Below are 113644 nucleotides of genomic sequence, written 5' to 3' on the forward strand. Positions count from 1 at the left end.
AGTTCATGCGGGCCCGCCGGGCGTACGACGCGGAGAAGGAGCGCCGCGCGGTCGCCGAGGAGCGCAACCGCATCGCCCGTGAGCTGCACGACGTGCTCGCGCACAGCGTGAGCGTGATGGTGGTCAACGCCGAGGGCGCCGCGCTGATGCGCCACTCCGACCCGGCGGTGGTCGACCGTACGCTCCAGACCATCAGCGCCACAGGCCGGGCCGCGCTGGGCGAGCTGCGCCGCCTCGTGGACGTGCTCCAGGACGGCTCGCCCCGCACGCCCCAGCCCACGGCGGCCGACCTGCGCGACCTCACCGAGCGGGTGGGCGCCGAGCTGGCGGTGACCGGCGACGCCGAGGGGCTGCCGGCGAGCGCGGCCCTCCAGGCGTACCGCATCGTGCAGGAAGCGCTCACCAACGTGGTCAAGCACGCCCCCGCCGGTGCCGCCGCACACGTCGCCGTCGACTTCGGGGTGACCGGCCCCGGCCGCCGGGTACGCATCGAGGTCACCAACTCCGGCGGCTCCGTCCGTGCCGCGACGCTGCCCGCATCCGGGCACGGGCTGACCGGAATGCGCGAGCGGGTCGCCTTGTTCGACGGCACGCTCGACGCCGGCCCGACCCGCGACGGCGGCTTCCGGGTCGCCGCGACCCTCCAGGTGAACGCGGCATGACGACCGCCGCGGCCACCGTCCTGATCTGCGACGACCAGGAGCTCGTCCGGGTCGGCCTCCGCATGATCGTGGACAGCCAGCCCGACCTCACGGTGGTCGGCGAGGCGGCGGACGGCGAGGCCGCGATCGCACGGGCCTTGGAGCTCAAACCCGACCTGGTACTGATGGACGTACGCATGCCGAAGCTGGACGGCGTCGCCGCGACCGAACGCGTGTGCGCGGCCCTCCCGGACACGCGCGTGCTTGTCATCACGACGTTCGACCTGGACGAGTACGCGTACGCCGCGCTCCGCGCCGGGGCCAGCGGCTTCCTGCTCAAGGACTCCCCCGCCGCGGAGATGCTCGTGGCGATGCGCGGCGTACTGCGCGGCGACGCGATGGTCGGCCCGTCGGTCACCCGCCGCCTGCTGGACCGGTACGTCACCGGCGTCGCCCCGCTCGAAGCCGACCCCCGCCTGGCCGCCCTGACCGACCGCGAGCGCGAGGTGCTGGGCCTTGTCGCCCGGGGCCTGTCCAACGCCGAGATCGCGGCCAAGCTCTTCCTGGGCGAGACCACGGTCAAGACCCATGTCGCCCGCATCCTCGCCAAGCTGCACATCCGCGACCGCGTCCACGCCGTGGTCCTCGCCTACGAGACCGGCCTGGTCCGCCCCGGGAGCTGAGCGGCCTCCGGCGCACGCGCGATGAGCCGGTCGATCGAGTGATCGTGCCGGATCCGGCCGCCATCGTGCTCGTCCTGGAAGTCGTAGCTACGGAACTTGATCCGCTCCCAGCCGGGAAAGGCATCAAGCAACTCGCCGCTGTCCTCGGCCGGCTCCGGCATCAGCGGCGCGAGATCGTCCGGTATCGGTATGCGCTTGTTGAAGGCGACGATCGAGACAAGTCCACCGGGTGCGACCCAGGACGCGATGCGACCGTAGGCCCGCTCCCGGTCCCGCTTGGCGAGAAAATGCAGGACGCCGTGGCAGATCACGAGGTCGAACCGGCGATCCGGAAGAAATGAGCGCACATCCGCCACGCTGACGCGCAGCCGCGCGGGCGGCAGGTCGCTGAAGCGCTGCCTTGTCTCCCGCACGGCGCCCGGGTCGGCATCAATGGCGTACAGGACGCATCGCTTGTCCACGAAGGGAAGCAGATTGCGGCCGTTACCGCAGCCGATGTCGAGCACGGACGAGAACGGCCGGGACGCCGCCATCTCGCTGATGTCGCTGCTCGGCCCCTCGTCGCCGCCGGCCGGATTCCAGAAGGTTCCAGCCGCCGTAGCCTCTCCCATTGTCGAACCCTAGCCGGCCGCGGGGATGACGGTGAGCGGCGTGGAGAGTGACGCCCGACTACGCGCGCCGCTCCTAGCGTCGGGGCATGTCGATCACGAGGGAGTTTCTTCGGCGGCCCTGGGTCACCGGGGCTGTGGCGGCCAGTTCGCGGCGGCTCGCGGCCGCCATGACGGACGGGCTCGACCTGGGGCGGGCGGCCACGGTCGTGGAGCTCGGGCCGGGCACCGGCGCGATCACCGAGGCGATCCTGCCCCTGCTGGCGCCCGGCGCGCGGCTGATCGCCGTGGAGGTCAACCCCGTACTCGCCACGCGGCTGGCGCAGCGGTACCGGGACGGGCGGGTCGAGGTCGTACACGGGTCGGCGGCCGACCTTCCGGACCTCGTGCCGCACCCGGTCGACACGGTCGTCTCCGGTCTACCGTGGACGGTCATGCCGGCGGCGCTACAACGGCAGATCCTCGACGCGGTGGTGGCGGTACTCGGGCCGGGCGGGCGGTTCAGCACGTTCGCGTACGCGCACGCGGGCTGGACGCCGCCCGCCAACCGGTTCGTGGCCGAGCTGTCCGCGCGGTTCTCCACTGTGGAGCGCGGGCGGACGGTGTGGGCCAACCTGCCACCCGCGTACGTGCGCCGGGCCTTCGAGCCGCGGGTACCGGCCCAAGCGCCGTCCTGACTGCCCGCTCAGGCCGCCCAGCACGTCAGCCCGCGTGGACGGCGGATTCCAGCAGCGCGCGGGGCTCTGGACCTTCGAGGTCCGCGACGTCGTGGAGCTTGAGGCGGCGGGAAACGCGAGGTCCGAAAGCCGCCAGCGAACGCGGCCCGCATCGGCGAGCGTGTAGGCATGACATTCCAGATCAACGCGCTGCCGGCCGGCACCCTTGAGACCGTGCGGGACACCGGCAAAGACGTTTCCGGCAACCCCGTCGAGCGGGTGACCGCCACCGGCGGCGAGCCGATCCGCTGCTGCCTGCGCGACGCCGAGGCCGGCGAGGAGCTGATCCTGTTCGGCTACGAGCCGCCGCTGCCGCCCGGCCCGTACCGCGAGGTGGGTCCGGTCTTCGCGCACGCCGAGCCGTGCGCCGGCCCGGCCGCCACGGCCGACACCTACCCGGAGGACTGGCGGCGGCGGTCGCAGGTGCTCCGGGCGTACGACGAGCGGGGCTGGATCCACCCGGCCACCCGCGTGCACGACGGCAGCGACCCGGAGGGCGCGATCGCCAAGGTGCTCGCCGAGCCGGGCGTCGTCCAGGTGCACAGCCGCAACGTCGCGTACGGCTGCTACATGTTCACTGTCGTACCGGCGTAGCGGCCGCCACGTCGGCGCTCACCGGTACGAGTTCGAAGTGGACGGTCCGGCCCGTCTTGCCGCGCGCCAGGCGGTGGGTCAGCGGCACCGCGACGCCGTGCAGGAACGGGTGCTTCGCGCGCAGCAGCCGCGCGGCGTACCGGTCCTCCTCGCCGTGCAGCAGGCGCATCCGCGCCGGTACCCCCGGACCCGTCACGTGACCGCGACCCGTCGACGGCGCGATCACCGCGCGGGGGTCGCGGCGCAGCCGCCGGGTCTTGAGCGACTTCTCGAAGCTGCGCACGAACGCCCGGTCGCCGTCCACGGCGACGCTCACCGGGCTGGCGCCGGACCGCCCGTCCCGCCGGTACGTCGTCAGCTGCACCGTCTTCTGCCGCACGAACGGGGCGAGCGCCGGGCTTGCCGCCGCCGACACCTCGCCGACCACCCAGCCAAGCTGCCGCAGGCGTACCACGAGTGCGCTGGCCGTGAGCACCGCCAGCGCGCCGATCAGCCACGGGTCCGAGTCGCGCCCGCCGAGGTCGAGGTCGCCGACGTGGTTGACGGTGTGTGCCGCGTTCGCGACGAGGAAGCCGCCCAGCGCGGTGGCCAGCCCGTCCGCCCAGACCAGCGCGAGCAGCAGCGAGACGGCGAGGCCGAGCTGGAACGCGCCAAGGTCGTGGACGAAGTGCTCGTGCCGGGGAAACTCCACGAAGTCCGCGAACGAACCTGGCGCGGCCAGGCACCAAACCGCGGCCGCGCCGGTCAGCAGGGCACCCAGAAGTGTGACAAACGTTACGTAAGGGTTCTTCTTCATGTGGCATGGACGGTCCGGCCCGGCGAATCGTGACACGCCGGTTCTGTGGTCCGGGTTGGAACTTCACCCACCGGATGACCGACTATCCCTAGGTGGGGTGCGATGAGTTTCGCGAGGCGCTGTCGGCGCGCCTCGACGGAGAGGACGACCCGGCCGAGCGTGCGGTGACCGACGCGCACCTGGCCGGCTGCGCGGCGTGCCGGCAGTGGTTCGACGCCGCCGCCCAGGTGACCCGGATGGTCCGCACCAGCGTGGTCACGCACGAGGTGAAGGTCAGCGACGCGGTGCTCGCCGCCGCTCCCGGCCGCCGGCGGGCCCGCCTGCTCGGGGCGGTACGGGTGGCGCTCGGCGCGCTGGGCGTGGTGCAGTTCCTGCTGGGGCGGCCCAGATCGGCGGGTTCGCGGCGGGACGGCACCTGCACACGTTCGGCGTGGGCCCGGACCACCTGTGGCACGAGTCGGCCGCCTGGAACGTCGCGATCGGCGCCGGCTTCGCCTGGATCGCGCTCAGCCGCGGCCCGGGCTCGGGGCTGATCCCACGTTGACCGCGTTCGTGGCCGCGCTCAGCCTGCTCACCGCCAGCGACGTCATCGCCGGCCGAGTCGACCTCAGCCGGGTGCTGAGCCACGCGTTCATCCTGGTCGGATACGTGCTGGTGCTCGTACTCTCCCGGCTCCAGCCGGCCCGCGGCGGCCCACCGAACGGCCAGCGCACACCCCGCCCGGCCTGGCGCGCCCGCTTCGACGAGGTAGACCAGCCACCCGCGAGGCCGGCGCTGCGCCTAGTCCGCGACCGCCCAGCCCAGGCCCGGACCGGCCGCCGCGCCGCCTGACCAATCAAGAGACTTTGAGCTACCGCGACGTCCGCGGTGGTCCGGACCGCTGCTCCCGCAGCCTCACCCTCCGCGTTCGCACAACCAAACAGCACCGAGCCCCGCAGGCCCGGGCACGCGTCGCGCGGACCTCTCAACCTGGACGCACCCACGCGCCCAGCCCCCGGACGACAACACCGAACCCCGCAGGCCCGGACACGCTGCACACGGACCTCTCAACCTGAACGCACCGAAGCGCCCGGCCCCCGGGCGACAGCACCGAACCCCGCGGGCCGGGGCACGCGTCGCGCGGACCTCTCAACCTGGACGCACCGAAGCGCCCGGCCCCCGGGCGACAGCACCGAACCCGGCAGGCCCGGGTCCGCTTCACACGGGCCCCTCAAGCTGGACGCACCGATGCGCCCGGTCTCAGGCGACAGCACCAAGCCCGGCAAGCCTGGGCACGCTGCGCGCCGGCCTCTCAAGCTGGGCCCACCGATGCGCCCGGTCTCAGGCGACAGCACCGAACCCGGCAGGCCCGGGCACGCTACGCGCGGACCTCTCAAGCTGGACGCACCGACGCGCCCGGCCCCGGGATCGCGTGCGTGCGGGCCCGTCCAAAGGCCGACTCGCGCGGCGCCCGGGGGGGCTGGGCCAGCGTCTCCATCCGCGCGCGGTGCCCTTGGCCGACCACCCGGCGCCCGCGGGCCGGGCGCATCGGTGCGCCCAGCTTGAGAGCCCCGCGAGCAGCGTGCCCGGGCCTGCCGGGCGGTGCTGTCGCCCGAGGGCCCGGCGCAGGTGGTGGTGGATGCGGGCGATCGTGGCGGCGCCGGCGCCGGGTCGTCGACGAGGTTGCGCTGCGGGCTGTCGATCGCCGCCGGCCGGATTGATCACGACCAGAGTTCCCCGGGGAGCGCTCGGCGACGGAGGTCGCCCTTGATCGAGGAACGGCTATGCCGTCCGTGGCGAGAAATTGCCCTGCCAGGGGCAATTTCTCGCCACGGACGCATCGCGAACCGCGCGCCGCGCCCCTGATCAAGGGCCGCCGGGCGGCCCGCCCGGGCCTCGACGCCGGCCAGACGGGCCGGGGTTGGGATTGTGAACCGCGAAGGGCGAGGCCGCGGGAGCAGCGGTCCGGACCCAATGCCACTCAGCTTAAGTTGATGTTGTGGTGGGTTGGAGTTTGATGGTGGGCGGTCCGGTATGGCGGGTGCCGGTGTCGTGGGGTTGTTTGATCCGGTAGCTGTTGTGGCGCATGCGTTTGACGACGCGGGGGTAGGAACGATGTCGTCGGTGGGGGTGTAGGTGTCGAGGTGTGGTGATCTCGGCGTGGATCGCGGTGAGCAGGTGTTGCAGGCGGTCAGGGGGAAAAGGCCGCCGGGTCGGTGATCCGGCGGCGCACGATGCGTACGGTGCGCAGGAATTTGACTTGGTCGGGGTCGATGTCGGCCTCGGTGGCGGCGCGGCAGATCAGGGCGCTGATCGCGTGGTGGGTGAGCAGGTAGCCGTAGATTTCCTGGATGACCATGTCGGGGCTGCGTGAGCGCAGGATCCGGCCGGGGCCGCGTAGGTGGGTCTTGAGTTGGCCGTTGCCGGTTTCGTGTTCCCAGCGTTCGTGGTAGGCGGCGGCCAGCGTGTGAGCGGGGGCCTGGACGGGGTCGAGGATGGTGGACAGCAGGCGGATCGGTTCGGTCTGGTCGGGTTCGCCGCGGTTGGTGACCTCGTATTCGACGACCCGGGCGATCCGGGCCCGTTGCTGATCGAAGTCGTGGCCAGCGCGGGCGGCGGCCAGGATCCGGTCCCGTTCGGGCTGGCGCGTGCGGGAGGCGTAGAGCACGGTCAGGTACGACCCGTCGGCCAGGAGCTTGTCAAGATTTTTGTGTATGTTGATCTTGGGTTTGTTAGTTGATGTAGGGGCCGAGTCGGTCGGGGTAGTGCAGGGCGAGGGCGCCGAGGGCTTGTCGCCAGCCGGTGACGGTGGCGCCTTCGACGAGGCGGCCGGCGGCGCGGCGCTGGGCGGCGGGTAGGCCGCGTTCTTTCGCGCGGGCGCGGGCGCGTTTGTCTTCGATGTCGCGGATCGCGAGCCAGAGGAGCTTGATCGCGGCGTCGTCGTTCGGGAAGTGTCCGCGGTTCTTGGTGACCTTGCGTAGTTGGTAGTTGAGGGACTCGATCGCGTTGGTGGTGTAGATGATCTTCCGGACCTCGGGTGGGAAGGCCAGGAACGGGATGAAGCGTTCCCAGGCGTGCTGCCAGGTCTGGACCGCGGCCGGATACCTGCGGCCCAGCGGCGATTCGGCGAACGCCATGAGCTCTGCCTCGGCGGCCTCAGCGGTCGGGGCGGTGTAGATGAGCTTCAGCGCGGCGGTGACCTTCTTGCGGTCCTGATAGGACACGAACCGCATCGCGGCCCGGATCAGATGCACGGTGCAGGTCTGCACCGTCGTCTGCGGCCAGGTCGCCTCGATCGCCTCGGGGAAACCGGTCAGCCCGTCGCAGCAGACGATCAGCGTGTCCCTGACGCCGCGGTTACGCAGCTCGGCGCAGACACCGGCCCAGAACTTCGCTCCCTCGGCGGCCTGGACCCAGATACCGAGCACGTGCTTGACCCCGTCCAGATCGACGCCGACGGCGATGTGCGCGGCCCGGTTCTTCACCGTGTGCCCGTCACGGACCTTCACCACGAGGGCGTCGAGGTAGATGATCGGGTAGATCTCCTCGAGCGGACGTGACTGCCAGGCCTTGACCTCGTCCAACACACTGTCAGTGATCTTCGAGATCGTCTCGTGCGACAACTCCGTGCCCAGCGTCCGGTGCAGATGATGGCCGATGTCACGCACCGTCATCCCACCCGCATACAACGAGATAATCATCTCGTCGAGACCGCCGGCGCGCCGGGCGCCTTTCGGAACCAGCCGCGGCTCGAACGTCCCGGCCCGATCCCGCGGCACCGCCAAAGTGACGTCTCCGGCCTCGGTTGCGATCGTCTTCGCGCTGTGGCCGTTACGCGAGTTCGGGCTGCCCCGACCGGCCGGATCGCCTTTCTCGTAGCCCAGATGACCGGTCAGCTCCGCCGCCAAGCCTCGCTCCAGGACCGCCTTGACCAGCTCCGGAAGCAGACCACCCTCACCGGTCAACGCCAACCCGCCCGCGTCGACCCGGTCCATCAGATCATCCAGCAACCCCGCCGCGACCATCTCATTGACCGTCTCCCGCGCCGAAACCCCCGCCAAGCCAGAGCCGTCAACCAGATGCTTCCCGTTCGCCATGTCCATACGTGTACTCCCTCAACCTTGAAGTTGATCTCATACACAAGACATCTGACACGCCCTCGGCCAGGGCCGCCACGACCGGCAGGGCCATGCCACCACGGCCGCTGGCACCGACCCGCCACAACAGGTCCGCGCCGGTGGCAGTGGCGGCCAACCAGTCCGGCCAGCTGTGGAAGTTCCGGTCGGCCAGCAGCAGCATGCCCGGTTCCAGCAGCCCGAACAGGTTGCGGGCCAGGCTCTGCTCGCCCAGTCCCTTGCCCACGATCGGCCCGATCGTGGCACCGATCGGGGCGTGCGAACCCGACTCGACCAGGCTCACCACCCGTGCTTTCGGGAACGCCGAACGTCCCGCCCCGCCGGCGTAGCCGAAGTACTCCCCGTTCGCAGGGCTGTCCGGCAGATCACACTCGAACCCGTCGATCGACACCAGCCGCCGCCCGGCCAGCCAGGCCCCCCGAGTCAACTGCTCACACACCGGCCGGGCGACCCGCTCGAACACCTCCCGTACCACGTCCGACCCCAGCCGCTGCCGGGCCTGCGTGATCCCCGCCGACCCCGGCATCGACCAACTACGATCCCAGCAGCCCCACTGCATCAACGGTTCCGCCAGCCGGGCCAGCACACCCTCGTAGTCGTCCTCGGCGAACAACGCCAACGCCATCGCGAAATACACCATCACATGCGCCGGCAACTTCCCATCCGAACGCCGCGGCTGACGATCACACACCATGACCGCCTCGTCGACCACGTCCCGTGGCACCGACGCCGCGAGTACCCCAACCGAGATCCAGTCCGTCAACCGGCCACCAACAGCCGCCGCACCATCACCGACCACAACCAGCGATCGTCACCGGTCCCACCACAACCCGCCCGGACCAACACACCCCAACCCAAGATCAACTTAAGGTGAGTGGCATTGGGTCCGGACCACCGCGGACATCGCGGTAGCCCAGATCAATATCTTGAAATGCTGTTGGTCGCCCAGGCGCGGTCGCGGCCCCAAGCACGGTCGCGGCCCCAAGTGTGGTCGCGGCCCCAGGCGTCTGACGGCGCGAGGCCGCATACCCGTTGCGGTATGCGGCCTCGGCGGTTGAGATCGTCAGTGCAGTCCGAAGTGGATGGTGCGGGTCAGGGTGGCGCTGTCGTCGTCGCCGTCGAGCGACCACATCATGGCGCCGCCCAGGCCGTGGGTGCGGATGTAGAGGGTCTTCTGGAGCACCAGCGCCGGGTCGTCGTACGTCCAGAAGGTGGTGCCGTCCCACAGCCAGGCGTGCCCGGCGCGCAGGTCGCGGTGCACGGTGTAGCCGGCCGACGGCAGCGTCTTCAGCTTCTTGTAGTCCTCGCTGCCCGCCTCGAAGGTGGCCGGCGCCGCGGCCGTCGCGGTGCCGAAGAGGCCGTTCTGCCCGCCGGTCACGCCGGTCCAGCCTCGGCCGAAGTACGGGATGCCGAGCACGAGCTCACTGCGCGGTGCGCCCCGGTCGAGCCACGCCTTGATGGTGGAGTCGACGGAGAAGTCCGGGTTGTCCGGCGCCCCGGCCGGTACCCGCAGCGCGGACTGCTGGTTGGCCCGCATCTCCCAGCCGCCGTGGAAGTCGTAGCCCTGTACTGTCGCGAAGTCCAGGTACTTGAAGATCTTCTTGACCTCGAAGCCCGCGTCGATGGTGGCCGGCGCGGCCGGTACGAACGCGGTCAGCTCGTAGTGCTTGCGGCTCTTCTTGCCGAGCGCGTCGAGCTGTGACCGGAACTCGGCGAGCAGCTTGGTGAAGTTCTGCTTGTCCTCGGGGCGGACCACGTTGCCCGGCTCACCGTTCGAGCCCGGCCACTCCCAGTCCAGGTCGATGCCGTCGAAGACACCGGCCAGCGAGCCCGGCCCGCCGGCGCTGCCGTCCGGGTTGGGCAGGTTGCCCTTGAGGTACAGGTCGATGCAGGAGCTGACGAACTTCTTGCGCGAGGCGTCGGTGAGCGCCGCGTTCGAGAAGTATGTGGACCAGCTCCACCCGCCGAGCGAGATCAGCACCTTGAGATTCTTGTGCTTCGCCTTGAGCTTCTGGAGCTGGCCGAAGTTTCCGTTGAGCGGCTCGCCCCAGGTGTCCGCGACGCCGTCGACGCTCTCCTCGGCCGGCACCGGCCGCTGGTAGTCGGCCCACGAGTCACCCTCGCCGGGACCGCCGTCCACGTAGCAGCGGCCGTCCTCGGTGACGTTGCCGAACGCGTAGTTGATGTGGGTGAGGCGGCTCGCCGCCCCGGAGGTGTCGAGCTTCTTGACCGGGAACGCCCGGCCGTAGATACCCCATTGGGTGAAATAGCCGACCCGGACGAAGCCGTCCCGGTGGGCGGTGGCGCTGGCGGCGGCCGGAGCCGCGGCCGCGCCGGCGAGAACGGTGGTCATGGCTATAGCGACGCCGAGCAGTCTTCGCATGGCAGAACAGTAAGGAACCTTTCCTGTTCTGACAAGAGGGCCGGATCGGCGGCACGCGGGGACGCTTTTCAATCCGGTGCAAGGGGCGCAGATCGAATACATTAACTCTCACGTAACGGTGCCGACATCAACACCTGGGGAGTAACGATGACGAACCGTATAAACGATGATCTACGCATCTCACGCCGCGGCCTGCTCGGGCTCGGCCTCGGAGTCGCCGCGGTACCCGCGCTGACCGCCTGCGGCGGCGTCTCGACAAGCGGCGCGGACGGTGGTGAGGGGTCGGTCAGCTTCCTCTCCACCCAGTTCACGCAGGTCGAGGAGAGACAGCGCTTCGAGAAGATCCTCGGCGACCGGGTGACCGCCGCGAAGGTCGCGTTCAACCCGGTCGACGCGAGCACGTTCGGCACCACGGTGAAGTCCCAGCTGGACGCCGGCAAGGTGCAGCTCAGCCTCCTCGGTGGCGTACACGGCGACCTCGCGCCGCACGCCGACCGCCTCATGGACCTGGACGACCTGCTGGGCTCGCTCGGCGACCGGGGATTCACCTCCGACCTCACGGACCTGGCCAAACTCTCCGGCAGCACCACGAAGTACGTGCCGTGGATGCAGGCGACGTACGTGCTCGCCGTCCACAAGAAGGCCCTGGAGTGGCTGCCCAGCGGCGTGGTCACACCGCAGATGACGTACGACCAGTTCCTGAGCTGGATGACCGCGGCCCGCCAGGGCAACGGCAACAAACCGGTCTTCGGCATCCCGGCCGGCCCGAAGGGGCTCTACCACCGGTTCTTCCAGGGCTTCCTGCTGCCGAGCTTCACCGGCGGGCAGGTCACCACGTTCCGGAGCCCGGACGCGGTGACGGCGTGGCAGTACATGAAGGAGCTGTGGGCGCAGACCGCGCCCGCCTCCACCAACTACGACAGCATGCAGGAGCCGCTGCAGCGCGGCGAAGTGCTGGTGGCCTGGGACCACGTGGCCCGGCTGCGGGACGCGCCCGGCGACAAGCCCGGCGACTGGCTGATGCTGCCGGCGCCGAGCGGGCCGAAGGGCCTCGGGTACATGCTCGTCGTCGCCGGGCTGGCGATCCCGAACGGCGCGCCGGAGGCGGCGAAGGCCAAGGAGGTCGTCAAGGCGCTGACCACCGGTGACGTGCAGGTCGACGTGCTCCGGCAGAACGCGTTCTTCCCGGTCACCAACGCCCAGCTCCCCACCGACCTGCCCGCCGCTGTCGGCCTCGAGGCGGCCGCGGTGAAGCGGCAGCAGGAGACGGCCGGCGCGATCGTGTCGCTGCCGCCGGTCGGGGTCGGCGCCCGGGACGCCGAGGTGGGGCAGGTCTTCAAGAACGTGTTCAAGGAGGTCTGCCTCGACGGCAAGCCGGTACAGGGTGTGCTGGACAGCCAGGCCGGCCAGCTCAACGCGATCCTCGACGAGCTGAAGGTGGCCTGCTGGCGCCCCGACCCCGCCGGCAGCCCGTGCCGGGTGGCCTGATGCCCCGGCGGAGGGCCCGCATACCGGCGGCGGTGCTGCTCATCGCGCCGTCGCTGGTCGTGATGACCGCGCTGTTCGCCTGGCCGCTCGTCGTGGGCGTCGGCCAGGCGTTCAGCGGGCCGGACGGGCCCACCCTGGCGTACGCGCGGCGGATGCTCGACGACCCGTACTTCTGGCCGGCCGTACGCAACACCGCGCTGCTCATCGTCGTGCTGATCCCGGTGCAGTTCGCGTTCGCGCTGACGATGGCGCTGCTGCTGCGGGAGCGGCCGCGCTTCGCCGGCTTTCACTTCTACGTCTGGGTCATCCCGCTCGCGATCAGCGACCTCGCCGCCGGCCTCGTGTGGCTGTCCGTGTTCGCCGACCGCGGGTACCTCAACTCGGTGCTCGACCACCTGGGCGTCGACGGGGTCGCCTGGCTGTCGTACCAGAACACGGCCACGATGTTCCTCGCCGTGGTGGTCGCCGAGCTGTGGCGGTCGACGTCGCTCGTGCTCGTCATCGTGGTGGCCGGGTTGCAGGGCATCCCGAAGGACTACGACGAGGCGGCGGCGGTCTTCGGGGCCACGTACCGGCAGCGGCTGCGGCACGTGGTCCTCCCCCAGCTGCGGCCGAGCCTCCAGGTCGCGCTGATCCTGCGCACGATCCTGGCGCTGGAGACGTTCGCGGTAGCGCAGGCGCTCACCGGCCGCAGCCTGCCGCTGCTGGTCGGCGAGACATACCAGTGGTACAACGTGCTCCAGAACCCCAACGTCGCCACCGCCATCGCGCTCGTCGTGCTGGCCGTGTCGATGCTGGCCGCCGCCGGCTACCTGCGGCTGCTGCGCGACCGGACGGTGACGCAATGAGCGAGCGCAGCGAGCGAATCATTGGGCGCAGCGCCTTCAGAGCCTCGCGGCCGCCCGCAGCGAAGCGAGGACGGCCGTGAGCGCCCGCCGTCGTTGGGAGCGGGCCGCGATTCAGGCGGCGTGCGTGGCGATCACCCTCTTCATGGGGGTACCGCTGTACCTGATCGCCCTCGCCGCCCTGTCCAGCCGCGACTCGCTCAACCAGTTTCCGCTGCCGCTGCTGCCCACCGACCCGTCAACCGAGACGATGTCCACGTTCCTCCAGTCGACCGGCGTGACCGGCGGTTTCATCAACTCGCTCACGGTCGGGCTCGGCACTGTCGTGCTGGCGCTGCTCGTGGGCGTGCCGGCCGGGTACGCGGTGGCTCGGTACGCGTTCCGCGGCAAGGACACGTACCAGCTGATCCTGCTGCTCACCCGCGCGCTGCCGATCGTCGTGCTGTCGGTACCGCTGGCCCGGATCTTCCTGGACACGGGCCTCTACGACACGACGTACGCGGTGATGCTGCTGCACACGGCGCTGGCCCTGCCGACGACCGTGCTGATCACGGCGGCGATCTTCGTGGGCGTGTCGCACGAGCAGGAGGAGGCCGCGATGATCTTCGGGGCGTCGCCGCTCCAGGCGTTCCTGCGGGTGGTGGCACCGCAGGCGCTGCCGGGCATCGCGGCGGCCGCGATGTTCGCGTTCATGCTGTCGTGGAACGAGGTGCTCGGCGCCACAGTGCTGACCCTCAACCAGCGCACACTGCCCGCGCAGGTGCTGACCACGCTCGCCGACTCGCCGCTGGCGTACCGGTTCGCCGGCGGCCTCGCGCTGGTACTGCCGGCGCTTGTCTTCATCGCCGTGATGCGGCGCTATCTGCTCAACATGTGGGGGACGACGCTCCGGTGAGAGCGAGGAGTGAGCTTCGACGGCCCGCAGGGTCGACGGCGGCCCGCATGCGAGCCCCGCAGTCGCGAACGAAAGGCAGGCTCAGATGAGCGCGGTTACGGTGCACAACCTCGTGAAGACGTACGCCTCGGGGGGCAAGCGGGCCACCGACGACGTGTCGCTGGAGGTGGCCGACGGGGAGTTCCTGGTGCTCGTGGGGCCGAGCGGCTGCGGCAAGACCACGCTGCTGCGCATGGTCGCCGGGCTGGAGACGCCGGACAGCGGCACGGTCAGCATCGGCGGGCGGGACGTCACCGACCTGCCCGCCCGCCAGCGCGGCCTGTCGATGGTCTTCCAGTCGTACGCGATCTTCCCGCACATGAAGGTCCGGCAGAACATCGGCTTCGGCCTCATGATGCGCAAGGTGCCGAAGGAGGAGTTCGACCGGCGGGTCAAGCGGGCGGCCGAGCTGCTCCAGCTCGGCGAGTTCCTGGACCGCTACCCGGCGCAGCTCTCCGGCGGGCAGCGGCAGCGGGTCGCGGTGGCCCGCGCGATCGTGGTGGACGCGGCCGTACTGCTGATGGACGAGCCACTGTCCAACCTGGACGCGCTGCTGCGGCTCCAGTTCCGGGCTGAGCTGAAACGGATCGTGAGCCAGATCGGCACCACCACGTTGTACGTGACGCACGACCAGGCCGAGGCCATGTCGCTCGGCGACCGGGTCGCGGTGATGCGGGACGGCAAGGTGGCGCAGATCGGGGCGCCCCTGGAGGTGTACGACCGCCCGGCGGACAGGTTCGTCGGCGGCTTCCTCGGCTCGCCGCCGATGAACTTCCTCACCGCGACGGTCCGTGACGGCTCTTTGGTGATCGGCGACGTGTCGCTGCCCGCGCCCGACCTCCTGTCCACTTGGGAGGGTCACGAGGTCGTGGTCGGCGTGCGCGCGGAGAACATCCAGGTGTCGGAGGAGCCAGCCCCCGGCTGGGTACCGGCCCAGGTAGAGGTGGTCGAACCCACCGGCGCCGCGCTGCTGCTCACCGCCCGGCTGGGCGAGGCGCAGCTCAAGATCCAGGCGCCGGCGACGTTTCCGGCCGGCCCGGACCAGCAGGTCCACCTCCGCCCCGCCCCCAAAGCACTCCGCTTCTACGACCCGTCGACCGGCCTTGCCCTCGCAGTTGATCAGGGACTTGGTGGGCGTGTCGGGCGGCGCGTCACTCCATAAAGTCCCTGATCAACTAGGAGAGCGTGGCGCGACCCACAGCGTAAAGCGAATGCTCGTTCTTGACCCTCGTGGGCTGGGGTGGGAGTGTGTGCACAGGAGAATGAGCGTTCGTTTTAGGAGTAGTCATGGGACAGACGCCAGCCCGCCGCCGCCCCTCGCCCGCCGCCCTCGCCCTGGTGATCGCGGTCGGCGTGGTGGCGCTACAGGCGCTGCTCGTACCCCTGTTCAGCGCCCCCGCGGCCGACCTGGAGCCGCGTGACCTGCCGGTGGTCGTCGCCGGCCCCGCGCCCGCCGCGCAGGGGCTCGCCGGCCAGCTCGAGTCGGCCCGCCCGGGCGCGTTCGAGATCACCACGCTCGCGGACGGCGCGGCGGCCGACGAGGCCCTGCGCGACCGCGACGCCTACGCCGCCTTCGTGGTCGGCCCGGAGGGGGTCACGCTGCACACCGCGCCGGCCGCCAGCCCCACGGTCGCGACGCTGCTCACCCAGGCCTCCGCCCAGCTGAACGGTGGACAGCCGGTCCGCACCGTCGAGGTCGTGCCGCTGGACCCGGACGACCCGCGGGGCACCGGCTTCGCCAGCGGGTTCCTGCCGCTCGCGATCACCTCGCTGCTCGCCGGCATCGCGGTCTACTTCCTGGTCCGCGGTCGGGGGCCGCGCCTGACCGGCCTGCTCGGGTACGCGGTGCTCGCCGGCCTCGTGTCCGCCGCGGTGCTCCAGTTCTGGCTCGGCGTGATCCCGGGCACGTACCTGCTGAACGCCGCCGCGATCGGGCTCTTCACGCTCGCGGTCGCCGCCTCGGTCAGCGGCCTCGCGGCGGTGCTCGGCGAGCCGGGCATCGGGCTGGGCGCGCTTGTCGTGTTTCTGATCGGCAACGCGCTCTCCGGCGTCGCCGCCGCGCCGCAGCTGCTTCCCCAGCCGTGGGGCGAGATCGGCCAGTGGCTGCCGATCGGGGCGGGCGGCACGCTGCTGCGCTCGACGGCGTACTTCGACGGGGCGGGCGGCACGACCGCGGTGTGGATCCTGGCCGCGTACGCGCTCGCCGGCCTCGTCCTCGTCGCGCTGGGCCGCGCACGGGCCGGCTCGCACGAGGCCACGACGCCGGCCGAGGAACGCGTTCCCAGCACTGTCTAATGCGGAGCGTCACAGTGGATCCCGTCTCGGCACGCGCCGTGACGGGATCTTCGCGTACCGCTGTCAGGATCTTTCCAGCTTCCAATGATGTAGCATCGGGCCGCTTGGGCAGTGCGTGACAACTCCCCTTTGATTGTTTGCTTTTTGTTCGAGGAGGCTCGATGCCGACGGGCCGGCCGGCACCCCCACCCACCGGACGCTCGCCGACGCCGCCACCGCGCAGCTGCACGAGGCGATCCTGGCGGGCGACCTCGCCGCCGGTTCGCCGCTGCGCCTCACCGACCTCGCGGAGAGCCTCGGCATGAGCATGATGCCGGTCCGCGAGGCGATCCGGCGGCTGGAGTCGCTCGGCCTCGTCGAGGTCGTGCCACACAAGGGCGCGTGGGTGCGCGAGCTCACCCTCGACGACGCGCACGACACCCACGAGATGCGCTTGCTGCTGGAGATCACCGCGATCGAGCGGGCGGCGCCCCGGTTCACCGACCGGGACACCGAGAAGGCTCGCGCGGCGCTCGACCGCCATGTCAGCGCCAGCCAGCTCGGCGACCAGGCCGCGGCGCGGCAGGCGCACACCGACTACCACTTCGCGATCTATGCGGCGGCCGGGTCGCGGTGGCTGCTGCGCGCGCTGGAGCCGGTCTGGCAAAACAGCGAGCGGTACCGCTTCGCCGGCACCCGCAGCCCCGAGGCAGCCGCCGAGCGGCACCGCGAGCACCAGGCGATCCTGGCCGCCTGCATGGCCCGCGACGCGGCGTCCGCGGCCGACGCGCTCCGCGTGCACATACACAACTCCCGCTCCCGCGTCATCCAGAAGATGACCCGACTCGACGACAAGGACGCCTAGGTGACGGAGCAGCAGCCCGAGCTCGGACCGGTCGGCTACCGCATCATCCTGGAAAACGACCTGGTCCGGGTCTGGCAGGTCATGCTCGGGCCGGGCGAGACGCAGGCGCTGCACCACCACGAGCACCCGTACCTGGTGATCGCGGTCGAGGGCGCCATCAACCTCGTGGAGACCGTCGACGGCCAGCTCCGCGACGCCCCCGAGCCGACCGGCAGCGTGGTCTTCCGCCCCGCCGGCGACACCCACACCCTGACAAACGTGGGCGAGACCCGCTATGTCGCCCGCATCGTCGAGCTCAAGACCCAGTAGCCAATCCTTCAAGACCTGAGCTACCGCGACGCCCGCCGTGGTCCAGACCGCTGCTCCCGCGGCCTCACCCTCCGCGTTCGGCGAGCCAGGAGACCTAGATGGTTCTCCCGCGGGCGAGGGAGCGCGCTACGCGCACCCCAGGGCGGGGGGATACGTCAAGATCCAGACAAAATCCCTGATTTTGTTGCTGCCGGCACGCGTTGAGGCAGCAAAATCAGGGATTTTGCTGCCTCCTAGGCCCATAGGGAGGCGCCCGCTCACGCGCGACCAAAGCCGAGAGATCTAGTCGACTTTCTGCCGTCCTGGCAGCAGAAAGTCGACTAGATCGGGATTTCCTTCGGGCCTGCCCGCGGTCGGCCGGCGGCAGGTTGTGAATCGCGGAGCGGGGCTGTGGGTGGCTCCTGGCCAGCCGGCGTTCGCTGGCCGGGCGCGCGCCGCGCCCCCGGTGGCCCGCACGACCTATCCGGAGGTGGCCGATTCGGCGCCGTCCTGGCCCCGTAGCCGAAGCGGGCCGGACCAGGCTGCGTGCGCGGAGGCCTCTGTGCTCTGCTCACCTAGAGGAGGCGTCCGCGTCCGGCACCTGAGGCCGCCTCCTTGGGGAGGCAGAGCGAAGGCATTCCACGACGCCGCCACGAGGGGACGGGCGGAGGGCTTGTCCCGCGGACCAGGCAGTGGAGGTCGGGGCACTCGGCGAGCGCCAGCGAGCCGCCGACCGCAGCGGTGCCCGCGGGAGCAAACGGTCCGCAGCTGGCGCGGACCGGGGCATATTTGATCTAACAAGCCCTCGACACCGCTGCCCCGCGGCCAAGTGCGATCCGCCGAGGCCGCGGGACGGGCTGTGACGCGGGCGTCAGGCTAGGGCGAGGTAGAGCAGCGCGCCCACCAGGACTGCGAAGGCCAGCAGCAGCCCGCCGACCAGCAAGGTCTCCCCCGCGCCGTTGCCATCTCGCCCGGTCTTCCGCTCGCTCACGATTCCGCTCCAAGGTTTGATATCTGATCAAAACTCGGTTTCGGAGCTTAGCGAGCAATCGCGATCTTGGGAAGGTCCGGCGGATGTGTCGCATTCCGGGCGTACGAGGCGGCGGGCTGGCGCCTCCTGTGTATAGAAGAAGTGTCATACCCCGGGCGACACTCTGGTTGACAGCAGGGTTATGACGGAAGGCGCATTGGTGGGAAGCAGCCATGTATCAGCTGGATCTGGCACGCAGGTGCGAGGCGCTCTTCGCATCTGATCTCCAACACTCGCAGCACCCCGACCCGACCGACGTGCGTGCGGCCGTGACGCGCACGATCTCCCGACTCGGCCAGCCCGCCTGCGTGGCGCGGATGGCGCAGGAGTTCGGCGACCACCCGGAGGCGGCGGCGGCGCGCATGCGCTGGGCCCGCACGGCGGTGGAGTCGGCCTACCCGGGGCCACGCGTGCCCGCGCCGCGCGGCCGCCTGACCAGGACGCCGTGCTGAGCCCCTGGCGGTAGCGGAGGACCGCCAGGGTCCAGGGTCTGTCCTGCCGATCTTGTCGAGATCGACAGGACAGACCTAGTGGGTGGCCACGTCGGCGAAGCGGGTCAGGCCGGGCTCCGGCTCCACCCGGGCGGCGCGCACGATGAAGCTGACCGTGTGGTACCAGCCGCAGAGGGCGAGCAGGTCGAGCAGCTGGCCCTCGTCGAAGTACGCACCGAGCTCGCCCCAGAGCCGGTCGTCCACATCGGACTGGTGATGGAGCTGCTCGGCCAGCTCCATCAGCAGGCGGTCGCGGGGCTCGGGCCAGCAGGGGTCAGCGCTGGAGCCGTGCGCGATCGACCGCATCTGAGCGGCGGTCAGCTGCGCCCGCTCCGACCAGACCGCCATGTGCAGGCCCCACTGGTACTCGCAGCCGCACAGCGCGCAGGTCCGCCCGATGATGATCTCGCGGGCGCGCAGGTCGACGCTGAGCGCGGTGCTCAGCTCGTACCCCATCCACTCGGTCATCGCGTGCGCCATCTGCCGGTTGCGGGCCATCGTGCGGAGCACCCGCAGGGGCGGCAGCCCGGGCGGGATCATGCGCGCGAACAGGGCCTCGATCTTCGGCGGAAAGGGCTCCTCCACCGGTGCGATCCGCACCACCCGCCATCGCCTCCAGACAGCGCCGCACCGCGTCAAACACATCCATCTACGACGATATACCCCCAGCATCCCCCGGGCCCCTAGAGTTAGCCCCTATGGCGAGCTGGGAGGACGTGCGGCGGCTGGCGCTGGAGCTGCCGGAGACCGACGAGGCGGAGTCCCGCGAGGGGCACCTGGCCTGGCGGGTGAAGGAGAAGGGCTTCGTCTGGGAGCGGCCGCTGCGCAAGGGTGACCTGGCCGCGCTCGGCGACACGGCGCCGGACGGGCCGATCTTGTGCGCCCGGGTGCCCGACGAGGGTGCCAAGCAGGCGCTGATCGCGGACGACCCGGCGGTGTACTTCACGACCCCGCACTTCAACGGCTACCCGGCCGTGCTCGTCCAGCTCGACCGCATCGACGCGGCCGAGCTGTCGGAGCTGGTGGTCGAGGCCTGGCTGGCCCGGGCACCCAAGCGCCTGGCCAAGGAGTATCAGGCGGACTCCGGCACGTAGAACTTCGTCACGGCCTCGACCGCCAGCGCCACGAGCTCCGGGTCGGCGCCGGTGGCGAGGTGGGCCTCACCCCACTTGGCGGCGCTGCGCCGGCTGAACTCACGGGCCTGCGGTGACGACTCGAAGTCGGTCTTGTCGTCGAGCCCGTGGCGGTGCAGATGCAGCGCGAGGCCGATGAGGGCGAGGTCCCAGCCGACGCCGGTGGCGCCCGGTCCGTACGTCGCCAGGAAGTCCTCGCCGACGACCGCCGTGTGGATCAGCTCGAAATCGGTACAGCGACTTGCCGCGGGCGACAGCCGCACCTCGACCTCGCTGGTACCGCGCTTGGTCTCCGCGCCGTAGAGCCACGACACCCGGAGCATGCGCGGCGGCTGGCACTGCATGATCTCGCCGCCCGCGTTGCCCTCCAGCTGGTAGGTACCGCCGAGCCGCAGGTCACCGCTGAGCGGCAGGAACCAGCGGCTGAGCCGCTCCGGGTCGGTGATGGCGTCCCAGACGTCCTCGATGTCCGCGTCGTACCGCCGGCGCAGCACCACGGTGTCGCCCTCGCCGGCCGGCAGGACTCGCTTGCCCACTTCGCGGCGTGCGATAGAGAGCTCGTCGAGCAGGTCAGCCACGTTTCGTCCTTCCCGAGGCGGCCCGCCAGACGCCTCAAGACAGTTGCAACACCGAAAGCACGTTTCCGGCAGGGTCGGTGAACCACCCGATCGGCGGCCCCTCGGCCCGCATGATGCCCTTTTCGTCCTGCGGGAAACCGTCGTACCGCAGCATCGACACGCCCCGCGCCACCAGCTCGTCCACCGCCTTGTCGATGTCCTCGACCGGGAAGTTGAGGATCGTGAACGTGGCCGGGGTGTGGCTCTCCTTCGGGTACACCAAGATCTCGCCGCCGCCCTCGATGTGCAGCGTGAGCATGCCGTGGTCCTCGGTGACCTTCAGGCCCAGCGTGTCCGCGTAGAACGCCTTCGCGGCCGGGATGTCGTCGACCGAGAAACCGCTGAACGCTTTGGTACTTCCGAACATGATCTGTCCTTTCTATCGGTTGTGCGTATCTTCCCACTGATATGGGACAGCACGATAAGTGCCTTCCACGAGTAGGACCGCCGGAACGACGCGAAGTCATCGCCCCGCGCCGAGAAAGTCGCCAAAATCCGACACTCATTCATTGATCTTTCTATTTGCATCCATTGTGGGTAGTCTCGCCGGTGCCGGCGGGGCGGAGGCCGCGCCGGACCCGTTTCGGGCGCTGCCCGCGCGTCGCGGGACCGCGGCTTCGCGAGCGGCGCCAGGAGACTCAGATGGGGGAGATCCATGCGTCGAACCATCGCGATGGTTGCTGCCTGCCTACTGGCGGCGGTCACGATCGCACCGGGCGGTGCGTCCGCGCGGGCGAAGCCGGACGTGGACACCGAGAAGGCACTCTCGAACGGGCTCCAGGTCGCGCCCAAGTCCACGGCGAAGAGCAAGACGGCCAACGCCAAGCCGGCGGGGGCCAACCCGTACCTCGCGCTGCTGCCCGACCCGGCGGCGGCTGACCTCTCCGGCTGGGACAAGTACCTGGCCGCGAAGGGCAAGGAGCGGGCTAACGCGCTCAAGGCTCAGAAGAAGGCACCTGCCGTCTCGCCGATCCTGGTCGACGAGGACGAGCCGGTCGGCGTGCGCGGCTCCAACGACACCCCGGCCACCGCGCAGCGGGTCCCCGGCTTCGGCACGAACTCCGGCCAGAACCCCAAGGCCCGTGTGCTCGGCACCCTCTCGCCGGAGCGGGTGACCTCGCAAAACGTCCCGCCGAACACCGAGGACGACGGGTCGATCACGCTCGCCCGCGACACCGGCATCGGTACGACCGTCGACGGCATCCGCACCACGGGCGTCGTCGGTGACGGCCCGCACGGCAGCGCCGGCTCCGGGTCGGGCGACTTCGACGTGTACAAGCTGAACGGGCAGGCCGGCGAGAGCCTCACGGTCGACATCGACACGGCCGCCGGCGGCACGCTCGACTCGATCCTGCTGCTGTTCAACGAGGACGGCGAGGTCCTCGCCACCGCGGACGACGACGGTGAGACGCTCGACAGCCTGCTGAGCTTCCAGTTCCGCGAGTCGGGCACCTACTTCGTGTTCGTGACCGGCTTCCTGACCCTGCCGAACGACCCGTTCGACTCGGGCAGCGGCACCGGCGCGGACACCGAGGGCCCGTACGGCGTGACCATCTCGGCGGGCGTGGCGGACACCGACTTCTTCGCGGTGCGGCTGCGCAAGGGCGACGTGCTCGGCGCGTCCGTGAGCGGCGCCGCCGCGCTGGTGTCGGTGTACGACACGGTGCCGCGCGAGGTGCACGGCTCCACCCAGGACGCCTCGTCCATCTACCCGGCCAGCACCCCGCTGCCCGGCGGCGGCAACGCGGTCACCGAGTACGTGGCCGAGAAGGCCGGCTGGCACTACGTGGCGGTCAGCTCCGGCGGCGGCGACTACGACATCACGGTCGAGGCGTACCGGCCGACGCTGGAGAGCGAGGCGCCGCCGGTGCAGACGCTCTTCCTGGACTTCGACGGCGCGCGGCTCAACACCGCCATCTTCGGCGGGCCGGGCGTGCGGACGCTGAGCCCGTTCAGCGCGTTCCTCGGCCGGTGGGGTCTGACCCGCGCGGACGAGGACGCGGTGATCGACGCCGTGCTCGCCACCGTCGAGGAGAACCTCAAGTCCGACCTCGTCGCCAGCGGCCTCAACGGGCGCTTCCGCATCCAGATCAAGAACAGCCGCGACCACCGGGACACGTTCGGCCAGACGAACGTGAGCCGCATCGTCGTCGGCGGCACGATCGACGAGTCCGGCATCCCGACGATCGGCATCGCGCAGACCATCGACCCGGGCAACTTCGAGACCGAAGAGACCGCGCTGGTACTGCTGGACGTGCTCAGCGACCCGGCCGGTGACGACGCGTCGCTGAACACGTACATCACGCCGGAGAGCGACAAGGTGGCCTTCGTCGGGCGCGCGCTCGGCAACGTGGTCGCGCACGAGGCCGGCCACTTCTTCGGCGACTGGCACGTCGACCAGTTCAACGACATCCCGAACCTGATGGACCAGGGCGGCAACTTCCCGGTCATGTTCGCGGTGGGTCCGGACAACATCGGCGGTACCGACGACGACATCGACGTCGACTTCGGCGAGGACATCTTCAACCCCGGTGAGGGCTTCACCGGTACCGAGGACACGCTCAGCCGGATCGTCTTCGGCGTGACCAGCTAGGCAGAAATTCGCCGGTACGCTGGCACCGTGCGGGCCATCCGTGGCGGTGCCAGCCCGGTGATGATCGGGCGCGAACGCGAGCTGCGCCGCTTGGTGCAGCTCGCGTCGGCGCGCGTGCCCGCGGTCGCGGTCGTCGCCGGCGAGCCCGGCATCGGCAAGACCCGCCTCGTGCAGGAGCTGCTCGACGCGCTGCCGCCGGAGACCGTGGTCCTGGTCGGGCAGGCCGAGCCCGGCTCGCTCTCCCGGCCGTACGAGGTGCTGCTCGACGCGATCGACGGCCGGTCCGAAGTGGACGACGAGCACCTCGCCGCGCTCGGCGACCCCAAGCGCAGCCCGGTGGAACGGCTGCACACCGGCCTCGCGATCCTCGCCGACCTGGTCGGCGACTCCCCCGCCGTCATCGTCTTCGAGGACCTGCACTGGGCCGACTCGGAGAGCGCCGCCCTCTTCGAGCGGATCGCCGACCAGCGCGGGCCGAGGCTGCTCCTGGGCACGTACCGGCCGGACGAGGTGACCCGCCGCCAGCCGGTGGCCGGCCTGCTGGCCCGCCTGGAGCGGCGGCACACCGTCACGCACGTACGGCTCGACCGGCTCAGCCCGTCCCAGACCGCGGCGCTGCTCGCGGCCGCGACCGGCGGGCCGGTGCCGATGCGGGCGGCGACCGCGCTGCACCACCGCACCGGCGGCAACCCGTTCTTCCTGGAAGAGCTGCTGCGCAGCATGCCCGGCTACCAGGTCGACGACATCGTCGACCAGCCGCTGCCGTGGAGCCTCGCCGACCTGCTGCGCCGCCAGACCGACGACCTCGACCCGGTCAGCCACCGCATCGTGGAGGCGGCCGCGGTGCTCGGCCACCGCATCCCGTTCGACCTGCTCGCCGGCGTCACCGGCGCCACCGAGGACGAGCTGATCCGGGTGCTGCGCGACCTCGTCACCCGGGGCGTGCTCGTGGAGTCCGGCGAGGACGAGTTCGCGTTCCGGCACGCGCTCTTCCGCGAGGCGATCGCCGACCAGATGCTCGGCCGCCAGCGCCGGCGGCTGCACGAGGCCGCGCTCGACGTGCTCCTGCGCAGCGGCTCGTCCGACCCCGCCATGATCGCCCACCACGCGCGCGGCGCCGGGCGCTACGACGACATGGTGGCCGCGGCCCGCCGGGGCGCCGCGCTGTACCTGTCGATCGGCTCGGCCTACCAGGCCCTCCAGCTCGCCGAGATGGGCCTGGAGGAGATGCCCGAGGACCCGGAGCTGCTCTCCGCCGCCGGACGCGCCGCCTGGCTGGCCGGCCTGCTCGACGACGCCGTGCGGTACGGGCGGCGCTGGCGCGACGTCGCCACCTCGACGACGGACCGCGCCGAGTCGCTCTACCTGCTGGTCCGCCTCGCCTGGGAGTCCCGCGAGTGGGACGAGATGGGCGACCTGACCCGCGAGATCGAGCGGCTGATCGAGGAGCTGCCACCCGGCAGCGACCAGGCCCGCGCGATGACCGCCGTGGCCCAGTCCTCGATGCTTCGCGACGACCTGCCGGCCACGCTGTACTGGACCGACCGGGCGATGGCGCTCGCTGAGGAGTTCGAGCTGCCGCAGGTGCGCCTCGCCGCGCTGGTCGAAAAGGGTTCGGCGCTGGCCGAGGTGCCGGCCCGCGCGGCCGAGGGGCGGGCGATCCTGTCCGGCCTCGTCGACGAGGCGGAGAAGGCCGGCGAGTGGGTGCTCGCCGCCCGCGCGCTGAGCAACCTCGTGCAGGGTGAGCCGACCGGCTCGCCGACGGAGTTCGCCGAGGTGCTGGAGCGGATGCGCACCGACGCCGAGCGGGCGGGCTTCGAGTCGCTCGCCGTCGCCGGGTACTTCCAGGGCCGCGCCCGCCTCGCGATGCGCGCCGGCGACCTCAAGGCCGGCATCGAGGCGCTCGAAGAGGGGCGCGAGCAGGACCGCGGCTTCCTGCGCCGGGGGCGGTGGGCCGACTACCACGGCGTCTTCCTCGCCGGGCTGTACCTGGAGGCCGGCGAGCTCGGCAATGTCGAGCGCGTGATCGCCGAGCTGGCCACCGTGCCCGGCCTGCCGCGGACCTCGATGCTCGGTCTGATGTTCCACCTCGCCTGCCGCCGCCGTGATCCGGCCGCCGCCGAGTCCTCTTTGGACGCGCTGCTGACCGTGATGGCCACGCAGAGCTGGCGCAGCGGCGCGCAGGCGCACGACCTCGTCTCCGCCGCGCTGGAGCTGGGGCTGCCGCTGGAGCGCCTCGACGAGATGGCGGCCGAGCTGCTCGACAGCGCCGGTTGGGACGCCTACCGCACGCTCGTCAGCGCGCAGATCGCCGAGGCGCGGGGGCGGCACGCCGAGGCACTGCCCGGCTATCTGTCCATCGTGGACGTCGAGGTCCTGCCGCCGCCCACCCGCGGCACGGCACGGCTCGGCGCGGCCCGGTGCCTGCTCGCCGCCGACCGCCGCGAGGAGGCCGCCGCACAGGTCGACGCGGCGGCGGGGCTGCTGGCCCGGTGGGGCGGCTGGCGGGTCGCCCAGCTGGAGCAGGCGCGGGCCATGCTCGGCCTCGCCCCGGCCGACGCGGCGCCCGCGGTGACCGGGCCGTCCGCGCTGACCCCTCGGGAGCGGGAGGTGGCGCTGCTGATCAGCGACGGGCTGACCAACACCGAGCTGGCCCGCCGGCTGTACATCTCACCGAAGACCGCCGCCGTGCACGTCTCCAACATCCTCCGGAAGCTTGGCGTGTCGTCCCGGACGGAGGTGGCCGACGTCGTCGCCCGCTCCGGATAGCCAGTCGTCGCTGCTGACGGCCATCGGCTTTCTCCGCTGACGCGGCTGGCGCGGCTCGGCCGGCACCTTCGCCCTGGGCTGGCGGGTCGCCGCGAACGCCGCCAGCGCCGTCGTGATCGGTACCGCGGCGATCAGCCCCATCGTGCCGACCACGCTGCGGACGATCTCCTGGGCGAGCATCTGCGAGGTGAGCGCTTCGCTCAGCCGGGCGTTGCCGGCCGCGAGCAGGATCAGCAGCGGCAGCGAGGCGCCCGCGTACGCCAGCACGAGCGTGTTGATCACGGAGGTGATGTGTGCCCGGCCGACCCGCGCCGCCGCCCGGTACAGCCCGGTCGCGGAGAGCGTCGGATTGGCGTGGGCGAGCTCGCTGACCGTCACCGCCTGGGTGACCGCCACGTCGTCGAGGACGCCCAGCGAGCCGATCAGGATGCCGGCCAGCAGCAGGCCCTGCATGTTGACGTCGGCGAAGACCACGCTCAGGTAGTTGGTTTCCTCGGTGCCCACGCCGGTCAGGTGCAGCGCGGCGGTGGCGCCGGCGGCGAGCAGGCCGGTCAGCGTGAGGCTGGCGAGCGTGCCGAGTACCGCCACGGTCGTCGGCACCGTGAAGCCGTGCGTCAGGTAGAGCACCGACAGCATGATCGCGGCCGAGCCGACGACCGCGACGAGCAGTGGCGAGCGCCCGTCCAGGATCGCCGGCACGATGAAGAAGAGCAGCACCCCGAACGTGATCGCGAGGCCGCCCAGCGCCGCCAGCCCGCGTAGCCGGCCGAACGCCACGACCGCGAGCGCGAACGCGGCGACCAGCACCCACAGTCCCGTACCCCGCTGGTGGTCCAGGATCTGGTAGTCGACGCCGCTGGCCGTGCCCTCGGTGTGGATCAGCGTGATGTGGTCGCCCTCGGCGACCTCCGGCGAGCCCGGGCCGCGCGGCTTGTCGGTCTCGATCTGCTGGCCCTCGTCCGGTCCGGAGGTGAGCTTGATCGTGACCGTCCCGCACTCCCGCGGGCCGCCGCCCGGCACGACCGACGGGTCGCCGGGCAGCTCCGGGCAGGGCGTGAGCGCGACCGCCACCACGTCGCCGGTGACCGTCGCCTCGTCCGGGGGCTGGTCGCCGCCGACGTCGCCACGCGGCCACAGCAGCGCCATCGCCGCGATCGTCGCCACCGCGGCGCAGGCCAGCACGATCAGCGCGACGCGCCCGGCCCGCTGCCGGTACGGCCGGTCACCGCCGTGGCCGTGTGCGTGACCGTGGCCCGATCCGAGGTCAGCCATCGCGCCAAACTACCGCGCCGCGCTCGGCCCGCTCGCGGTGGTCGACACGCTTCATCGATCCTTGTCGCCCCGAGCCGGCCGCGCGTCGCGTACCATCGGCCGGCGTGACCCAGCCACCGAGTCAGTTCGCCGAAGAGGCGCCCACCGTGCAGTTCGCCCGGTTCGGCGATCCGGCCGCGCCCGGCGGGCCCGCGGGTCCCGGCGGCTTCGGCCCGACCGTGCCGGACGCGCCCGAGCCGGCGCCGCGCCGGGGCCGCAAGCGGATCTTCCTCGCTGGCGGGATCACCGCGGCCGTCCTCGTCGCCGCCGGCGGTACCGCCGCTTACGGGTACGCGGGCGAGGTGCCCCGCGGGACGAAGGTGCTCGGCGTCGACCTCGGCGCGAAGAGCAAGGCGGACGCCGCCGAGGCCCTGCGGGCGAGCCTGTCCGGCCAGTCCGAGCGCTTCGACGCGCCGCTGCCGGTGCGGCTCGGCGAGCGGGTCGTGGAGGTCAAGCCCGCCGACGTCGGGCTGGCGATCGACGTGGACGCCACCGTGGCCGCGGCGGCCGAGAGCGGCGGCGGCCCGTTCAGCCGGATCTTCGGCTCGCGCGACGTGGCGCCGGTGGTGACCATCGACGTGGCCAAGGCCGACGAGGTGCTGCGTGGCGCGCTCGGCAAGGACGCGCAGGCGATGCGGATGCCGGCCGTGACCTTCTCCGGCACCACGCCGAAGGCGGTGTACCCCAAGCCCGGCAAGGGCATCGACGCGGAGAAGTCCGCCCAGGCGCTGCGCGAGGGCTGGCTCGGCATCCACCCGGTGCCGGTACCGCTGGTCGAGATCCACCCCGCCACCTCGGCCGAAGATGTCGACAAGCTGATCTCCGACCTGGCCCGGCCGGCCGTCGCCGCGCCGGTCACGGTGACCACCGACCGGGGCAACGTGACCGTGCCGCCGGCCGCGATCGCGAAGAGCCTGGTGCTCACCGCCGACAAGACCGGCAAGATCGACCCCAGGGTGGACGAGAAGAAGCTGCGCACCGCGCTCGCCGCCCCGCTCGCCAAGGTCGAGGTCGCGCCGAAGGACGCGACGATGGCGCTCAAGGCCGGCAAGCCCGCGGTCGTGCCGGGCGTCGACGGCCACCGCCTCGACACCGGCGCGCTGACCAAGGACCTGCTCGCCGTGCTGCCCAAGGCCGACGGCCGTACCGTCACCGGCACCATCACCACCGCGAAGCCGAAGGTCACCGAGGAGGCCGTGGCCAAGCTCGGGGTCAAGGAGATCGTCTCGACCTTCACCACGGAGTTCCAGGGCGGCCTCTCCTCGTCCCGGAGCCACAACATCGTGCTTGTGTCGAAGGAGACCAAGGGCGCGTTCGTGATGCCGGGCGCGACGTTCTCGCTCAACACGCACACTGGCGAGCGCAGCTACCCGCAGGGGTACAAGGACGCGCCGACGATCGTGGGCGGCAAGCTGGTGCCGGGCGCGGGCGGTGGCGTCTCACAGTTCACGACCACGCTCTTCAACGCCACGTACTACGCCGGGCTCGAAGACGTCGAGCACAAGCCGCACTCGTACTACTTCAGCCGCTACCCACCGGTGATCGAGTCCACGATCTACCCGCCGCACCTGGACTTCCGGTTCAAGAACAACACGCCGTACGGGCTGCTCATCGACACCTCGTTCACGTCGGACTCGGTCACGGTGTCGCTCTGGAGCACGAAGATCTACGACAGCGTGAAGACCGAGTGGGGCCCCGGCGCAACGTCACCCAGCCCCAGACGAGGTACCTGGACCCCGGCCCGACCTGCATCGAGACGACCGGACTGCCGGGCTTCAGCCAGGACGCGTGGCGGATCATCCGCAAGGGCGGCAAGGAGGTCAAGCGGGAGAAGTTCAGCTGGACGTACCAGGCCGAGCCAAGGTTCGTCTGCGCGAAGGCGCCCGCCTAGCCCATTTCGGACATATCCTGAAATAGGATCTCCTCTTGTGGCGATTTATGTCGCCCGGTGTTCAGAGGGGATCCATGGCCCGTGCCGCCGCAGCCGCCGCAGCCGCGATGCTGTCGATCCTCCCGGCAGGTGCTGCCCCGGCGAGCCCCGAGCCGGCCCCGCCGGACCGCCCAGCCGGCGACGTCCGCGAGCTGACCCGCAAGGACTACACGCTCGACGGCCGGCCCGTGGACACGCCGGAGCGCTACCGTCCGGGCGCGCGCGCCTCGGCCGAGACGCCGCCGATCGGCACGAAGCGGCAGTGGCTGGGCCTGGACGACTTCGAGGGCCGGCTGTACCGCAAGGACTACACGCTGCGCGCCGTCGGCGAGAAGATCGAGGTGTGGGTCGCCGACGACCTCGCCTTCCCGGCCGGCGACTGCCGCGCCCGGGTGCCCGGCACGACCGAGGTCACCGACGCGCAGGTGGCCGATCTCGTGGACCAGTTCGACGCCACCATCTACCCCAAGGAGATCGCGGCGTTCCACACCCCGCCGGACCGCGACGGCACGAACGCGCAGCTCACGCCGGACGTGAACGGCAACGGCGGGGACTACACCGGCGCCGGCGACCGGACTGTCACGCTCGTGGACAACGTGCGGGACGACAACTTCCACGACTTCCGGGCCGCGTACGTGGCCGGGTTCTTCTCCGCCCAGCTCAACGAGCTCCTCGACCGCAACGTGATGACGATCGACGCGTTCGACTGGCAGCACCGTACCGGCGCCAACCCGCCGGACGCGCCCACCGGCGACCTGTGCACGAGCCGGCCGGCCCGCCCCAACCTGTACGAGGGCACGTTCGCGCACGAGTGGCAGCACCTGCTCCAGTACTACGCCGACCCGTTCGAGACCACGTGGGTGAACGAGGGGCTCTCCGACCTCGCGCAGACGCTGACCGGGTACGTGGACGCGCGCACCACCGTCTCCCAGCGCGGCGCCGACAGCCACATCCTCTGCTTCCAGGGCTTCGGGACCGTCCGCACCGACGTCAACACCAACCCCAGGGAGTGTGGCGGCCCGGAGAACTCGCTCACCACGTGGGGTGAGAGCCCGAACCTGAACGCGACGCTCGCCGACTATGGCAACGCGTACTCGTTCATGCTCTTCCTGCACGACCGGTACGGCACCGACGTCATCTCCCGCCTGCACCGCGACGGCGAGCGGCAGGGGCTGGCGAGCGTGGCGGCGGCGCTCAAGGCGGTGGGCGCGCCCGACCTGTACCAGGTGATCCACGACTACCAGTCGATGGTGCTGCTCGACAGGATCGTGTCGAACGGCCAGACGTACGGGGTGTCGAGGGACCGCGTCACCACCCCCAGCCTCCGCTCGACGGTCAACCAGGCCAACCCGGCGATCAACGCCACGCCCGGCGCCGCACCCAACGGCGCCGACTACGTACCCCTCGCGCCGCGCGGCGGTGAGCTGCGGTCGATCACGTTCGAGGGCGCCCGTACGCTGCCGCCGCTCCCCCTCTCCTGGACCGTGGTCAGCGACCCGGATCGCCCGCGCGACGCGGTGCTGTGGTCGGGCAACCGCGGCGACCTCGACAGCACGGCGGTCACCACGGTCACCGTCCCGCCGGGCGGGACGACGTTGCGGCTGCTGGCCAAGTACGGGGCCGAGAAGGGCTTCGACTACGGGTACGTGACGGTCTCCACCGACGGCGGCAAGACGTACACGCCGGTGGTCGGGGACCGGACCGTGGCGGGTCCGCTGGGGCCGGCGCTCAACGGCACGACCGACGGCTTCGAGCCGCACACCTTCGACCTCTCCGCGTACGCCGGGAAGACCGTGCTGCTCGGCTTCCGGTACGTGAGCGACGGCGGCCTCGACGAGGGCGGCCTGCTCCTGGACGACATCACGCTGGGCGGCGGGCTGGTCGCCGACGGTTCGAGCCTGGTCGCGTTCGACTCGCCCACCGAGATCCGGGCCACCGAGGTGCACAACTGGAACCTGCGCCTGGTCGGCCTGGACGAGAAGCGCCGGACCGCGCTCCAGCTGGAGTTCGACGGCCGGCACGCGGTACAGCTCGACCCGGTTCGCCTGGCCACGCTGAGGCAGTTCCCCAAGGTGGTCGCGATCGTCGCCTACGACGACCCGACCGAGCAGATCACCCAATACGCCCCGTACACGCTGACGGCGAACGGCAAGCGCCAGCCCGGCGGCCTCCCCGAGTGAACCGGCCATCAGAAGCTGGCGGTCGGCGCTCCCCTCCCCGGCTTGATCTTGGTTGGCCCGCTCGCCGACGGCCGCACGTCGAAGTCGAAGATCTCGGTGGGGATGTAGACGGTGGCGCAGGCGTTGGGGATGTCGACCACCCCGGAGAACCTCCCCTCGATCGGCACGGCCCCGAGGATCAGGTACGCCTGCTCAGGGCTGTACCCGAACCTGGTCAGGTAGTCGATGGCGTGCAGGCAGGCGCGCTGGAACGCTAGCTGCGAGTCCAGGTAACGCTGCTCGCCATCTGTGGTGACAGAGATGCCGGAGAAGGCCAGCCACTGGCAGTACTGCGGATTGTTGTTGCCCGGCAGGAAGATGGCGTTCTCCGACACCCCGTACTTGTCCATCCCACCCTTGATGAGATCGACGTGCAGGTCGACGAACCCACCCATCTCGATCGCGCCGCAGAACGTGATCTCACCGTCGCCTTGGGAGAAGTGCAGGTCGCCCACGGACAGGTTGGCGCCGGGCACATAGACCGGGTAGAAGACCCGCGAGCCCTTCGTGAGATTTTTGATGTCCTGGTTGCCGCCGTTCTCGCGTGGCGGAGCGGTACGCGCCGCCTCCGACGCCACCCGGTCGAAGTCCGCTCCGGTCAGCGAACCGAGGATCGCGTCCTGCGGCAGCGGCGGCAGCGACAGCGGCGGCACCCGGTCGGGGTCGGTCGCACGCAGCGCCGACTCCCGCTGGTTCCACTTCGCGAGCAGCGCGGCCGACGGTGCGACGCCCATCAACCCGGGATGGACCATGCCGGTGAAGGTCACCCGGGAACGTGCCGGGACGACGCGGTCTGCCCGCGAAAATCCCACACCGCCTTGTACGCGTCCGGGAAGTAGTCGGTGAGGAAGCCGCCGCCGTTCTGCCGGGCGAAGATGCCGGTGTACCCCCAGCCCTGCCCGGCCAGCGGTCCGGAGTCCTCCTGCGGTATCGGGCCGACATCGAGGATGTCGACCACGAGTAGGTCACCCGGCTCGGCACCCTGCACGGCGAACGGCCCGCTGAGCGCGTGGACGATCGAAAGCGGCGCGTCGCGGACGTCCATCGCCGAGTCGTCGTTGTGGATTTCGCCGTCGAACCACTCCCGACAGTGCACGCGGAACGACTGGCCGGGGCTGACGGTCGCCACTGGCGGGATGTCCGGGTGCCAACGGTTGTGGCCGACCAGCTGCTGGTCCGGAAACTTCTTCGTGGAGTCCAGCGGAAAGACAACTTCCGGCATCGCCACTCCCCTTCCTTGGCGGTCCTCACCGCCGTCGACGCACCGGCCCGCGGTCCGGGATCCGGGTCACCACGTCCGGCGACTCCGCGGTGCGGGCCGCCGCATCGATCGCGCGGGTCAACGGTTTCGGGGTGACGGCCAGCCACGGTGCCGAGATGACCCGTACCGCCGCGCCACCGCAGACGCCGCAACGGACGCTGCCCGCCGCCTCGCCGATCCGGGCCCGAACCTCGAAGGCCCCATCGCGCGGACATCGGTATTCGTATGTCGCCATGCCGGTCTCCCTCATCCGGTTCGGCGGGACGGCGACTCCTTGGCTCGACCAAGAAGCGGCTAACCGGCTCCCGGCTAGAGACGGCCGTCCCACAGCCGAGGGCCGCGTACGCCGCCGCCCGGCGGTCTAGGGTCCGCCGGACCACCAGCATCGGACGCCAGCGCCCCGCCACGCAGGCCAACAGCCAAACTCGTCCCCACGGGCGCGACCGCGTCTGCCGGGGTTGGTTTTGAAGCGCGGAGGGTGAGGCCGCGGGAGCAGCGGTCCGGACCACCGCGGACGTCGCGGTAGCTCAGGATCTTGGTTTGATCTTGCCCTTGGCCGCGCTCAGACGGTGGCCATGCGGCGGTCGTAGGCGGCGCGGGCGGCGGCGATCTCGTCCTGGTGCTTCTCGGTCCAGGTGACCAGCGCCTTGATGGTCTCGTGCAGCGTGCAGCCGAGGTCGGTCAGCGCGTACTCCACGCGGGGTGGGACGACCGGGTAGACGGTGCGCTCGACTAGGCCGTCGCGCTCGAGCTGGCGGAGGGTGACGGTGAGCATGCGCTGGCTGATGCCGTCGATTTCGTTGCGCAGCTCGGTGAAGCGCAGCGTGCGGCGCTCCAGCAGCGCGATCACCAGCAGCGACCACTTGTCGGCGACCCGGTCGAGAATCTGGCGGACCTCGCAGTCCTCCCGCGTGTCCCACTGGAAGGGGTCGGAGTCGCCGTAGTCGGTGCTGTCGCAGTGACTCGGTGACTTCAAAGTGCCTTCTTCCATGACCCAACATGCTGCCGCAGGATGCAGATGGTTACAAGAGGGAACCGACAAGCACAGGACCCGTGGCTTCGACCTCCGCCGGGCTGGTCCGGGCCAACGTGGGGGCGATGGCGCTGACCGGCTCGTTCTTCGGGTTCCAGTTCGTGACCGTGCTGTACCTCCAGGAGCTGCGCGGCTGGTCCACCCTCCAGACCGGCATCGCGCTCATGATCCTCGGCATCGACTCGGTCCTCGCGCCCACGCTCACGCCGAAGCTCGTCGAGCGGTGGGGCACCCCGCGCGTGATCTTCGGTGGCTTCGTGGTGGCCGCCGCGGCGTACGCGCTGTTCCTGCCCTTGGGCGCCGACTGGACGTACCCGATGATGCTCCCGACCTTGATCTTGACCGGCCTGGCGTTCGCGCTCGCCTACGGGCCGCTGACCATCGCCGCCACGGACGGCGTGGCCGAGGCCGAGCAGGGGGTGGCCGGCGGGCTGCTGAACACGTCGTTCCAGTTTGGCAGCGCGCTCGGCCTGGCCCTGGTCACGGCCGTCAACGTCGCGGTCACCGAGCCCGGCCGGGAGCTTTCCGGGTACCGTGCTGCGCTTGTCGTCCCGGTCGCGGCCGCGCTGATCGGCGCCGCCGCGATGGCGATCGGGTTGCGCCGCCGCGCTCCCCGCGAAGAGGAGGCACGGGAAGCCGTCATGGTGTGAGCAGCAGCTTCCCGGTAGTGCGGCGAGACTCGAGGTCGATGTGGGCCCGCGCCGCCTCGGCCAGCGGATAACGGCCGCCGACGGTCACCTTCAGGGTGCCGTCGGCGGCCCAGCGCAGCACGTCCCCGGCGCGGCGGCGCAGCTCCTCGTCGGCCGCGACGAAGTGACCGAGCGACGGCCGGGTCAGCGACAGCGAGCCGCCGGTGGCGAGGCGGTTCAGGTCGAACGGCGGGACCGGGCCGCTCGCGTACCCGTAGAGCACCAGCGTGCCGCGCACCCGGAGGCTGGCCAGGCTGGCGTCGAAGGTGTCCCGCCCCACCCCGTCGTACACCGCGGCCACGCCCACGCCCGTGGTCAGCTCGCGGACCCGGTCGGCCACGCCCTCGTACCCGATCACCTCGGCAGCCCCCGCCGCGCGGGCGAGCTTCTCCTTCTCCAGAGTGGAGACGGTGCCGATCACCCGCGCGCCGAGGCTTGTGGCGAGCTGGGTGAGCAGCAGCCCCATGCCACCGGCGGCGGCGTGCACGAGCACGGTGTCGCCGGGCCGGACGGCGTAGCTGTCGTGCAGCAGGTAGTGCGCGGTCATGCCCTGCAGCAGCAGGGCCGCGGCCTGCTCGTCGCTCACGTCCGGCGGGATCGGGACGGTCCGGTTGGCGGGGGCGACCGCGTACTGGGCGTAGGCGCCGGCGAAGTTGGTGGAGACCACCCGGTCACCGACGGTCGGCGCGGTGACGTCCGGCCCCACCGCCTCGACCACGCCGGCCGCCTCCGAGCCGGGCACGAACGGCAGCTTCACCGGGTAGAGGCCGCCGCGCTGGTACGTCTCCACGAAGTTGACGCCGGCCGCGCTGAGCCGCACGAGCACCTGGCCCGGGCCGGGCTCGGGCACCGGCACCTCGGTCAGCGTAAGCACCTCGGGTCCGCCCTGCGCGGTGAGCTGAATCGCGTCCATGGTGGAAAAGCGTAGTAGTCAGTCGCAGTACCAGCAGCCACCCCGGACGACGATGACCGCGCTGAACGCCGCCTGCGACCCGTCCGGCGCGACTCCGCCGGTCAGCGCGAGGTCGATCTCGAACTTGTCCCAGGGCAGCCCGTTCTTCCAGTAACCGCCACGCGGCAGCGCCTCCCCGAGGCTGGCCCGGGTGAGGCCGGGTGCGCCCACCTCGGTCGCCCACGCCGCCAGCTTTCCCACCGGATCGGGCGGGCAGGCTGTTATCGGCTCGCAGCGCACCGTGTAGGTCGCGGCGACCCCACCGTCGGAGCGGCGCATGGATTCCAGCGCGAAACCCTCCGGCGCGCCGAGCGACCGGAGCAGCTCCTCACGTTGACCTGGAATGTACGAGTCCTCGTACCAGTATGCCACTCCGTAGCCGCCACAGCAGCAGATGACGAGCAGCGCCGCGATCGTGAGCCCGACGATCAACCCCACCCGGCTCCTGCGGCGGGGCGGCCCGGGTGGACCTACCGGCCCCGCCGGCGGCGGCCCATACGGCGGCGGTCCATATGGCCCAGGCCGGCCCGGGCCGGGCGGCGGATATCCCGGCTGTGACGGCCACGGCCCCGTCGGTCGGTGATCCACGGCCGCAGATCATACGGACACCGGCGGCCGGCAGCAGCCCCGCCGCCGGGCTCAGTCGCCGCTGCCGTCGGCGCCCGGGAAGCGCATCCCCTCCCACGGGTTGTAGTCGACCTCGAGCGGCTCCTGCTCGGGCCGCTCCCCTCGGGTACATGCTGGAGGTTGACCCGGATCCGGTACCAGATCGAGCTGCGCCCCCGCATCCCGTCGACGAGCACGTCCGCCGGCTCCAGCTTCTCCACAGTGGACGGGTGGCGGGCCTTCCACCGCTCCAGCCCGGCCAGCGCCTCGTCCTTGGTCTTCGCCCGCGCGATCTCGACGAGCGGCATCGTGGACTGGCGGCGGCCGGCCCCCTTGGGCGGCTTCTCCGCCGGGCCGAGCCGCTTGGCCAGGTCGAGCAGCCCGTCGAGCGTGCCGTGCGAGGTGTCCATGCCCTGCCACGGGTCGCCGCCGGCCTGGAACCGCTCCAGCACCACCGGCAGCGTGAAGTGGTCCGGCCGGCAGTCCGCAACCTCGTCCCAGGCCAGCGGCGTCGACACGCGGGCGTCCGGGACGGGGCGCACCGAGTACGCGGAGGCGACGGTGCGGTCCTTCGCGTTCTGGTTGAAGTCGACGAACACGCCCTGCCGCTCCTCCTTCCACCACTTGCTCGTGGCGAGGTCCGGCGCGCGGTTTTCCACCTCGCGGGCGACGGTCTCGGCGGCGAGGCGCACGTCCTTGTAGAGCCAGCGCGGCTCGATCCGGGCGAAGATGTGGAAGCCCCGCGAGCCGGACGTCTTGGGCCAGCCGGTCAGCCCGTGGTCGGACAGCACCTCCTTGGCCACCGTCGCCACCTCGACGATCTGCCGCCACTCCACGCCCGGCACCGGGTCGAGGTCGATGCGCAGCTCGTCGGGGCGGTCGAGGTCCTCGGCGAGCACGGGGTGCGGGTTGAGGTCGACGCAGCCGAGGTTGACCACCCAGGCCAGGGCGGCGGCGTCGCGGACCACGACCTCCTCGGCGGAACGGCCGGAGGCGTACTTGAGCTCGGCCACCTCGATCCAGTCCGGCCGCTTGGTCGGCGCCCGCTTCTGCCAGATCGCCTCTTCGTCGATCCCCTTCACGAACCGCTTGAGCACCATCGGCCGCCCGCGCACGCCGCGCAGGGCACCCTCGGCCACGGCGAGGTAGTAGTTGACCAGGTCGAGCTTGGTGTGACCACCGGCCGCGAACACCACCCTGTCGGGGTGCGTGATCGTCACCTCGCGGCCGGCGACCTCGATGACCGCCGGCTTCGACATGCCCCTACTCTCCCAGACCGGTCCCTTACCTCAGAGCGGGACGGACGACTTGGCCAGCTCCGTCGTCAGGGTCAGGCCGGCGATCACGATCTCCTGCTTGACGAGCCCGAAGCCGGGCTTGAGCCAGAACGTCCCGCTGGCCTTGGTCACGCCGGCGAAGCCTTCGCCGAGGTCCAGGTCGAGCTTGACCGCGTACGCCTCCGTGGTGCCCGCCGGCACGGTCACCGACTCGCTGCCGGTGCCGGTCACCGTGTACGTCACCTGGTGCTCGCCCTCCAGCCCGGGCCCGCTGACCTCGACGGCCGTACGGCCGGTGCCCTTCTTGCCGGCCTCCAGGTCGGCGACCGGCGGCACCGCGACGTCCTCGCCGGTGCCCTTGACGCTCAGGCCGGCGGCCGAGGCGCCGAACGCCCCGATGTCCACGCTCAGCCCGCCGCCGGCCTCGGTCACGAACTTTCGCTCGGCGGCCGCCCCACTCCCCTTTTCCGTCACGGTCACGGTGCGCCCGTCCGGACCCTCGGCGACCTTGTCCACCGTCACCGTGTTCGTACCGGTGACGACGCCACCCAGCGTGTACTCCAGGGTGGCACCCTCGACCGGCGGGTAGAAGTAGAGGCCGGTGTCGGCGGGCGCGGCCACGCTCGGTGGCCCGGTGGTCGCGGCCGGCTGGTTGCCCGCCGGGGCCGGGTCGCCGGCCGAGTCACAAGCTGTCACGGGCAGGGCCAGGACCAGCGCGGCCGGCAGAGCCAGCCAGCGCCGTCGGGGCTTGATCACGCCACATCCTCCGTAGGCGAGGGGCTCCGGACCCCCGCCACGTTACGCCGCTTGAGTTGGTCCTAAGAAACGCCGTACTGCTTCAGCCAGGTCAGGGCGTAGTCGGCGACCTCGCGCCAGTCGCTGTTGATGGTGAGCGAGTGGTCGCGGTCCGGAAACAGCTTCACCGCCGTCACCGCCGGGGATCTGCGGTGCAGCTTCGCGGTGTAGCGGCTGACCGACGCCGGCACGGTGTGGTCGTGCCCGCCGGCGGTGATCAGGAGCGGCCCGCGGTCCAGCTGCCGCAGGTCGACCTTGGTCTCCGCGGCCGGGTTGAAGTTGGCGAACGCTGCCTGGAAGAGCGGCCGACCCGGCGACGGCATCGCGCACCGCTCGTACAGCTCGGTCGCCTCCGCCTCCTTGCGGGTGTTGGTGAACCCGTACCGCCACTCCGCCGGCGTGAGCCCGACCGTGCCCTTGAGGTTGGCAGGGTTACGCAGCGCGACCGAGGCGACCCGCAGGGAGGAGATCGGGGTCGGCAGCACGCCCTTGATCGGCGCCGGGTCGATCGCGACGCATGCCGCGGCCAGCCCTCGGCTGAGCAGCACCTGCGCGATCAACCCGCCGAACGAGTGCCCGATCACCACCGGCTTCGCACCAAGGCTGTTGATCAGCGACGCGTAGTGGTCGGCGACAGCGCTCACGCCGTACCCACCCATGGGCCCCGGGTTGGCAACGGCCTCCTCGACCGTGTCCGGCTCGCCCGGCCACGGCGGCGCGACCGGGTCGTAGCCGGACTCCTTGAACAGGTCGACCCAGGGCTGCCAGCTGGTGTGATGAAGCCACAACCCATGCACGAACACGACCGGTGTTGTCATGGCTCGCCTCCTCTACTCACCGGTCATCATCGCGCCGCCACGTTGCGCGCGGGTGTCGGATGGACGGATTACAAGGCGTTGAGGTCGATCGCCTGCGCCATGGCGCGCATGCCCGCGTCATTCGGGTGAAGCGCGTCGCCGCCGTCGTACTCCGCGCGCATCCGGTCCGGGTCCGCCGGGTCGGCCAGCGCCCGGTCGAAGTCGAACACCGCGTCGTACTCCCCGCTGGTGCGGATCCAGTGGTTCAGCGCGTCCCGCACCGCCTCGCCCCGCGCGGTGTCGTACCCCGGGTAGGGGCAGCCCTTCGTCGGCGTGACCGTGGCCCCGATGATCCGGACGCCGCGCCAGTGTGCCGCGCGGATGAGTGCCTGGTGCCCGGCGATGAGCTGCGCGGCGGTCACCGGGGTACCGGCCGCCTCACCCATCCCGATGTCGTTGATGCCCTCCAGCACGATCACGGTACGGACGCCCGGCTGGCCCAGCGCGTCCCGCCGGAACCGCTCCACAGCCGCCGCCCCGAGGCCCGGCGAGCCGCTGAGCACCTTGTTGCCGCCGATGCCCGCGTTGACGACGCCGGTCGGCCGCCCCGCCGCGGCGAGCCGCTCGGCCAGCTCGTCCGGGTACCGGTTGTCGGCGTCCATCGTGGACACCGCGCCGTCGGTGATGGAGTCGCCGAACGTGACCACCGTGCCGATGCTCCCCTTCGTGGGACCGCTGACGTCCACACCGGACAAGAAGTACGAGGAGGCGGAGGTCTCGCCGTACGCGGCTGGGTCGGTGTCGAAGCGGTGGTCGCCGCTGGCCCGCCACACCGTGGCGACGGCGAGCGGGTGGAACGTGGCTGGCCCGGTCGGCCCGTCGAAGTAGAGCGTCACGGTCAGCCGCTCCAGCGGCGAGACCCGCAGCCGCACCCCGTCCGACGCGACCTCCTGCCCGGGCGGCACCACAGTGGACCGCTGCCCCCGGAACGCCACCGCGCGCAGCGAACCCGCCCGCACCGCCGCACCCTCCGCCGCACGGCCGATCGTGACGCCCGTGAGCCGCAGCGGCTGGTCACCGAACACATTGGACACCCGGATCCGCACGGTCGAACCGCCGCGGCTGACCCGCACGACCTGGCGAACCGAGTGGTTGTCGAAGCCGCCGGACCAATTCGGCTCCCCGAAGAAGTCGGGGAACGGCGCGATCAGCGCGCTCCCCCACCCCCGGCCCACCGGACCGGGTCGCGCCGCTGCTGCGTCGCGGCGGCAGGCGTCACGGCGGCGGTCGTGGCCAGGAGGGTCGCGACCGCCGCTACGGGCAGTGCCCGATAGATACCTCGAAGCAACATGCCGCCCAGATTAACGACCGCCACTGTCATTAGGGCGTCCTAGGAGGCTAGGCATCAGGATCACGTGTCGAGCAGGGCGCGGACCTCGGCGCGGCTGGAGACGCCGAGCTTCGCGTACGCCCTGGCCAGGTGGTTGTTGACCGTCTTGACCTCCAGCCCCAGGCGCTCCGCGATGTGCCGGCTGCTGTGGTGGGCGGCGAGCAGCACCACCTCCCGCTCCCGGGCGGTGAGCAGCTCGGCCACCTCGTCGTTCACGAGCAGCGGGGTGCGGGCCGTGGCGCAGCGGGCACGCGGGGCGGCCGAGCGCCCGCGTACCAGGTGGGCCTGGCCGCGCCGGCCAACGCGCCGGAGCAGGCGGCCGGCGGCCGCGCCCGCCTCGGCGGCCAGCAGGTCGTGTCCCAGGTTTTCGAAGGCGTCCGCCGCGCGGGCCAGCGGGGCGCCGTCGCCCCGCGCCAGGCCCTGCCCGGCCAGCGCCAGCGCCTCGGCGAACGGGGTGCCCAGCGCGGCGGCGAGCGCGTCCAGGCGCCGCCGGTCCACGCGGCCGCCGAGCCGGCCGGCGTCGTACAGCGCGGCGGCCTCCACTGTGGGCAGTCCGGTGTCGCGGGCCAGGTCGGCGGCGCGCCGGGCGGCGGCCACGGCGTCGGCCTGGGCGCCCTGGGACATCGCGACCCAGGCCCGGGACAGCTCCAGCCACGGCCAGAACACCCGGTTCGGTCCGCTGCCCGCCCCCTCGGCCTCGGCCAGCCACCGCCCCGCCTCGTCCGGGTCGCCGCCCAGCGCGGTCACCTCGGCCAGCGCCGCCGCGCAGTGCCGGCGGAAGCGGAAGGTGTCGTTCTCCTCGAAGCCCGCCACCGCCTCGCGCAGCAGCGCGCCGGACGCGTCCAGGTGTCCCCGCGAGGCGGCGACAAGGCCGCCGAAGAGGGCCCAGCCGCTCACCATCATCGGCACGCCCGCCTCGACCGCCTGGCGGTAGCCACGGTCCGCGACGGCGCCGGCGCGGAGCAGGTCGCCGGCGGCGAGGTGGGCGAGGCAGTCGGCGATCTCGATCTCGTAGACGCCCCACGGCATCGGCTCGCGGTACGCCGCGGCGACCGGCAGACCGCGCTCGCGGATCGCCGCGGACCTGCTCAGCTGGCCGAGGAAGCCGGCCGCCGCGGTGCCGCCCGCGGTGGCCCAGATGACGCCCTGCGGGTGCGCGTCCGCGCGGTCGAACACCCGGCTGGCCGCGTCCAGCGCCTCGGCGCACCGGCCGTCGAACATCAGGATCCAGGAGAGCGTGCCGTCGGCGAGGTCACCTCGGCCGGCGAGCACCCGTTCGGCGGCGGCGGCGCTGCCAAGTCCCCAGTAGAGGGTCTCGGCGCGGGTCACCGCCCACATCACAGGGTCGGGCGTCTCCGGTGGCGGCTCGTCGGAGAGCAGCGCGATCGCCTCGGCGCTCTTGCCCCGGTACTCAAGGATTTCGGCGAGCAGCACGTCCGCCTCGGTGCCCGGCTCGGCGCCCCGGGCCGCCCGGGCCAGCCGCTCGGCGAGGGCGAGGTCGGACCAGCCGATCGCCTGGCGGGCACCGAGGCGTACCACGTCCGGCCTGGTCACCGCGCCGCCGTCGACCTGCCACTGTGCCGCGCGCAGCGCGTCGCCACGACGGCGCATCGGCGTCGCGAGCAGCGCCTCGGCGAGCCGGCGGCGGACCATCCGGGCCCGGGTCAGCGGCAGGCCGGCGCGGAGCACCTCGCCGTACAGCGGGTGGGCCAGCCGGGCCTCGACCCGCGCGCCCGAGCGGTTCACCACGACGAGGCCGCTGTCCTCGGCGGCGCGGATCGCGGCGGCGTCGGCGAGCCGTTCGAGCGTGGGCAGCGACACCGGCTCCCCCTCGGCGACGAGCTCGACCACGACCCGCGTCTGGGCGTCGAGCCGTACGAGGCGCTGCGCGACAAGCTCGGTGACCTGGGTACGTGGCTTGAAGCCGGGGTCGAGCCGCCACACCCCGTACCGGGTGCGCAGCGCCCCACCGGACAGTCCACCGTGGACAAGCTCGCGCAGCGCCAGCGGGTTGCCGGCCGCGGCCTCGGTCATGCGGCGCCGGGTCAGCCCGTCGACCTGCCCGGGCAGCGCGCGGTCGAGCAGCTGGTCGACGTCGGCGGCGGGCAGGCCGGCGAGGTCGAGCCGCTCGGCGCGCTCCTGCTTCCACAGGTCGGTGACCGCGTCCGGTACCGGCTCGCCGGTCCGCAGCGTCAGCACCGCGAACGCCAGCCGCTCGGCCACCAGGTGCGCGACGACCGCCGCTGAGGGGTCGTCGAGCAGGTGCGCGTCGTCGACCCCGAGCACCACGCGGCGGCGGCCACCCCGGCGCCGACCTGGCCGGCCACCGCGCGGAGCACGCCGGGTGGACCGCCGACCGGGTGCCAGTCCGCGGGTACGAGCTGCGCCACCGCGCCGAACGGGACGCTCGCCGCCGCGCGGGTACCCGCGGCCCACTCCACCTGGCACCCGGCGGCGCGTAAGCGTTTCAGCGCCTCGCGCGCGAGCGCGGTCTTACCCACCCCCGACGGCCCGGCCACCACCACGGCGTCCACATCGGACCCGCCGAAAGCCCGCTCGATCGCGGCTAGTTCCCCGTCCCGTCCAACGAACGGCCATGCGTCCATCACCGGCCCCCTCCCCAGTCAAGGCATGAGTAGTTCGCCGCCACCGCCTCGCCGGATGGGCACCGGCGCGGGTCAGGAACCGGACTTATCCCTGACTACACCCCGTCTATACATCGTGCGTATAGATGTGGTGTACAGTGCTCCGCATGTCGATCGGACAGACCTTCCTCGGGCTGCTGGAGTCCAGCCCCGGCATGGGTACGACCTGAAGCGGGCGTACGACGAGCGGTTCGGCCGCAGCCGCCCACTGCACTTCGGGCAGGTGTACGCCACGCTCTCCCGCCTGCTGAAGAACGGCCTCGTGGAGGTCGACGGCGTGGAGCCGGGCGGCGGGCCGGACCGCAAGCGGTACGCGATCACCGACGCCGGCGTGACCGACGTGTCCCGGTGGCTCGCCCAGCCGGAGAAGCCGGAGCCGTACCTCCAGAGCACCCTGTACGCCAAGGTGGTGCTCGCGCTGATGACCGGCCGGCCGGCGGCCGACCTGCTCGACTCGCAGCGGGCCGAGCACCTGCGGCTGATGCGCGAGCTGACCCGGCGCAAGAGCGACGGCGACCTCGCCGAGCAGCTGATCTGCGACCACGCGCTCTTCCACCTCGAGGCCGACCTGCGCTGGCTGGAGCTCACCGCCGCCCGCCTCGACGACCTGGCCAAGGAGGTCTCCGCATGAGCGGGACTTCGCTTCTGGTCGCGGACGACCTGCGCAAGTCGTTCGGCGCGACGCCCGCGCTCGACGGCGCCTCGATGGAGGTCGACGCCGGCGAGATAGTCGCGGTGATGGGCCCGTCCGGCTCGGGCAAGTCGACGCTGCTGCACTGCGTCGCCGGCATCGTGCGCCCCGACTCCGGCCGCGTCTTCTACGGCGGGCGCGAGATCTCGCTGCTGCGCGACGCCGAGCGGAGCGCGCTGCGGCGGGGGCAGTTCGGGTTCGTGTTCCAGTTCGGGCAGCTCGTGCCGGAGCTGACCTGCCTGGAAAACGTGGCGCTGCCACTGCGGCTGGAGCGGATGCGCCGGCGCGCGGCGGAGCGGCAAGCGGCGCAGTGGCTGGAGCGCCTGGAGGTCGGCGACGTGGCCGGCAAGCGGCCGGGCGAGGTCTCCGGTGGGCAGGGTCAGCGGGTCGCGGTGGCCCGCGCGCTGGTCACCTCTCCCAAGGTGATCTTCGCGGACGAGCCGACGGGGGCGCTCGACTCGCTCAACGGCGAGCGGGTCATGCGCCTACTCACCGCCGCCGCCCGCGAGACGCACGCGGCGGTGGTGCTGGTGACGCACGAGGCGCGCGTCGCGGCGTATTCGGATCGGGAGATCGTGGTCCGCGACGGCCGCACCCGCGACATGGCCCGGGCGGTGTCGTGATCGCCGACCTGTTGATGGGCGCGCGGCTGGCGTTCGCCGGCGGCCGCGACGGATGGACGCGGGCGGTCCTCACCGCACTCGGCGTGGGTATCGGCGTCGCGATGCTGCTACTCGCCGCCGCGGTGCCCGGCGCGCTCGACGCGCGGCAGGCGCGCGGCGACGCCCGCGACCCCGGGGCGCGCCGGAGCTTGCCGCAGGCCCGGCGACGCTGCTGATCGGCTCGGTGGAGACCCAGTTCCGCGGGGCACCGGTGCGCGGCCGGCTTGTACGCCCGGAAGGCCCGCGGGCTCCGGCGCCGCCCGGTGTCGAGGCGCTGCCCCGCGCCGGCGAGGTGGTCGTCTCCCCCGCGCTGCGGGACGTGCTGGAGTCCGGCGACGGCCCGCTCTTCGCGCCCCGGCTGGGCGGCGCCCGCGTGGTGGGCACGATCGCCGACGAGGGGCTGGCCGGCCCGGGCGAGCTCGCCTACTACCTGGGCAGCGACACGCTGAGCGAGGACCAGGCGAGCCGCGCCGACGGGTTTGGTCTGGGCGCGCCGACCGAGGGCTTCGGGCCGGTGCTCATGTTCCTCATCGTGATCATCTTCGTGGTGCTCCTGCTGCCCATCGCGGTCTTCCTCGGCGCGGCCGTGCGCTTCGGCGGCGAGCGCCGCGACCGGCGGATGGCCGCCTTCCGCCTGGTGGGCGCCGACCGACGGATGACCCGGCGAATCGCGGCCGGTGAGGCGGCCGCGGCCGCGCTGCTCGGCGTCGCGGTCGGCGGGGTGCTCTTCGCGCTCGGCCGCCAGCTCGTGCCGCTCTTCACGCTCTTCAACCTCAGCGTCTTCGCCGCGGACGTCCGCCCCGGTCTCACCGCCGCGCTCGTCATCACGCTCGCGGTACCCACCCTCGCGGTCGCGGTGAGCATGATCGCGCTGCGCGGCGTCGTGGTCGAGCCGCTGGGCGTGGTCCGCCGCGCCGCCGACACCCGCCGCCGGCTGTGGTGGCGCCTGATCCTGCCGCTGCTCGGCCTCGCGCTGCTGTTCCCCCTCTTCGGCGACATCCGCGACACCGCCGGCTACAGCCAGTACCAGATCGCGGCCGGCGCCACGCTGCTGCTGATCGGCGCGGTCACCCTCCTGCCGTGGCTGATCGACCTGGTGGTACGGCGGATGCGCGGCGGCGCCGTCCCCTGGCAGCTCGCCGTCCGCCGCCTCCAGGTGGACAGCGCCACGTCCGCCCGCCTCGTCAACGGCATCGCGGTGGCGGTCGCGGGCACGATCGGGCTGCAGATGCTCTTCGCCGGGGTGCAGACCGAGTACCGCCGCGACACCGGCGCGGACCTGAGCCGCGCGCAGGCGTGGGTGCAGCTGTCGACCCGGGACGGCACGGACGTCCTGGCGCGGCTGGCCGCCTCCGCCGGCATCGAGAAGGTCACCGGTACCGTCCAGGCGGGCGCGTTCCCGGTCGGCAAGCAGGACCAGACCGTCGAGGTCTACATCGGAGACTGCGCCGCCCTCGCCGAGCTGGCCTATGTGGACGACTGCGCGGACGGCGACGTCTTCGTGAGCAACGGCGACGTGGCAAGCGGCGACCGCCTGTCCTTCGGCTCGAACGATCGACAGTGGACGGTGCCCGCTGACGCAAAGCGCGTAGAGGCGCGTCCGGACGCGGTCGGCTGGGCCCGCCGCGGGGTGCTCGCCACGCCCACCGCGCTCGACGCCAGCCGCCTCGGCACGCTGGTCATCAACGCGTACATCCAGACCGACCGCACCGACCCGGACGCCATCGAACACGTCCGCAACGCGGCCGCCACCATCAACCCGCTCGCGTACGTGAACACGATCTCCACCACCGAGGAGGCGCGCCGCTTCACCAACCTCCGCCGCGGCCTCTACGCCGGCGCGGTGGTCACCCTCCTGCTGGTCGGCGCGAGCCTGCTCGTGGGTGTGCTGGAGCACCTGCGCGAGCGCCGCCGCCTCCTGGCCATGCTCATCGCGGTGGGCACCCGCCGCGGCACGCTCGCCTGGTCGGTGGTCTGGCAGACGGTGGTACCGGTGGTGCTCGGCCTGGCGCTGGCCGTCGTGTTCGGGCTGGCGCTGGGCGCGGTGCTGCTGCGCATGGTCGGCGTGACGATCTCCATCAGCTGGCCGGTGGTCGGCGTGTCGGTGGGGCTGGCGGCGGCGGTGATGGCGGTGGTCACGCTGCTCAGCCTGCCTCCGCTGTGGCGCCTCATGCGCCCCGACGGCCTCCGCACCGAGTAGAGGTCGGGGCCCCGCACCGCTACAGCGAGTAAGCCCAGACAAGCACGGGCGGTTCGTTGTGCGGCGCGGGGTCGTCGGCGGTGAGGTCGATCTCCGCCGGTACGGATGCCTTCGGATCGCGCAAGAGGTACGCGGCCACGATCGAGGCCAGGTCGGCCGTCAGGCGATACTCCGTACCGAAAGGGAGGTCGGCCGCCGGGCGGGAGGTGATCCCGCAGCGGAGTTGGCCGGCGCGGTCGTCGTGCCAGACGTAGAAGACCGCCGGGCCGGCCACTCGGGTACACAGCGTCGCGACCGTCGCATGGAAGGCGGCGACGACCTCGGACGCCGTCAGCATCGCGCGCTCGACCGACGGCGCCTCGATCCAGTAGGTGTTTCGGGCCTCGGCGTGGGCGTCACCGGGCGCGAGCGTCACCTCGTGGGTGGCGATGTCCGCGATGGCTTCCAGCAGCACAGCCGGTTACGCCGCCGCCTCGGGGTGGACTTCGGGCTCGTGCCGCACCGGAAAGTTGACCGAGCTGGCGATGAAGCAGTCGCGGTGGGCGTTCTCGTGCAGGCGTACCGCCGCGTCGACCATGTCGGGCGACGCGACCGTGACCCGCGGGCGGAGGACGACCCCGGTGAAGTGGCCGCCGTTGCCCTCCTGATCCATCGTGCCCAGCGCGCTGTCGGTGTAGCCGGTGACGACGACGCCGGCCACCGCGCAGTGGTGCAGGTACGAGAGCATGTGGCACTCGGAAAGCGCGGCGACGAGAAACAGCTCGGGGTTCCAGCGGGTCTTGTCGCCGCGGAACGCCGGATCGGAGCTGCCCGCGATCCCCGGGCGGCCCTCGGTCTCCACGTCGTGGTCGCGGGTGTAGTCGCGGTACCCGCTGGTGCCGGTGCCACGGTTGCCGGTCCAGTGGACCGCCACCTCATACGTGTGCGTACGTCCCAGTCCCATGGCGCAGATCGTAGGGCCCGCGTCAGCATGCGCAGCTCGGGCGTCTGAGGCGCGGCGGGCGGCACCCCGCCGGTACGGTAGGCGGCGATGGACGATCCCCTCGATCTCGTCCGCCGGTGGGGTGCCACGGCCCAGCTGTGCGTGATCAAGGACGGGCGGGTCGTCATCGACGAGGCGGTCGGCTGCGCGCCGGACGCACTCTTCTGGATCTTCTCGACTAGCAAGCCGTATGTGGCGCTGCTCGTGCACCTGCTCGCCGAGCGGGGCGCGCTGTCGCTCGACGAGCCGGTGGCCGCCTACTGGCCGGAGTTCGGCGAGCGGGGCAAGGGCGGCATCACCGTGCGGCAGGTGCTCCAGCACCGGGCCGGCCTGCCGGTCGCGCGGAGTGTGGTCGGGGACGCGCTCGCGATGACCGACTGGCGCCGCTCGGTCCGCGCGCTCGAAGCGGCCCGCCCTCGGTACGCACCCGGGGACGTGCCCGCGTACCACCTGCTCAGCTACGGGTTCCTGCTCGGCGAGGTGGCCCGCCGGGTGGGTGGTGCGCCGGTCGACGCGCTGCTGCGCACCGAGCTGCTCGACCCGCTCGGGCTCGGCGACACCCACCTCGGGCTGCCCGACCGGCTGTGGAGCCGCCGCGTACCGGTACGCGGGGTGAGCGGCGCGCGGGTCAGCGCCGCGTACTTCAACCGCCGTACCACCCGCCGGGCCGTCGTGCCCGCGGCCGGGGTCTCGGCCACCGCCCGGGACGTGGCCCGCTTCTATCAGATGCTCCTCGACGGCGGCACGCTCGACGGGGTGCGGGTGCTCGCGCCCGGGACCATCGAGGCCGCCCGCCGCCCGTCCAGCGAGGGTGAGGTCGACCGCTTCCTGCGCCTGCGGATCCGCTGGTCACAGGGCTTCCAGCTGGGCGGGCCGGCGGACGAGCCGGCGAGCAGCCGGCCGATGGGGCGCGGCAGCAGCCCGCTCACCTTCGGCCACAACGGCAGCAACTGCTGCCTGGCCTGGGCCGACCCGACCCGGCGGATCGCCTTCGCGTACCTGACAAACCTGCTCCTGCCCGGCCACGACGGCGCGCGCCACCAGGCGGCGGTGAGCGACGCGGTGCTATCGGCCGTCGAAGGTTAGGCCTGCGGCGGTGGCGTGTAGGGCGTCGACCACCAGGCGGGCGGCCGGGCTCGGCTCGTAGCGGCCGCGCCGGTGCACAAGCTCCAGCCGCCGCGCGCCGGCCGCCGGCACCGGGAGGGCGCGCACGCCGGGCTGGTCGGCGGGGAGGGCGAGGGCCGGCACGACGCCCGCGGCCAGGCCCGCCGCGACGATCGCGAGCACGGCCGGAAACTCCAGGCACTCGTGCGGCCGGTCCAGCACCGCGCCGTGGCGGGCGGCCAGCCGGTCGAGCGCGCGGCGCATCGCCGAGCCGGGCGGGCCGTCCACCCAGGGCCGCGACAGCAGCGCGTCGATGCCCGCGACCGGGCCCCAGGCGGCCGGGACGACCACGCGGTACGGCTCGTCGAGCAGCCGCGTGATCCGAAGCCCGGCCGGGTCGCGCCCCGGGTCGGCGCCGGCCGGATCGCCCTCGCCGACGAACAGGTCCAACTCCCCCGCACGCAGCGCCTGCCGGCCGGGCTCGAGTTGGCGCACGTGTACCCGTACCCCCGGAGCTGTCGTGGCCACCGCGGCGGCCGCCGGCGCGACGAGGTGCCGGACCGCCGTGGGGATCGCGCCCACCGTGACCGGGCCGCTCACCTGGCCGGTCAGCGCGGCGAGATCGCGCTCGGCGGCGGCCAGCACCTCGGCGAGCCGGCCGGCGTGGCCGGCGAGCAGGCGGCCCGCGGCGGTGAGCCCGACCGAGCGGCGGCCGCCCAGCCGGGAACGGTCGAGCAGCGTCACGCCGGTCTCCGCCTCCAGGCGGGCGATGTGCTGCGACACGGCCGAGGGCGTGAGGTGCAGGACGGACGCGGCGGCCAGGACGCCGCCGGCGTCGGCCACCGCCCGGAGGACGGCCAGCCGTCGCGGGTCGATCGGCATTCGGTCACGCTACACGCGGCATCAAGAGATATTCGATACCGCTGAACACCGCCCGCGGGTCACGATCCACCCATGGGCTTGCTCACCGAGGTCGCCGGGTGGGGCGGGGCCGGCTGCCTCCTGCTCGCGTACGCGCTGCTCTCCGCCGGCCGGCTCGCCTCCGGCGTGACGTTCCAGCTGCTCAACACCGCCGGCGCGGCCGGACTGCTGGTCAACGGCGCGGCGCACGGGGCGTGGCCCTCCGCCGCGCTGAACCTCGTGTGGCTCGCGGTCGGCGTGGCCGCGTTCCGCACCGCTGTGCGCAAGCCGCCCCGGCAGGAGCCGCCTGTGCCAGGATGACCTGGTGGGGGCGATGATCGCGCTGCCCCAGCTGCGGCTGCTGCGCATGGCGAAGGACGCGATGGACCGCGACTGGTCCAGCCCGATCGACCTGGACGCGGTGGCCGCGCACGCCGGCTACTCGCGCTACCACTTCGTGCGCCTGTTCCGCGCCGCGTACGGCGAGACGCCCGGCCAGTACCTCAGCCGCCGCCGCATCGAGCGGGCTCAGGAGCTGCTGCGCTCGGCCAACCTCACGGTGACCGAGGTGTGCATGCTCGTCGGCTTTACGAGCCTGGGCACGTTCTGTACGCGGTTCAAGCAGATCGTCGGGGTGACGCCGACCGAGTTCCGGCGGAAGGCCCGCGTGGGCGCTCCCGCCCCGATACCCGGATGTTTCGTGATGTTCTGGGCCGGCGGCTTCCAGCCACCGCCGCGCGGCGGCCAGGTGGACGCGCCGCAAGAATCGAGAAGCCCAGCGGCGGCGGACACCCCTAGCGTCGAGCGGTGACCAGGCAAAACGACTGAGGAGCAGACCATGATCACAGGACTCGGCATAGCCACCGTGTGGGTGCTCGACCAGGACTCCGCCAAGGCGTTCTTCGTCGAGAAGCTCGGCCTCGAGGAGCGCATGGACATGACGCTCGGCGAGGGTGGCATGCGCTGGGTGACGGTGGGCGCCAAGGACCAGCCGGAGCTACAGCTCACGCTCATGGTGCCCGGCCCGCCGTCGCTCGACCCGGAGTCCGCCGAGCACCTCAAGGCGCTGATCGCCAAGGGCGTGCTGGGCGCCGGCGCGTTCACGACCGACGACTGCCACGCCGACCACAAGGCGCTGGTGGAGCGGGGCGTGTCGTTCGTGCAGGAGCCGCAGGAGCGGCCGTACGGGATCGAGGCGATCTTCCGGGACGACTCCGGCAACTGGTACAGCCTCACCCAGCCGCGCTCCGGCCTCGACGAGAGCAGGCCCTGGGGCTGAGTGAGGTCGCGCCCGGCGTCCTCGGTGGACGCCGGGCTCGCTCACGCGGTGGAAGGCTCAGCCGCCGGTCGGACGGAGCGAGATGCCCTTGAGGAACGCCTCGCCGATCTGGGCCGGGTCCGCGGCGATCAGCACGCCGCCGCCGGTGGTACGGGTGATCTGGTCGAGCGCGCCCCGGTTCACCTTGTCGCCGAGGCCCAGGATGATCACCTGGATCGGCCGCTTCGGGTCCTTGAGCTCCTCCAGCCGGTTGAGCAGCGCGGGCAGCGAGAGGCCGCCCTCCGGGTCGTCGTTGCCGATGCCGTCGGTGAGGATCAGCACGGAGTTGACCCGGCCGGCCTGCCACCCGTCCTGCACCGTCTCGTACGCGGCGGCGAGCGTGTCGTACAGCCCGGTGTCGCCGTTCTCCTTCGGCTGGATCTTGCCGATCGCCTCGAGCAGCTGGGCGCGCGTGCTGGCGAGCGGGCCGATCGGCGCGATCTCCCGCCAGTCCTTGCCGCCACCCAGGTTTGTGGAGAAGACCCAGGCGCCGACCGCCCAGTCGTCGCCGAAGAGGCCCAGACCCCGTCGGGCGGCCTCCTTGGTGACGTCCATACGGCTGGCCCCGCCGGCGCTCGGCACCGGGCCGCGCATCGTGCCGGAGATGTCGAAGACGGCGAGCATCCGGGCCGGCGCGGTCACCGTCGTCCAGCTGGAGAGCGCGCGGTCGACCGCGGTCGTGTCGGGCGCACCGCCCTTGCCCGCGGCGTCCGGCGCACCGGCCTTCGCGGGACCCCCACTGGGCACCGAGAAGCCGGCGCCGCCCGAGCCGTCCGGGCCGCGCAGGCCGAGCGCGCCGAGGCGGTCGCGGAACCCGGCCGCGTCGAGCGCCTTGTGCAGCGAGTCCGCCGCCGCGGTCTTGTCCGGGTCGGTGCCGGGCATCACCGCGTACGGGTAGTCGAGCGGCAGCGGCGCCGGGTCCAGGTAGATCGCGGCCAGCGGTACCGGCGGCTTCTTCGCGTTGTACCGGATGATGTCCTCTTCGGACAGTGCCGCGACGCTGAGGCCGGAGGTCAGGGACGCCTGGTCGGTCGCCTGCGGAAACTTCGCGGTCAGGTCGTCGCGTACCGCCGACCGGCCGGAGGCGAGCGCGCGGAGGGCCGCGGTCTGCGTCTGCTGCGCGTTGCCGCCGGCCTGCCCCGCGGCCGCCGCGAGCGAGAGGAGGCCGGCCATGCCCGCGGCGTCGCGGGTCGGCTCGACGATGCCGGCGCGCAGGCCGCTGCCGGTCAGGATCTGCTGGAGCAGAGCGGGCAGGGTGGGGTTCTTGTCGGGCCAGCCGACACTCTTCGCGATCGGCTCCGGCATCGCCAGCACGACCGGGCTGAGCGCGATGGACCTGCCGTCGGTCGGCGTGAACCCGGGCGCGGCGGCCCGGAGGCGGTGCAGCCAGAGGGAGGAGTCGGCGATCCAGACGTCCGGGATCGTGGTGCTGCCGCTCGCCCCGCCGACCCCGGTCAGCGCCACACCGTGCTTGGCGGCGAGCGCCGCGGCCAGGTCGACCGGGTTCGCCTCGGCCACGTCGACGCCGACGCACACCCCGTTGGCGCTGGCGCCGTCGGCCACCCAGGCGTCGGCGGCCCCGCGTACCTCGTCGACGATCTCGGGCGGCGCGGCGACGGCCAGCTTCACCTGCCCGCTGCATTTGTCGCCGGAAAGCTCCCGGTATCCGAAGTAGGATCCACCCACGACGACGATGAGCGCCACCGCCGCCGCGATGGCGCCCGCCGCGGGGATACGTTCACGCATACGATGACGGCCAGGCACGCGCTCCATCCTGCTGAGCCGAACGGCTGGTTGCCACGTACATTCGGCGGAACGTTACCGAGAGGAAAGTTTTCACTAAGACTCGGTGACAGCAGGTGATCGCCGCACTCCACGGTGTACGCGAAGGTTTGAGAAACGGCCACCCCGGTCAATGTCCGGGGCATGTCTCGCTCCCCCTCGCCGTACTCACCCGGGCCGGCTTCATCGGATACGGCCTCGTGCACCTCCTGTTCGCCTGGCTGATCCTCCAGATCGCGTTCGGCAAGCCGACCGAGGAGGGCGACCAGTCCGGCGCACTCCGCACTCTGGCCGAGCAACCACTGGGTGAATTCCTCGTCATCGCGGTCGGCATCGGCCTGCTCGCGATGACGCTGTGGCAGGTCTACGAGGCGGTCGCGGGCCACCGGGCCGACCGTGGCGCCGAACGCGCCGCGGAACGGGTCGCCTCCGCCGGCCGCGCCGCCGTCTACCTCTACTTCGCCTGGACCGCGCTCAAGGTCTACCAGGCGGCGGGCTCGTCCAGCGCGGACAAGCAGCAGAAGCTGAGCAGCGACCTCATGCACTCGGCGGGAGGCCGGTGGCTGGTGGCGCTCGCCGGCCTCGCACTCGCCGCGCTCGGCGCCGGCCTCGTCTGGTACGGGTTCGTCAAGCGCTTCGAGAAGCACCTGCTCACCGGCGCGATGGGCAGGACGGCACGGACCGTCACGCGGCGGCTGGGCGTGGTCGGCTACGTGGCCAAGGGCGTGGCATACGGCATCGCCGGCATCCTCTTCGCGTCCGCCGCGATCACCTACGACCCGGAGAAGGCCCGCGGCCTCGACGCCACGCTCCAGGCGCTGCGCGACCAGGCGTACGGCAGTGTGCTGCTCGTGCTGATGGCGCTCGGCATCGCCGCGTACGCCGCGTTCTGCGTGATCCAGGCGAAGTACCGCAAGGTCGACGCACCGGACGTGACGTCAGCCGTCCGCTCTAAAGTCGCGGCGTGACCCCACGGATGGAGATCTCCGGCGTCGTGCTCGGCGCCCCGGACGCGCGGAGCCTCGCCGCCTTCTACGAACGCCTGCTCGACTGGCACCGCGACCAGGACGAGCCGGACTGGGTCAAGCTTGTCCCGCCGGGCGGCGGGACCGGCCTGTCGTTCCAGACCGAGACCGGCTACGTCCCGCCGGTGTGGCCGCACGCCCCCGGCGACCAGCAGATGATGGTCCACCTCGACATCCGCGTCGACGACCAAGCGACGGCCAGCGCCCATGCCGCGGCCAGCGGCGCCAAGCTGGCCGACTTCCAGCCCCAGGACGACGTCCGCGTCCACCTCGACCCCGCCGGCCACCCCTTCTGCCTCTGGACCGAGCCCGCGCTCTAAGCCTCCGGCCCCAGAAGATCTGACCCAAGACCCAGACATGAGCTACCGCGACGTCCGCGGTGGTCCGGACCGCTGCTCCCGCAGCCTCACCCTCCGCGCTTCACACCCCAACCCCCGCTGGCGCGCGCCGCACCCGCGCCAGCGGGGTGGAGCGCACCGGCGGGCGGGACCGCGCCGCGATCATCGCGGCGCACCGCGCCCGCCAAGTGGATCGTGGTATTGAGCTGCCCTCATAGGGGCAGCTGGATACCAAGATCTGCAACCGCCGCAACGCAAGGCGGGCATTTCGGTCGCGCTGGCCGCGCGTGCTGCGACTGGCCGGCCGAAGGCCAGCCTTGGGGAAACCTATGGCTGCTATGGCAGCAACAGGTTTCCCCAAACCCCGACGAGGCGCTGTCCTGGCGCGGAAGTTCTGGTGATCGTTTCGCCCAGAATCCGCGCCATCACCGGCGTGCCGTGCTGGTATCGGGCGAACGATCGCCAGCGAGATCACCACGCCCGCGCCACCGCACCTGGCCAGCGCAAGCGGCGGTGCTTCGGCCTGCGGAACTGCCCGAAGCACCCGGCACGTCGCTCCCAACCCCGGTCGTTGCGCGGTCCTCTCGAGCTGGGCGCACCAATGCGCCCGCGGAGTGGGCACATTGGTGCCTCCGGCCCCAGACCTCGGGCCGTGTGCGCGTGCGTCAGCACAAGGCCCTGCGGCCTCCGCCCAAGCCCACCGCTGCGTGCGCGTGCGTCAGCACGCGGACCCTGCGGCTCCCCCCAGCCCAACGCGCCGTGCGCGCGCCTCCGCACGCAGACCCCGGCGCCTCCGGCCCCAAGGCTGGGTGTGCAGGCAACGCGGCGTGCCCCGGCGGAGGCAGCAGAAACCAGGTTTCTGCTGCCTCGCGCGCGATCTGATGCGGCAGAGACCTGGTTTCTGTTCGGATCATGGCTCGATGAGGTTGAGGGAAGGGGCAGTGTCGGGGACATTGCCCGTTCCCCGCGCGGGCAGTGGGCAAGGTCCGCGACATTGCCCACTGTGGACGTGGCGGGCGGGTCAGTGGTGTCCGCGAGAGGGCGGGGTCGCGTCAGCGCGCGGCGGGGCTGGGCGCGTTCGTGCGCCCAGCTCAAGAGGCCGCCTGGGCGGTGGGTCAGTCCGCTGCGGTCGCTAAGCCGGACTGATCCACGGGCACCAGCGCCTGGGGTGCGGTCGTTGCGGCTTGCTTGCCCTGGCCGCGTTCGGCACGTGGACACCGTCGATGCGCTCGCAGCCCGCCGCCGTGGTCGCCCCGACGGCCGCGAGCGCACCGCGCACGCCAAGGTAAGCGGATCGTGGTATTGAGCTGCCCTTATAGGGGCAGATGGATACCACGATCTGTCGGGCTCCTGATCGCGTCGGGCTAGATGGGCAGGGTGACGAAGGTTTTGCCGGCGGTGTTCTGGACTTCGACGGCTACCACCTTGTCGATCGCGACGGAGGCGCTGCCGGCCAGGTTGGTCCCGCCGGTCTCGCCGGCCGGCGAGACGATCCAGCCGCTGGCGATCTCGCGCTCGCCGCCGCTGCCGACGACGATCAGCCGGCAGTTTTCGCCGGCCGGGACGCCGGCGACCGTGGCGTTGACCCGGACCCAGCCCGCGGCCGGTACCACCTGGGCGTTCATCCGGACGCCGTTCGACGCGTTCACCGTGCTGCCCGTGCGGGTGTTCGCCGGGAGGGGCGAGGCGGTCGCGGTCGGGGCCGGTGACGGCGGCGGCACCTGGGCCACCTGGTCGGGGGCGGTCCCGCGCCCCAGGGCGACACCACCGCCCACCGCGCCGGCCAGCAGTACCGCGGCGGCGGCGACGGCGGGCATCCAGCGGCGGCGAGCGGCGCCGGCGGTCTCCTCGCGGACTTCCTCACGGACCTGGCGGATCGTGCGCTGGAGCACGAGGTCGGCGTCGGGCGGGCCGTGCAGCAGCAGGGCCTCCGGCGGGATGTCCTCGAGCACGTCCTTCACCGCCTCGAGCTCCACCACATCGGCTCGGCAGATCTCGCAGTCGGCCAGGTGGGTGTCGACGTCACGCCGCTCGTCGGGGTCCAGCGTGTCCAGGACGTACGCGCCGAGCAGCTGCGCGTCATGCGCCTCGGCAACCATCATGCCGCCCCTTTCAGGGCGGTGGACCGCCCGGCAAGCAGCTCTCGCAAGTTCTTCAACGCGTTATGGGAACGGGATTTCACCGTTCCGGCCGGGATGCCGAGGTGCTCGGCGGTCTCGGCAACGCTACGCCCCTGGAAGTAGATTTCCACCAGGACGCGGCGGTGGTCTTCGGACAGGTGCTCCAGGGCCTGGAGGGCCACCATGGAGTCGACCACGCGCTCCGCGTGGTCCCGCTCCACCGGCCCGGTCGAGGCGGTCTCGGCGACCTCGATGGGACGGATGGCCCGGGCGCGGGCGCGGTCGGTCATGACGTTGCGGGCGACGGTGAACATCCAACCCCGTATCGAGCCGGTCTGCTCGGACAGGGTCTCGGCGTGCCGCCAGGCCCGGATGAGGGTCTCCTGGAGCACGTCCTCCGCCAGTGCACGATCACCCGTGATGCGAGTGACGTACGCGAGGATAGCCGCGCCGTGTTGCTCGTAGAGCGACCGGACCAGCGCCTCGTCGCTGGAAGTCGGTGGCCGTCGCCTTGCCATCCGCCGTTCCGCCCTTCAATCGGAGAGTCACCACAACTACGGACGCCGCCAATGTACGGTTCACGCGCACGCGGCACCGCGAACGAGCCAAGGGTCCACTGTGGAACGACCAGCGCGGTCGACGGGAGCACCGGCTCCGCACCGACAATCACGAGGTAGAAGCGACCTCAGGAAAAGCGTGTGAACCGTCTGGCCCCAACCATCGTATTGAAGCCAACCAACTGAATCACCGCCCCCGGCGACAGCCTCACCGAAGTGAGCTGTGCCCGGGAAATGCCGCTGTGCTCCTGCCAAGAAGCCTCACAACCCGAATGCGGCAGAACCCAATCCCAGTCGCTCCTGCACTATGCCAGGCGCGGCGATCGACCGCAATGCCGTCGTATCTCGCTGAGGAGACCGTCCAATGAGAACGTCCCGCTTCCTCGCCGCGCTCGGTGGTGTGATCGCCGCCGCCAGCCTCTCCGCCTGTTCCCTGTCCGCGCCGAGGGTCGAGCCGGTCGCCCAAGAGGCTCCGGCCGCCGAGTCCACCCCGGAGGCCACGGCGGAGCCGGGCGAGGCCGCCGGTGCCGAGGCGCCGGCCACCGGCAGCCCGCAGGTGCTGCGCATCGCCCAGGTGACCGGCCTCTCGTCGATCGTGGTCAACGCCAAGGGCCGCACGATCTACCGCTTCGACGACGACTCGAACGACCCGCCGACCACCAACTGCGTCGAGAAGTGCAACGAGACCTGGCAGCCGGTGCTCGCCCCGAACGGTGTCGAGGTCGACGCCGGGCTCGAGGAGGACCTTGTCGGCACTGTGGAGCGCCCGGACGGCGCCGAGCAGCTCACGCTCAACGGCTGGCCGATGTACTACTTCCACGAGGACCTCAGCCTCGGCCAGATCGCCGGGCACGGCACGGGCGACAAGTGGTGGGCAATCTCACCGGCCGGCGGGCGCGCGGAGAAGACTTCCGACGAGCCGGCGGCGGCCAAGAAGCCGCAGGTGCTGCGGGCCGCCGGGGTCGACGGCCTCTCCCCCGACATCGTGGTGAACGCCAAGGGCCGCACGATCTACAGGTTCGACAAGGACGACAACAACCCGCCGCGTACCACGTGCGTCGGTAAGTGCCTCGAGACCTGGCAGCCGGTGCTCGCCCCAACGGGGTGGAGGTCGAGGACGGGATCGACGAGGACCTCGTCGGCACGATCACCCGGCCGGACGGCAGCAAGCAGCTCACGCTCAAGGGCTGGCCGCTCTACTACTTCCACAAGGACCTGCGCCTCGGCCAGATCGCCGGGCACGGCACGGGCGACGTGTGGTTTGCGATCACCGCCGGGGGTGGCAAGGCGAAGGAGAAGTCGACCTCCTCCGGCGGATCCAACAACAACGACGGCGGCGGTGACTCGTACTAGCCAAAAATCAAGGGGGTACGGTACCGGCCGGCGGCCGCCACCGCCGGCCGGTACACCGTGTCTTAGGAAAGCTGGGCCTCCACGGCCTTGACCAGCTCCGCGTCCTCGGGGGTGGTGCCCGGGCGGAAGCGCCGCACGACCTCGCCGTCCCGCGAGACGAGGAACTTCTCGAAGTTCCACGTGATGTCGCCCGCCTCGCCGTCGTCGTCCGCGACGGCGGTCAGCACGTTGTAGAGCGGGTGCCGGCCGGGCCCGTTCACCTCGGTCTTCTCCAGCAGCGGGAAGGTCACGCCGTACGTGGTGGAGCAGAACTCCGCGATCTCCTCGGCGGTGCCCGGCTCCTGGCCGCCGAACTGGTTGCACGGCACGCCCAGCACGCTGAAGCCGCGCCCGGAGTACGTCTCGTGCAGCCGCTCCAGCGCGGCGTACTGCGGGGTGAGGCCGCACTTCGAGGCGACGTTCACGATGAGCAGCGCGCGGCCCTGGTAGTCGCCCAGCGAGGCCGGCTCCCCGGCCAGCGTGTGTACCGAGATGTCGTAGATCGTCATGCGCTCAATGATGGCCCCGGCCGCGCACGGCGGAGCCGGCGCGGGGTGTGGCCCGGGTCACTGGCGGCGAGCGGGCCGGCCAGGCGCGGAGAGCGACCTCAGGCGCGGGAAGCGCGCGGCCGCCTGCCCGTCTGGCCCACCGCGCCGGCGTCGCGGCCGGTCAGCGAGCTGGGAGCGTTCGGGTTCGCGCCGTCGTGCACGCCGATGCCGAGCCGGTCGACCAGCTCGCCGCCGAGCCAGGCGGCGGCGCCACCGATCACGACCCCGACAACCTCCAGCGCGAACGTACCGCCGCCGGCCGCGCGGCTCGGGTTGTCCACCCGGATCAGCCAGGCGATGACGAAGAGCAGGAGCATGAGCGAGTTGAGCCCGCCGTGCACCCGTCCGACACGCTTCGCGCGGGTACGGGACGGGATGCTCGTCCAGTCGAGGAAGCCGGTGAGCGCGGCGAGCACCGCGCCGATGATGCCGGCCGAGATCATCCAGAACCCGACCTGGCCGAACGTGCCCTTGTCGGTGATCAGGTGGATCAGGTCGAAGATGGTGCCGGTGATGAAGAGCCCGAGCGGGAACACCACCAGCATCGGGTGCACCGTGTGCCCAAGCGCTCGTATGCGTGTCTGCACTGGTTCTCCCTCACAACAAAGCCAGGTAGGACGGCGCTAGAAGTCGGGTACCGCGACTCGGTCGCTGATCCGCCGCTCGGCCAGGTCGGCCAGGCGGTGCAGCGACTCCCGGTTGCGACTGTGCAACAGCAGGTCGTTGATCGTCGTCCGCGCCCCGCGCAGCGGTCCCGCATGGAAGTTCTCGACGAGCCGTACGGTCGTGTGCCCCGGGTCGAGCTCCATCAGGGTGATCACGACCTCGGCCTCGCCGAGCGGCCAAACCCGGGGCCGCAGGTGAAGCTCGCGGAACTCGTCGACGGCGATCACGGTCGTGCTGTCGTGGATCGAGAGCGGCCACGGTCCGGCCTTGTGGTGGATCTGCGTGCCGGGCGCCGGCCAGCCGGGGTCGACGTCGCGGATGTGGGTGGTCCCCACGACCCAGTCGCTGTACGTCCAGCCATCAGCGAGTACCGCCCAGATCCGCTCTGGGGTGACCGCCACCGTCCGTTCCACCACTGCCATTTGGCTGGCTTGCCCGGTACGGGGCGAATTATGCGACGCCGTCCATCCGCGCGCTGATCCGCACCACCGTGCCTGAAGGGCCGCTGTCGATCTCCATGCCGTCGCTCAGCTGCCGGGCGATCCACAGCCCCATCCCGCCGTCGCTCGATGGGACGGGCCGATCGGGCCGATCGAGGTACGGCGTGGGGGCGAAACCCGGGCCGGCGTCCCGCACCTCACAGAAGAGGTCGCCGTTGCGCCAGATCCGCAGCTCACCGCTGCCGCCGCCGTGTCGTACGGCGTTCGCCAAAAGCTCGTTGACCGCGGTGACCCAGTCGCTGGCCCGCTCCGCGGAGAGGCCGCAGTCGCGGGCGATGATCTCCACCTGGAGGCGGATGGCCGGCAGGCGCCCGGTGGCGATCGGGACGTGGAGGAGCAGTGGCCGCACCTGTGGGGCCAGGTGACCGTCTGGCCAACGCCCGACCACAGCCGCCACTCCTTCCCCGCGTCCCCTTCGCCATGACATGGATCACTACACGGGGGAATGTACCCAGCTACACGAAACCAAACCCGTCTTTCCGGGCGAAGGTGTGGTGACCAGGCGCCATACCGGTACGGGGGCTACGCTTCTGCCCGTGATTCAGGGGGTCGACGACGGGAGCGACGAGCGGCTGCGCCGTATCGAGGCGCTCACCGACACCTCCCTGTCGCAGCTCGACCCCGAGGACATGCTGGACGAGCTGCTCGATCGGGTACGCGATGTCCTGCGTACCGACACCGCCGCGCTCCTGCTGCTCGACACGCACGCCCAGCAGCTCGTGGCGACCGCGGCCAAAGGGCTGGAGAAAGAGGTCCGGGAGGGGTTCCGGCTCTCCGTCGGCCGTGGGTTCGCCGGCCGGATCGCCGCCGAGAAGCGGCCCGTGACGCTGGACGACGTCCGCCCCGGCGATGTGGTCAACCCGCTGCTGCTGGAAGCGGGCATCCGCTCGCTGCTGGGCGTGCCGCTGTTCGCCGGCGGCGAGGTGATCGGCGTGCTGCACGTCGGCTGCCGGCGCCCGCGCCGCTTCACCTCGGACGACGTCCAACTGCTCCAGCTCGCCGCCGACCGGGCCACCGCCGCCGCGCAGGTGCGGGCGAGCAGCATCGACCGCACCGCCGCGCTCGCGTTGCAGCGCAGCCTGCTCCCGGCCCGGCCGCCCGAGGCACCCGGCGTCGACATCGCCGCCCGGTACGTGCCCGGCCACGACGCGGGCGTGGGCGGCGACTGGTACGACGTTTTCGCCCTGCCCAGCGGCTGGCTCGGCGTGGTAATCGGCGACGTCTCCGGGCACGGCCTGCGCTCGGCGGTCGTGATGGGCCGGCTGCGCAGCGCGCTCCGGGCGTACAGCCTTGTCTGCGACGACCCGGCCGAGGCGCTGACGCTGCTCGACCGCAAGATGCACCACTTCGAGGCGGGCAACCTCGCCACCGTGCTGTACGCGATGGTCTCCCCCGACCGGCAGACGATCCGGATCTCGCTCGCCGGCCACCTCCGCCCGGTCCTCGCCGCACCGGGCCAGCCTGCGGTGATCGCGGAGGCGCCGGTCGACCTCCCGCTCGGTCTCGGCGGCCGGCCGCAGCGGCGCCGCCACACCGATTTGCCCTTTCCTCCCGGGGCGGTGCTTGTCTGCTACACCGACGGCCTGATCGAACGCCGCGACGAGGTGATCGACGTGGGTATCGAACGGCTCCGCGCGGCGGTCACGACCGGCCCCGCCGAGCAGGTCTGCGCCACCGTGATGGCCAGCCTCGCCGAGGAGCGGCCCGGCGACGACATCGCCCTGCTCGCAATCGGCCGGGCCGCGCCCGCCTAGGGCCTGCCTGGCGGATCTTCGCGCCGCGCACAAAAAAGATCCGCCAGACCGGCGCAAGGCCGGTCTTCGCGCCGCGCACAAAAAGATCCGCGAGACCGGCGCAAGGCCGGCGGGGGTCGAAGGTCCCGCCGGCTAGGGACGCCCTGGCCCTACGCGCCGCTCCCGCACCCCGGGCAGGCTCAAGGCGAGTCACGGGTCTGGGAGGTCGGGAGATGAGCACGAGGGAACGTACGGCACGGGCGGCACTCGCCGAGGCGGCGGTGGCCGCTCGGCACGCGCCGTCGGTACACAACACGCAGCCGTGGCGGTGGCGGGTCGAGCCGGACGCGCTCGACCTGTTCGCGGTGCGCGACCGGCAGCTGCTCGCCGGCGACCCGGACGGGCGGCTGCTCACGCTCAGCTGCGGCGCCGCCCTGCACCACGCGGTCGTGGCGCTGGCCGCCGAGGGCTGGACGGCCGCCGTGTCCCGTCTGCCGGACCCGGCCGACGCCGAGCACCTGGCCCGTGTCACGCTGGCCGGCCGGACCGAGGTCACCGGCGCGGCGATGCGGCGCTTCCAGGCGGTACGGCTGCGGCACACCGACCGCCGGCCGGTCAGCGAGGTACCGGCGGACCCGGCACCGGTCGCGGCGGCCGTCGCCGAGTACGGGATCCACCTGCACGTGCTCACCCGCGACCAGGTCCTCGACCTCGCGGCCGCCGCGTCGCGGGCCGACCGGGTCGAGACCGGCGACGACGCCCAGCGGGCCGAGCTGGCCTCCTGGACCGGCGGCGACCGGCCGGGCGGCACCGGCGTACCCGACGCGGCGATCCCGGACCGCGCGCCGGAGACGACCGTCCCTGGCCGCGACTTCGCGCACGCCGGCACGCTCGCGATCGGCGACGGGCACGACGAGGCAGCCGTCTATGCCGTGCTGTACGGGCCGGGTGACGAGCCCGCCGACTGGCTGCGCGCAGGCGAGGCGCTCTCCGCCGGCTGGCTCGCGGCCACCGAGGCGGGGATCGCCGTGCTGCCGTACAGCTCGGTCGTCGAGCTGCCCGCCATCCGCACCGCCCTGCGAAACGTGATCTCGGGGGTCGGCTACCCGTACCTGGTGCTCCGCCTGGGCACCGCCGACCCGGACGCGGCCGGGCCGCCGCCCACCCCTCGGCTGCCCGCGAGCGAGACCGTCGAGGTCGCTCGTGGATAGGATGCGGGCGTGTCCGGCCTGGAAGAGGACGCTTGGGCGTCGCCGACGTTGGGATTGAGCCCGCTGTCCCGGGTGCGGCTGGACGAGCTGCTCCAGGAGCTGCTCGACCGGGTCGGTGAGGTGGTCGCCAGCCGGGAGCGGCTGCGCTCCCTGCTCGACGCGGTGGTGACCATCGGTAGCGGCCTGGAGCTGCGCGGCGTGCTGACCCGCATCGTCGAGGCGGCCTGCGCGGTGGTCGGCGCCCGTTACGGCGCACTTGGTGTGGTCGGCCCGGACCGGACGCTGGTGGAGTTCATCACCCACGGGATACCGCCCGAGCTGCACGCGCGGATCGGTGACCTGCCGCACGGGCGTGGTGTGCTTGGCCTGCTGATCGAGGACCCGCGCCCGCTGCGGCTGCCGGACATCACCAAACACCCCCGGTCGTACGGCTTCCCGTCGTACCACCCGCCGATGCACAGCTTCCTGGGCACCCCGATCCTCATCCGCGACCAGGTCTTCGGCAATCTCTACCTGGCCGAAAAGCACGACGCCGCCGAGTTCACCCAGGACGACGAGGAGATCGCCGTCGCCCTCGCGGCCGCGGCCGCCGTCGCGATCGAAAACGCCCGCCTCTACGCCATCGCACACCGCCGTGAACGCTGGCTGGCCGCCACCGCCGAGATCACCACCGTCCTGCTCGGCCAGGTCGACCGCACGAACGCCCTGCACCTTGTCGCCCGCCGCGCGCGCGAGGTCGCCGAGGCGCAGCTTGTACTTGTGCTGCTCGCCGACGAGGAGACCGGCCGGCTCACCGTCGAGGTGGTCGACGGGCCCGCGCCCGACCTGGCCGGCGCGGTCGTCCCGCTGGCCGGCACCGCCTTCGCGCAGGCCGTCACCGGCGCCGAACACGTGGTCGTCGACGATCTCGGCAAGGCGGCTCCCTGGCCGGCCCCGGTCAGTACCGGCCCGGCGCTGATCACCCCGCTCGCCGCCGCGGACACCCTGCACGGCGTGCTCGTCGTCGCCCATCCCGCCGGTACCGCGAGCCGGCCGGAGGACCTGCCGATGCTGCACACGTTCGCCGGGCAGGCCGCCCTCGCCCTCGAACGCGCCCGAGCCCAGGACGAGCGCGAGCAGCTGCTCGTGCTCGAAGACCGCGAGCGGATCGCCCGCGACCTGCACGACGTGGTCATCCAGCGGCTCTTCGCCACCGGCCTCCAGCTACAGACCGCGGCGCAGCTGGCCAGCCGCCCGGACCTGACGCAGCGGATCAGCGGCGCGGTCGACGACCTGGACACCACGATCCGGGACATCCGTACCGCGATCTTCGAGCTCCGTACCCCCGCGGTCGCGGCCCTGCGCACCGAGATCCGCGACCTTGTCGCCGAGGCCGCGCAGTCCCTGGGCTTCCGGCCCGTGCTGCGCCTGGACGGGCCGATCGACAGCGCGGTACCGGACGAGATCCGCCCGGATCTGCTCGCGGTGATCCGGGAGGCGCTGTCCAACACCGCCCGGCACGCCCGCGCCACCACGGTCCTGGTCGGTGTGGCGGCCGCGAACGGGCAGGTCACGGTCACCGTGACCGACGACGGCGTGGGCACCGGCGACAGCGAGCCGCGCGGTGGCCTGGTCAACCTCCGGGAGCGGGCGCAGCGGTACGGCGGCGACTTCACCGTGCGGCCCGCCGACCCGACCGGCACCGAGGTCGTGTGGCGGGTACCTACCTGAGCAGGCGGGTGGCGAGCACCGCGGCCTGGGTACGCCGCTCGAGGCCGAGCTTGGCCAGCAGGCTGGACACGTAGTTCTTCACGGTCTTCTCGGCCAGGAACATCCGCCCGGCGATCTCCCGGTTGGTCAACCCCTCCGCGATGTACCCAAGGATCCGCCGCTCCTGCTCGGTCAGCGACTTCAGCTCGCGCGGCTCCTCGACCCCGTGCCGGATCCGCTCCAGCACCCGCGCGGTCACCGCCGGGTCCAGCAACGACTGACCGGCCGCGACCCGCCGCACCGCGTCCACAAGGTCGGTGCCGCGGATCTGCTTCAGCACGTACCCGGCCGCGCCCGCCATGATCGCCGCGAACAGCGCCTCGTCGTCCTCATACGACGTCAGGATCAGCCCCTTGATCGAGGAGTCGACGGCGCGCACGTCCCGGCACACGTCAATACCGCTGCCATCTGGCAGCCGCCCGTCCAGGATCGCCACGTCCGGCCGTACCGCCGGGATCCGCCGCGCCGCCTCCAGCGCCGAACCCGACTCCCCCACCACCTCGATATCACCCTCGGCCTGCAACAACTCGGCCAAGCCACGCCGGACCACCTCGTGGTCGTCAAGGAGGAAGACTCTGATCACCTCTCCTTTCTACCGATGTGGTGACCCGTTGTCACAGGGCCGGGCAGCAGGGGGTCCCGGGCCGAAAGTCCCGCACCGCAGGCCAGGTCGGGACCTCTGGCCCTGCAACCAACCGCCCTCCCGGGCGCACATTTGGCGCCATGACCACCACCGGCTACACCCCCGAAGCCCTGGCCGTCGCGGTCGCGGCGGCCATCCGGGCGCCGTCCATGCACAACAGCCAGCCGTGGCGCTTCCGGCTGCGCGACGGCGGCATCGAGGTCCGGGTGGACCGCCGCCGGCCGCTTCCGGTCGCGGGCCACGGCGACCTCGGCGACTGGGCCGCCCACCTCGCCTGCGGGGCGGCCGTCTTCAACCTGCGGCTGGCGCTCGCCGCCGAGGGGACACCGCCGCGGGTACGGCTCTGCCCGTACCCGGACGATCCGGACGTGGTCGCCCGGCTGGAGCCGGACCGGCCGCGCCCGGCCACCCCGGTCGAGCGTGATCTGCTCGCCGCGGTACCCCGGCGGCACAGCAGCCGGTTGCCGTTCTTCCCCGATCCGGTACCCGGGGAGATCCGCTGGCGGCTCGTGCAGGCGGCCCGCGCCGAAGGCGGCTGGCTGGAGCTGGTGGTGGGCACCGCCGCGGTCACGGCCTTCGGCGAACTCGCCCGCGGCGCCAGCCGCGTCCTGGAACGCGACCCGGACTACCGCGCCGAGATCGCCGCCTGGACCCGGCACGGTCCGGCCCCGGACGGCGTGCCCGCGCGGGCCGGCGGCCCGGTCGCCGAGCCGCAGGACCTGCTGCCGCAGCGGCCGTTCGGCGACCGCACCCGGGCACCCGGGCGGGACTTCGAACCCGAGCCGCTGGTCGCCGTGCTCGGCGCCGCGGGCGACACCGCCGTGGACCGGATCACCGCCGGGCAGGTGCTTGCGCGGGTACTGCTCACCGCCACCGACGCCGGGCTCGCCACGTCGATGCTCTCCCAGCCGATCGAGGTGGCCGCCGCCCGCGAACGGCTGCGGACGGCGCTGCGCCGCTTCGGCAGCCCGCAGATGGTGCTGCGCGTCGGGTACGGCCAGCCGGCCTGGCCCACCCCACGCCGTACCGCCGCCGAGGTGACCGACGCGCCCGTCCACAGTGGATGATTTAGGGATACTGCTAGCTGGGTAAGCGTTTCTCAGCGATCCTTCAGGGAGCGGACGTAGCTTCGCTGGCGGAGTACGCCACCCTGATCGGAGCCCACCACCATGTCGGACGCCATACGAAAGCGGCGAAAAGACCCATTGTGGGCGAAACTCGCGGTCATCGTGGGCGTGGTGCTGGTCGTCACGAGCGGCACCGTGATCGTCGGCTCCCGGCTGCTGATCTCCCAGGTCACCTCGGACATCACCCAGACCACGCTGATCGACGGCGCGGCCGGGGCCGCGGCCGCGGAGCGGGGCAACAACATCGACGGGCCGGTCAACCTGCTGCTCGTCGGGCTGGACGAGCGGGAGGGCAGCGACGAGGAGGGCGCCCGCTCGGACACGATCATCATCCTGCACATCCCGGCCAGCCACGACCAGGCGTACCTCGTCTCCGTGCCGAGGGACACCCGGGTGGAGATCCCGCCGTACGCGAAGAACGGCTACGGCGGCGGCACCGCGAAGGTCAACGCCGCGTTCTCCGCGGGGTACGAGGGACCCGGCAGCGAGCTACAGAAGCGGGCGCGCGGCTTCGACCTGCTGGCCAAGACGATCAACGACCTCACCGGCATCACGTTCAACGGCGCCGCGATCATCGACTTCCGCGGCTTCGAGTCGGTCGTGACCGAGCTCGGCGGCGTGGACATGTGCGTCGACACCCGGGCCGAGTCCATCCACATCGGCGTGACGAAGGACGGCAAGCTCGTGCGCGGCTGGTACAAGGAGGGCGTGGGCATCCAGGGGCTGCCCGACGGCGCCAAGCCGCTCGTCCACGAGAAGGGCTGCCGGCGGATGTCCGCGATCGAGGCGCTGGACTACGCCCGGATCCGCAAGAGCCTGCCGGACGGCGACTACGGCCGCCAGCGCCACCAGCAGCAGCTGCTCAAGGCGATCGCCAAGGAGACCACCAGCACGGGGATGCTCACCGACCCGGGCAAGCTCAACCGCGTGATCGAGGCGGCCGGCAAGGCGTTCATCCTGGACACGCAGGGCGTGCCGATCGACGACTTCCTCTTCACGTTCCGCCGGCTCGCCGCCAACGACCTCGTGATGGTCCGGACCAACGCCGGGGAGTTCGCCTCGGAGACGATCGGCGGGCAGGCGTACGAGACGCTGACCCCGGAGACCATGCGGATGCTCACGTCGGTACGCGACGGCACGCTCCCCCAGTTCCTCATGGCCAACCCCGCGTTCGTCGCCACCGGCTGACCCCTAGGGGCGAGTCCTGATTGCCCTGGTCCCCTACATTCCGCGGTGAGACGACAAACGCGGAGGATCCGGGGGACCAATGCGAATGTGGCCGTTCGAGGGGCGCGAGGGGGAGCTGGCCGCCATCGTGTCGGCGTTCCGCGGCTCCGATGTGAATGCCGTGACGGTCACCGCGCCGGCCGGCATGGGCAAGACCCGCCTCGCCCGGGAGGCCGCCGGCGCGCTTTCCGAGGCGCGCACGGCCTGGATCGGCGCGACCCGGGCGGGGGCCGCGTTCCCGTTCGGCGCGCTCGCCCCGTCGCTGCCGGAGGACGAGCCAGCGACCGGGCCGCTCAACACGATCCTCGCCGCGGCCCGGCAGGCCGGCGGCTGGGGCGGCCGGGGTGGGGTGGTGGTGGTCGTCGACGACGCGCACCTGCTCGACGAGGGGTCGGCCACGGTCGTCGCGCACCTGGCCGCCCACCGCCTCGGCTTCGTGATCATGACGGTACGGTCCGGCGAGCCGCTCGCCGACGTCCTCGGGCGGCTCGGCGAGGACGCGGGCGCGCAGCGGATCGACCTGCCGCCGCTGCCGGCCACCGCCATCGACCGGCTGATCGCGCACGAGCGCCCGGCCGGGCTGGACGCCCGCGAGCGGCGCCGGCTGCACAGGGTGGCCCAGGGCAACCCGCTCGCCCTGTACGAGCTGCTGCGCGGGGCCCGGCCCGGCGGCCTCACCGACCTGATCATGTCCCGGCTGTCCGCGCTCGACCCCGGTACCCGCCACGCCGTCGAGCTTGTCGCCTGCGGTGAGCCGCTGCCGGTGTCCATGCTCGAACGGCTGGCCGGGCCGGACGCCGCGATCGCCGCGGAGGACGCCGGCCTGATCGTCGCCGGGCGCTCCGGCGCCCGCGCGCAGGCCCGGCTCGGCCACCCTCTCTACGGCGAGGTGCTGCGCGCCACGACGAGCCCGTCCCGGGCCGCGGTGGTCTACGGCGAGCTTGCCGGTGCGCTGCTGGGCACCCCGCTGCGCCGGCGGGAGGACCCGCTGCGGGCCGCGCTCTGGCAGGTCGAGGCCGGGGCGGTGAGCCGGGCCGACATCGTCCGGGAGGGTGCCCGCAAAGCGATCGGGCACGAGGATCTCGCGCTGGCCGAGCGGCTGGCCCGCGCCGCCCGGAGCGCCGCGCCCGGCGACGAGGCGGACCGGCTGCTCGCCGAGATCCTCGCCTTCCGCGGTCAGGCGGCCGACGCGGCGCGGCTGCTGACCGCGCCGGAGCCGGGGCCGGCCGCCGACCGGGTCGAGTGGGCGATCACCCGGGCGGACGCCCTGTACTGGAGCAGCGGCGACATCGACGGCGCACTGGCCACATTGGACGCGGCCGGCGGGCACCCGACGGCGGAGGCGTCCCGCTCCTGGCTGCTCTGCTTCGACGGCCGCTGCGCCGAGGCCGCGCGCACCGCCGCCGGCGTGCTGGGCGGCCCGGACGCCGAGCCGCGGGCGATCATCTGGGCCACCACGGCCGGCGCGGCCGCCGCCGGTTTCCTGGGGCGTGGTGCCGACGCCGAGGCGATCGCCGGGCGGGGCGCCACGGTGGCGGCGGCGCACACCGCAACGGTGCCGTGGGGCCCGGTCGAGGTGCGCATCGGCGCCTGCCTGGCCCATCTCGCCGGCGGCTCGCCCAGGGCGGCGGAGGCACTGACCGCGGAGGGCTACCGCCAGGCGCTCGGCGGTGGCGCGGCGATGATGGTCAGCGGCTGGGCCCTCTACGGCGGCCTCGTCGCGCTCGCCCGCGGGCACCTCGACGCCGCGGAGCGGCTGCTCGCCGAGGCGCAGCCCGACTTCGCGGCGGACAACACGTTTCGGCTGCACCGCTGCGCCCTCGCCGCCCGCGCCGCGGCGAAGGCGCTCGGCGGCGACCGGGCCGCCGCCACCCGGCACCTGGCCGAGGCGGACGCGCTCGCCCACCCCACCAACCGGCTCTTCGCGCCGTGGGTCGAGACCTGGCGCGCGTGGACCAGCTACGCCGCCGGTGACCTGCCGGCCGCGACCGGCGCCGCCGTCCGGGCCGCGGACCTGGCGCGCGAGTGCGGCATGCCCGCCGTCGAAGCGCTTGCCCTGTACGACGTCGCCCGGCTCGGCGGCCGGCCGGACCTCGACCGGCTCGCCGCGATCGACCACGACACCGGCCGGCTCGTCACCGGTGCGGCCCGGGCCCTGGTCGCCCGGGACGGCGCGACCGGGCTGGAGGCCGCCGCACACGGCTTCGCGGAGCGCGGGTACGACCTGCACGCGGCCGAGGTGTACACGGCGGCGGCGTACCGGCACCACCGGCACGGCCGGCCCGCGCACGCCGACCTGGCCACCGCGAGCGCCGCCGAACTCACCGCGCGCTGCCCCGGCGCGGCCACACCGCTGCTGCGGCGCAACAGGTTCACCGGCCGGCTCACCCAGCGGGAACGCCAGATCCTGCTGCTGGCCGCCGAGCACACCAGCGCCCAGATCGCCGAGCAGCTCGGGCTGGCCCTGGCCACGGTCAACAACAACCTCGCCCGCGCGTACAACAAGCTCGGCATCGGCAGCCGGGACGAGCTCCGCACCCTGCTGGCCGGCGGCCAACCCGGCTGAGGCCAGCCAATTTGGTCATACCCGCCGCCTACGGTGGCTGGCATGGGATCTTTCGAGGGGCCGGTGTTCCGGCCGGGCGACGAGGGCTACGACGCCGAGCGGGCGGGCTTCAACCTCGCCGTGGAGCAGCGTCCGGAGCTTGTCGTGGCGGCGACCGGGCCGGCCGACGTGATCGCCGCGGTCGAGTTCGCGTCGGCCCGCGGCCTTTCCGTGGGGGTGCTGACCACCGGGCACGGGCCGGCCGTGCCCGCCGACGGCCAGGTGCTGGTCACCACCCGTCGGATGAGCGACGCCCGGGTCGACCCCGCGGCGCGTTTGGCCCGAGTCGCCGGCGGCGTGCGGTGGGAGCAGGTGCTTCCCCTGGCCGGGCCGCACGGCCTCGCGCCGCTCAGCGGGTCCAGCACAAGCGTCGGCGTGGTCGGCTACACGCTCGGCGGTGGCATAGGGCCGCTCGGCCGGGCGTATGGCTTCGCCGCCGACCGGGTGCGCCGCGTCGACCTGGTCACCGCCGACGGGCAGCTGCGCGAGGTGACGGCCGAGAGCGAGCCGGAGCTGTTCTGGGCGGTCCGCGGCGGCGGGGGCAACTTCGGCGTCGTCGTGGGCCTGGAGTTCGGCCTCGTGCCGGTCGCGCGGCTCTACGGCGGTGGGCTGTTCTTCCCGGCCGAGGCGACCGCCGACGTCCTGCACGCGTATCGCGAGTGGGCGCCGACCACGCCGGAGGGGATGTCCTCCTCGGTGGCGCTGGTCGACTTCCCGCCGATTCCGCAGGTCCCCGAGCCGCTCCGCGGGCGGTATGTGGCGAATGTGCGCTTCGCGTATACAGGCGGGGCCGAGGAGGGCGAGCGGCTGGTGCGCCCGCTGCGCGACATCGGGTCACAGTTCCTGGACACGCTGCGCGAGCTGCCGTTCACCGAGGTGGCCTCGATCTCCAACGACCCCACCGCCCCGATGCCGGCGTATGGGTCGAACGTGCCGCTGCGCACCTTCGACGCGGCCGCGGTCGACGCGCTCCTCGCGCAGGTCGGGCCCGGCACTGGCGCCCCGCTCGTCGTCGAGCTACGCCAGCTCGGCGGTGCGTTCGGGCGACCGCCGGAGGTGCCCAGCGCGGTCGGTGGCCGCGACGCGGCGTACCTGCTGTTCGCCTCGGGCCTGCTCCGGCCCGGCGCGGAGGACGCGGTGCGCGGCGCGCACGACCGGCTGCACGAGGCGATGCGGCCGTGGTCCACGGGCGGTAGCGCGTACAACTTCTCCGGTGCCCGGGACGCCGATCCGGAGCGGGTCCGGCTCGCCTTCACGCCCGCCGACTACACCCGGCTCGCCAAGGCCAAGGCGACCTACGACCCGGACAACATGTTCCGGCTCAACCTCAACATCCCACCTATCTAAAACCGAGGAGATTGAGCTACCGCGACGTTCGTCGTGGTCCGGACCGTCGCTCCCGCGGCCTCACCCTTCGCGGTTGGCAAGCTCACCCCGGGGTCGCGGTCGGCCGACCGCGACGTCTGCTGCCAGATCCGCGGTCCAAGCCACCAGCGCGGTTTGCTGGGGTGTCGCGTGCGAAGGGCTGTCGAGCTGGGCGCATCGATGCGCCCAGCACCCTGGCGGCCGGGGTCCGCGCCCGAAGCCAAGCTGGTGGTCGTCGTGGGTCTGCGGGTGGGCGCGGCCACGCGCCCAGCTCGACAGGCCGCGGAAAGAGAAACCCCGGGGGGGTGGGCTTGAACCGCGGACCCGGCAGCGCGGGTCGGGGATCTCGGCGAGCGCCAGCGAGCCGCCGACCTGCGCGGTGCCCGCGGGAGCTAACGGTCTACAAGTGACGCGGACCGGGGCAAATGCCGATCTTAAGAAATTGAATGTGATCCCGAGCCCGCAAGACCTCTAGGTGCGCGCGCGCTCGCCGAGCACGGCGTCCACGGCCTCGCAGGGGTCGGCGGCCGGCTCGATGTCGCGCAGGTCGCAGGCGACGCGCCGGAGCAGGTGCCGCAGCGCCCGCCGCTCGACCGGCTCCAGCGCGCCCAGCAGCGCGTCCTCGGCCTCGCGGACGCGCCGCTCCAGGTCGGTGTGGACGCCGAGCCCCTCGGCGGTGGCGACGATCTTGCGCTGGCGGCGGTCGGCGGGGTTGAGCTGCCGCTCGACAAGGCCGGCCTTGACCAGGTCGTCGATCAGGTAGGTCATCACGGTGCGGTCGATGCCCAGGTGGGTGGCGAGCGCGAGCTGGCTCGGCTGGTCGCCGCGGACCACGGCGGCGAGGGTCTGGTAGCCGCGCGGGCCGTGCGGGAAGTCGCCGAGGACCGTGACCACCGAATTGTGGTACCCGGAGAGCAGCACCCCCAGGTGCCACCCGAAGTCGCCGTCGTAGGCGGGTCGCTCGGTCGTCATGACGGGAATCATACCGACCGAAGCGTGGTTGCGACTATCATCTGTGGGACATACGATCTGTGTCACCACTTATCGAACGGCCGGGGAGCCAACCGATGAACTACGGTCATCCGCTCGAGTTCGGGACCTTCGTCACCCCCACCGGGGAGGACGCCGTCGCGCTCGCCCGGCGCAGCGAGGAGCTCGGCTACGACCTGGTCACCTTCCAGGACCATCCGTACCAGCCCGCGTTCCACGACACCTGGACGCTGATGTCCTGGGTCGCCGGCCAGACCGAGCGGATCCACATCGCGGCCAACGTGCTCAACGTTCCACTGCGCCAGCCGGCGGTCCTCGCCCGCGCCGCAGCCAGCCTCGACCTGCTCTCCGGCGGCCGGTTCGACCTCGCGCTCGGCGCGGGTGCCTTCTGGGACGCGATCGAGGCGATGGGCGGCCGCCGGCTGGAGCCCGGCGAGGCGGTCGACGCCCTCAGCGAGGCCATCGACATCATCCGCGGCCTGCTCGACGCGGGCGAGCCCGACCCGCTGCGCTTCGACGGCGAGCACCACAAGCTCGACGGGGCCGAGCGCGGGCCGCTGCCGCGCCACCACATCCCGATCTGGCTGGGCGCCCACAAGCGCCGCATGCTGCGCCTGCTCGGCCGCAAGGCGGACGGCTGGATGGTCACCGCCGGCTATCTGAAGCCCGGCGAGTTCCGCGCTGGCAACAAGATCATTGACGAGGCGGCCACCGAGGCGGGCCGCGACCCGGCGGAGATCCGCCGCATGCTCAACATCGGCGGTACGTTCACCGACCAGCGGCAGGGCTTCCTCCAGGGGCCGCCCGAGGCATGGGTCGACGACCTGCTCCCGCTCGTGGTCGAAGACGGCGTCGGCACGTTCATCCTGATGTCCGACGACGCGGCCACGCTGGAGCGGTTCGCCCGCGATGTGGCGCCGGCGTTGCGCGCGGCGGTCGACCGGGCGCTGCCCGCGCCGCTGCCCACCGGCTCGTTCCGGAGTGCGGCGGTGCGTGCCAAGCGGCGGGACGGCGTCGACTACGACGGTGTGCCGCGGTCGCTGGCCGAGCTGGCCGTCGAGCCCGGCGACATCGACTTCTCCCGCGTGCGCTCCAACTACCTGCGCGGCGGCAACCCCGGCATCGTCCTGCGCCCGCGGAGCACGGCCGAGGTGGCCGAGGCGCTCGCGTTCGCCCGCCGCCACCCCGACCTGCCGATGGGTGTGCGCAGCGGCGGCCACGGCGTCAGCGGCCGGTCCACCAACGACGGCGGCATCGTCATCGACCTCGGCTTCCTCGACGGGGTCGAGGTGCTCGATGAGGCCACCCGGCGGGTACGGATCGGGCCGGGCGCGCGGTGGAAGCAGGTCGCCGCGGCCCTTGAGCCGTACGGGTGGGCGCTCAGCTCGGGCGATTACGGCGGCGTCGGCGTGGGCGGCCTGGCCACCGCCGGCGGCATCGGCTTCCTCGGGCGCAAGCACGGCCTGACCATCGACCACCTGCGCGCGGTCGAGATGGTGCTCGCCGACGGCTCGACCGTCCGGGCCAGCGGTACCGAGAACGCGGACCTCTTCTGGGCGGTCCGCGGCGCCGGCGCCAACTTCGGCATCGTCACCTCGTTCGAGTTCGAGGTGGACGAGGTCGGCGAGGTCGGCTGGGCGCAGCTCGGGTTCGTCGCGAGCGACACCTCGGGGTTCCTGCGCCGCTTCGGCGAGGTGGCCTCCAGCGCGCCGCGCGACACGACCGCGTTCCTGGTCATGGGCCCGCCGAGGCGGGGCCAGCCGGCCGTCGCCCAGCTGTACGGGATGGTCGACTCCGGCGACCCCGACACGGTGATCGCCCAGCTCCAGCCGTTCGCGCGGATGGCACCGATGTTCCAGCAGCAGGTGGTCATCGCGCCGTACGCGGCGGTGATGGGCATGGCCCCCGACGCCGAGCACCAGGGGCGCGGCGAGCCGATCTCCCGCTCGGCGTTCATCCGCGAGATCACGCCGGAGTTCGCCGACGCGGCCGAGCGGCTGCTGCACAGCGGCGTCGTGTTCTTCTTCCAGCTGCGCACGGTCGGCGGCGCGGTCGCCGACGTCGACCCCGACGCCACGGCGTACGCGCACCGCGACGCCGGCTTCTCGGTGGTCGCGATGGGCGTCGACCGCGAGCGCCTGGACCGGCTGTGGGACGGGCTGAGCGAGCACTTCGACGGCCTGTACCTGAGCTTCGAGACCGACCAGCGGCCCGAGCGGGTCGCCGACGCGTTCCCGCCCCGGACGCTGGGCCGCCTCCGCGAGCTGAAGGGGCGCTACGACCCCGACAACGTCTTCCGCGACAACTTCAACATCCGCCCGCTAACGGGTGGGGAGGAATCATGACCGACACCGACTACGGACACGACCTGCTCTTCGGCACGTTCGTGACGCCCGTCAACCAGCCCGCCACGCAGGCCGTCGACCTCGCGGTGGTCAGCGACCGGGCCGGGCTCGACCTGGTGACGTTCCAGGACCACCCGTACCAGCCGAGGTTCCACGACACGTGGACGCTGATGTCGTACGCGGCGTCCCGGACCAGCCAGATCCACGTCAGCGGCAACGTGCTCAACCTGCCGCTGCGGCAGCCGGCCGTGCTCGCGCGCAGCGCCGCCAGCCTCGACGTGCTCAGCGGCGGCCGGCTGGAGCTGGGCATCGGCGCGGGCGGCTTCTGGGACGCCATCGCGGCGATGGGCGGCCGGCGCCTCTCCCCCGGCCAGGCGGTGGAGGCGCTGGAGGAGGCGATCACCGTCATCCGCGAGGTCTGGGCCGCCGACCGGCCCGGTCCGGTACGCGTGGACGGCAAGTACTACCGGGTGCACGGCGCCAAGCGGGGGCCCAAGCCGCCGCACGACATCGGGATCTGGGTCGGTGCGTACAAGCCACGGATGCTGCGGCTGATCGGGCGCGTGGCGGACGGTTGGCTGCCGTCGCTCGCCTACCTGCCCGGCGGGCCGGCGGACCTGGCCGAGCTCAACCGGCACATCGACGGTGCCGCGGCGGGCGCCGGGCGCGATCCGGCCCAGGTGCGGCGGCTGCTGAACGTCGGCGGCCAGTTCGCCCCGACCGGCCGCGCGTTCCTCGACGGCCCCGCCGAGCAGTGGGCCGAGGACCTGGCCGGGCTGACCCTGGAGTACGGGATCAGCGGCTTCGTCCTCGCCACCGACGACCCGTACACGATCGAGCTCTTCGCCGCCGAGGTCGCGCCCGCGACGCGGGAGCTCGTCGCCGCCGAGCGCGGGGCGACAGCTCCCGTCGGGGTGCGGCCGGCCTGATCGTTCGGCCTGCAAGGATGGGGGCATGACGACGCCCCAGCGGCAGGGCCGGACCCAGCACGTGCTCGCGGTGCAGGCCACCGAGTGGTTGACACCGCACGTGGTCCGGGTGGTCGCCGGCGGCGAGTCGCTGGCCGGGTTCGCCGACAACGGGCACACCGACGCGTACGTCAAGCTGCTCTTCGTCGACCCCGCGCTCGGCCTCGAGCCGCCGTACGACCTCGCCGAGCTGCGCGCGACCCTGCCCGTGGAGCAGCGGCCGGTCGTGCGCACGTACACCGTCCGGTGGGTGGACCAGACGGCCCAGCGCCTGGCGATCGACTTCGTGACCCACGGCGACACCGGGGTGGCCGCGGTGTGGGCCGCCGGCGCCAAGCCCGGTGACCGCCTCGTGCTCTCCGGTCCGGGCGGTGGGTACTCGCCGGACCCCTCGGTCGCCTGGCACGTCTTCGCCGGCGACCTCTCCGCCGTGCCCGCGATCGCCGCGTCGCTGGAGGCACTGGAGGCACGGCCCGGTGACGCGGCCGGCGTCGCGTACATCGAGGTCGCCGACCCGGCCGACGTGCTGGAGCTGAAGTGCCCCGAGCAGGTCGCGGTGCGCTGGCTGGTCAACCCCGACCCCGACGACGCCGCCTTCCTGGCGCGGACGCTCGACGCCGGCGACTGGCCGGTGGCGACCGACGCGGTACAGGTCTTCGCGCACGGCGAGCGCGAGTCGGTGAAGGCGATGCGCGCCGTGCTGCGCGACCGGGGCGTACCCCGCGAATCGATCTCGATCTCCGGCTACTGGGCGCGCGGCCGAACGGAAGATGTGTTCCAGGCCGAGAAGCGCGAGCCGATCGGCCGCATCGACTGACGGTCGACAGCACGGCCGGACGCCGTTGACATGCTCGCCTTCGGGTACATATGTTGACGGCACTCTTTACGTAAAGTTTTCGAAAGCCGCTCTGAAAACCTGGCAGCCGTGCGGGCGCCGACCGCCGCGTGCTCAGCGCGCCGTCCGTCCGCACACCTCATGAGGTATCGATTTCCCGCGGCCCACCCGCGGGACGACCCACGGAGGTCAGCGTGGCATACAGTTCGATGTCCCGGCGGGGCTTTCTCGGCCTGGCGGCCGGCGCCGGCGCGGGGATGGCACTCGCCGCATGTGGAAGTTCGGGTCCGAGTCAGGGGGGCGGTAGCGGTGGCGAGGCCAGCTACTGGTTCCTGACCGCCCCGCCCGCCGAGCAGATCCGCACCAACACCGTCAACCGCTTCAACCAGGCAAACCCCGACACCCAGATCAAGCACAACGCTTTCGAGAACGACGCGTACAAGACGAAGATCCGGACCGCCCTCGGCGCCGGCCAGGCACCGACCATCATCTGGGGTTGGGGCGGCGGCGGCCTCAAGAGCTGGGTCGAGGCCGGGCAGGTGGACGACCTGACCGACTGGTTCGCCCAGAACGCCGCGGTGAAGGACCGGCTGTTCCCCTCGTCGTTCGGCGCCGCGACGGTAAACGGCAAGATCTACGCGATGCCGTGCGAGACGGTCGAGCCGATCGTGCTGTTCTACGACAAGCGCGCGTTCGACAGGATCGGCGCCGAGCCGCCGCAGTCGTGGGGCGACATCATGGACCTCGTGCCCAAGTTCAACGCCAAGGGCATCGCGCCGTTCTCGCTCGCCGGGCAGTCGCGCTGGACGAACATGATGTGGTTGGAGTTCCTCTTCGACCGGATCGGCGGCTCGGAGGTGTTCCAGGCGGTATTCGACGGCGAGAAGGACGCGTGGTCGAACCCGGCCTCCCTGGACGCGCTCACGAAGGTGCAGGACCTCGTCAAGGCCAACGGCTTCGTCAAGGGCTTCTCCTCCGTCGTCGCCGACGCCAACGCCGACCAGGCGCTGCTCACCACAGGCAAGGCCGCGATGATGGTGCACGGCACGTGGACGTACGGGTCGATGGAGCAGGAGGGCGGCGACTTCGTCTCCGGCGGCAACCTCGGGTACATGAACTTCCCGCCCGTCGACGGCGGCAAGGGCGACCCCACCAACACGGTCGGCAACCCCGCGCAGTACCTGTCGATCTCCTCGAAGGCCACCGCCGAGCAGAAGGAGACCGCGAAGAAGTTCTTCTCCACCGCCGTGCTCGACGACACCGAGGTCGGCGAGTGGCTCAACACCGGCGGCGTACCGATCGTCAAGGGCAGCGAAGGCAAGATCGCCTCTGCCAAGGACCCGGAGTTCCTCGAGTTCATCTACCAGACGGCGAGCAACGCGAAGGTCTTCGCGCAGTCCTGGGACCAGGCGCTGAGCCCGACCGCCGCGGAGGCGCTGCTGGACAACATCGCCAAGCTCTTCCAGCTCTCGATCAGCCCGCAGCAGTACGTGGACAACATGAACCAGGTCATCGGGAAATGACGGGGCTCGCTCCGCCCGCTGTCCAGGTCCGGCCAACGACCAACCCGGCCGGCGGGCGGGGCGGCTCGGTCGCGTGGATGGCGTTGCCAGCGCTCGCCATCTTCGCCTTGTTCGGCCTTGTCCCGCTGTTCGGCGTGCTGGCGCTGAGCTTCACCGAGTGGGACGGGATCGGCGACATCCATCCCGCCGGCTTCGAGAGCTGGCGGGCGGTGCTGACCGACCCCGGGCTGCCACACGCGCTATGGGTGACGTTCCTGGTGATGGCGCTCTCCTGGGCCTTCCAGACGCCGGCGAGCCTGCTGATCGGGGTGTTCCTCGCCGGCCGCCAGCGGTACCGCGAGGTCCTCGCCGTGCTGTACTTCATCCCGCTGCTGCTCAGCTCGGCGGCGCTCGCCATCACGTTCAAGGCGCTGCTCGACCCCAACTTCGGCGTCGGCGCCGGGCTCGGCATCCCGTTCCTGGTACAGGACTGGCTGGGGCACGGCACCCTCGCGCTCGGCGTGGTGGTGTTCGTGGTGTCCTGGCAGTTCATCCCGTTCCACGCGCTCATCTACCAGGGCGGGGTACGGCAGATCCCGGTGGCGCTCTACGAGGCGGCGCAGATCGACGGGGCCGGGCGGCTCCGGCAGTTCTTCAGCATCACGCTCCCCAGCTCAAGTACACGATCATCACGTCGTCGACGCTGATGGTGGTCGGCTCGCTGACGTTCTTCGACCTGATCTTCGTACTCACCGAGGGCGGCCCCGCCGACGCCACCCGCGTGCTCGCCCTGGACATGTACAAGCGCGGTTTCCAGGCCTACCTGATGGGCCCGGCCAGCGCGATCGCCGTCATCCTCGTCCTCGTCGGCCTCGCGCTGGCGTTGCTGCTGCGCCGGCTCGGCGGCCGCGACGCGAGCACCAGCCAGATGGAAGGTATGTGAGATGGCGACGACGCTGTCGACCGGGAGCGACGTCGAGGTCGAGGCGCCGCCCGGGCAGGGGCCGGCGCGGGGCCGCGGTCTCTTGCGGTACAACTGGCTGGGCGGGCTGGCCGGCTGGCTGTGGCTCGTGATCGTGGTGGTGCCGATCTACTGGATCGTCATCACCAGCCTCAAGTCGCGCGCGGTCTACTACCAGGAAAACCCGCTCGCGCCGCCGACCAACCCGACGCTGGAAAACTACAGGTCGGTCATCGAGTCGGACTTCGCCCGCTATTTCTTCAACAGCGTGGTGGTCACGCTCGGCTCGGTGCTCCCCGCGGTACTCGTCTCGTTCATGGCCGCCTATGCCATCGTGCGCGGCGGGGCTGGCAGCCGGTTTCTGCGCGGGGTCAACGTGCTCTTCCTGATGGGGCTGGCGATCCCGCTCCAGGCCACCATCATCCCGGTCTATCTCATCATCATCCGGCTACAGATGTACGACACCCTCGCCGCCATCATCCTGCCGTCGATCGCGTTCGCGGTGCCGCTGTCCGTGCTGGTATTGGCCAACTTCATCCGCGACGTACCGAAAGAGCTCTTCGAGTCGATGCGGATGGACGGCGCGACCGAGTGGCGGACGCTGTGGAGCCTCGCCTTCCCGCTGACCCGGCCCGCCCTCGTCACCGTATCCATCTACAATGGACTGACGATCTGGAACGGCTTCCTGCTGCCGCTGATCCTCACCCAGAGCCCCGAAAAGCGCACGCTCCCGCTAGCGCTCTGGACCTTCCAGGGCGAATACGGCGTCAACGTCCCCGCCGTCCTAGCCTCGGTAGTACTAGCCACCCTCCCGATAGTCGTCCTCTACGCCCTAGGCCGCCGCCAACTCCTGAGCGGCCTGACGGTGGGTTTCGGCCGCTGACCACTTCGGGGGTTGATCAGGGACTTGGTGGATAGACACGCCGCCCGACACGCCCACGAAGTCCCTGATCAACTGCCCGGTTACGGTTGGCGGCGTGAAGGGGCGTGGGGTCCTCGGGCTTTTGGCGGCCCTTGGCGCGGCTGGGGTGCTGCTGGTCCAGGTGCCGGTGGGGACGCGGGTGTCTGAGGCGCCGCCGGCGGTTGCTGAGGTGGCGTGGCCCCAGGTGCGGCTGGCGTCCGTGCCGGGCACGCTGCCGGACGGTACCGCGTACAGTCCGGCCTTCTTCCTGGATGCGCGGGCGTCGGTCGGGCCGGCGCTCGACCCGCGCGGCGGCGGGGTGCGCCTCGTGCTCCGGTCGGCGGACGGCGCGGTACGGGTCCTGCGCGGCCCCGGCGGGGCGGGCCGGTCCTATGCCGCCTTCACCCGGGCCGGCGCCGACCTGGTCTGGGCGGAGTCGGTCACCGCCAAGGACGGCACGCCGAAGACCGAGCTGTGGCGGGCGGACCTGGCCGGCGGGGCACCGCGCCTGGTCACCGCGGACACCGGCTGGGCGACGTTCGCGAACTCCGAGTACGACCTGGTGGTCGCCTCGGGCCGGGTGTACTGGGCCGCCTCGGCGCCCGGCCCCAGCCCGGCCACGCAGGTGCGGTCGGTACCGCTGGGCGGCGGGCCGGTGCGGGTGGACACCGAGCCGGGTACGTGGACGCTGGCCGGCTGGCCGTGGCTGGTCGGCTCCGGCGGTGGCCAGCGTGGTCCGGTGCGGATACGCGACCTGGACAGCGGCCGCACGACCACCGTCGAGGACCGCGCGCTGGACCGGTGCGGGCCGGCGTGGTGCCGGCTGTTCGTCCTGTCCGGGGACGCCCCGGTGCGCAGCGAGCTGATGCGCCCGGACGGCAGCGACCGGCAGACCGCCGCCGACAACGGGGCGACCCCCGCGATCGGGGACGTGGCCGTGCTGGACCGGTTCGAGGTGCTCTCCGGTGACTCCAGCACGATCGCCGCCGCGGTCGGGGGCCAGCGGCTCCTGGTCTACGACATGAAGACCCGGCAGCTCGTCGCCGTCGCGGACGCCGCGAGCCGGGTGTCCTACCGGGCCGGCGTGCTGTGGTGGGCCACCAATGCCGGCACGAACACGACCTGGCACACGCTCGACCTCCGCACCGTGTGAAATCACCGCCGCGGATATCGGTACGCGTAAGCTGATGCCAACCTGAGTTCATCCCGCAAACACTCAGGGACCGCCGTAAGCCCTCCTCAACTTCAGAATGCCGAGGAGGGCTTACCCGTCAGCGGGCGTCGGCTCAGCCGCGGGCCGAGATCTGCTGTACCGCCCAGGCGTTGCCGTCCGGGTCGGCGAAGTGCACGAAGCCGACGTTGTCCAGCGGGTTGTCGACGGCGCTCGGGTTTTCCCCCAGCACCTGGATCTCGCTGACCTCCACACCCCGCTCGACGAGCTGGGCGCGCGCCTTGTGCAGGTCGGCGACGACGAGCTGGAGGCCCTTCAGCGAGCCGGGTGGCATGTCCGGCACCGCGCCCTTGCCGATGACGATCGAGCAGCCGGAGCCGGGCGGGGTCAGCTGCACGACCCGCACGTCGTCGCTGATCACCGTGTCGTGGTCCACATTGAAGCCGAGCTGGTCGGCATAGAACGCCTTCGACCGGTCCACATCGGACACCGGCACGATGACGACCTCGAGAGTCCAGTTCATGTTTTGCGTTCCCTCCGTGAGTACCTTGTCGAGGCGGTCGAGGCTCTCCCCGAGGCCACGGGCCATCGGGTAGCGGAGCACGCGGTCGCGCCCCTCCTGAGTCGCGTACCGCACTGTGGTGGTCAGGTCGGTCCGGCCGGCCCGCTCGCCGAACTCGTGCGTGATCACTGTCTCGCCGGGATACGACTGGTCGTCGAAGACCTCGGTGAGGACCAGCCGGCTGTGCGGCTCGACCGCTTGGAAGACGCCGCTCTGCGCCATCCGCTCGCCGCCCGGCCCGTCCGAGACGAACCTGTACGCGCCGCCGACCCGCAGGTCGAGCGCGCAGGAGACGAGGTGCCAGCCGCGTGCGCCATACCACCGGGTGAGCAGGTCGGGCCGGGTGAAGGCGGCGAAGACAAGCCGCGGCGGCGCGTCGAACGAGCGGGTGAGCACGATCTCCCGGCCGGACGGCGTGGTGACGACGACGCTCATCCCTCGCCTCCCTCGCTCTCCCGCAACCGCGTGAGCAGCGCGTCCAGCCGCTGGTAGCTCTCCTCCCAGTATTCGCGGTAGCCCTCCAGCCAGTCGACCGCGTCCTTGAGCGGGCGGGCCTCCAGCCGGCACGGCCGCCGCTGGGCGTCCCGGCCTCGCGAGACGAGCCCGGCGCGCTCCAGCACCTTGAGGTGCTTGGAGATCGCCGGCTGGCTCATGTGGAACGGTGCGGCCAGCTCGGTGACCGTCGCCTCCCCGGCCGCCAAGCGGGTCAGGATCGCCCGCCGGGTCGGGTCGGCGAGCGCCGCGAACGTCGCGTCCAGCAGATCGGTTGCCATTCATAACCTCTTAGTTTCATAACCTTATGGTTTTGTACTCGCATTGGATCACCGTGTCAAGTCGAGTGATCCAGTGCCTGCCGGCGTGCGTACTGATCGCGTGAACGGCGTAGCCGTGTATCTCTTCGGGGTGGTGGCGGCGGACCACCCCGGCCAGCCGGCCGACCTGGTCGGCCTCGGCGGTCCCGACACCGCACTGTGGCGGGTACACGCCGGCGCGACCGCCGGTGTCGTCACCGCCGCGCCCGGCTGGCTCCGGGCCCGCCCGCGCGACCTGCTCGCGCACCAACTCGTCCTCGACTGCCTGTGGCAGTACGGCCCGGTGCTGCCGGCGCGGTACGGGATCGTCGCGCCCGACGAGGAGACGCTGCGCGCGGCACTGCGCAGGTCGGCCCTGCGCCACCTGGACGCTCTCGCCCAGCTGGCGGAGCTCACCCCCGCGCGGGCGGGAATCGAGCCGATCACCGGGCTCGCTGGTATGGCCAGCACAGGCAATCCCCTTCTCGACCGGTCCGGCTGACGGCGGTACCGTCAACGGCGGTGACCGCGATGTATGTACACGACGAGGTGCTCGACCTGATCGGTGCGTGGGCCCTGGACGCCTGTGACCCGGACGAGGCGGCGAGGGTTGACGCGCACCTCCGCGGATGCGCGACCTGCGCCGCGGAGGCTCGGCGCCTGCGTTCGGCGGCGAGCTGGCTGGCCGCCGACCGGATGGTCCCGGCGCCGCCCGCCCTGCGTCACCGCGTGCTCGCGGGCGCCCACGCGGCCCGCCCGGCGGCGCTGATGCGCACGCTCCTGGGGGCGTATGCGGGCAGGCCGCGCTGCTGGACCGGCTCCTGGGCGCGGTGCGGGCCGACGACTGGACCCGGCCCGACCCGCGGCACGAGACCCTCGGCGGTGTGGTGGCCCACCTGGCCGGCAATGACGCGATGCTCGCCGCCGACCTCGGCCTCTCGGTCGTGCCGCTGCCCTCGGGTGCGCCGGCGGAGGTGCACGCCGCCTGGCGCGAGCAGAGCCGCGTGATCGTGGATGGCCTCGCGGGTCACCAGGGCGGCCTCGACCAGCGGGTCCGGCTCGCGCACACCGGGCCGCCGCCGCTGCGGCCGCTGCGCGACGCGCTGGTGCAGCGGGCGTTCGAGACCTGGACGCACCTCGACGACATCGGCAGCGCGGTCGGGCGCGGCACCACGACGCCCCCTCCGGAGCAGGTGCGCCGGATCGTCGACCTGGCCGCCGCGCTCCTGCCCGGCGCGGTGCGGGGCAGCGATTCGGGCGACGAGGTCGGCACCGTTCGGCTCGTCCTCGAAGGCGCCGGCGGTGGGGAGTGGACACTCCCTTGTGGACGGGGCGATGATACGACCATCTACGCGGACGCTGTCGAGTTCACCCGCCTCGTCGCCAACCGGCGCGGCGCCGACTCGCTATCCCATACCACCGCCGGCAGCCCGGCGGTGTCGACGCGGGTCCTCCATGTCGCCGCGACGCTCGGGTGTGACTGAGCGTGCCGCCGGACGAGGGCGACGCACGACTGCGGGAGCGGCTCGTCGCCGGCGACGGTGACGCGCTCGCGGAGGTGTACGACCGGTGGTCCGGCCTGATCCACACGCTGGCGCTGCGGATCACCGACGACGCGGCCGCGGCCGAGGACATCACGCAGGACGTGTTCGTGCGGCTGTGGCAGCGCCCGGAGGCGTACGACCCGGAGCGTGGCGCGCTGCGCACCTGGCTGTGCATGCTCGCCCGCAGCCGCGCGCTCGACTGGACCCGGCGGCGGGAGGCGCGGGCGCGGTACCACGCGGTCGCCGGTGCCTCGGCGGCCGCCGCGATCGTGTCCGCGGACATCGACGAGTCGGTCATCTGGCACACCGAGACGAAGGTGGTGCGCGAGGCCGTACAGGCGCTGCCCGACCTGCAACGGCAGGCGGTGCAGCTGGCGTACTACCGGGGCACACCTACCGGCAGGTCGCGCTGGAGCTCAACATCCCGGAGGGTACGGCCAAGTCACGGCTGCGGCTCGCGCTCGCCAACATCGCCGACCGCCTCGCCGCCGAGGGCATCCTCGAGCGCTGAAATCGGTGGGGTGGGCGGGCATGGGCGCGTAGCATCGCCTCGCGTGTCGATCGTGGAAGAGCTGCGCGCCGCCGGGTGCGTCTTCGCCGAGGACGAGGCGCGCCTGCTCACCGCCGGCGCGGACGGCCCCGCCGACCTCGCCGCGCTGGTCGGGCGGCGGGTGGCCGGCGAGCCCCTGGAGTACGTGCTGGGCTGGGCGGAGTTCTGCGGGCTGCGGATCGCGGTCGACCCCGGTGTGTTCGTCCCGCGCCAGCGGACCGCGCTGCTGGTACACGAGGCGGTGACCCTGCTGGCCGGCCGCCCGTCCCCGCCCACGGTCGTCGACCTTTGCTGTGGCTCCGGGGCTGTGGCCGCCGCGGTGGCCGCGGCCGTCGGGCCGGTCACCCTCCACGCCGCTGACGTCGACCCCGCCGCGGTACGGTGCGCGCGCCGCAACCTCGCGCCCGCCGGCGGCCACGCCTACCAGGGCGACCTTGACGCGCCCCTCCCCACGGCACTGCGCGGCCGGGTGGATGTCCTGGTGGCGAACGTCCCCTACGTCCCCACCGCCGAACTCGCCCACATGCCACCCGAGGCCCGCGACCACGAACCCCGGGTCGCGCTCGACGGCGGCGGGGACGGCCTGGACGTACTGCGCCGCGTCGCGGCCGCCGCCCCGGGCTGGCTGGCGCCCGGCGGCCACCTGCTCATCGAGACGAGCGACCGCCAGGCCACCGCCGCGATGGCGGCATTCGCCGCCGCCGGCCTCACCCCGCGCCTGGTCACCGACGACGACCTGGGCGCCACCGCCGTCGTCGGCACGCGGATCCACTAGAAACCCTGGCGGGCTACCGCGATGTCCGCGGTGGTCCGGACCGTCGCTCCCGCGGCCTCACCCTCCGCGGTCGGCAAGCTCACCCCAAGGTCGTGGTCGGCCGACCGGGACCTTCGCTGCCGGGTCTTCGGGATCAGGCCCAACAACCGCCAGATCGTGGTACGAAGCCGCCCCTGTGACGGCCGGTCCGTACCACGATCTGCTGCTCTTTGTCGACGGTGCGTCGCTTCGACGCCGCGAGGCGTCGGTCAAAGGGCGGAAAGCAAGACTGTGTCCACGCCGCACCCCCATCCCGCACGCCGATCTGAGCTGTCCGGCCGTAGGGCCGGTGGGCATGCGGACAAACTAGCCAAAACCCCCAACCCGAGGTGCCGCCGGCTGCGGGTTGTGAAGCGCGGAGGGTGAGGCCGCGGGAGCAGCGGTCTGGACCACGACGGGCATCGCGGTAGCTCAAATCTTTGTCTGGAAACGGGTCTATCAATGCGCAAGCTGACCGGGGCATCAGCGGCGCAAAGGGATCTTCGACCAGTCGGTGTCGGAGGCGAGGTAGAAGCCCGGGTACGACGGCTGGTTGTACGTGGTCTGCTGGCGGGCGACCTCGGCGCGGTACTGCGGGTCGTGCATCAGCGTGTACATCTTGTGGCCGGTCACCTCGGTGCTCAGGTAGACGCGGATCGCGGTGCTGTCCAGGGTGCGGACCAGCAGCTCCTCGCGCCAGTCCCCCAGCACGTCGGCGACGAGGGCGGGGTTGCCCTTGGTGCCGTTGTTGGTTGTCGTGCCGGTGGCGGTCAGCAGGCGCCCGCGCTTCCAGTCGTCGATGGTGGTTTCCGCGGGCGCCTGGCCGTTGACGATCTGCGTGGTCAGGTCGGCTGCCCACCGGATGCTCATGTTGGTGCCCGGTGTGGTGGGCGCGAGCAGGTCGCCGTCCGCGGAGAAGAGGCCGATGCCGAGGTCGGCCGCGTTCGGCGGCATGGCCGGCCAGGCCTCCATGCCCGGCACGTCCGGCTCGATGTCGCCGACCATCGCCCGGCCCGTGTCGCGCCCGGTGTAGTCGCCGAAGAGCACCTCGCCGGTGGCCGCGTCGCGCATCGCGTGGCCGTACGGGGCGAAGGTGGCCCCCTCGTGCGCGGTGTAGATCTCCAGGCCGGGGCGGGCCGGGTCGATGTCGGTCACGTGCATGGCGTCGCCGTGGCCGAGGCGGACGTTCTGGCCGGCGACCGCGCTCTCCGGCGGACCCACCGCGAACGAGCTGTACAGCAGCGTGCCGTCGTGGTCGATGGTGGCCGCGCCGTACACGATCTCCTGCTTGCCGTCGCCGTCCACATCGGACGCGCTGAGCGAGTGGTCCCCCTGCGTCGTCAGCGTCTTGAACTCCGGGTCGGTGCCGTCCCGCCCGTGCGGCCCGTCGTTGAACGGGTTCGTCATCGGCACCCAGCCACTGTCCACGTACCAGTGCTCGCGCAGCCGCCGCCCGTCCCAGTCGTACGCGACCAATGTGGACCGGGTGTAGTAGCCGCGGGCGAAGACGGCCGAGGGGCGCTTGCCGTCCAGGTACGCGACGGCGGAGAGGAAGCGGTCCACCCGGTTGCCGGGCTCGATGCGGGCCATCGCGTAGTCGCCCCACATGAGACCGTCGTCGTGCCGGCCGGGCTTGTAGTCGACGGTCTGTAGCTCGCGGCCGGTGGCGCCGTCGAAGACGGTCAGGTACTCCGGACCGTCCACGATAAACCCTTCGAAGTTGCGCAGGACGTTGCGGGCGCTGCGGGCCGGGGCGTACACGTCGACGAAGTAGTCGACGAGCGCGGTGGCGTCCACACGCGACAGCGGGTAGGTGTACGCGGGCGGGATGCCGAAGGCGGCCTCCAGAGTGGACGGCCACCGCCCGGCGACCACCTCGGGGTGCTTGTCCCAGCCCTGGAAGACACCGATGAGCCGCTCGCGGTAGTCGGCAGCGCTCCGCCGGTAGTCGTCGGCGTGCGAGTAGCCGGCCCTGATGTCGCGCTGGGGCATGGTGACGAAGCGCGCCTCGGCGACCGTGCCGTCCCGCTTGTACCGGGTCACCCGAGTGCCGGGCGCGGTCTTGAACATCATCTCCGCGCGGCCGTCACCGTCGAAGTCGTACACGAGGAACTGCGTGTAGTGCGCACCGGCACGGACGTTGACGCCGAGGTCGATGCGGTACAGGAGCGTGCCGTCCGCCTCGTAGGTGTCGATGTAGACCGGGCCGGTGTAGCCGACCTGCGAGACGTCCTTGGAGTTGGACGGATCCCACTTGACCACGTACTCGTAGTCGCCGTCGCCGTCCACGTCACCGACGCTGAGGTCGTTGGCGGAGTACGTGTACGCCTCGCCGGCCGGGGTCACGCCGTCGGCGGGCTTACGCAGCGGGATGTCGCGCGAGGCGCCGGCCCAGGGCGTAACGGCCGCACTGACCGCGACCTGCCGGCCGCGGACGAGCGTGCCGACCCGGTACCTCGATGTGGCTGTGCCGGCCGCGTCGAGGTAGTTGGTGCTGTCCGTCACGGTCGCGATGGGGGTGCCGTCCCGGTAGACGCGGAAGTTCGCCCCGGTCAGGCCGGTCGCGGAGTGGCCGGTCGCCTCCTGGGCGAGCAGGCGCCAGCTGAGGAAGACCCCGCCGGGCGTGGTGGCGGCGACGAGGCCGCGGTCGAGCCGTTCGAGCTGGATCGCGCTCCCGGGCCGGCCCGCGCTCGCGCTGCCGGCGGTGGCGGGTGCGGCGGCGAGGGTGGCGAGGGTGATGGTGCAGGCGGTCGCGAGGGCCCGTCTCGGCAGGCTTGCGAGCCGGAGGCCCGGGAACGCGCGCGGGCGGGGTTTCATCAGCGCCTCCGTGGGTGGGCGGCCGATCGATGAGGTCGATGCGATTCGACAAGCGTTTCGATGAAACGTTTAAACGAGGAGCAAGTAGAAGGCTATGGATGTAGGAAAGCGCTTGTCAAGGCGATCGGTCGAAGGGCTTCGCGCTCAGGCGGTGCTGATGAGACGACCGACGCGTTCGGGCTGGTCCACCTGGACGTAGTGCCGCGCGCCGGGAAGCAGGTGCAGGTCGGCGTTGGGGAACAGGTCCGCGAACCGCCGCGCCACCCGGGCGTTGAGATACCGGTCCTGCGTGCCGAAGACCACCCGTACAGGCGGAGTGAACCGCCGCATGTCCGCGATCCGGCGACGCCTGCGCACCAGTGTGCCGAGCAGATCCTGGTTGAGGCGGAAGAACGCGGGCTGGGCCGACGGGAAGTCCCGTGCCAGCCGTGGCACCACTTCGCGGCGTACCACGAGATCGCTGATGAACGCGCCGACCTGCCACGAGTACAGGCGTCCTTGCACCTCAGGACGGCGGCGGGCCAGGGTGCGGGCGATGGCGCCCACGCCGGGTGTGGAGAAGAGCGCGATCACCGGTGGACGGCGCAAACCGGGCAGCCATTGGTAGTACGTATTGAGCAACACCAGCGCCGCGACCCGGTCGGGATGGCGCAACGCCCAGTCGATGGCGGGCGGCCCGGACGCGTCGTGCGCCACGAGGACCACCCGATCCTGGCCCAGTTTGTGTGACACCGCGTCAAGTACCGCGGCGAGGTCGAGAGTCTGGTTGTCGGCCGTGTACGGGTGGCCCGCCGGCTTGTCGGAGCGACCCCAGCCGAGAAAGTCGAACCGCACCACCGGCCGCGGCCCGTCCAGGTGCGGCAGCAGCCGGTCGTACAGGTGGAGGTTGTCGGGAAAGCCGTGCATCAACACGATGGGCACCCCGGCGCCCGGCCTCACCTCGGCGTACAGCCGATGCCCGCCGCGCACTACCGGCAGTGGGTTCACGGTCACCCAACGACCGTAGCAACGACAACACGCACAGTGAGGGCGTTCGCCGGGTCTCGCGTCAGGGCTGGTACGAGCCCGGGGTCCAGCAGAGGGCCGCTACGCCGATCCGGTTCCAGGCGTTGATCGTGACGATGGTCGCCAGCAGCTGGGCCAGCTCCGCCTCGTCGAACGCCTTCGCCGCGTCCGCCCACACGTCGTCGGGCACGCCGGCGCGGGTGGGCACCGTGACCGCCTCGGTGAGCGCCAGTGCGGCCCGCTCCCGCTCGGTGAAGTACGGCACCTCGCGCCACACCGGCAGCGCGTACAGCCGTTGCTCGGTCTCGCCCAGCGCGCGGGCGTCCTTTGTGTGCATGTCCACGCAGTACGCGCAGCCGTTGATCTGCGAGGCGTGGGTGCGCACCAGCTCGCGCAGCGGCCGGTCGAGCGGGCCCTCGCCGGACGCGCTGTCCAGGCGGCCCATCGCCGTGGAGAACGAGGGCGCGAGCTTGTCGAAGTCAAGTCTCATGGCCCTGACACTATGGCCATCCTCGACCATCTCACTGGGCCAATCGCGACCCAACAAGCCTGGGCCAATCCATCGAGCGATCCGCCGGATGGGCATGGCGGCCCTCGGGTTTGGTTGTGTACCGCGGAGGGTGAGGCCGCGGGAGCGACGGTCCGGACCACGACGGACGCCGCGGTAGCCCAAGTCTTCATCAGGCGACGAGCCCGCAGCCTCCATTGTCGACGGACCGCCGGCCCAAGCGTGCCGAGACCATGCCGCGCCGCTCGACCCCAACCCAGCGTCGGCTTTTCGCGTGGTTAGCCGTTCCTTAAGTTTCTTTCTTGTCTGGTGGGTGCCCCACCCGTCGCGGCCCCTTCCGGGCCCCGCGTGGCCTGCGGCAATCAGGTACAGAACGACCGAATCCGTCACGATCAACAGCCGGTGCCAACCTCAAAATTGGCTTAAAGGCGGGGTTTTGCGCGTTTGAACGCCTCGACGCGCCGGGAGTACGCTCCGCCCGCTGGTCGCGCTCTCCGCTCTCCGCCCCCTGGAGTCCCCCTCATGGCAAACGATTCTTCCCGTTGGCACTACCGCGTCCGGATGCGCGTGGCGCTGGCGATGCTGGCCGTCCTCACGACAGCGCTCGCGGGCTGCGCGGGCCAGCCCGGCGAGCAGGTCGTCAACGAGCCGCAGGCCGCCGGCGACACGGCGGTGACGGACCAGTACGCGGAGCCGACCCCCGAGGGCGGTGACCCCACCACGCCGGCGGCGCGCAACAACGCGGCGACCACCAAGCCGGCCGACCCGGGCAACCAGGGGAACGGCGACCAGGGAAACCGGCCGGCGACGACAAGCCCGGCGCAGCGGCGGCCGGCACCCCCGCCCGCCGACGACGAGACGACCGAGGCGCCCGAGCCGCCAGCCGTAAACCGCGCGACGACCCGGCCGCCGGTGACCACGGGCCCGCCGCAGCCCGGCCGCGACTACGGCGCGAACGGCACCCGGCCGCCGGTGACCACCGGCCCGCCCCAGCCCGGCCGCGGTGACGACCCGACCACCCAGCCGCCGACCACGACCGCGCCCCCGCCACCACCCGCGACCACGGCGCCGCCGCCGACCACCGCGCCGCCCGCGCTGGACTTCGGGCCGGACCAGTGCTCGGAGGGGAACGGCCTGCCGGCGCACGACGGCTTCCAGAATGGCGGCCGGTGCGTCGACACCCAGATGGGCGAGGTCGCCGACGCCGCGAACAACCCGTCGCTGCTCATCACGGAGGCGCCGGAGAGCATCGGCGTGGGCCAGCCCTTCACGATCCGGGTCAGCACCCGCAACCTGATCCGCGACCGGTTCCTGCCGGCCGGCCAGGGTGGGTACTACGTGGACATGTCGATCCTCAACGCCCAGGGCCTGGTCCGCGGCCACTTCCACACCGCCTGCCGGATCCTCACCAGCACCGACGTGGCCCCGGAGCCCGCGCCCGCGCCGGCGTTCTTCGTCGCGACCGAGGACCGGCAGGGTGGCAGCGAGCCGGACGTCATCGAGATCCGGGTGCCCGGCCTCGCCCAGGCCGGTACCTTCCAGTGCTCCGCCTGGGCGGGCGACGCCTCCCACCGCATCCCGATGATGCAGCGCGCCAACCAGATTCCCGCCCTGGACTCCGTACGCGTCGAGGTCAGCTGAGGGGCACGGCCGCCGGATCCAGGGCTGCCGTGACGGCTGTCTGCTCCACCGCGCGGGCGCAGGCCAGCATGTCCTCCCGGGACACGTAGTGGGTGTCCGCCTCCAGCGTCAGCTGGAACGAACCGGGTGCCTCCTCGACGGCGGCGAGCAGCCGCTCGCTTCGCCGCCGGGTCAGCGGGCTGTCGGTGTACGCGCTCATCGCCAGCGCGGCGTGCACCTCGTCGGCGGTCGGCGCGTCACCAACGGGTTTGGCCTCCGGGTCCAGCCGGCGGTCGTTGTAGTAGCAGTGGACGTCCAGCTCCTCGCCCCGCTCCCGGCCGACGCGGTCGACGAGTTCGGCCACCTGGTCGGGGTCGTAGTAGGCGTTCTTGAAGGTCGAGACGACCCGGCGGGCGAGCCGGTTGAGGGCCTCGTCGAAGGTGACGCCGGCTACGTCGACCGCGCAGAGGCCGTACTGCGTGATGACCGCGACCGAGTCGGCCAGCCCGCGCCGGAACCGGTTGTTGACCGCGACCCGGGTGACCGACGGGTTGACGCCGGTCACCCGGGCCAGGGCGACGAGGAAGAGCGTGAGGATCACCTGGGCGCTGCCGGCCTGGGTGCGGCCCTGGATGAGCTGGATCGCCAGGCGGGTGGCGGGTGAGGCGAACTCGAGCTTCCAGTGGCGCGGCTCGCCCCGGTCGACAGGTTCAGGAAACCGCCGCGCCGGCATCTGCCGCAGCACCTGCGCCCACTGCCGCAACACGGCCTCGTTGTGGCGCTGGCCGGCCGGCGAGCGCTGCCAGCGGGCCTGCCCCAGCGGCTGGATGGCGGTGACCGGCTGCGGCAGGACGCCACCCGAGGCCTCCCGCTCACGCAGGTCGGCGAGCACCGCGAGCGCGCCGAAGGCGTCCCAGACGACGTGGCACACGGTCATGACCCGGTAGGCGGGGACCCCGTCCCGCACGATCGCGGCCACGAGTATCGGCCACTCCCCGGCGAAGTCGAGGTCGTGGTCGGCGTACCGGACGACCACCCGCTCGGCGACCTCGGCGGGGTCCTCGTCGCCCGCCTCCACCACATCGAGGGCGACCTCCCCCGCGCTGTGCACCACCTGGAGGGGCGGGCCGGCGGCGGGGTACCGCAGGCGGGTGCGCAGCACCTGGTACCGGCTCATCATGAACCGCAGCCAGCCGGCGACGTCCGCCAGCGTGGTGCCGGCCGGTAGACGCTGCACATTGGACAGTGCCAGCCAGCAGCCCTGCCGCTTCATGGCGCCGAGGATCTCCCGTTGGCCCCAGCTGAGCTCGGCGACCCCGGAACCCTCGCCCTCGAAGCGCACCACCATCCGGCCCATGCCAACCAGACTCGACCCGGCCGGTCGAGCGCTGGCGGAGAACCGATCGGGGCGTGGGCACGAAGCCCACGCCCCGAATCTCGTTCGACTGCTACCGCGTGTACGCCTGGAACTCGGAGACCCGGACCTGGGTCGCGAACGGGCTCGCCGTCGCGCAGTCCGTCGCGGCCGCCGGATCCGCGTCCTGCTCACCGGCGTAGAGCGGGTTGCCGGTGCACTGGCTGGCCACCACCTCGAGGCGCAGGTGGGTGGCGGGCGTCGGGTCGAAGCGGAACTGCCGCAGGTTGAGCGACGGCGCGGTCGGCCGGAAGTTGCCGGACGGGAACGCGTCACTCGGGCTGCGGTACACCCGCCGCCAGCCGGCGCCCGCGGCGCAGTCGGCCTTCGTGGCATCGCAGGCCCACACCGCGAACGAGCGGAGCGCCGAGAACCGGTTCTGGGTGTTGGGGTCGGCGTCGCCGGTGATCGCCGGACGCAGCAGCGCGCTCACGTTGACCACGCTGACCCGCTGCGGCAGGTCACCGGCGAGGTCGACGGTGAGCGTACGGCCGGCCACGCCGTCGAGCGAGGCCCAGTTCGTACCCTCGGTCTCGTCGATCAGCTTGTCCACGTTGACACCCGGGCCACTCACCGTCGCGCCGCCGGCCGCCGAGGCCAGGTTGCGCGGCAGGTTGACCTTCAGATCCTGGGCGCGGCCGGCCAGGAAGAGCGAGGTGAACTTCCGGTGCCCGTACCCGGGACCGGCCGCCACCAGGTTGAACTGCTTGCCGCCGAGGATCTCGAACGTGTCGGGCAGGTCGGTCTCCGGATCGGTGTCGGCGACCGGCACGGCCCGCGCCTCGTAGTCACCCACGTACAGCCGGATCGGCGCGCCCTCGGAGTCGCCGAGCGGCCGGAGCGTGACGGTGGCGTTGTCCGCGTACGGGGAGGCGAAGCTCGGCACCGGGTCGGCGTCGTTCGGGCCGCTGGTGGCGTCCCGGCCCATGCCGGCCTGTGCGAACGCGTTCCACATCAGCTCCTGGTTGGCGCCGCCGAAGCGGACCAGGTCGGCGGCGAGCATGTTGTCCCGCATGTCCAGCATGCTGAACTGGCTGCCCGCCTGGAGCAGGAACGAGTCGAACATCAGCTGCGCCCAGCGCCGGTTGCCCGGGCAGGAGCTGGCCTCGACGAGGCCGTCGGCGCAGCGGGCCTGAAGCGACGGCGTGCCCTTGCCGTACCGGCCGATGAACGCCTCGCGCAGCCGCACCTGGGTGGCGCTCCAGATCTCGCCGTCGGCGTGCACCTGCTGGCCCACGAGGTCGTACCCGACGTCGGAGTAGTTGAGCGGGCTGCGGGTGGAGTCGTAGTTGCGGATGCCGTTGGCGGTGTTGCCGGTGACGTACGCGCCGGTGACGAACGGGCTGTCGCCGGGCGCCCGGAAGCCGTACTCGTACAGGTACTCGGCGGCGAGCAGGTCACCCCAGGACTCGCCCATCGCGCCGCCCTGCTGCGACCCGATGCCGGTGTCCGGACCGGCGATCATGCGGTTGGTGATCGCGTGCGTGTACTCGTGGCCGATCACCGTCATGTCGTAGTCGCCGTCGACGCACGGCGGGTACGCCCCACCGGCCTGCGGCTGCCACAGGAACATGTTGGTGGTCGGCGGGAGGCCGTCGCGGCCGGTGCCCTGGTTGGCGTTGTTGCGGCTGCCGCCGAGCGCGTTCGCCTGGGCGCGGCCGAGCTCCGGATCAGCGCCGAGCCCCTCGCCGGACACGTTGACCACCTGCATGTTCCAGGCCGACTCGGTGAAGCCGAGGTTGAACGACCAGTCGTGCATGCGGTTGTGCATCGCGAAGAGGTTGGCGATCGCCGCGTCGGCGTCGTTGCGCTGCGCGGAGGTGAAGACCGACGGGTTGCAGCGGGCCTGCCGCCACTGGTCCGTGAAGGGGTAGATGTAGTCCCGGTTGAGGCTCGGCGTCGCCGGTACGGCCGGGGTGCCGGCGCCGAGGCTGAGCGTGTTGTCGGCGGCGTTGCCGCGGGAGGTGAAGGTCGGCAGGCCCGTGGCGACGTCCACGTCCCAGGCCGCGCCGGTGTTGGGGTCGCTGACCGCCTTCACGCACCGCCCCTCGTCCTCCTGGCACCACAGCACGCGCGGGTCGCGCCCGGCGGTGATGCTGCCCGGCGGGGTGGACGGGAAGACCGCCCAGCGGGGGTTGTCCGAGTCGAAGTCGACGAGGTCCTCGCGGACCAGCACCTTGCCGGTACGACCGTCCACATAGGTCGTAACCGAGAGGGGATCGGCGGAGGCCGGGGAGGTGAGCGTTACCGCGTACGTGTCGCGCGGCCCGTCGGCCGGCGTCGGCACCGCGACCCGCTTGACGTCGCTCGTACCGACTCCCGCGCCGAGGCCGGCGTCCGCGCGGGCGATCGCCACCGCCTCCGCCTCGCTCAGCGTCGCCGCCTCGGGCGCGCTCGTGTCGCGGGACAGCGAGGAGGTGACCCGCAGGACCTTCCCAGCGCTGACCAGCACGGTGACCAGGCCGTCGTGGCCGGCGGGCAGGTCGCCGAAGCGCTGCCGCAGCGTCACGACCGTGCCGCTGCCCATCGGGCGGACCAGCAGCGGCTCCAGCGCGGCGACGGCCGCCTCGTCCAGGCCGAAGAGGTCGCGGTTGCCGGCCAGGTAGGCCCGGGCGGCCGCCTCGGCACCGGCGGGCAGGCCGGTCGCGAGCGGTTTGGCGGCGGTGCCGAGCGCGCTCGGCGTACCCAGCGCGTTGAAGCGGACATCGCCCAGCGCCCCGGCGCGGGCACGCTGTGAGGCGCTCGGGGCGACGGTGCCGCCGCGGTTGTCGAGGTCGCGGGAGTGGTGCTTCTCCCCGCGAGGCTGAGGTCGGGTGGCGCCGCGGGAGCAGCGGTCGCCGATCTGGAGAGGGCTGGCGGGCCAGCGAGGAATACGACGGCGGCGATCCATGCCGCGGCCACTTTGCGCACGACGGTCCCCTTGTCGATGCAGGTGTTTGCATGTGTGAATACTCGACGGCCCCTGGTGGGGCAAGGGCGCTCGCCCAGATGCACCATCTTCGATGGCCAAACATGCAGGTCAGAGCGGTGCCCGCAGGGTGGTATAGATCAAGCGGTATGGAATCCGGGGAGTTCTTTTCAGCGGATTTGCCCCTATACGTCACGCGAGCTGATCACGTCCCGGTCTTAAACCGATGTGTGGGAAAGGTCCCGATCGGCGCTCAGACCTGTCGCTGGGGCGTCACATGCGGTTAGGTGGGCAGGCAGAGGGGTATGAATCTGCCCTGCTCAACGGCGATCGGGATTGACGGCGATGAGCCTCAGCGCGGAGGTGGCGGCCATGGCGGGCACACAGGCGCCTATAGCGGTTGGTGTCAAGGATCTTGTGACGGACCTGGCCGCCGTGCGGATGGCCGCGGCAGAGGCGGCGGCTACTGGCCGCCCGTTGCACGTCGTGCGGGCGTTCACCTGGCCGCTTGAGCTGCCTCCCGGCGGCGACGGCGAGGAGCGCGAGCAAGCGGAGCGGATCGTGGCGGACGCCGCGGCGCAGGCCCGCGAGTGGCACCGTGACCTTGTCGTGGCGCCCGAGGTGATCGACGGCGACACGATCGAGGTGCTGCTGCGGGCGGCCGCGCGGGCCTCGATGCTCGTCATCGGCAGCGACGACCCGGAGGGGCCGGCCGACCCGACCGCGTCGGTGTCGTTCCAGGTGTCCGCGCGGGCGGCCGGGCCGGTGCTCTGCGTCCGCGGCACGGGTACACCCGACGGCCCGGTGGTAGTCGGCGTCGACGGCTCGCCGGACGCCCAGGTGGGGCTGGCGACCGCCGTCGAGGAGGCGCGGCGCCGCGAGGCCCCGCTTGTCGTACTGCACGCCGAGGGCGCAGCCTGCGCGGAGACCCACGCCGCCGCCGACCTGACGGTCGAGCACCGCCAGGTCGAGGGCCCGGCCGGCCGAGCGCTGATCGCCGCCTCCGCCGACGCCCAGCTCGTGGTGGTCGGCGCGCAGGGCGACCGCCCCACGCCACTCGGCCCAGTCACCCAGGCGGTGCTGCGACGCGCCGACTGCCCAGTCCTCGTGGCCCGCCGCCGGCATGCAGCCGCCCAGGCCCTGATCGCCGCGCCCCACCGGCCAGCCCGCCTAGGCTCATCCCGCGCCTGACGACCTCTGGCCGCCGAACGCCGGCCCGCGAGGGTCAAGGCTCCTAGACCCTCCATTCCAAGACCTGAGCTACCGCGACGTCCGCGGTGGTCAAGACCGCTGCTCCCGCGGCCTCACCCTCCGCGTTCCACACCCGTAGGCTGGCCTCGCCGACGGCGAGGCCACGGCCCCCATCCCGCGCGCCGCACAGAGCTGCCCGAATCTTGACCCTTTGGGGAAACCTATGTCGCTATGGCAGCAACAGATTTCCCCAAACCTGACCGACAAGGGTGCAACCATGGCTTTCGAGGCACAGGGCATCGGCGCGCTAGCCGTAATCGTCGCGACTTCGGCGCCGAGGCCGCCTCGTCGCTGCGCAACCCTGCGTCTCCCAAACCGCACTTGCTCTGCTTCCCTGGAGGAAGCACCGACGCGCGCCGCGTGCGGGGAAAGGCGTGCCATGATCGGCGCGCAGAATGCACCACCTCACTGCGAGCGTGTCGAGAAATTGCCCCTCCAGGGGCAATTTTTCGCCACAGACGACCAGAGCGCCCACCGATCAAGGGAAACCGTGCGGTCAGGGTTCGCCAGCTTTGCGCATCGCGCACGCCCAGCCGGGCCTCAACGTCGGGGCTCTATCATCGCGGCGGCGTCGGGTTGTATTGGATTGTGAACCGCGGAGGGTGAGGCTGCGGGAGCGACGGTCCGGACCACGACGAACGCCGCGGTAGCTCAATTCCGATGAAACCCGACTCCAAAAATCGCTAGGCGCGGCCGGCGTTGAGGACGTTTTCGAGGTCGAAGTTGATCGGCTCTTCGAGCTGCTCGTAGGTGCACGACCGCGGTTCGCGGTCGGGGCGCCAGCGGACGAACTGGGCCGTGTGCCGGAAGCGCACGCCCTCCATGTGGTCGTACCGCACCTCGACGACCCGCTCCGGGCGCAGCGGCGTGAACGACAGGTCCTTGCCCGCCGCCCACCTGCTCCCCTCGGAGTTGCGCGGCGTACGGTTTCCCTCCATCTGCTTGGCCCAGTCCCACGGGTGGCCTTCCCAGTCGGTGACCAGCGGCTGAAGCTCCTCGAAGAGCTCGGCCCGCCGCGCCATCGGGAACGCGCCGATCACGCCGACGCTGGCCAGCGTGCCCTCGGCGTTGTACAGGCCGAGCAGCAGCGAGCCGATGCGGTCCGGGCCGCTCTTGTGCACCCGGTATCCGGCCACCACGCAGTCCGCCGTGCGCTCGTGCTTGATCTTGAACATGGTCCGCTTGTCCGGCTCGTACAGCCCGTCGAGCGGCTTGGCGATCACCCCGTCGAGCCCGGCGCCCTCGAACTGGTGGAACCACCGCTGCGCCACCTCGCGGTCGGTGGTCACCGGCGTGATGTGTACCGGTGCCTTGGCCGGCGCGAGCGCCTCCTCCAGCGCGGCCCGCCGCTCGGCGAACGGGCGCTGCGTCCAGTCGGTGTCGCCGAGCGCGAGCAGGTCGAACGCGACGAAACGGGCCGGCACGGTCTCGGAGAGCATCTTGACCCGGCTGGCCGCCGGGTGGATGCGCTGCTGGAGCATCTCGAAGTCGAGGCGGTCGCCGGACTCCCCGATCAGGATGATCTCGCCGTCGATGACCGCGCGCTCCGGGAAGTTGGCCAGCACGGCCTCGACGACCTCCGGGAAGTACCGCGTCATCGGCTTCTCGTTGCGGCTGCCCACCTCCACCTCCGCCCCGTCCCGGAAGATGATCGAGCGGAAGCCGTCCCACTTCGGCTCGAAGCTCATCGCGCCCTCGGGCAGGCCCTTGACCGCCTTGGCCAGCATCGGCGGGACCGGCGGCATGATCGGGAGTCGCATGACCCCATTCTGGCGCGCATCGCGCGCGAGAGGTGCCCCGGTACGTAACCTGTGCTCGTGGACCGGGCCCGGCCACCGCGTTTCGGCGCGTTGCTGGCGTCGATCGTGGTGCTGTACATCCTGATCATCGCGCTCGGGCGCAGCACCGTCGCCGTACCGCTGCGGGTGCTCGTGCTCGCCGCGGCGCTGATGCTCGCCGCGCGCGTGGCGGGCCGTCGCGACCAGAGCCGGGCGGCACTGGCCGTGGCCTTGGCCGCCATCGTGCTCAGCGTCGTCGCGGTGACCGCCGGCGGCGACCGGCTGGCCACCGGCCTGACCAGCGCCGCGACGGTGACGCTGGCGTGCGCCACGATCGCGGCGACGGCCCAGACGGTCGTCCGGCGCGACCGCGTCGACATCCAGGCGGTGGCCGGCGCGCTGGCCACGTACCTGCTGCTCGCGCTCGTCTTCTCCAACCTCCACCAGCTGATCGCCGCGATCCTCGGCAACCCGTACCTGACGAATGTCGACCGGGCCGACGACGCGTCCGCGTTCCTCTACTTCAGCGTGATCACGCTGACCACGGTCGGGTACGGCGACATCGTGCCCGCCTCGAACGCCGCCCGCGCGATCGCGGTCGCCGAGGCGATCACCGGTCAGCTGTACCTGGTCTCCGTCGTGGCGGCGGTGGTGGCCCGGTGGCGACCCCGCGGCCAGGCATGATGTGCGCATGCCGATCCGGATCCTGGTCGTCGACGACGAACCGCAGATCGTCCGCGCCCTACGGATCAACCTGCGCGCCCGGGAGTACGAGGTCGACACCGCCGCCGACGGGGCCAGCGCGCTGCACGCCGCCGCCAGCCGCCACCCCGACCTCGTCGTGCTCGACCTCGGCCTGCCGGACATGGAGGGCGTCGAGGTGATCCGGGGCCTGCGCGGCTGGACCGAGGCGCCGATCATCGTGCTCTCCGGCCGCGCCGACAGCACCGACAAGGTGGCCGCGCTGGACGCCGGGGCGGACGACTACGTGACCAAGCCCTTCGGGGTGGACGAGCTGCTCGCCCGGATCCGGGCCGTGACCCGCCGCGTCAGCACCGGCAGCGGCGGGCAGCCGACTGTCCAAATCGGACAGTACACGGTGAACCTCGCGGACCGGGCGGTCACGGCCGAGGACGGCACACAGGTCCGGCTCACGCCGACCGAGTGGCACCTGATCGAGATCCTGGCCGCCAACCCCGGCAAACTGGTCAGCCAGCGACTCCTGCTCGAAAGGGTCTGGGGCCCGACCTATACCCGCGAAACAAACTACCTGCGCCAGTACATGGCCCAGCTACGCCGCAAACTAGAGCCCGACCCGTCCCACCCGCATTACCTACTGACCGAACCCGGCATGGGCTACCGCCTCCAACCGGGCGGGCTTCAGGGTTGATCAGGGACTTCGTGGAGCGGCGCGCCTCGAGAGCGTCAGCGGCGGCGGGTTCGCAGGGACTCGCCGATTGTGGGGAGGCTGATCATTTGAGTGGGGGCTGAGAGGGCGGCTCTTAGGCGGTCGTCCCTTGTTGGCGTTACTGCGCCGGGCGGGGGGTCCTCTGCGTGGGGAGGGCTTCGCGGATCAGCAGTTCGCGCCACTTCGCGGACTGTTCTTGGGCGGCGGTCAGTTCCTCGGCGCGGCGCAGCAGCTCGCGGTCGTCGGCGGCTCGCCGGCGCCGGCGGTTGCGCTCCGCCGCGTCACGGGCCACCTGCCGGGCCTGGGCGGCACCCCGGGACAGCGCCGGCGGCACCGCGACCCGGGTGCGCCGCAGCCACTCCTCGCGCGCCGCCTCCTGGGCCGCGACAACCTTGCGCCGGTTGTCGGCGATCTGCCGGTTGACCGGCGGCAACGGCCCGTCGTCGCCGTCGAGCCAGGCGCGCAGCCGCCGCTTGACGTACGCCTCGGTCATCTTGGGGTCGGCCGCCGCCGTGGGGATCTCACCCGCCTGGATTTCGCCGGTGGGCACGTGGTCCAGCGCGTACAGCACGTCGCGCGGCGTCCACCCCGCCTCGAACCACAGCTGGAGCAGCACCCGCAGGCGGTCGCTGCCCGCGCGGCGCAGCGTCGGCGAGACGTAGCAGAGCCATTCACAGGCCATCAGCTGCTCGGTGTACCCGTCCGGCACGTCGTGCATCGGCCACTGCGCGGGCGGCCGGCCGAGGGGGTGGCAGGCGCGGCACTTTCGCACGCCGTCGGCGTCGCGCACCATCCGGTCCCGCTGGTCACACCGCCCGCACCAGGTGCGCCGCCGGTACGGGTCGTCGTCGAGCGCGGCGAGCGGGTTGCACCGCTGGCACCGCCGCCCGTCCGCGGTGAGCCGGGTCCGCCGGTGGCACTCACCGCACCAGCGCCGCGCGTCCTCCACGGGCCCGGCGGCCGATGGGTGGCAGGCGCCGCAGGGCTGCCCCTCCGGGTCGACGCGGGTGTGCGGATCGCACGCGCCACACCACGGGGAACTCACCCCTACCGTTCTACACCGCACCGCCGCCGCGCTCGGCCAGTGTCCGGTATCTCCCGCTTCACGCGTGTCGGCGTGCTGATGGGTACCGTCCAGGGGTCATCACCGTGACAGGAGAGGATGCGCTATGACGAGCACGGATCAGCCGCAGGACGTACCGGGCGAGCGCCCGTCCTGGCTGGATCGCCTGGACGTCCTGGTGGGCCGGTGGGACACGGAGGCGGTCTTCGAGGCTGCCTTCATGGGGCCGGACAGCCAGGACACGAGGGCGCCCGGCAGTACGACCTTCGAGTGGCTCGCCGGGCACAGGTTCCTCCTCCAGCGCTTCACCAACGAGAATTCCGCCTTCCCGAGCGGCATCTCGGTCATCGGCGCCGGCCCGGTGACGGACACGTTCACCCAGCGGTACTACGACTCGCGCGGCGTCGAGCGGGTGTACCAGATGACCTTCGACGGCCGGGAGTGGACGCTCTGGCGCGAGTCACCCGGGTTCTGGCAGCGGTACACGGGCCTGCTCGCCGCGGACGGCACCGCGATCACCGGCGCCTGGGCTGCCTCCGCCGACGGCCAGGAGTGGCGGCACGAGTTCGCCCTCAACCACACCAGGAGCGCGGCCTACAACTAAGGCCTGTTTCAAAATCCTTGCCGGGCTGCGCTGGGTCCAGACGACGACCGGCGGCGCCGGGCGTAAGGCCACATACAACACCGGTATGCGACCTTGCGCCCGACTTGCCGGATCGCCGCCTGGACCTCGGCTCGCCTCGACAAATCTTTTGAAACAGGCCTTAAGGCACGGGCAGCGTGGCCGGGCTGTACGCCGCGCGGAAGAAGCCCCGGACCCGGCGGCGACCGAGACCCAGATTGTGCGCGAACGTGGTCGGCCGCCCGGGCGCGGCGGTGTCGAACGCGATGAAGATGTCGTCCCGGCGCCCGCGGTTCGGGTCGTACACCCGCAGCGTCACCCGGCTGCCCTCGGCGGTGTGGTCGAACGCCAGCACCTGGTGGTTGGCGGCCAGGTCACGCGGGTCGCGGGAGGCGACGGTGACCACGCCGAGCGGCACCGGCATGCCCCGCTTGAGGTCGGCCCGCACCTGCGGCCACTGCGTCCGGATCGTGCGCCAGGCCAGGCCGTGCTCGGTCAGCACCCGCCGCCCGAAGACGCGGAACGCGGTGTCGCCGTCGGGCAGGTTCATCCACTGGTAGTACTGGACCACGCCCGTGGGCAGGTGCCAGGAGTCGATCAGGCGCTCGACGATGAACTTGTACAGCCGCTCGCCCTGCGCCGGACGCTGGGTCGGCGGTGGCACCCCGACCCGCCAGTGGTCGAGGGCGGCGAAGGCCATGCCGCCACACAGGCCCGCCTTCGCGTCGCCCAGGCGCAGGTCGCCGAACGGGGTCGGCAGCACCACCGCAGGCTGGCTCGGCCAGGAGTTGTCGAACCCGAAGCCGTCCCGCGACGGCACGAACCTCTCCGCCATCACCACACGGTAGTGCCGCCGGCCGGAGGGCGCCGTCAGCTGGGCGACAGCTGACCCTCCCGGCCCGCGCCCGGTCAGAAGCCGGGGAACACCTTGCGGAGCAGGTCGAGGTCGGCCGCACCGGTGGCCTCGACGCCGGCGGGCGTGTAGCGGGGCGCGAACCGGCCGGAGACAAGCCGCAGCCAGGCCTCGGCGGGGAGGGTGAGCGTGCCGTCCGGCGCCTCCGGGGCGGCGAGGTCGACGCTGACCTGCTCGGCCAGGCTGAGCGTGAAGACCGACTCCGGCGCCGTCGTGGTGACCTGGAGTACCGCCTGCCGCCCGTCGAGCGCCTCGGGCTTGCTGGTCCAGGCGAGCAGCTCGGGCGCGGCGTTCAGCAGCAGCGGGGTGGCCTCCGCGGCGACCGTGGCGTGCTCGTCGGACCCGACCCGGACGTCCCACGTGTGCAGCGCCAGCTCGCTGAGCCGCATCCGCGCCGAGGTGGCCACGTCGACCGGCGCGGGCAGGAAGCCCAGGTCGACGAGGAGGCTCTCGCGGGTCGAGGCGTCGAGCGACTCGTACAGGGCGGTCAGTGCCTCGTTCGACACCAGGAAGCCGTCCGCGCGCTCGCGCCGGGACATCGCGTTCCACCTGTCCCACACCGCGAAGTTGAACTCCCGCCCCGGGTTGGGCTCGCCGTCGAGTGCGGCCCGCACTGTCGCCCGGCCGATCTCCGCGCCGCTGCCCAGGTGGCTGAGGACCTGCGAGATGTCCCATTCCGCCGAGCCCGACGGCCCGGCCAGGTGGTCATCGCTGAACCCGGACACCAGCGCGGCGAGGCTGTCGTGCCCGCTGCGCAGGGCGGCGATGACCGTGTCGGCGTTGCTCACGCTCTCCTCCAAAAATGATCGGCGCCCAAAGGCTACGCGCGGCGCAGCGAGCGGGTCAGACCGGCGGCGATGGTCGTCGCGAGCAACCAGCCGGCCGCGATCAGCAGGTACGCGAGCCATTGCTGGCCGCCCGACGGCTGGAACGCGCGCTCCTGGCCCAGGTCGACGATCGGCAGCAGCAGGTCCAGCGTGTAGACCACCGGCTGGAAGGCGACGTCGGGGCTGACCCGCGCCGGACGGTACCGGGCGTGCAGGACCGTACCGACCACGAGCAGCGCGAGCAGCCACGACGCCGCCCGCAGCGGGCGGTACCCGTAGCCGACCGTGACGTCCTGGAGCAGGCCCCACAGCCGCGCGTACCAGGCGCCGACCGCGGTCTGCCGGCGCTGCTTGGCCAGCAGCACGGTGCGTGACCGGGCGCCGTCGCCGAGGGCCTGGTAGACGGTGGCCAGCTGCTCGTACGGCTGGGGGCGGAAGCCGTCCGGGCCACGGTCCAGCCACGGCAGGCGGGCGTCGCCGTCACCCGGGGCTCCAGCACGTCGTAGCGGAGGCCGTCGAGGTCCAGTGTGGACGGCCAGGTGCGCGGGTCGTCGCGGAGGATGCCGACCGTGGCGTACCGCAGGTCGACCGCCCCTCCGGCGCGACCGCCCAGCGCAGCGCGAGCTCGGGTGTCTCCACCCGCCAGCAGGAGACGGCCTTCTCCCCGGCGCCCGTACTGTCGCCTTGTCGAAGCAGATCCGGCTGCCCGCCTTGGCGCCCGCGAGGCGTACCCGGCCGTCGGCGATAAAGCCGTCGCAGAGCTGGAGCAGCGCGCCGACCGTCAGCCCGTGTGCGGTCAGCGCGGCGCCGCCCGGGTTGCTCAGGTGCGCGCCTTCGAGGTGGACGGGGCCGGTGACCGTGGCGTCGAGCAGCGTCGTCTCACCCTCGACGGTGAGGCCGTGGCGACCGTCGAGCATGCCTTCGATCGTGACGAAGTCGGCGCAGAGCGCGACCGCGCCGGGGTTTCGCAGCGACGCCCCGTCCAGCCGCAGCGTGCGGACGATCCGCGCGCTCACCACCCGTACCTGCCCTCGGCGACGAAGCCGTCGTGCAGGTACAGGCCGCCGTCGAGGGTCGCGCGGCTGGCCCGGAACGCGACACCGCCGGGGTTGCGCACCGTCGAACGGCTGAACGACACCGCGGCGGCCACCCGCGCGTGCCGCAGCGTCACCTCGCCCTGGACCTCGGCCCACCGGCAGTAGAAGGCGGCCTCCACGCCGACGTTGTCGGCGTCCACCGCGCGGTCGCCGGGTGCGGCGGTGATGGTCACCTTGTCGAGGTCGGCCGTACCGCCGAGCCGGGCGTTGGTGATGGCGAGGCCGCCGGTCAGCCGGGCGCCGACCAGGACGAGGTCGCCGCCGATGCTGGCGCGGCGGGCGTGCACGGCCCACTCCGCGCCGTTGCCGCCGAGCACCGCGTCGGCCAGGAGCAGGCCGCCGGAGATCTGCGAACCGCCCAGCCGCACGCCGTCGCCGATGGCACAGCGGCTGAGCTGGAGGTGGCCGTCGACGCGCACGTTGGCGGCGCGGAAGCCGGGCATGCGGGAGCCGGCGAAGCTCGTGTGCGACATGCGCGCCCAGTACAGGTCCGGCGGCTCGTCGAAGTCGCACTCCTCCAGCAGCAGCGGGTGCCCCACTTCGGCGTAGGAGAGCCGCAGCTGGCCGGTGACCCGACCGGCGCGCAGGTGGACCGCGGCCGCCCGCCCGGGTGCCTCCTCGCGCAGCAGGGCGGCGACGACGTCGGCGCGCACGGCGGCGCCGGCCGCATCGACAGGCGTGCCGGCACCGAAGCCGTCCCACAGGGCCTGCTCGACGTCGGTGAGATCGGGGGGCGGCGGCACGTCATACATTGTGCGGTGTGAGTCGAGAGGCAGCCGAGCGGGCGGTCGCGGAGGCGCACCGGCGCGAGTGGGCGTACGTGCTCGCGGCGACCGTACGGGTCACCCGCGACCTCGATGTGGCCGAGGAGTGCGTGCAGGACGCGTACGTGACCGCGCTGGGCGCGTGGAGCCGGGACGGAGTCCCACGCAACACCGGTGCCTGGCTCACCACCGCCGCGCGAAACCGGGCTCTGGATGTGCTGCGGCGGGACAAACTGTTCCGTACCAAAATGCCTTTGTTGGTGGAGCGAGAGGGCACGGACGCCGAGCCCGCCGGCGGCGACGGCATCCCCGACGACCGCCTGCGCCTCGTCTTCACCTGCTGCCACCCGGCGCTGGCCCGCAGCGCGCAGGTGGCCCTCACGCTGCGCCTTGTCTGCGGCGTGGCGACGCCGGACATCGCGAACGCGTTCCTGGTGTCAGAGGCGACGATGGCCGCGCGGATCACCCGCGCGAAGAAGAAGATCACCGCGGCGGGCATCCCTTACCGGGTACCGTCGCCGGCCGAGCTGCCCGAGCGGCTGGACGCGGTGCTGACCGTGATCCACCTGCTGTACACGACTGCGCACACCGCTCCCACCGGGGAGAGCCTGACCCGCGCCGACCTGGCCACCCGCGCGCTCGACCTGGCCCGCATGCTGCTCGCGCTGATGCCGGACGAGCGCGAGGTGAAAGGGCTGCTCGCGCTGCTGCTGGTCACCGACGCGCGGCGGGCCACCCGGGTGGACGCGGAGGGGCGGCTGCTGCGGCTGGAGGACCAGGACCGGTCGCTGTGGGACCGGGCGGCGATCGAGGAGGGGCACCACCTCGTCGTGGCGGCGCTGCGCGGGGGCGGCGGCCGCTTCGGGCTACAGGCGGCCATCGCGGCGCTGCACGCGACCGCGCCGAGCTACGCGGAGACCGACTGGCCGCAGGTGCTCACCCTCTACGACGCGCTGCTCGCCACCTGGCCCTCGCCCGTGGTCGCGCTCAACCGGGCCATCGCGGTATCGATGGTGCGCGGACCGGAGGCCGCCCTCGCCGACCTCGCCGCGCTGGAGGGCGACGAGCGGCTGGCCGGGTACCGGTACCTGCCCGCCACGAAGGCCGACCTGATGCGCCGGCTCGGACGCCAGGAAGAGGCCGCGGTCGCGTACAAGGCGGCGCTGGAGCTGGCCGACAACGAGGCCGAGCGGGAGTTCCTGGAAACCCGTCTCGCGGAGCTGCGGCCGGCACGCTAGGCGGTCAGCCTTTCCGGTGGCCGCCCGGCGTAAGGTGCGGAGTGTGTCGGAGCTGCTTTCGGTCAACATCGGCGTCCCCATTCGAGCCCGGCTACGAGCGTCGGCGTGACGGGCATCGACAAGCGGCCGGTGGACGGGCCGGTGGATGTACGCGCGCCGGGCCCCCGGGGCTCGGGGCTGGGCGGTGGCCTCGTCGGCGACCGTATCCTCGACGGCCGCAACCACGGCGGCGACGACCAGGCGGTGTACGCGTACGCCCGGGAGGACCTCGACGAGTGGGGTGCCCTGCTGGGCAGGGAGCTGAGCGGCGGCGTGTTCGGGGAAAACCTCACCACGCTCGGCGTCGAGGTGACCGGCGCGCTGATCGGTGAGCGCTGGCGGGTCGGGCCGGAGCTGCTGCTGGAGGTGTCGGTGCCGCGGATCCCGTGCAACACGTTCGCCCACTGGATGTCCGAGCAGGGCTGGATCAAGCGGTTCACCCAGCGGGCCGTGCCCGGGGCTTACCTGCGGGTTGTCGAGCCAGGCCAGATCCGGGCCGGCGACGTGGTCGAGGTGGTCGAGCGCCCGGACCACGACGTGACGATCGGCGTGACGTTCCGGGCGCTGACGCTGGAGCCGGAGCTGCTGCCGCGGCTGCTGAGCGCCGACGCGCTCCCTGAGGAAGCCCTCGCGAAGGCGCGGCGCCGGGTGGCCGCGGCGCGCTAGGCGTCTCGGCCGCGACCGGCTAGGCGGCCAGTGCGTGGGGCTCGGTGGTCCCAGCGGTGGCGAGGGCCAGCGCCCACCGCATCCGCCGCGCCGCGGCCTCGGGGTGCTCGCCGTATTCGGCAGCCATGACGGCGGCGCATCCCGCCGCGCCGCCGCGCACGGACAGGCTCGTGTGGATGGCCCGGGCGACCTGGGCGCCCGTGGGCTGGTCGGAGGGCTGGAGGTCGCTGACGAACAGGGCCTCCGCCCGCATGTGCTCGGTCACTGTGCTCACCGCCTCGCGGAAGTTTTCTGTTGTACGCGATACAGCGTCCCTCGGTTCACCGCTCGCATACATCCGGAGCTTCCCCAGATCAGCACCCTGGGTCAGCGTGAGGGTTCCCCCTGACCCGGCCAGGCCGCCAGGACGAGGTCGACGACTTTCCGCAGCTCGTCGGCGGTGGCGTCGCTGGCCGCCTGGGAGGCGATGCCGTCCGAGACCGTGAAGACGTACCGGGCCAGTGCGGCCGGGTCGGCGCCGGGCGGCAGGTCCCCCTCGTCGCGGGCTCGTTCGAGACGGGCGCGGAGCGCGGCCAGGCCGGCGTTGCGGCGGTCGACCACCGCCCGGCGCACCTGCTCGCACTCGGGGCCGCAGGCCTGCGCGTTGCGGACGCTCAGGCAGCCCGGATGCCCTGAGTCGGTGGTCAGCTCGACCGCCCCGCCCAGGATTCTCGCCACCACGTCCCGGGCGCGCGGCTCGGCCAGCGCGGCGGCGGAGTAGCCGCCCGGCCCGTCGACGTACCGGTCCAGCACCCGGCGGAAGAGCGCCTCCTTGTTGCCGAATGCGCCGTACAGGCTGGGGCGGTTGATGCCCATCGCCGCGGTGAGGTCGGAGAGCGCGGTGCCCTCGTACCCCTGGCGCCAGAACACCTCCAGCGCCCGATCCAGTGCGGCGTCCTCGTCGAACGCGCGCGGCCGCCCACCCGCCATCGCTCACCCCTCCCAAGTTTTTTACCTATCGGTACGTTACTTCTTGACCAGCCCGATCGCGCATCGCTAGTTTCTTACCGCCAGGTACAAAACCAGTGGGGAGACACGCATGCCCAACAGGATCCGGGTCGGGATCGTCGGCGCGAGCACGGCGCGCGGGTGGGCCGCCGCGGCGCATGTGCCGGCGCTGGCCCGCCTCGACGAGTACCAACTCGTCGCCGTCGCCACCACGCGCGAGGCCAGCGCCCGGGCAGCGGCCGAGGCGTTCGGGGCGCGGCACGCCTTCACCGGCGCCGCCGCGCTCGCCAACCACCCCGACGTCGACCTCGTGGTCGTGTCGGTGAAGGCGCCCGACCACGCGCCGGCCGTCCGGGCCGCGATCGAGGCAGGCAAGCAGGTGCTGGTCGAGTGGCCGCTCACGGTCACCGCTGGCGAGGCGGCGGAGCTGGCCGCGGCGGCGGAGGCGGCTCGCCTGCGGCACGCGGTCGTCCTTCAGGTGTACGCCTCGCCCGGTGCTCGCTTCGTTCGCGACCTGGTGCGCGAGGGGCGGATCGGCGAGCTGGCGGCGGTCGCGTTCACCGGCGGCGGGGACCCGCTCGGCGGCAGCCGGATCTACCGGGACCTGGCGTGGGGCACCGCGGCCGGCACCGGCAACGACATACTCACGATCATGGTGGGCCACGCGCTCGCCGCGGTCGAGGTCGTGACCGGCGCCGCGCTCACCGAGGTCTCCGCCGTGACGGCAAGGCACCACGACCGGGTAGGGATAGTGGGGAGCGGCGAGTCGGTCGCGAACGGGGTCGACGGGCAGGTGGTGGTCGCCGGGCTGCTGGACGGCGGCGCGGTCGCCTCGCTCTGCCTACTGGGCGGCAACGCCGCCGCGCCGGACGGCTTCCAGCTGAGGCTCACCGGTACCGAGGGGACGCTGACGGTCACGCCCGCCGACCCCGGCCACTACAGCAACTGGGCCACCTGGCGGGTACGGCTCGCCCCGGCCGGCGGCGAGCCACACGAACTCGCCATCCCAGAGCGGTACCGCCTCGCCCCCGCCGGCCTGCCGGACGGCCCGGTGGCGAGCATCGCCAGCCTGTACCGCCTGCTCGGCGCCGGCTCGGCCGAGCTGGCCACCTTCCACACCGCGGCCCGGTCGCAGCGCACGCTAGAGGCGATCACGCGGGCTGCGGCGACCGGCACGAGGCAGCGGCTCACCACGGCTGCCGTACACACATGAAGTCTCGTCGTCACGCGGTCGAAACACGCTTTGTGACGGTCGACACCTTTCCCGCTTAATCAGAATGATTCTGTCGGACGCGATCTTTACGTTCTCGGAAAGTAGACCTATTCGGTCCGACGTGCGCAGTAGACACCGCTGCCTCGAACCCTTCGAAAGGTATCGACACATGTCTCAGCAGACCGCCACGGGGGCGGACACGAAGGCCGGCGGGCAAGCGGTCGATCCGAGGCGCTGGCTGGCGCTGATGGTCATCGCCATCGCGCAGCTGATGGTGGTGCTCGACGGCACGATCGTCAACATCGCGATGCCGTCGGCACAGGCTGACCTGGGTATCTCCGACGCCAACCGGCAGTGGATCGTCACGGCGTACACGCTGGCGTTCGGTGGTCTCCTGCTGCTCGGCGGCCGGATCGCCGACTACGTGGGACGGCGCCGGATATTCCTCATCGGCTTGATCGGCTTCGCCGTCGCCTCCGCGCTGGGCGGCATCGCCACCAACGCGGGCACACTCTTCGCCGCCCGCGCTCTCCAGGGCGTGTTCGGCGCGCTGCTGGCACCGGCCGCGCTCTCCCTGATCACGGTCACCTTCACCGACGTGAAGGACCGGGCCAAGGCGTTCGGCGTGTTCGGCGCGATCTCCGGCGTGGGCGCCACGATCGGCCTGATCCTCGGCGGCGTGCTCACGGAGTACACCACCTGGCGCTGGTGCCTCCTGGTGAACATCCCGATCGCGCTCGCCGCGTTCGCGCTGGCGTTGCCGATCGTGCGGGAGAGCAAGGCACACGGCAACACGCGGTACGACATCCCCGGCACGATCATGGCGACCGGTGGACTCGTCGCGCTCGTGTACGCGTTCACCAAGGCGGCCGAGGACAGCTGGACGTCCCCGGTGACGCTGGGGTTCTTCGCGGTCGCGGCGGTACTGCTGGTGGGCTTCGTGGTGTTCGAGTCGCGCACCAGCCACCCGCTGCTCCCGCTCCGCGTGGTGCTGCACCGCAACCGCGGTGGCTCGTTCCTCGTCTCGGTGCTCCTGGGCGCCGGCATGATGGGCATGTTCCTGTTCATGACGTACTACTTCCAGGGCACCCTCCAGTACTCCCCGTTGCGCAGCGGCATCGCGTACCTGCCGTTCTCGCTGGCCCTGATCGTCACCGCGATGGTCGCCAGCTCGGTCCTGCCGAAGGTGGGGCCGCGGGCGATGATGTCGGTCGGCGGCCTGCTGGCCACGGCCGGCATGATCTGGCTGACCCAGCTGCGCATCGACTCGTCGTACCTCACGCTGATGCTCCCCGCCCTGGTCATCATGGCGGTCGGCATGGCGCTGGTCTTCGTGCCGCTGGGCAACACCTCGCTGACCGGCGTGGACAACCACGACGCCGGCGTGGCCAGCGCGATGGTCAACACCACCCAGCAGATCGGCGGCTCGCTCGGCGTGGCGCTGCTCAACACGGTGTTCACGACCGCGACGACCTCGTACATCACCGAGAACGGCCCGGCCTCGGCGGCGCTCGGCGCGGTGCACGGCTACAACGTGGCGTTCACGGTGAGTGCGGTGCTGCTGGCGGCGTCGACGGTGCTGACGTTCCTGTTGATCCGCAACACGCGCCAGAACACCGTCCGCGACGGCGAGAGCGACGAAGCGACCGCGCTCGCCCCGGTCCACGTGGGCTGACGCACCATTGAGAGCGAGTGGGCGGGTCCGGGCGGCCCGCCCACTCCCATTTCGCCTCCGGCCCTCGCGGTCACCCGCGCTGCCGCCCGCCGGTGCTCAGCCGGCGGCGCCGTGGGCTTGCAGCTCGGGCTTGGGCTCGCCCCGCGGGCGGCGGTGGTCGGCCCGCCACTCGGCCCCGGCGATCAGCAGCGCGACCGCCGTCGCGGCCGCGGCGGTACAGACCGCGATCATCACCGCTTCCGCGTTCCGGTGGGTGGTGGCGAGCACCGCGAAGTAGAGGCCGGGGAGCAGGGCCGTGCCAACGGCGGCACCTACGCGCTGTCCGGTTTGGAGGGCGCCACCGGCCGCGCCGGCCATCTCTACGGGGACGTTGCGCAGCGTCAGCGTGATGTTCGGAGAGATGACGAGACCGCTGCCCACACCCCCGATGAGCAGGGCCGGCGCGACCGCCCAGGCCGGCGCGTACCGGAGGGTGAGCGCGGTCGCGACGAGGCCCACCACCACCGTGAGCAGTCCGATAACGGTCAGCCGCCGGCCGAGCCGGTTTACCAGGCGGCCGGCGATCACCGCGGCGGCGGCGGAGCCCACCGAGAACGGGGTGACCGCCAGCCCGGAGTGCAGCGGTGACCAGCCGAGACCCTCCTGGAGGTAGAGGGCCAGCACCAGCCAGATGCCGCTGAAGCCGACGAAGTACACGGTGCCCAGCGCGATGCCCCCGGCGTACCCGGGCGTCTGGGTCAGCAGGCGGAGGTCGAGCAGCGGCTGCCGCCCCCGGCGTGCCGTGCGGGCCTCCCACCATAGGAAGGCGCCGATCAGCGCCGCGGCGACCGGAAACAGCCACCACAGCCTGCGCAGGCCCCCGTTCTCCGCCTGTACCAGCGGCAGCATCGCGGTCAGCACCGCGCCGCCGAGCAGGAGTACGCCGGGCGGGTCGAGCTGGCCTCGGACCGAGCCCTCGCCCCGGGTGCGCGGGAGGAGGCGGGCGGCCAGGACAAGCGCGACGAGGCCGATCGGTACGTTGACGAAGAAGATCCAGCGCCAGCTCGCCACCGCCAGGATCAGGCCGCCGAGGACCGGGCCGACCGCGGTGGAGATGCCGATCGTGGCGCCGAAGAGGCCGAACGCCCTCCCCCGCTCGGCGCCGCTGAACAGCTGCTGGATCAGGCCGGAGTTCTGCGGGGCGAGGCTGCCCGACGCGATGCCCTGGGCCAGCCGCGCGATCACCAGGGTCTCGATCGACGGTGCGGCGCCCGCGGCGGCGCTGAAGAGGATGAACGCGGCGAGCGAGAACAGGAACATCCGCCGCCGGCCCAGCGCGTCGCCGAGCCGTCCCGCCGCGACGAGGGTGAGGCCGAAGGTGAGGGCGTACCCGGAGACCACCCACTGCACCGAGGCCGGCGTGGCGTCCAGCTCGCGCAGCATCGACGGCAGCGCCACCGCCACGATGCTGACGTCGAGCAAGGTCATGAACCCGGCGACGAGAGTGACCCAGAGGGCCCGCCAGCGGTGCGGCAGCGGCTGCGTCAAGCGGCTCTCCCAAGCGACGGTGCCCGGACGAAGGTGGCGATCATTCCATGGCTACCACAGATCGGGCGGCCACACCGCGCGCCGCCGATCAGTACGCCTCGCCGACCGCTTCCTCCGGGGTGTGCTGGGCGTGCTGGGCGCGGCGGTTCCACCGGTGCCACACCACCCGCTCACCGTGTCCTGCGGCCATGATGTGCCCGAACGCGAGGAAGACCAGCACGCCCGCGCCGAGCACGGCCGCGGCCACCCAGTAGGGCAGGGCGAGCGAGTGCTCGGCCAGCTTGCCCGCGATGATCGGCGCCGGCGCCGCCGCCCTGGAAGCCAACCGCCGCGCCAGTTGAGCCCTGCTTATTACATTGCTACGCGTCACTACTGTGACTGCATGCGCGGGATGAACCGACTGACTCTTGTAGCGGCAGCAGCGGCCCTGTTCGCGACGGCGGGCTGCGGCGGCGGTGATCCCGCCGCCAGCGCGCCCAGCGCCACACCGCCAGCGACCTCCGCGGCGCCGTCCCCTTCGTCCGCATGCACGCTGGTCAGCACTGACCTGATCCGCTCGACCTTTAAAGAGAATGCCGGCCTCGACGGCGCCCAGAAGACGGAGCCCTTCCAGGACGGCAAGATCTACACGTGCGATTTCCAGGCCGCCGCGCCGTGGTCGTTGTCGGTGAGCGTTCGGGTGTTCACCACACCGTCGCCGGTCGACGAGCTGGTGAGCATCGGCGTCTCCAGCAACCAATTCGCCACCGAGGTCGCTGGCGTCGGCGACGGAGCCGCGTACATCAAACGCTCCAGCGACGTGCTCCAGTTCAGCGCGGTCAAGAAGGACGGCAACACAGCCACCTTCGTGAGCCTGTTGCTGTTTGACGCGACCGACGGCGACGAAACCCGAGCCGCGACCATCGCCAAAGAGGTGCTGTCCAACGCACCCAAACTGGGAAGCTAACCCGCAACGCCCGCACGAAGAATGGCGCGGTGCCGGCCGGGGTTCGGTTGTGAATCGCGGAGGGTGAGGCTGCGGGAGCAGCGGTCTGGACCCAATGCCACTTACCTTAAGTCGATCATGAAGTCGGCCCCATCCGGGGCAGCCTTGACCCGCCCCAAGGACCCGGCCATACCTGGCACTCCGTGCGGCCGTGGAGAATGCCCAGGTCATTGCCTTGATCACTTTGGGCTGG

The 113644-nt window shown here is 72.1% G+C and carries 107 protein-coding genes and 5 pseudogenes (1 of these 112 cut by a window edge); 60 read left to right on the top strand and 52 right to left on the bottom strand.

Translation table 11 applies throughout. The annotated features are described in order from the left end of the window. Nucleotides 1–662 carry the 3' portion of a sensor histidine kinase gene (locus Pflav_RS17875; protein ID WP_173037174.1) on the top strand. It extends 475 nt beyond the left edge of the window, so the window shows 662 of its 1137 coding nt (coding positions 476–1137); its start codon lies off the left edge, out of view; it ends in the stop codon at nt 660–662. Then, entirely contained in the window at nt 659–1324 is a 666-nt protein-coding gene (locus Pflav_RS17880; RefSeq protein ID WP_173037175.1) for a response regulator, read from the top strand. The genes Pflav_RS17875 and Pflav_RS17880 overlap by 4 nt, the downstream gene beginning before the upstream one ends. Here Pflav_RS17880 and Pflav_RS17885 read toward each other — a convergent pair. Then, nucleotides 1291–1935, bottom strand: a complete 645-nt coding sequence (locus Pflav_RS17885; protein WP_232071560.1) for a class I SAM-dependent methyltransferase — start codon at nt 1933–1935, stop codon at nt 1291–1293. The two genes, Pflav_RS17880 and Pflav_RS17885, sit on opposite strands and share 34 nt — an antisense overlap. Before the next feature lie 86 nt (nt 1936–2021). Here Pflav_RS17885 and Pflav_RS17890 point away from each other — a divergent pair, with 86 nt between their 5' ends. Both Pflav_RS17890 and Pflav_RS17895 read left to right on the top strand, forming a co-directional pair. Beyond that, nucleotides 2022–2609 (top strand): class I SAM-dependent methyltransferase, encoded by a 588-nt coding sequence (locus tag Pflav_RS17890; protein ID WP_173037177.1) that lies wholly within the window; start codon nt 2022–2024, stop codon nt 2607–2609. Between the two features lie 168 nt (nt 2610–2777). Next, nucleotides 2778–3242, top strand: coding sequence for a DUF1203 domain-containing protein (locus tag Pflav_RS17895; RefSeq protein ID WP_173037178.1), 465 nt, complete (start codon nt 2778–2780; stop codon nt 3240–3242). Here the strand turns inward: Pflav_RS17895 and Pflav_RS17900 are convergent. Then, a complete protein-coding gene (locus tag Pflav_RS17900; RefSeq protein WP_173037179.1) occupies nt 3223–4038 on the bottom strand; it encodes a PPOX class F420-dependent oxidoreductase in 816 nt (271 codons plus the stop codon). The genes Pflav_RS17895 and Pflav_RS17900 overlap by 20 nt on opposite strands. A 92-nt stretch (nt 4039–4130) precedes the next feature. Between Pflav_RS17900 and Pflav_RS47990 the strand changes: the two genes are divergently transcribed. Both Pflav_RS47990 and Pflav_RS47995 read left to right on the top strand, forming a co-directional pair. Then, the gene (locus tag Pflav_RS47990) at nt 4131–4571 is read left to right on the top strand and encodes a zf-HC2 domain-containing protein (RefSeq protein WP_332107767.1); all 441 of its coding nucleotides are present in this window, start codon (nt 4131–4133) and stop codon (nt 4569–4571) included. Between the two features lie 7 nt (nt 4572–4578). Continuing rightward, nucleotides 4579–4869: a hypothetical protein gene (locus Pflav_RS47995; protein ID WP_332107768.1), complete on the top strand. Its 291-nt coding sequence runs from the start codon at nt 4579–4581 to the stop codon at nt 4867–4869. A 1339-nt stretch (nt 4870–6208) separates the two neighbouring features. On the opposite strand, the gene Pflav_RS17910 is transcribed toward Pflav_RS47995, so the two are convergent. From Pflav_RS17910 to Pflav_RS17925, 4 genes are all read right to left on the bottom strand, one after another. Then, nucleotides 6209–6739 carry a transposase gene (locus Pflav_RS17910; RefSeq protein WP_173042491.1) on the bottom strand — a complete coding sequence of 177 codons (531 nt, stop codon included), beginning with the start codon at nt 6737–6739 and terminating at the stop codon, nt 6209–6211. 10 nt (nt 6740–6749) lie between these two features. Next, nucleotides 6750–8042 carry an IS256 family transposase gene (locus Pflav_RS17915; protein ID WP_232070955.1) on the bottom strand — a complete coding sequence of 431 codons (1293 nt, stop codon included), beginning with the start codon at nt 8040–8042 and terminating at the stop codon, nt 6750–6752. 46 nt (nt 8043–8088) lie between these two features. Next, the gene (locus Pflav_RS17920; RefSeq protein WP_173037180.1) at nt 8089–8916 is read right to left on the bottom strand and encodes a transposase domain-containing protein; all 828 of its coding nucleotides are present in this window, start codon (nt 8914–8916) and stop codon (nt 8089–8091) included. Between the two features lie 300 nt (nt 8917–9216). Then, nucleotides 9217–10536, bottom strand: coding sequence for a glycoside hydrolase family 18 protein (locus Pflav_RS17925; RefSeq protein ID WP_173037181.1), 1320 nt, complete (start codon nt 10534–10536; stop codon nt 9217–9219). A 147-nt stretch (nt 10537–10683) separates the two neighbouring features. Here Pflav_RS17925 and Pflav_RS17930 point away from each other — a divergent pair, with 147 nt between their 5' ends. The 8 genes from Pflav_RS17930 to Pflav_RS17965 all read left to right on the top strand — a co-directional run bounded on the left by Pflav_RS17930 (nt 10684) and on the right by Pflav_RS17965 (nt 18712). After that, nucleotides 10684–12024 carry an ABC transporter substrate-binding protein gene (locus Pflav_RS17930; protein ID WP_173037182.1) on the top strand — a complete coding sequence of 447 codons (1341 nt, stop codon included), beginning with the start codon at nt 10684–10686 and terminating at the stop codon, nt 12022–12024. Then, nucleotides 12024–12872, top strand: a complete 849-nt coding sequence (locus tag Pflav_RS17935) for a carbohydrate ABC transporter permease (RefSeq protein ID WP_173037183.1) — start codon at nt 12024–12026, stop codon at nt 12870–12872. The genes Pflav_RS17930 and Pflav_RS17935 overlap by 1 nt, the downstream gene beginning before the upstream one ends. A 76-nt stretch (nt 12873–12948) precedes the next feature. Beyond that, complete coding sequence (locus Pflav_RS17940) at nt 12949–13764, top strand: carbohydrate ABC transporter permease (RefSeq protein WP_232071564.1); 816 nt, start codon at nt 12949–12951, stop codon at nt 13762–13764. 85 nt (nt 13765–13849) lie between these two features. Further along, entirely contained in the window at nt 13850–14965 is a 1116-nt protein-coding gene (locus Pflav_RS17945) for an ABC transporter ATP-binding protein (RefSeq protein WP_173037184.1), read from the top strand. 125 nt (nt 14966–15090) lie between these two features. Further along, nucleotides 15091–16098, top strand: coding sequence for an ABC transporter permease (locus tag Pflav_RS17950; RefSeq protein ID WP_180201271.1), 1008 nt, complete (start codon nt 15091–15093; stop codon nt 16096–16098). Between the two features lie 133 nt (nt 16099–16231). Continuing rightward, complete coding sequence (locus Pflav_RS17955) at nt 16232–16942, top strand: GntR family transcriptional regulator (protein ID WP_173037185.1); 711 nt, start codon at nt 16232–16234, stop codon at nt 16940–16942. After that, on the top strand, nt 16943–17251 hold the full coding sequence (locus Pflav_RS17960) for a cupin domain-containing protein (protein ID WP_173037186.1): 309 nt from the start codon (nt 16943–16945) through the stop codon (nt 17249–17251). Nucleotides 17252–18433: 1182 nt separating this feature from the next. Further along, on the top strand, nt 18434–18712 hold the full coding sequence (locus Pflav_RS17965) for a hypothetical protein (protein WP_173037187.1): 279 nt from the start codon (nt 18434–18436) through the stop codon (nt 18710–18712). Nucleotides 18713–18787: 75 nt separating this feature from the next. Here Pflav_RS17965 and Pflav_RS17970 read toward each other — a convergent pair whose 3' ends face one another. Then, nucleotides 18788–19354, bottom strand: a complete 567-nt coding sequence (locus tag Pflav_RS17970; RefSeq protein ID WP_197938614.1) for a carboxymuconolactone decarboxylase family protein — start codon at nt 19352–19354, stop codon at nt 18788–18790. A gap of 95 nt (nt 19355–19449) precedes the next feature. On the opposite strand from Pflav_RS17970, the gene Pflav_RS17975 reads away from it, so the two are divergent. Further along, nucleotides 19450–19845, top strand: coding sequence for an MmcQ/YjbR family DNA-binding protein (locus Pflav_RS17975; RefSeq protein ID WP_173037188.1), 396 nt, complete (start codon nt 19450–19452; stop codon nt 19843–19845). Here Pflav_RS17975 and Pflav_RS17980 read toward each other — a convergent pair. Further along, entirely contained in the window at nt 19824–20462 is a 639-nt protein-coding gene (locus Pflav_RS17980) for an SRPBCC family protein (RefSeq protein ID WP_173037189.1), read from the bottom strand. The two genes, Pflav_RS17975 and Pflav_RS17980, sit on opposite strands and share 22 nt — an antisense overlap. Nucleotides 20463–20496: 34 nt before the next feature. Beyond that, nucleotides 20497–20868, bottom strand: coding sequence for a VOC family protein (locus Pflav_RS17985; protein WP_173037190.1), 372 nt, complete (start codon nt 20866–20868; stop codon nt 20497–20499). Nucleotides 20869–21156: 288 nt separating this feature from the next. Here Pflav_RS17985 and Pflav_RS17990 point away from each other — a divergent pair, with 288 nt between their 5' ends. Together Pflav_RS17990 and Pflav_RS17995 are read left to right on the top strand one after the other, a co-directional pair. Then, the gene (locus tag Pflav_RS17990; RefSeq protein ID WP_173037191.1) at nt 21157–23094 is read left to right on the top strand and encodes a pre-peptidase C-terminal domain-containing protein; all 1938 of its coding nucleotides are present in this window, start codon (nt 21157–21159) and stop codon (nt 23092–23094) included. A 27-nt stretch (nt 23095–23121) separates the two neighbouring features. Continuing rightward, nucleotides 23122–25863, top strand: a complete 2742-nt coding sequence (locus Pflav_RS17995) for a helix-turn-helix transcriptional regulator (protein ID WP_232071566.1) — start codon at nt 23122–23124, stop codon at nt 25861–25863. Here the strand turns inward: Pflav_RS17995 and Pflav_RS18000 are convergent. Then, complete coding sequence (locus Pflav_RS18000; protein ID WP_232071568.1) at nt 25765–27135, bottom strand: YibE/F family protein; 1371 nt, start codon at nt 27133–27135, stop codon at nt 25765–25767. The genes Pflav_RS17995 and Pflav_RS18000 overlap by 99 nt on opposite strands. 104 nt (nt 27136–27239) lie before the next feature. Between Pflav_RS18000 and Pflav_RS18005 the strand changes: the two are divergent. Together Pflav_RS18005 and Pflav_RS18010 are read left to right on the top strand one after the other, a co-directional pair. Continuing rightward, nucleotides 27240–29065 (top strand): annotated as a pseudogene (locus Pflav_RS18005) (VanW family protein). A gap of 74 nt (nt 29066–29139) precedes the next feature. After that, on the top strand, nt 29140–31284 hold the full coding sequence (locus tag Pflav_RS18010; RefSeq protein WP_232071570.1) for an immune inhibitor A domain-containing protein: 2145 nt from the start codon (nt 29140–29142) through the stop codon (nt 31282–31284). Between the two features lie 8 nt (nt 31285–31292). On the opposite strand, the pseudogene fmdA reads toward Pflav_RS18010, so the two are convergent. From fmdA to Pflav_RS18025, 3 genes and pseudogenes are all read right to left on the bottom strand, one after another. Beyond that, nucleotides 31293–32545 (bottom strand): annotated as a pseudogene (gene fmdA, locus Pflav_RS48790) (formamidase). Between the two features lie 25 nt (nt 32546–32570). Next, entirely contained in the window at nt 32571–32819 is a 249-nt protein-coding gene (locus Pflav_RS18020; protein ID WP_173037192.1) for an FmdB family zinc ribbon protein, read from the bottom strand. Between the two features lie 327 nt (nt 32820–33146). After that, nucleotides 33147–33560 carry a winged helix-turn-helix transcriptional regulator gene (locus Pflav_RS18025; protein WP_377308598.1) on the bottom strand — a complete coding sequence of 138 codons (414 nt, stop codon included), beginning with the start codon at nt 33558–33560 and terminating at the stop codon, nt 33147–33149. A gap of 77 nt (nt 33561–33637) precedes the next feature. Here Pflav_RS18025 and Pflav_RS18030 point away from each other — a divergent pair, with 77 nt between their 5' ends. Then, nucleotides 33638–34267, top strand: a complete 630-nt coding sequence (locus Pflav_RS18030) for an MFS transporter (protein ID WP_232071576.1) — start codon at nt 33638–33640, stop codon at nt 34265–34267. Here Pflav_RS18030 and Pflav_RS18035 read toward each other — a convergent pair. The 9 genes from Pflav_RS18035 to Pflav_RS18075 all read right to left on the bottom strand — a co-directional run bounded on the left by Pflav_RS18035 (nt 34257) and on the right by Pflav_RS18075 (nt 42729). After that, nucleotides 34257–35219: a quinone oxidoreductase family protein gene (locus Pflav_RS18035; RefSeq protein ID WP_173037194.1), complete on the bottom strand. Its 963-nt coding sequence runs from the start codon at nt 35217–35219 to the stop codon at nt 34257–34259. The two genes, Pflav_RS18030 and Pflav_RS18035, sit on opposite strands and share 11 nt — an antisense overlap. A gap of 18 nt (nt 35220–35237) precedes the next feature. Then, nucleotides 35238–35696, bottom strand: a complete 459-nt coding sequence (locus Pflav_RS18040; protein ID WP_173037195.1) for a hypothetical protein — start codon at nt 35694–35696, stop codon at nt 35238–35240. Nucleotides 35697–35728: 32 nt separating this feature from the next. Further along, on the bottom strand, nt 35729–37123 hold the full coding sequence (locus tag Pflav_RS18045) for a DNA polymerase domain-containing protein (protein WP_197938615.1): 1395 nt from the start codon (nt 37121–37123) through the stop codon (nt 35729–35731). Nucleotides 37124–37153: 30 nt separating this feature from the next. Continuing rightward, nucleotides 37154–37897, bottom strand: a complete 744-nt coding sequence (locus tag Pflav_RS18050; protein ID WP_173037196.1) for a hypothetical protein — start codon at nt 37895–37897, stop codon at nt 37154–37156. 62 nt (nt 37898–37959) lie between these two features. Further along, entirely contained in the window at nt 37960–38754 is a 795-nt protein-coding gene (locus Pflav_RS18055) for an alpha/beta hydrolase (RefSeq protein ID WP_173037197.1), read from the bottom strand. Between the two features lie 68 nt (nt 38755–38822). Continuing rightward, entirely contained in the window at nt 38823–39968 is a 1146-nt protein-coding gene (locus Pflav_RS18060) for an SGNH/GDSL hydrolase family protein (RefSeq protein ID WP_173037198.1), read from the bottom strand. After that, complete coding sequence (locus Pflav_RS18065; RefSeq protein WP_173037199.1) at nt 39941–40084, bottom strand: hypothetical protein; 144 nt, start codon at nt 40082–40084, stop codon at nt 39941–39943. The genes Pflav_RS18060 and Pflav_RS18065 overlap by 28 nt, the downstream gene beginning before the upstream one ends. A 60-nt stretch (nt 40085–40144) precedes the next feature. Then, on the bottom strand, nt 40145–42412 hold the full coding sequence (locus Pflav_RS18070) for a helix-turn-helix transcriptional regulator (protein ID WP_173037200.1): 2268 nt from the start codon (nt 42410–42412) through the stop codon (nt 40145–40147). Beyond that, entirely contained in the window at nt 42316–42729 is a 414-nt protein-coding gene (locus Pflav_RS18075) for an AAA family ATPase (protein ID WP_232072698.1), read from the bottom strand. Before Pflav_RS18075 ends, Pflav_RS18070 begins: the two co-directional genes overlap by 97 nt. A gap of 127 nt (nt 42730–42856) precedes the next feature. Here Pflav_RS18075 and Pflav_RS18080 point away from each other — a divergent pair, with 127 nt between their 5' ends. From Pflav_RS18080 to Pflav_RS18090, 4 genes are read left to right on the top strand one after another with little or no spacing between them, the layout of a single operon-like run. After that, the gene (locus tag Pflav_RS18080; protein WP_332107769.1) at nt 42857–43399 is read left to right on the top strand and encodes a PadR family transcriptional regulator; all 543 of its coding nucleotides are present in this window, start codon (nt 42857–42859) and stop codon (nt 43397–43399) included. Continuing rightward, nucleotides 43396–44082, top strand: a complete 687-nt coding sequence (locus tag Pflav_RS18085; protein ID WP_173037202.1) for an ABC transporter ATP-binding protein — start codon at nt 43396–43398, stop codon at nt 44080–44082. Before Pflav_RS18080 ends, Pflav_RS18085 begins: the two co-directional genes overlap by 4 nt. Beyond that, on the top strand, nt 44079–44297 hold the full coding sequence (locus Pflav_RS43700) for a hypothetical protein (protein WP_197938616.1): 219 nt from the start codon (nt 44079–44081) through the stop codon (nt 44295–44297). The genes Pflav_RS18085 and Pflav_RS43700 overlap by 4 nt, the downstream gene beginning before the upstream one ends. Nucleotides 44298–44305: 8 nt before the next feature. Continuing rightward, nucleotides 44306–46321 (top strand): ABC transporter permease, encoded by a 2016-nt coding sequence (locus Pflav_RS18090; RefSeq protein WP_197938617.1) that lies wholly within the window; start codon nt 44306–44308, stop codon nt 46319–46321. A gap of 19 nt (nt 46322–46340) precedes the next feature. On the opposite strand, the gene Pflav_RS18095 is transcribed toward Pflav_RS18090, so the two are convergent. Together Pflav_RS18095 and Pflav_RS18100 are read right to left on the bottom strand one after the other, a co-directional pair. Continuing rightward, complete coding sequence (locus tag Pflav_RS18095; RefSeq protein ID WP_173037203.1) at nt 46341–46775, bottom strand: hypothetical protein; 435 nt, start codon at nt 46773–46775, stop codon at nt 46341–46343. A 6-nt stretch (nt 46776–46781) separates the two neighbouring features. Beyond that, a complete protein-coding gene (locus tag Pflav_RS18100; RefSeq protein ID WP_197938977.1) occupies nt 46782–47258 on the bottom strand; it encodes an OsmC family protein in 477 nt (158 codons plus the stop codon). Nucleotides 47259–47351: 93 nt separating this feature from the next. Here Pflav_RS18100 and Pflav_RS18105 point away from each other — a divergent pair, with 93 nt between their 5' ends. Continuing rightward, nucleotides 47352–48389, top strand: coding sequence for a serine hydrolase domain-containing protein (locus Pflav_RS18105; protein WP_173037205.1), 1038 nt, complete (start codon nt 47352–47354; stop codon nt 48387–48389). On the opposite strand, the gene Pflav_RS18110 is transcribed toward Pflav_RS18105, so the two are convergent. After that, on the bottom strand, nt 48369–49289 hold the full coding sequence (locus tag Pflav_RS18110; protein WP_173037206.1) for a LysR family transcriptional regulator: 921 nt from the start codon (nt 49287–49289) through the stop codon (nt 48369–48371). The two genes, Pflav_RS18105 and Pflav_RS18110, sit on opposite strands and share 21 nt — an antisense overlap. 72 nt (nt 49290–49361) lie before the next feature. Here Pflav_RS18110 and Pflav_RS18115 point away from each other — a divergent pair, with 72 nt between their 5' ends. From Pflav_RS18115 to Pflav_RS18125, 3 genes are read left to right on the top strand one after another with little or no spacing between them, the layout of a single operon-like run. Next, complete coding sequence (locus Pflav_RS18115) at nt 49362–49628, top strand: CBU_0592 family membrane protein (RefSeq protein ID WP_173037207.1); 267 nt, start codon at nt 49362–49364, stop codon at nt 49626–49628. Nucleotides 49629–49641: 13 nt separating this feature from the next. Continuing rightward, nucleotides 49642–50118, top strand: a complete 477-nt coding sequence (locus Pflav_RS18120) for a helix-turn-helix transcriptional regulator (RefSeq protein WP_232072699.1) — start codon at nt 49642–49644, stop codon at nt 50116–50118. Nucleotides 50119–50145: 27 nt separating this feature from the next. Then, nucleotides 50146–50586 (top strand): VOC family protein, encoded by a 441-nt coding sequence (locus tag Pflav_RS18125; RefSeq protein WP_173037208.1) that lies wholly within the window; start codon nt 50146–50148, stop codon nt 50584–50586. Between the two features lie 57 nt (nt 50587–50643). On the opposite strand, the gene Pflav_RS18130 is transcribed toward Pflav_RS18125, so the two are convergent. Next, nucleotides 50644–52371 carry a substrate-binding domain-containing protein gene (locus tag Pflav_RS18130; protein ID WP_173037209.1) on the bottom strand — a complete coding sequence of 576 codons (1728 nt, stop codon included), beginning with the start codon at nt 52369–52371 and terminating at the stop codon, nt 50644–50646. Between the two features lie 113 nt (nt 52372–52484). On the opposite strand from Pflav_RS18130, the gene Pflav_RS18135 reads away from it, so the two are divergent. Further along, nucleotides 52485–53375 (top strand): DUF1206 domain-containing protein, encoded by an 891-nt coding sequence (locus tag Pflav_RS18135; RefSeq protein WP_332107770.1) that lies wholly within the window; start codon nt 52485–52487, stop codon nt 53373–53375. A gap of 8 nt (nt 53376–53383) precedes the next feature. Further along, nucleotides 53384–53752, top strand: a complete 369-nt coding sequence (locus Pflav_RS18140) for a VOC family protein (protein WP_173042500.1) — start codon at nt 53384–53386, stop codon at nt 53750–53752. 1382 nt (nt 53753–55134) lie between these two features. On the opposite strand, the gene Pflav_RS18145 is transcribed toward Pflav_RS18140, so the two are convergent. After that, nucleotides 55135–55872 (bottom strand): anti-sigma factor family protein, encoded by a 738-nt coding sequence (locus Pflav_RS18145; protein WP_197938618.1) that lies wholly within the window; start codon nt 55870–55872, stop codon nt 55135–55137. Then, entirely contained in the window at nt 55869–56369 is a 501-nt protein-coding gene (locus Pflav_RS18150) for a sigma-70 family RNA polymerase sigma factor (protein WP_197938978.1), read from the bottom strand. The genes Pflav_RS18145 and Pflav_RS18150 overlap by 4 nt, the downstream gene beginning before the upstream one ends. 442 nt (nt 56370–56811) lie before the next feature. On the opposite strand from Pflav_RS18150, the gene Pflav_RS18155 reads away from it, so the two are divergent. After that, nucleotides 56812–57891 (top strand): hypothetical protein, encoded by a 1080-nt coding sequence (locus Pflav_RS18155; RefSeq protein ID WP_173037211.1) that lies wholly within the window; start codon nt 56812–56814, stop codon nt 57889–57891. Here the strand turns inward: Pflav_RS18155 and Pflav_RS18160 are convergent. The 4 genes from Pflav_RS18160 to Pflav_RS18175 form a co-directional block, all read right to left on the bottom strand. Continuing rightward, nucleotides 57863–58348 (bottom strand): glutathione peroxidase, encoded by a 486-nt coding sequence (locus Pflav_RS18160; protein ID WP_173037212.1) that lies wholly within the window; start codon nt 58346–58348, stop codon nt 57863–57865. The genes Pflav_RS18155 and Pflav_RS18160 overlap by 29 nt on opposite strands. Nucleotides 58349–58446: 98 nt before the next feature. Beyond that, a complete protein-coding gene (locus Pflav_RS18165; RefSeq protein ID WP_173037213.1) occupies nt 58447–58974 on the bottom strand; it encodes a DUF2231 domain-containing protein in 528 nt (175 codons plus the stop codon). Between the two features lie 36 nt (nt 58975–59010). After that, nucleotides 59011–59454 (bottom strand): SRPBCC family protein, encoded by a 444-nt coding sequence (locus Pflav_RS18170; RefSeq protein WP_332107771.1) that lies wholly within the window; start codon nt 59452–59454, stop codon nt 59011–59013. Between the two features lie 49 nt (nt 59455–59503). Beyond that, a complete protein-coding gene (locus Pflav_RS18175) occupies nt 59504–59941 on the bottom strand; it encodes an ATP-binding protein (protein WP_173037215.1) in 438 nt (145 codons plus the stop codon). A 148-nt stretch (nt 59942–60089) separates the two neighbouring features. Here Pflav_RS18175 and Pflav_RS18180 point away from each other — a divergent pair, with 148 nt between their 5' ends. The 3 genes from Pflav_RS18180 (at nt 60090) to Pflav_RS18190 (ending at nt 64207) form a co-directional block, all read left to right on the top strand. Further along, nucleotides 60090–61307 carry a PP2C family protein-serine/threonine phosphatase gene (locus Pflav_RS18180; RefSeq protein WP_197938619.1) on the top strand — a complete coding sequence of 406 codons (1218 nt, stop codon included), beginning with the start codon at nt 60090–60092 and terminating at the stop codon, nt 61305–61307. Between the two features lie 212 nt (nt 61308–61519). Beyond that, the gene (locus Pflav_RS18185; protein ID WP_173037217.1) at nt 61520–62497 is read left to right on the top strand and encodes an Acg family FMN-binding oxidoreductase; all 978 of its coding nucleotides are present in this window, start codon (nt 61520–61522) and stop codon (nt 62495–62497) included. Between the two features lie 54 nt (nt 62498–62551). Next, nucleotides 62552–64207, top strand: coding sequence for a GAF domain-containing sensor histidine kinase (locus tag Pflav_RS18190; RefSeq protein WP_173042502.1), 1656 nt, complete (start codon nt 62552–62554; stop codon nt 64205–64207). Here Pflav_RS18190 and Pflav_RS18195 read toward each other — a convergent pair. Beyond that, nucleotides 64200–64829: a response regulator gene (locus tag Pflav_RS18195; protein WP_173037218.1), complete on the bottom strand. Its 630-nt coding sequence runs from the start codon at nt 64827–64829 to the stop codon at nt 64200–64202. The genes Pflav_RS18190 and Pflav_RS18195 overlap by 8 nt on opposite strands. A 140-nt stretch (nt 64830–64969) precedes the next feature. Between Pflav_RS18195 and Pflav_RS18200 the strand changes: the two genes are divergently transcribed. The 4 genes from Pflav_RS18200 (at nt 64970) to Pflav_RS18215 (ending at nt 71195) form a co-directional block, all read left to right on the top strand. Then, entirely contained in the window at nt 64970–65956 is a 987-nt protein-coding gene (locus Pflav_RS18200) for an Acg family FMN-binding oxidoreductase (protein WP_173037219.1), read from the top strand. 138 nt (nt 65957–66094) lie between these two features. Continuing rightward, on the top strand, nt 66095–67204 hold the full coding sequence (locus tag Pflav_RS18205) for an LCP family protein (RefSeq protein ID WP_173037220.1): 1110 nt from the start codon (nt 66095–66097) through the stop codon (nt 67202–67204). A gap of 79 nt (nt 67205–67283) precedes the next feature. Further along, entirely contained in the window at nt 67284–69809 is a 2526-nt protein-coding gene (locus Pflav_RS18210; protein ID WP_173037221.1) for an AAA family ATPase, read from the top strand. Nucleotides 69810–69851: 42 nt separating this feature from the next. Further along, entirely contained in the window at nt 69852–71195 is a 1344-nt protein-coding gene (locus Pflav_RS18215; protein WP_173037222.1) for an FAD-binding oxidoreductase, read from the top strand. A 489-nt stretch (nt 71196–71684) separates the two neighbouring features. Here Pflav_RS18215 and Pflav_RS18220 read toward each other — a convergent pair whose 3' ends face one another. Next, nucleotides 71685–72185: a MarR family winged helix-turn-helix transcriptional regulator gene (locus Pflav_RS18220; RefSeq protein ID WP_173037223.1), complete on the bottom strand. Its 501-nt coding sequence runs from the start codon at nt 72183–72185 to the stop codon at nt 71685–71687. Nucleotides 72186–72280: 95 nt separating this feature from the next. Here Pflav_RS18220 and Pflav_RS18225 point away from each other — a divergent pair, with 95 nt between their 5' ends. From Pflav_RS18225 to Pflav_RS18255, 8 genes are all read left to right on the top strand, one after another. Further along, nucleotides 72281–74548 carry an LLM class flavin-dependent oxidoreductase gene (locus tag Pflav_RS18225; RefSeq protein WP_173037224.1) on the top strand — a complete coding sequence of 756 codons (2268 nt, stop codon included), beginning with the start codon at nt 72281–72283 and terminating at the stop codon, nt 74546–74548. Next, complete coding sequence (locus tag Pflav_RS18230) at nt 74545–75477, top strand: LLM class flavin-dependent oxidoreductase (RefSeq protein WP_173037225.1); 933 nt, start codon at nt 74545–74547, stop codon at nt 75475–75477. The genes Pflav_RS18225 and Pflav_RS18230 overlap by 4 nt, the downstream gene beginning before the upstream one ends. A gap of 25 nt (nt 75478–75502) precedes the next feature. Beyond that, nucleotides 75503–76333, top strand: coding sequence for a siderophore-interacting protein (locus Pflav_RS18235; RefSeq protein WP_173037226.1), 831 nt, complete (start codon nt 75503–75505; stop codon nt 76331–76333). Nucleotides 76334–76545: 212 nt separating this feature from the next. Then, complete coding sequence (locus tag Pflav_RS18240; protein ID WP_232071578.1) at nt 76546–77874, top strand: extracellular solute-binding protein; 1329 nt, start codon at nt 76546–76548, stop codon at nt 77872–77874. Further along, nucleotides 77871–78560 carry a carbohydrate ABC transporter permease gene (locus Pflav_RS18245; protein WP_232071580.1) on the top strand — a complete coding sequence of 230 codons (690 nt, stop codon included), beginning with the start codon at nt 77871–77873 and terminating at the stop codon, nt 78558–78560. The genes Pflav_RS18240 and Pflav_RS18245 overlap by 4 nt, the downstream gene beginning before the upstream one ends. Nucleotides 78561–78562: 2 nt before the next feature. Next, nucleotides 78563–78796 (top strand): hypothetical protein, encoded by a 234-nt coding sequence (locus tag Pflav_RS45780; RefSeq protein ID WP_232071582.1) that lies wholly within the window; start codon nt 78563–78565, stop codon nt 78794–78796. Between the two features lies 1 nt (nt 78797). Beyond that, nucleotides 78798–79697: a carbohydrate ABC transporter permease gene (locus tag Pflav_RS18250; protein WP_173037227.1), complete on the top strand. Its 900-nt coding sequence runs from the start codon at nt 78798–78800 to the stop codon at nt 79695–79697. Nucleotides 79698–79791: 94 nt separating this feature from the next. Further along, complete coding sequence (locus Pflav_RS18255; protein ID WP_173037228.1) at nt 79792–80868, top strand: hypothetical protein; 1077 nt, start codon at nt 79792–79794, stop codon at nt 80866–80868. A 133-nt stretch (nt 80869–81001) separates the two neighbouring features. Here the strand turns inward: Pflav_RS18255 and Pflav_RS18260 are convergent, their stop codons facing one another. The 3 genes and pseudogenes from Pflav_RS18260 to Pflav_RS18270 all read right to left on the bottom strand — a co-directional run bounded on the left by Pflav_RS18260 (nt 81002) and on the right by Pflav_RS18270 (nt 82221). Beyond that, nucleotides 81002–81409 carry a VOC family protein gene (locus Pflav_RS18260; RefSeq protein ID WP_173042504.1) on the bottom strand — a complete coding sequence of 136 codons (408 nt, stop codon included), beginning with the start codon at nt 81407–81409 and terminating at the stop codon, nt 81002–81004. An 18-nt stretch (nt 81410–81427) separates the two neighbouring features. Beyond that, nucleotides 81428–81883 (bottom strand): annotated as a pseudogene (locus tag Pflav_RS18265) (SRPBCC family protein); the annotation flags it as partial. Further along, a complete protein-coding gene (locus Pflav_RS18270; protein ID WP_173037229.1) occupies nt 81880–82221 on the bottom strand; it encodes an ArsR/SmtB family transcription factor in 342 nt (113 codons plus the stop codon). The pseudogene Pflav_RS18265 and the gene Pflav_RS18270, both read right to left, overlap by 4 nt. Nucleotides 82222–82321: 100 nt before the next feature. Between Pflav_RS18270 and Pflav_RS18275 the strand changes: the two genes are divergently transcribed. The 4 genes and pseudogenes from Pflav_RS18275 to Pflav_RS48805 all read left to right on the top strand — a co-directional run bounded on the left by Pflav_RS18275 (nt 82322) and on the right by Pflav_RS48805 (nt 85108). Beyond that, the gene (locus Pflav_RS18275; RefSeq protein ID WP_197938620.1) at nt 82322–82741 is read left to right on the top strand and encodes a GvpL/GvpF family gas vesicle protein; all 420 of its coding nucleotides are present in this window, start codon (nt 82322–82324) and stop codon (nt 82739–82741) included. Between the two features lie 29 nt (nt 82742–82770). Further along, nucleotides 82771–82872: pseudogene (locus Pflav_RS48800) on the top strand (zf-HC2 domain-containing protein); the annotation flags it as partial. A gap of 197 nt (nt 82873–83069) precedes the next feature. Then, complete coding sequence (locus Pflav_RS45785; protein WP_232071584.1) at nt 83070–83723, top strand: hypothetical protein; 654 nt, start codon at nt 83070–83072, stop codon at nt 83721–83723. A gap of 2 nt (nt 83724–83725) precedes the next feature. Next, nucleotides 83726–85108, top strand: a complete 1383-nt coding sequence (locus Pflav_RS48805; protein WP_197938621.1) for a putative protein N(5)-glutamine methyltransferase — start codon at nt 83726–83728, stop codon at nt 85106–85108. A 501-nt stretch (nt 85109–85609) separates the two neighbouring features. Here the strand turns inward: Pflav_RS48805 and Pflav_RS18290 are convergent. The 3 genes from Pflav_RS18290 to Pflav_RS18300 all read right to left on the bottom strand — a co-directional run bounded on the left by Pflav_RS18290 (nt 85610) and on the right by Pflav_RS18300 (nt 89438). After that, nucleotides 85610–87943, bottom strand: a complete 2334-nt coding sequence (locus Pflav_RS18290; protein ID WP_173037231.1) for a rhamnogalacturonan lyase — start codon at nt 87941–87943, stop codon at nt 85610–85612. Nucleotides 87944–88087: 144 nt separating this feature from the next. Then, nucleotides 88088–88936 (bottom strand): alpha/beta fold hydrolase, encoded by an 849-nt coding sequence (locus Pflav_RS18295; RefSeq protein ID WP_197938622.1) that lies wholly within the window; start codon nt 88934–88936, stop codon nt 88088–88090. A gap of 55 nt (nt 88937–88991) precedes the next feature. Further along, nucleotides 88992–89438 carry a carboxymuconolactone decarboxylase family protein gene (locus Pflav_RS18300; RefSeq protein WP_197938623.1) on the bottom strand — a complete coding sequence of 149 codons (447 nt, stop codon included), beginning with the start codon at nt 89436–89438 and terminating at the stop codon, nt 88992–88994. 579 nt (nt 89439–90017) lie between these two features. On the opposite strand from Pflav_RS18300, the gene Pflav_RS42920 reads away from it, so the two are divergent. Then, on the top strand, nt 90018–91097 hold the full coding sequence (locus tag Pflav_RS42920) for a Pecanex-like protein 1 (RefSeq protein ID WP_180201272.1): 1080 nt from the start codon (nt 90018–90020) through the stop codon (nt 91095–91097). Here Pflav_RS42920 and Pflav_RS18310 read toward each other — a convergent pair. Beyond that, nucleotides 91090–92433: a condensation domain-containing protein gene (locus Pflav_RS18310; protein WP_173037233.1), complete on the bottom strand. Its 1344-nt coding sequence runs from the start codon at nt 92431–92433 to the stop codon at nt 91090–91092. The two genes, Pflav_RS42920 and Pflav_RS18310, sit on opposite strands and share 8 nt — an antisense overlap. Nucleotides 92434–92524: 91 nt before the next feature. Beyond that, nucleotides 92525–95380 carry a M36 family metallopeptidase gene (locus Pflav_RS18315; RefSeq protein ID WP_173037234.1) on the bottom strand — a complete coding sequence of 952 codons (2856 nt, stop codon included), beginning with the start codon at nt 95378–95380 and terminating at the stop codon, nt 92525–92527. Between the two features lie 390 nt (nt 95381–95770). Here Pflav_RS18315 and Pflav_RS18320 point away from each other — a divergent pair, with 390 nt between their 5' ends. Then, on the top strand, nt 95771–96589 hold the full coding sequence (locus tag Pflav_RS18320) for a universal stress protein (RefSeq protein ID WP_173037235.1): 819 nt from the start codon (nt 95771–95773) through the stop codon (nt 96587–96589). A gap of 743 nt (nt 96590–97332) precedes the next feature. Here the strand turns inward: Pflav_RS18320 and Pflav_RS18325 are convergent. Further along, nucleotides 97333–98409: an ATP-dependent DNA ligase gene (locus tag Pflav_RS18325; RefSeq protein WP_173037236.1), complete on the bottom strand. Its 1077-nt coding sequence runs from the start codon at nt 98407–98409 to the stop codon at nt 97333–97335. Between the two features lie 57 nt (nt 98410–98466). On the opposite strand from Pflav_RS18325, the gene Pflav_RS18330 reads away from it, so the two are divergent. Next, nucleotides 98467–99111 (top strand): potassium channel family protein, encoded by a 645-nt coding sequence (locus Pflav_RS18330; RefSeq protein ID WP_173037237.1) that lies wholly within the window; start codon nt 98467–98469, stop codon nt 99109–99111. 7 nt (nt 99112–99118) lie between these two features. After that, the gene (locus Pflav_RS18335; RefSeq protein WP_173037238.1) at nt 99119–99817 is read left to right on the top strand and encodes a response regulator; all 699 of its coding nucleotides are present in this window, start codon (nt 99119–99121) and stop codon (nt 99815–99817) included. Between the two features lie 136 nt (nt 99818–99953). On the opposite strand, the gene Pflav_RS18340 is transcribed toward Pflav_RS18335, so the two are convergent. Then, nucleotides 99954–100880: a hypothetical protein gene (locus Pflav_RS18340; protein WP_173037239.1), complete on the bottom strand. Its 927-nt coding sequence runs from the start codon at nt 100878–100880 to the stop codon at nt 99954–99956. 124 nt (nt 100881–101004) lie between these two features. Here Pflav_RS18340 and Pflav_RS18345 point away from each other — a divergent pair, with 124 nt between their 5' ends. Further along, a complete protein-coding gene (locus Pflav_RS18345; protein ID WP_173037240.1) occupies nt 101005–101502 on the top strand; it encodes a DUF1579 family protein in 498 nt (165 codons plus the stop codon). Nucleotides 101503–101662: 160 nt separating this feature from the next. Here Pflav_RS18345 and Pflav_RS18350 read toward each other — a convergent pair whose 3' ends face one another. The 4 genes from Pflav_RS18350 to Pflav_RS18365 all read right to left on the bottom strand — a co-directional run bounded on the left by Pflav_RS18350 (nt 101663) and on the right by Pflav_RS18365 (nt 105100). Then, nucleotides 101663–102355: a hypothetical protein gene (locus Pflav_RS18350; RefSeq protein WP_173037241.1), complete on the bottom strand. Its 693-nt coding sequence runs from the start codon at nt 102353–102355 to the stop codon at nt 101663–101665. A 74-nt stretch (nt 102356–102429) separates the two neighbouring features. Further along, nucleotides 102430–103221, bottom strand: coding sequence for a maleylpyruvate isomerase family mycothiol-dependent enzyme (locus Pflav_RS18355; RefSeq protein WP_173037242.1), 792 nt, complete (start codon nt 103219–103221; stop codon nt 102430–102432). A gap of 32 nt (nt 103222–103253) precedes the next feature. Further along, nucleotides 103254–104276, bottom strand: a complete 1023-nt coding sequence (locus Pflav_RS18360) for a hypothetical protein (RefSeq protein ID WP_173037243.1) — start codon at nt 104274–104276, stop codon at nt 103254–103256. Next, nucleotides 104273–105100 (bottom strand): hypothetical protein, encoded by an 828-nt coding sequence (locus Pflav_RS18365; RefSeq protein ID WP_173037244.1) that lies wholly within the window; start codon nt 105098–105100, stop codon nt 104273–104275. Before Pflav_RS18365 ends, Pflav_RS18360 begins: the two co-directional genes overlap by 4 nt. Before the next feature lie 77 nt (nt 105101–105177). Between Pflav_RS18365 and Pflav_RS18370 the strand changes: the two genes are divergently transcribed. After that, nucleotides 105178–106359 (top strand): RNA polymerase sigma factor, encoded by a 1182-nt coding sequence (locus Pflav_RS18370; RefSeq protein ID WP_173042508.1) that lies wholly within the window; start codon nt 105178–105180, stop codon nt 106357–106359. A gap of 43 nt (nt 106360–106402) precedes the next feature. Then, nucleotides 106403–107064, top strand: a pseudogene (locus tag Pflav_RS18375) (MOSC domain-containing protein). 19 nt (nt 107065–107083) lie between these two features. On the opposite strand, the gene Pflav_RS18380 reads toward Pflav_RS18375, so the two are convergent. After that, entirely contained in the window at nt 107084–107329 is a 246-nt protein-coding gene (locus tag Pflav_RS18380; protein WP_332107772.1) for a hypothetical protein, read from the bottom strand. 101 nt (nt 107330–107430) lie between these two features. Then, on the bottom strand, nt 107431–108033 hold the full coding sequence (locus Pflav_RS18385; protein ID WP_173037246.1) for a TetR/AcrR family transcriptional regulator: 603 nt from the start codon (nt 108031–108033) through the stop codon (nt 107431–107433). A 109-nt stretch (nt 108034–108142) separates the two neighbouring features. Between Pflav_RS18385 and Pflav_RS18390 the strand changes: the two genes are divergently transcribed. Together Pflav_RS18390 and Pflav_RS18395 are read left to right on the top strand one after the other, a co-directional pair. After that, nucleotides 108143–109264 carry a Gfo/Idh/MocA family oxidoreductase gene (locus tag Pflav_RS18390; RefSeq protein WP_173037247.1) on the top strand — a complete coding sequence of 374 codons (1122 nt, stop codon included), beginning with the start codon at nt 108143–108145 and terminating at the stop codon, nt 109262–109264. A gap of 169 nt (nt 109265–109433) precedes the next feature. Further along, nucleotides 109434–110939 (top strand): MFS transporter, encoded by a 1506-nt coding sequence (locus Pflav_RS18395; RefSeq protein WP_173037248.1) that lies wholly within the window; start codon nt 109434–109436, stop codon nt 110937–110939. A 96-nt stretch (nt 110940–111035) separates the two neighbouring features. Here Pflav_RS18395 and Pflav_RS18400 read toward each other — a convergent pair whose 3' ends face one another. Both Pflav_RS18400 and Pflav_RS18405 read right to left on the bottom strand, forming a co-directional pair. Beyond that, on the bottom strand, nt 111036–112466 hold the full coding sequence (locus Pflav_RS18400) for an MFS transporter (RefSeq protein WP_232071588.1): 1431 nt from the start codon (nt 112464–112466) through the stop codon (nt 111036–111038). Nucleotides 112467–112554: 88 nt separating this feature from the next. Further along, nucleotides 112555–112791: a hypothetical protein gene (locus tag Pflav_RS18405; RefSeq protein WP_232071590.1), complete on the bottom strand. Its 237-nt coding sequence runs from the start codon at nt 112789–112791 to the stop codon at nt 112555–112557. A 57-nt stretch (nt 112792–112848) separates the two neighbouring features. Here Pflav_RS18405 and Pflav_RS18410 point away from each other — a divergent pair, with 57 nt between their 5' ends. Beyond that, nucleotides 112849–113412: a hypothetical protein gene (locus Pflav_RS18410; RefSeq protein ID WP_173037249.1), complete on the top strand. Its 564-nt coding sequence runs from the start codon at nt 112849–112851 to the stop codon at nt 113410–113412. Nucleotides 113413–113644 lie beyond the last annotated feature (232 nt).

The sequence above is a fragment of the Phytohabitans flavus genome (genome assembly GCF_011764545.1).
Taxonomy (GTDB): Bacteria; Actinomycetota; Actinomycetes; order Mycobacteriales; family Micromonosporaceae; genus Phytohabitans; species Phytohabitans flavus.

Excerpts from the sequence above, each read along its gene's own strand:
- Pflav_RS18320 (WP_173037235.1), top strand. The coding sequence starts at position 95,771 with ATGGCGGGCACACAGGCGCCTATAGCGGTTGGTGTCAAGGATCTTGTG.
- Pflav_RS18315 (WP_173037234.1), bottom strand. The coding sequence starts at position 95,380 with ATGGATCGCCGCCGTCGTATTCCTCGCTGGCCCGCCAGCCCTCTCCAG.
- Pflav_RS18250 (WP_173037227.1), top strand. The coding sequence starts at position 78,798 with ATGGCGACGACGCTGTCGACCGGGAGCGACGTCGAGGTCGAGGCGCCG.
- Pflav_RS18395 (WP_173037248.1), top strand. The coding sequence starts at position 109,434 with ATGTCTCAGCAGACCGCCACGGGGGCGGACACGAAGGCCGGCGGGCAA.
- Pflav_RS17965 (WP_173037187.1), top strand. The coding sequence starts at position 18,434 with ATGTATCAGCTGGATCTGGCACGCAGGTGCGAGGCGCTCTTCGCATCT.
- Pflav_RS17900 (WP_173037179.1), bottom strand. The coding sequence starts at position 4,038 with ATGAAGAAGAACCCTTACGTAACGTTTGTCACACTTCTGGGTGCCCTG.
- Pflav_RS18145 (WP_197938618.1), bottom strand. The coding sequence starts at position 55,872 with ATGATGGTTGCCGAGGCGCATGACGCGCAGCTGCTCGGCGCGTACGTC.
- Pflav_RS18000 (WP_232071568.1), bottom strand. The coding sequence starts at position 27,135 with ATGGCTGACCTCGGATCGGGCCACGGTCACGCACACGGCCACGGCGGT.
- Pflav_RS18385 (WP_173037246.1), bottom strand. The coding sequence starts at position 108,033 with ATGGCGGGTGGGCGGCCGCGCGCGTTCGACGAGGACGCCGCACTGGAT.
- Pflav_RS18115 (WP_173037207.1), top strand. The coding sequence starts at position 49,362 with ATGGGCTTGCTCACCGAGGTCGCCGGGTGGGGCGGGGCCGGCTGCCTC.
- Pflav_RS17880 (WP_173037175.1), top strand. The coding sequence starts at position 659 with ATGACGACCGCCGCGGCCACCGTCCTGATCTGCGACGACCAGGAGCTC.
- Pflav_RS18335 (WP_173037238.1), top strand. The coding sequence starts at position 99,119 with ATGCCGATCCGGATCCTGGTCGTCGACGACGAACCGCAGATCGTCCGC.
- Pflav_RS18390 (WP_173037247.1), top strand. The coding sequence starts at position 108,143 with ATGCCCAACAGGATCCGGGTCGGGATCGTCGGCGCGAGCACGGCGCGC.
- Pflav_RS17985 (WP_173037190.1), bottom strand. The coding sequence starts at position 20,868 with ATGTTCGGAAGTACCAAAGCGTTCAGCGGTTTCTCGGTCGACGACATC.
- Pflav_RS17990 (WP_173037191.1), top strand. The coding sequence starts at position 21,157 with ATGCGTCGAACCATCGCGATGGTTGCTGCCTGCCTACTGGCGGCGGTC.
- Pflav_RS17915 (WP_232070955.1), bottom strand. The coding sequence starts at position 8,042 with ATGGTCGCGGCGGGGTTGCTGGATGATCTGATGGACCGGGTCGACGCG.
- Pflav_RS18020 (WP_173037192.1), bottom strand. The coding sequence starts at position 32,819 with ATGGCGACATACGAATACCGATGTCCGCGCGATGGGGCCTTCGAGGTT.
- Pflav_RS18210 (WP_173037221.1), top strand. The coding sequence starts at position 67,284 with ATGCGAATGTGGCCGTTCGAGGGGCGCGAGGGGGAGCTGGCCGCCATC.
- Pflav_RS18220 (WP_173037223.1), bottom strand. The coding sequence starts at position 72,185 with ATGACGACCGAGCGACCCGCCTACGACGGCGACTTCGGGTGGCACCTG.
- Pflav_RS17890 (WP_173037177.1), top strand. The coding sequence starts at position 2,022 with ATGTCGATCACGAGGGAGTTTCTTCGGCGGCCCTGGGTCACCGGGGCT.
- Pflav_RS17945 (WP_173037184.1), top strand. The coding sequence starts at position 13,850 with ATGAGCGCGGTTACGGTGCACAACCTCGTGAAGACGTACGCCTCGGGG.
- Pflav_RS18350 (WP_173037241.1), bottom strand. The coding sequence starts at position 102,355 with ATGGCGGAGAGGTTCGTGCCGTCGCGGGACGGCTTCGGGTTCGACAAC.
- Pflav_RS18075 (WP_232072698.1), bottom strand. The coding sequence starts at position 42,729 with ATGGACGCATGGCCGTTCGTTGGACGGGACGGGGAACTAGCCGCGATC.
- Pflav_RS18130 (WP_173037209.1), bottom strand. The coding sequence starts at position 52,371 with ATGCGTGAACGTATCCCCGCGGCGGGCGCCATCGCGGCGGCGGTGGCG.
- Pflav_RS18225 (WP_173037224.1), top strand. The coding sequence starts at position 72,281 with ATGAACTACGGTCATCCGCTCGAGTTCGGGACCTTCGTCACCCCCACC.
- Pflav_RS18055 (WP_173037197.1), bottom strand. The coding sequence starts at position 38,754 with ATGACAACACCGGTCGTGTTCGTGCATGGGTTGTGGCTTCATCACACC.
- Pflav_RS18260 (WP_173042504.1), bottom strand. The coding sequence starts at position 81,409 with ATGAACTGGACTCTCGAGGTCGTCATCGTGCCGGTGTCCGATGTGGAC.
- Pflav_RS18345 (WP_173037240.1), top strand. The coding sequence starts at position 101,005 with ATGACGAGCACGGATCAGCCGCAGGACGTACCGGGCGAGCGCCCGTCC.
- Pflav_RS18085 (WP_173037202.1), top strand. The coding sequence starts at position 43,396 with ATGAGCGGGACTTCGCTTCTGGTCGCGGACGACCTGCGCAAGTCGTTC.
- Pflav_RS18200 (WP_173037219.1), top strand. The coding sequence starts at position 64,970 with ATGACCACCACCGGCTACACCCCCGAAGCCCTGGCCGTCGCGGTCGCG.
- Pflav_RS18120 (WP_232072699.1), top strand. The coding sequence starts at position 49,642 with ATGATCGCGCTGCCCCAGCTGCGGCTGCTGCGCATGGCGAAGGACGCG.
- Pflav_RS18010 (WP_232071570.1), top strand. The coding sequence starts at position 29,140 with ATGGCCCGTGCCGCCGCAGCCGCCGCAGCCGCGATGCTGTCGATCCTC.
- Pflav_RS17935 (WP_173037183.1), top strand. The coding sequence starts at position 12,024 with ATGCCCCGGCGGAGGGCCCGCATACCGGCGGCGGTGCTGCTCATCGCG.
- Pflav_RS18230 (WP_173037225.1), top strand. The coding sequence starts at position 74,545 with ATGACCGACACCGACTACGGACACGACCTGCTCTTCGGCACGTTCGTG.
- Pflav_RS18245 (WP_232071580.1), top strand. The coding sequence starts at position 77,871 with ATGACGGGGCTCGCTCCGCCCGCTGTCCAGGTCCGGCCAACGACCAAC.
- Pflav_RS18325 (WP_173037236.1), bottom strand. The coding sequence starts at position 98,409 with ATGCGACTCCCGATCATGCCGCCGGTCCCGCCGATGCTGGCCAAGGCG.
- Pflav_RS42920 (WP_180201272.1), top strand. The coding sequence starts at position 90,018 with ATGCGCGTGGCGCTGGCGATGCTGGCCGTCCTCACGACAGCGCTCGCG.
- Pflav_RS17930 (WP_173037182.1), top strand. The coding sequence starts at position 10,684 with ATGACGAACCGTATAAACGATGATCTACGCATCTCACGCCGCGGCCTG.
- Pflav_RS18110 (WP_173037206.1), bottom strand. The coding sequence starts at position 49,289 with ATGCCGATCGACCCGCGACGGCTGGCCGTCCTCCGGGCGGTGGCCGAC.
- Pflav_RS18235 (WP_173037226.1), top strand. The coding sequence starts at position 75,503 with ATGACGACGCCCCAGCGGCAGGGCCGGACCCAGCACGTGCTCGCGGTG.
- Pflav_RS18045 (WP_197938615.1), bottom strand. The coding sequence starts at position 37,123 with ATGTCGAAGCCGGCGGTCATCGAGGTCGCCGGCCGCGAGGTGACGATC.
- Pflav_RS18140 (WP_173042500.1), top strand. The coding sequence starts at position 53,384 with ATGGAGATCTCCGGCGTCGTGCTCGGCGCCCCGGACGCGCGGAGCCTC.
- Pflav_RS18035 (WP_173037194.1), bottom strand. The coding sequence starts at position 35,219 with ATGGACGCGATTCAGCTCACCGCGCAGGGCGGACCCGAGGTGCTTACG.
- Pflav_RS17925 (WP_173037181.1), bottom strand. The coding sequence starts at position 10,536 with ATGCGAAGACTGCTCGGCGTCGCTATAGCCATGACCACCGTTCTCGCC.
- Pflav_RS18290 (WP_173037231.1), bottom strand. The coding sequence starts at position 87,943 with ATGAAACCCCGCCCGCGCGCGTTCCCGGGCCTCCGGCTCGCAAGCCTG.
- Pflav_RS18155 (WP_173037211.1), top strand. The coding sequence starts at position 56,812 with ATGAGAACGTCCCGCTTCCTCGCCGCGCTCGGTGGTGTGATCGCCGCC.
- Pflav_RS17975 (WP_173037188.1), top strand. The coding sequence starts at position 19,450 with ATGGCGAGCTGGGAGGACGTGCGGCGGCTGGCGCTGGAGCTGCCGGAG.
- Pflav_RS18160 (WP_173037212.1), bottom strand. The coding sequence starts at position 58,348 with ATGACGATCTACGACATCTCGGTACACACGCTGGCCGGGGAGCCGGCC.
- Pflav_RS18300 (WP_197938623.1), bottom strand. The coding sequence starts at position 89,438 with ATGAGACTTGACTTCGACAAGCTCGCGCCCTCGTTCTCCACGGCGATG.
- Pflav_RS18310 (WP_173037233.1), bottom strand. The coding sequence starts at position 92,433 with ATGGGCCGGATGGTGGTGCGCTTCGAGGGCGAGGGTTCCGGGGTCGCC.
- Pflav_RS18065 (WP_173037199.1), bottom strand. The coding sequence starts at position 40,084 with ATGTTGCTTCGAGGTATCTATCGGGCACTGCCCGTAGCGGCGGTCGCG.
- Pflav_RS18215 (WP_173037222.1), top strand. The coding sequence starts at position 69,852 with ATGGGATCTTTCGAGGGGCCGGTGTTCCGGCCGGGCGACGAGGGCTAC.
- Pflav_RS18270 (WP_173037229.1), bottom strand. The coding sequence starts at position 82,221 with ATGGCAACCGATCTGCTGGACGCGACGTTCGCGGCGCTCGCCGACCCG.
- Pflav_RS17950 (WP_180201271.1), top strand. The coding sequence starts at position 15,091 with ATGGGACAGACGCCAGCCCGCCGCCGCCCCTCGCCCGCCGCCCTCGCC.
- Pflav_RS18125 (WP_173037208.1), top strand. The coding sequence starts at position 50,146 with ATGATCACAGGACTCGGCATAGCCACCGTGTGGGTGCTCGACCAGGAC.
- Pflav_RS18185 (WP_173037217.1), top strand. The coding sequence starts at position 61,520 with ATGAGCACGAGGGAACGTACGGCACGGGCGGCACTCGCCGAGGCGGCG.
- Pflav_RS18410 (WP_173037249.1), top strand. The coding sequence starts at position 112,849 with ATGCGCGGGATGAACCGACTGACTCTTGTAGCGGCAGCAGCGGCCCTG.
- Pflav_RS17885 (WP_232071560.1), bottom strand. The coding sequence starts at position 1,935 with ATGGGAGAGGCTACGGCGGCTGGAACCTTCTGGAATCCGGCCGGCGGC.
- Pflav_RS18105 (WP_173037205.1), top strand. The coding sequence starts at position 47,352 with ATGGACGATCCCCTCGATCTCGTCCGCCGGTGGGGTGCCACGGCCCAG.
- Pflav_RS17895 (WP_173037178.1), top strand. The coding sequence starts at position 2,778 with ATGACATTCCAGATCAACGCGCTGCCGGCCGGCACCCTTGAGACCGTG.